The organism is Mycobacterium sp. NGS66 (assembly GCF_059812225.1).
Genome location: NZ_JCALCG010000019.1, coordinates 1 through 111,047, shown reverse-complemented (window position 1 = coordinate 111,047; position 111,047 = coordinate 1). Strand labels below are relative to the sequence as shown.

114 protein-coding genes, 1 tRNA gene, 3 pseudogenes and 1 riboswitch (1 of these 119 running past the window's edge) are annotated in these 111,047 nt (G+C 65.5%); of the genes and pseudogenes, 48 read left to right on the top strand and 70 right to left on the bottom strand.

Going from position 1 to position 111,047, the window contains the following annotated elements; all coding sequences use genetic code 11:
• The coding region annotated (locus tag AC5Y2L_RS26560) for a 3-hydroxyacyl-CoA dehydrogenase (protein WP_499945273.1) crosses the window boundary (this coding region is incomplete at its 3' end): on the bottom strand, positions 1–162 show 162 of its 743 nt. The annotated region extends 581 nt beyond the left edge of the window.
• Positions 163–217: 55 nt separating this feature from the next.
• The gene (locus AC5Y2L_RS26555; protein WP_499932991.1) at positions 218–1,303 is read right to left on the bottom strand and encodes a CaiB/BaiF CoA transferase family protein; all 1,086 of its coding nucleotides are present in this window, start codon (positions 1,301–1,303) and stop codon (positions 218–220) included.
• 92 nt (positions 1,304–1,395) lie between these two features.
• On the opposite strand from AC5Y2L_RS26555, the gene AC5Y2L_RS26550 reads away from it, so the two are divergent.
• Positions 1,396–2,208, top strand: coding sequence for an enoyl-CoA hydratase (locus AC5Y2L_RS26550; RefSeq protein WP_499932992.1), 813 nt, complete (start codon positions 1,396–1,398; stop codon positions 2,206–2,208).
• A 17-nt stretch (positions 2,209–2,225) separates the two neighbouring features.
• Here the strand turns inward: AC5Y2L_RS26550 and AC5Y2L_RS26545 are convergent, their stop codons facing one another.
• The gene (locus tag AC5Y2L_RS26545) at positions 2,226–2,948 is read right to left on the bottom strand and encodes a CPBP family intramembrane glutamic endopeptidase (RefSeq protein WP_499932994.1); all 723 of its coding nucleotides are present in this window, start codon (positions 2,946–2,948) and stop codon (positions 2,226–2,228) included.
• On the bottom strand, positions 2,945–4,090 hold the full coding sequence (locus tag AC5Y2L_RS26540; RefSeq protein WP_499932995.1) for an NAD(P)H-binding protein: 1,146 nt from the start codon (positions 4,088–4,090) through the stop codon (positions 2,945–2,947). Before AC5Y2L_RS26540 ends, AC5Y2L_RS26545 begins: the two co-directional genes overlap by 4 nt.
• A gap of 157 nt (positions 4,091–4,247) precedes the next feature.
• Between AC5Y2L_RS26540 and AC5Y2L_RS26535 the strand changes: the two genes are divergently transcribed.
• The gene (locus AC5Y2L_RS26535; protein WP_499932996.1) at positions 4,248–4,748 is read left to right on the top strand and encodes an isoprenylcysteine carboxyl methyltransferase family protein; all 501 of its coding nucleotides are present in this window, start codon (positions 4,248–4,250) and stop codon (positions 4,746–4,748) included.
• On the top strand, positions 4,745–5,761 hold the full coding sequence (locus AC5Y2L_RS26530) for an NAD(P)/FAD-dependent oxidoreductase (RefSeq protein WP_499932998.1): 1,017 nt from the start codon (positions 4,745–4,747) through the stop codon (positions 5,759–5,761). Before AC5Y2L_RS26535 ends, AC5Y2L_RS26530 begins: the two co-directional genes overlap by 4 nt.
• A gap of 4 nt (positions 5,762–5,765) precedes the next feature.
• Here the strand turns inward: AC5Y2L_RS26530 and AC5Y2L_RS26525 are convergent, their stop codons facing one another.
• The 9 genes from AC5Y2L_RS26525 to AC5Y2L_RS26485 all read right to left on the bottom strand — a co-directional run bounded on the left by AC5Y2L_RS26525 (position 5,766) and on the right by AC5Y2L_RS26485 (position 16,610).
• Positions 5,766–6,563, bottom strand: coding sequence for a crotonase/enoyl-CoA hydratase family protein (locus tag AC5Y2L_RS26525; protein WP_499933000.1), 798 nt, complete (start codon positions 6,561–6,563; stop codon positions 5,766–5,768).
• Positions 6,560–7,708, bottom strand: a complete 1,149-nt coding sequence (locus tag AC5Y2L_RS26520) for a thiolase family protein (protein WP_499933002.1) — start codon at positions 7,706–7,708, stop codon at positions 6,560–6,562. Before AC5Y2L_RS26520 ends, AC5Y2L_RS26525 begins: the two co-directional genes overlap by 4 nt.
• A gap of 217 nt (positions 7,709–7,925) precedes the next feature.
• Positions 7,926–9,410, bottom strand: a complete 1,485-nt coding sequence (locus tag AC5Y2L_RS26515) for an aldehyde dehydrogenase family protein (RefSeq protein ID WP_499933003.1) — start codon at positions 9,408–9,410, stop codon at positions 7,926–7,928.
• A gap of 77 nt (positions 9,411–9,487) precedes the next feature.
• Complete coding sequence (locus tag AC5Y2L_RS26510; protein WP_499933005.1) at positions 9,488–10,705, bottom strand: cytochrome P450; 1,218 nt, start codon at positions 10,703–10,705, stop codon at positions 9,488–9,490.
• Positions 10,705–11,685, bottom strand: coding sequence for an SDR family oxidoreductase (locus tag AC5Y2L_RS26505; protein WP_499933007.1), 981 nt, complete (start codon positions 11,683–11,685; stop codon positions 10,705–10,707). The genes AC5Y2L_RS26510 and AC5Y2L_RS26505 overlap by 1 nt, the downstream gene beginning before the upstream one ends.
• The gene (locus AC5Y2L_RS26500; protein ID WP_499933009.1) at positions 11,678–12,820 is read right to left on the bottom strand and encodes a spirocyclase AveC family protein; all 1,143 of its coding nucleotides are present in this window, start codon (positions 12,818–12,820) and stop codon (positions 11,678–11,680) included. Before AC5Y2L_RS26500 ends, AC5Y2L_RS26505 begins: the two co-directional genes overlap by 8 nt.
• Before the next feature lie 9 nt (positions 12,821–12,829).
• Positions 12,830–13,942, bottom strand: coding sequence for an ABC transporter substrate-binding protein (locus tag AC5Y2L_RS26495; RefSeq protein ID WP_499933010.1), 1,113 nt, complete (start codon positions 13,940–13,942; stop codon positions 12,830–12,832).
• 83 nt (positions 13,943–14,025) lie between these two features.
• Entirely contained in the window at positions 14,026–14,862 is an 837-nt protein-coding gene (locus tag AC5Y2L_RS26490) for a CbbQ/NirQ/NorQ/GpvN family protein (RefSeq protein WP_499933012.1), read from the bottom strand.
• A 23-nt stretch (positions 14,863–14,885) separates the two neighbouring features.
• Positions 14,886–16,610, bottom strand: a complete 1,725-nt coding sequence (locus tag AC5Y2L_RS26485; protein ID WP_499933221.1) for a nitric oxide reductase activation protein NorD — start codon at positions 16,608–16,610, stop codon at positions 14,886–14,888.
• A gap of 136 nt (positions 16,611–16,746) precedes the next feature.
• Between AC5Y2L_RS26485 and AC5Y2L_RS26480 the strand changes: the two genes are divergently transcribed.
• The 8 genes from AC5Y2L_RS26480 (at position 16,747) to metE (ending at position 26,296) form a co-directional block, all read left to right on the top strand.
• On the top strand, positions 16,747–17,880 hold the full coding sequence (locus AC5Y2L_RS26480; RefSeq protein WP_499933014.1) for an acyl-CoA dehydrogenase family protein: 1,134 nt from the start codon (positions 16,747–16,749) through the stop codon (positions 17,878–17,880).
• Positions 17,877–18,962, top strand: coding sequence for an acyl-CoA dehydrogenase family protein (locus AC5Y2L_RS26475; protein WP_499933016.1), 1,086 nt, complete (start codon positions 17,877–17,879; stop codon positions 18,960–18,962). The genes AC5Y2L_RS26480 and AC5Y2L_RS26475 overlap by 4 nt, the downstream gene beginning before the upstream one ends.
• A complete protein-coding gene (locus AC5Y2L_RS26470) occupies positions 18,959–19,891 on the top strand; it encodes an SDR family NAD(P)-dependent oxidoreductase (RefSeq protein WP_499933018.1) in 933 nt (310 codons plus the stop codon). The genes AC5Y2L_RS26475 and AC5Y2L_RS26470 overlap by 4 nt, the downstream gene beginning before the upstream one ends.
• Positions 19,891–20,538 carry a nitroreductase family protein gene (locus AC5Y2L_RS26465; protein ID WP_499933020.1) on the top strand — a complete coding sequence of 216 codons (648 nt, stop codon included), beginning with the start codon at positions 19,891–19,893 and terminating at the stop codon, positions 20,536–20,538. The genes AC5Y2L_RS26470 and AC5Y2L_RS26465 overlap by 1 nt, the downstream gene beginning before the upstream one ends.
• 137 nt (positions 20,539–20,675) lie before the next feature.
• On the top strand, positions 20,676–21,947 hold the full coding sequence (locus AC5Y2L_RS26460; protein ID WP_499933021.1) for a TetR/AcrR family transcriptional regulator: 1,272 nt from the start codon (positions 20,676–20,678) through the stop codon (positions 21,945–21,947).
• A 105-nt stretch (positions 21,948–22,052) separates the two neighbouring features.
• Positions 22,053–22,892: an SDR family oxidoreductase gene (locus tag AC5Y2L_RS26455; RefSeq protein ID WP_499933023.1), complete on the top strand. Its 840-nt coding sequence runs from the start codon at positions 22,053–22,055 to the stop codon at positions 22,890–22,892.
• Positions 22,893–22,903: 11 nt separating this feature from the next.
• Entirely contained in the window at positions 22,904–23,545 is a 642-nt protein-coding gene (locus AC5Y2L_RS26450; protein ID WP_499933024.1) for an SDR family oxidoreductase, read from the top strand.
• 113 nt (positions 23,546–23,658) lie between these two features.
• A riboswitch (cobalamin riboswitch) is annotated at positions 23,659–23,883 on the top strand.
• A gap of 133 nt (positions 23,884–24,016) precedes the next feature.
• Positions 24,017–26,296 (top strand): 5-methyltetrahydropteroyltriglutamate--homocysteine S-methyltransferase, encoded by a 2,280-nt coding sequence (metE, locus tag AC5Y2L_RS26445; RefSeq protein WP_499933026.1) that lies wholly within the window; start codon positions 24,017–24,019, stop codon positions 26,294–26,296.
• 17 nt (positions 26,297–26,313) lie between these two features.
• Here metE and AC5Y2L_RS26440 read toward each other — a convergent pair whose 3' ends face one another.
• Positions 26,314–26,547, bottom strand: coding sequence for a DUF2510 domain-containing protein (locus AC5Y2L_RS26440; RefSeq protein WP_499945278.1), 234 nt, complete (start codon positions 26,545–26,547; stop codon positions 26,314–26,316).
• Between the two features lie 87 nt (positions 26,548–26,634).
• The gene (locus AC5Y2L_RS26435) at positions 26,635–28,356 is read right to left on the bottom strand and encodes a DUF3556 domain-containing protein (RefSeq protein ID WP_499933030.1); all 1,722 of its coding nucleotides are present in this window, start codon (positions 28,354–28,356) and stop codon (positions 26,635–26,637) included.
• Between the two features lie 119 nt (positions 28,357–28,475).
• Here AC5Y2L_RS26435 and AC5Y2L_RS26430 point away from each other — a divergent pair, with 119 nt between their 5' ends.
• Positions 28,476–28,712 carry a hypothetical protein gene (locus AC5Y2L_RS26430; protein ID WP_499933031.1) on the top strand — a complete coding sequence of 79 codons (237 nt, stop codon included), beginning with the start codon at positions 28,476–28,478 and terminating at the stop codon, positions 28,710–28,712.
• Positions 28,713–28,729: 17 nt separating this feature from the next.
• Here AC5Y2L_RS26430 and prpD read toward each other — a convergent pair whose 3' ends face one another.
• Together prpD and AC5Y2L_RS26420 are read right to left on the bottom strand one after the other, a co-directional pair.
• Positions 28,730–30,235, bottom strand: a complete 1,506-nt coding sequence (gene prpD / locus AC5Y2L_RS26425) for a 2-methylcitrate dehydratase PrpD (RefSeq protein WP_499933033.1) — start codon at positions 30,233–30,235, stop codon at positions 28,730–28,732.
• Positions 30,236–30,423: 188 nt separating this feature from the next.
• The gene (locus tag AC5Y2L_RS26420) at positions 30,424–30,633 is read right to left on the bottom strand and encodes a hypothetical protein (protein ID WP_499933034.1); all 210 of its coding nucleotides are present in this window, start codon (positions 30,631–30,633) and stop codon (positions 30,424–30,426) included.
• A gap of 177 nt (positions 30,634–30,810) precedes the next feature.
• Here AC5Y2L_RS26420 and AC5Y2L_RS26415 point away from each other — a divergent pair, with 177 nt between their 5' ends.
• On the top strand, positions 30,811–31,158 hold the full coding sequence (locus tag AC5Y2L_RS26415) for a WhiB family transcriptional regulator (RefSeq protein WP_499933036.1): 348 nt from the start codon (positions 30,811–30,813) through the stop codon (positions 31,156–31,158).
• 22 nt (positions 31,159–31,180) lie between these two features.
• Here the strand turns inward: AC5Y2L_RS26415 and AC5Y2L_RS26410 are convergent, their stop codons facing one another.
• From AC5Y2L_RS26410 to AC5Y2L_RS26400, 3 genes are read right to left on the bottom strand one after another with little or no spacing between them, the layout of a single operon-like run.
• Positions 31,181–31,693, bottom strand: a complete 513-nt coding sequence (locus AC5Y2L_RS26410; RefSeq protein WP_499945260.1) for a DoxX family protein — start codon at positions 31,691–31,693, stop codon at positions 31,181–31,183.
• 18 nt (positions 31,694–31,711) lie between these two features.
• On the bottom strand, positions 31,712–32,965 hold the full coding sequence (locus AC5Y2L_RS26405; RefSeq protein WP_499933039.1) for a WS/DGAT domain-containing protein: 1,254 nt from the start codon (positions 32,963–32,965) through the stop codon (positions 31,712–31,714).
• Positions 32,966–32,969: 4 nt separating this feature from the next.
• Positions 32,970–33,878, bottom strand: coding sequence for an alpha/beta fold hydrolase (locus AC5Y2L_RS26400; protein ID WP_499933041.1), 909 nt, complete (start codon positions 33,876–33,878; stop codon positions 32,970–32,972).
• Positions 33,879–33,958: 80 nt separating this feature from the next.
• Here AC5Y2L_RS26400 and AC5Y2L_RS26395 point away from each other — a divergent pair, with 80 nt between their 5' ends.
• Together AC5Y2L_RS26395 and AC5Y2L_RS26390 are read left to right on the top strand one after the other, a co-directional pair.
• Positions 33,959–34,543, top strand: coding sequence for a TetR/AcrR family transcriptional regulator (locus AC5Y2L_RS26395; protein ID WP_499933043.1), 585 nt, complete (start codon positions 33,959–33,961; stop codon positions 34,541–34,543).
• Between the two features lie 32 nt (positions 34,544–34,575).
• Positions 34,576–34,983 carry a GNAT family N-acetyltransferase gene (locus AC5Y2L_RS26390; protein ID WP_499933045.1) on the top strand — a complete coding sequence of 136 codons (408 nt, stop codon included), beginning with the start codon at positions 34,576–34,578 and terminating at the stop codon, positions 34,981–34,983.
• On the opposite strand, the gene AC5Y2L_RS26385 is transcribed toward AC5Y2L_RS26390, so the two are convergent.
• Positions 34,976–35,449 carry a VOC family protein gene (locus AC5Y2L_RS26385; RefSeq protein WP_499933046.1) on the bottom strand — a complete coding sequence of 158 codons (474 nt, stop codon included), beginning with the start codon at positions 35,447–35,449 and terminating at the stop codon, positions 34,976–34,978. The genes AC5Y2L_RS26390 and AC5Y2L_RS26385 overlap by 8 nt on opposite strands.
• A 109-nt stretch (positions 35,450–35,558) precedes the next feature.
• Between AC5Y2L_RS26385 and AC5Y2L_RS26380 the strand changes: the two genes are divergently transcribed.
• A complete protein-coding gene (locus AC5Y2L_RS26380) occupies positions 35,559–36,713 on the top strand; it encodes an amidohydrolase family protein (RefSeq protein ID WP_499933048.1) in 1,155 nt (384 codons plus the stop codon).
• Positions 36,714–36,735: 22 nt separating this feature from the next.
• The gene (locus AC5Y2L_RS26375) at positions 36,736–37,608 is read left to right on the top strand and encodes an alpha/beta fold hydrolase (RefSeq protein WP_499933049.1); all 873 of its coding nucleotides are present in this window, start codon (positions 36,736–36,738) and stop codon (positions 37,606–37,608) included.
• Positions 37,609–37,622: 14 nt separating this feature from the next.
• Here the strand turns inward: AC5Y2L_RS26375 and gnd are convergent, their stop codons facing one another.
• Positions 37,623–38,645 carry a phosphogluconate dehydrogenase (NAD(+)-dependent, decarboxylating) gene (gnd, locus tag AC5Y2L_RS26370; protein ID WP_499933051.1) on the bottom strand — a complete coding sequence of 341 codons (1,023 nt, stop codon included), beginning with the start codon at positions 38,643–38,645 and terminating at the stop codon, positions 37,623–37,625.
• Between the two features lie 14 nt (positions 38,646–38,659).
• A complete protein-coding gene (locus AC5Y2L_RS26365; RefSeq protein WP_499933053.1) occupies positions 38,660–40,069 on the bottom strand; it encodes a glucose-6-phosphate dehydrogenase in 1,410 nt (469 codons plus the stop codon).
• An 87-nt stretch (positions 40,070–40,156) separates the two neighbouring features.
• On the opposite strand from AC5Y2L_RS26365, the gene AC5Y2L_RS26360 reads away from it, so the two are divergent.
• On the top strand, positions 40,157–40,990 hold the full coding sequence (locus tag AC5Y2L_RS26360) for an adenylate/guanylate cyclase domain-containing protein (protein WP_499933055.1): 834 nt from the start codon (positions 40,157–40,159) through the stop codon (positions 40,988–40,990).
• 7 nt (positions 40,991–40,997) lie between these two features.
• Here AC5Y2L_RS26360 and AC5Y2L_RS26355 read toward each other — a convergent pair whose 3' ends face one another.
• Positions 40,998–41,171 (bottom strand): hypothetical protein, encoded by a 174-nt coding sequence (locus tag AC5Y2L_RS26355; protein ID WP_499933057.1) that lies wholly within the window; start codon positions 41,169–41,171, stop codon positions 40,998–41,000.
• Between the two features lie 102 nt (positions 41,172–41,273).
• Here AC5Y2L_RS26355 and AC5Y2L_RS26350 point away from each other — a divergent pair, with 102 nt between their 5' ends.
• Positions 41,274–41,960, top strand: coding sequence for a guanylate cyclase (locus AC5Y2L_RS26350; protein ID WP_499933058.1), 687 nt, complete (start codon positions 41,274–41,276; stop codon positions 41,958–41,960).
• Here the strand turns inward: AC5Y2L_RS26350 and AC5Y2L_RS26345 are convergent.
• From AC5Y2L_RS26345 to AC5Y2L_RS26335, 3 genes are all read right to left on the bottom strand, one after another.
• Positions 41,957–42,280 carry a putative quinol monooxygenase gene (locus AC5Y2L_RS26345; protein WP_499933060.1) on the bottom strand — a complete coding sequence of 108 codons (324 nt, stop codon included), beginning with the start codon at positions 42,278–42,280 and terminating at the stop codon, positions 41,957–41,959. The two genes, AC5Y2L_RS26350 and AC5Y2L_RS26345, sit on opposite strands and share 4 nt — an antisense overlap.
• Before the next feature lie 361 nt (positions 42,281–42,641).
• Positions 42,642–43,253, bottom strand: coding sequence for a peptidoglycan endopeptidase (locus tag AC5Y2L_RS26340; RefSeq protein WP_499945258.1), 612 nt, complete (start codon positions 43,251–43,253; stop codon positions 42,642–42,644).
• Positions 43,254–43,589: 336 nt separating this feature from the next.
• The gene (locus AC5Y2L_RS26335; RefSeq protein WP_499933064.1) at positions 43,590–43,937 is read right to left on the bottom strand and encodes an Mtp family mycobacterial-type pilin; all 348 of its coding nucleotides are present in this window, start codon (positions 43,935–43,937) and stop codon (positions 43,590–43,592) included.
• Positions 43,938–44,107: 170 nt separating this feature from the next.
• On the opposite strand from AC5Y2L_RS26335, the pseudogene AC5Y2L_RS26330 reads away from it, so the two are divergent.
• Together AC5Y2L_RS26330 and AC5Y2L_RS26325 are read left to right on the top strand one after the other, a co-directional pair.
• A pseudogene (locus AC5Y2L_RS26330) lies at positions 44,108–44,641 on the top strand (peroxiredoxin); the annotation flags it as partial.
• Positions 44,636–45,070: a DUF742 domain-containing protein gene (locus tag AC5Y2L_RS26325; protein WP_499945276.1), complete on the top strand. Its 435-nt coding sequence runs from the start codon at positions 44,636–44,638 to the stop codon at positions 45,068–45,070. The pseudogene AC5Y2L_RS26330 and the gene AC5Y2L_RS26325, both read left to right, overlap by 6 nt.
• A gap of 8 nt (positions 45,071–45,078) precedes the next feature.
• Here the strand turns inward: AC5Y2L_RS26325 and AC5Y2L_RS26320 are convergent, their stop codons facing one another.
• The 3 genes from AC5Y2L_RS26320 to ychF are packed head-to-tail and all read right to left on the bottom strand — an operon-like array spanning position 45,079 to position 46,879.
• On the bottom strand, positions 45,079–45,519 hold the full coding sequence (locus AC5Y2L_RS26320; protein ID WP_499933066.1) for a PIN domain-containing protein: 441 nt from the start codon (positions 45,517–45,519) through the stop codon (positions 45,079–45,081).
• Positions 45,516–45,755, bottom strand: coding sequence for an AbrB/MazE/SpoVT family DNA-binding domain-containing protein (locus AC5Y2L_RS26315; RefSeq protein WP_499933068.1), 240 nt, complete (start codon positions 45,753–45,755; stop codon positions 45,516–45,518). The genes AC5Y2L_RS26320 and AC5Y2L_RS26315 overlap by 4 nt, the downstream gene beginning before the upstream one ends.
• Positions 45,756–45,805: 50 nt before the next feature.
• Complete coding sequence (gene ychF / locus AC5Y2L_RS26310; protein WP_499933070.1) at positions 45,806–46,879, bottom strand: redox-regulated ATPase YchF; 1,074 nt, start codon at positions 46,877–46,879, stop codon at positions 45,806–45,808.
• Between the two features lie 127 nt (positions 46,880–47,006).
• Between ychF and AC5Y2L_RS26305 the strand changes: the two genes are divergently transcribed.
• Positions 47,007–48,167, top strand: a complete 1,161-nt coding sequence (locus tag AC5Y2L_RS26305; protein ID WP_499933072.1) for a DUF6542 domain-containing protein — start codon at positions 47,007–47,009, stop codon at positions 48,165–48,167.
• 11 nt (positions 48,168–48,178) lie between these two features.
• Here AC5Y2L_RS26305 and AC5Y2L_RS26300 read toward each other — a convergent pair whose 3' ends face one another.
• Positions 48,179–49,177: a 4-hydroxy-3-methylbut-2-enyl diphosphate reductase gene (locus AC5Y2L_RS26300; protein WP_499933074.1), complete on the bottom strand. Its 999-nt coding sequence runs from the start codon at positions 49,175–49,177 to the stop codon at positions 48,179–48,181.
• A gap of 89 nt (positions 49,178–49,266) precedes the next feature.
• Between AC5Y2L_RS26300 and AC5Y2L_RS26295 the strand changes: the two genes are divergently transcribed.
• The 4 genes from AC5Y2L_RS26295 (at position 49,267) to AC5Y2L_RS26280 (ending at position 52,520) form a co-directional block, all read left to right on the top strand.
• Complete coding sequence (locus tag AC5Y2L_RS26295; protein ID WP_499933076.1) at positions 49,267–49,860, top strand: lipid droplet-associated protein; 594 nt, start codon at positions 49,267–49,269, stop codon at positions 49,858–49,860.
• Complete coding sequence (gene xseA, locus AC5Y2L_RS26290; protein WP_499933078.1) at positions 49,857–51,104, top strand: exodeoxyribonuclease VII large subunit; 1,248 nt, start codon at positions 49,857–49,859, stop codon at positions 51,102–51,104. The genes AC5Y2L_RS26295 and xseA overlap by 4 nt, the downstream gene beginning before the upstream one ends.
• Positions 51,094–51,327: an exodeoxyribonuclease VII small subunit gene (locus tag AC5Y2L_RS26285; RefSeq protein WP_499933080.1), complete on the top strand. Its 234-nt coding sequence runs from the start codon at positions 51,094–51,096 to the stop codon at positions 51,325–51,327. The genes xseA and AC5Y2L_RS26285 overlap by 11 nt, the downstream gene beginning before the upstream one ends.
• An 83-nt stretch (positions 51,328–51,410) precedes the next feature.
• Entirely contained in the window at positions 51,411–52,520 is a 1,110-nt protein-coding gene (locus AC5Y2L_RS26280) for a 3-beta-hydroxysteroid dehydrogenase (protein WP_499933082.1), read from the top strand.
• A gap of 85 nt (positions 52,521–52,605) precedes the next feature.
• On the opposite strand, the gene AC5Y2L_RS26275 is transcribed toward AC5Y2L_RS26280, so the two are convergent.
• Positions 52,606–53,403, bottom strand: a complete 798-nt coding sequence (locus tag AC5Y2L_RS26275; RefSeq protein WP_499933084.1) for a dienelactone hydrolase family protein — start codon at positions 53,401–53,403, stop codon at positions 52,606–52,608.
• A gap of 28 nt (positions 53,404–53,431) precedes the next feature.
• Positions 53,432–54,115, bottom strand: a complete 684-nt coding sequence (locus AC5Y2L_RS26270) for a DUF4245 domain-containing protein (RefSeq protein ID WP_499933222.1) — start codon at positions 54,113–54,115, stop codon at positions 53,432–53,434.
• Between the two features lie 75 nt (positions 54,116–54,190).
• Between AC5Y2L_RS26270 and glpX the strand changes: the two genes are divergently transcribed.
• The 5 genes from glpX (at position 54,191) to AC5Y2L_RS26245 (ending at position 58,522) form a co-directional block, all read left to right on the top strand.
• Positions 54,191–55,294, top strand: coding sequence for a class II fructose-bisphosphatase (gene glpX, locus AC5Y2L_RS26265; protein ID WP_499933086.1), 1,104 nt, complete (start codon positions 54,191–54,193; stop codon positions 55,292–55,294).
• Between the two features lie 32 nt (positions 55,295–55,326).
• The gene (locus AC5Y2L_RS26260; RefSeq protein ID WP_499933088.1) at positions 55,327–56,727 is read left to right on the top strand and encodes a class II fumarate hydratase; all 1,401 of its coding nucleotides are present in this window, start codon (positions 55,327–55,329) and stop codon (positions 56,725–56,727) included.
• Between the two features lie 123 nt (positions 56,728–56,850).
• The gene (locus AC5Y2L_RS26255) at positions 56,851–57,807 is read left to right on the top strand and encodes a hypothetical protein (protein WP_499933090.1); all 957 of its coding nucleotides are present in this window, start codon (positions 56,851–56,853) and stop codon (positions 57,805–57,807) included.
• Between the two features lie 54 nt (positions 57,808–57,861).
• Positions 57,862–58,116 carry a type II toxin-antitoxin system Phd/YefM family antitoxin gene (locus AC5Y2L_RS26250; protein WP_499933092.1) on the top strand — a complete coding sequence of 85 codons (255 nt, stop codon included), beginning with the start codon at positions 57,862–57,864 and terminating at the stop codon, positions 58,114–58,116.
• Positions 58,109–58,522 carry a type II toxin-antitoxin system VapC family toxin gene (locus AC5Y2L_RS26245; protein ID WP_499933094.1) on the top strand — a complete coding sequence of 138 codons (414 nt, stop codon included), beginning with the start codon at positions 58,109–58,111 and terminating at the stop codon, positions 58,520–58,522. Before AC5Y2L_RS26250 ends, AC5Y2L_RS26245 begins: the two co-directional genes overlap by 8 nt.
• A gap of 14 nt (positions 58,523–58,536) precedes the next feature.
• Here AC5Y2L_RS26245 and AC5Y2L_RS26240 read toward each other — a convergent pair whose 3' ends face one another.
• The 5 genes from AC5Y2L_RS26240 to AC5Y2L_RS26220 all read right to left on the bottom strand — a co-directional run bounded on the left by AC5Y2L_RS26240 (position 58,537) and on the right by AC5Y2L_RS26220 (position 65,180).
• Positions 58,537–60,003, bottom strand: a complete 1,467-nt coding sequence (locus AC5Y2L_RS26240; RefSeq protein ID WP_499933224.1) for an adenylate/guanylate cyclase domain-containing protein — start codon at positions 60,001–60,003, stop codon at positions 58,537–58,539.
• An 88-nt stretch (positions 60,004–60,091) separates the two neighbouring features.
• Positions 60,092–60,967 (bottom strand): polysaccharide deacetylase family protein, encoded by an 876-nt coding sequence (locus AC5Y2L_RS26235; protein ID WP_499933096.1) that lies wholly within the window; start codon positions 60,965–60,967, stop codon positions 60,092–60,094.
• Positions 60,968–61,125: 158 nt separating this feature from the next.
• Positions 61,126–62,427, bottom strand: a complete 1,302-nt coding sequence (gene phoH2 / locus AC5Y2L_RS26230) for an RNA 5'-3' helicase PhoH2 (RefSeq protein WP_499933098.1) — start codon at positions 62,425–62,427, stop codon at positions 61,126–61,128.
• Positions 62,428–62,664: 237 nt separating this feature from the next.
• Positions 62,665–63,492 (bottom strand): acyl-ACP desaturase, encoded by an 828-nt coding sequence (locus AC5Y2L_RS26225; protein ID WP_499933100.1) that lies wholly within the window; start codon positions 63,490–63,492, stop codon positions 62,665–62,667.
• A gap of 218 nt (positions 63,493–63,710) precedes the next feature.
• Complete coding sequence (locus AC5Y2L_RS26220; protein ID WP_499933102.1) at positions 63,711–65,180, bottom strand: glycine hydroxymethyltransferase; 1,470 nt, start codon at positions 65,178–65,180, stop codon at positions 63,711–63,713.
• Positions 65,181–65,291: 111 nt separating this feature from the next.
• Between AC5Y2L_RS26220 and coaA the strand changes: the two genes are divergently transcribed.
• On the top strand, positions 65,292–66,230 hold the full coding sequence (gene coaA, locus AC5Y2L_RS26215; RefSeq protein ID WP_499933103.1) for a type I pantothenate kinase: 939 nt from the start codon (positions 65,292–65,294) through the stop codon (positions 66,228–66,230).
• 64 nt (positions 66,231–66,294) lie between these two features.
• On the opposite strand, the gene AC5Y2L_RS26210 is transcribed toward coaA, so the two are convergent.
• From AC5Y2L_RS26210 to AC5Y2L_RS26200, 3 genes are all read right to left on the bottom strand, one after another.
• Positions 66,295–66,708 carry a hypothetical protein gene (locus AC5Y2L_RS26210; protein WP_499945250.1) on the bottom strand — a complete coding sequence of 138 codons (414 nt, stop codon included), beginning with the start codon at positions 66,706–66,708 and terminating at the stop codon, positions 66,295–66,297.
• Between the two features lie 166 nt (positions 66,709–66,874).
• The gene (locus tag AC5Y2L_RS26205; RefSeq protein WP_499933107.1) at positions 66,875–68,242 is read right to left on the bottom strand and encodes a hypothetical protein; all 1,368 of its coding nucleotides are present in this window, start codon (positions 68,240–68,242) and stop codon (positions 66,875–66,877) included.
• A 44-nt stretch (positions 68,243–68,286) separates the two neighbouring features.
• Positions 68,287–69,075, bottom strand: coding sequence for a (2Z,6E)-farnesyl diphosphate synthase (locus AC5Y2L_RS26200; RefSeq protein ID WP_499933225.1), 789 nt, complete (start codon positions 69,073–69,075; stop codon positions 68,287–68,289).
• A 142-nt stretch (positions 69,076–69,217) separates the two neighbouring features.
• Here AC5Y2L_RS26200 and trhA point away from each other — a divergent pair, with 142 nt between their 5' ends.
• Positions 69,218–69,940, top strand: coding sequence for a PAQR family membrane homeostasis protein TrhA (trhA, locus tag AC5Y2L_RS26195; RefSeq protein WP_499933109.1), 723 nt, complete (start codon positions 69,218–69,220; stop codon positions 69,938–69,940).
• A 63-nt stretch (positions 69,941–70,003) separates the two neighbouring features.
• On the opposite strand, the gene AC5Y2L_RS26190 is transcribed toward trhA, so the two are convergent.
• The 3 genes from AC5Y2L_RS26190 to mca are packed head-to-tail and all read right to left on the bottom strand — an operon-like array spanning position 70,004 to position 73,168.
• Complete coding sequence (locus AC5Y2L_RS26190; protein WP_499933110.1) at positions 70,004–72,031, bottom strand: thioredoxin domain-containing protein; 2,028 nt, start codon at positions 72,029–72,031, stop codon at positions 70,004–70,006.
• A complete protein-coding gene (locus AC5Y2L_RS26185; protein WP_499933112.1) occupies positions 72,018–72,284 on the bottom strand; it encodes a hypothetical protein in 267 nt (88 codons plus the stop codon). The genes AC5Y2L_RS26190 and AC5Y2L_RS26185 overlap by 14 nt, the downstream gene beginning before the upstream one ends.
• 11 nt (positions 72,285–72,295) lie before the next feature.
• The gene (gene mca, locus AC5Y2L_RS26180; protein WP_499933113.1) at positions 72,296–73,168 is read right to left on the bottom strand and encodes a mycothiol conjugate amidase Mca; all 873 of its coding nucleotides are present in this window, start codon (positions 73,166–73,168) and stop codon (positions 72,296–72,298) included.
• 76 nt (positions 73,169–73,244) lie between these two features.
• Here mca and AC5Y2L_RS26175 point away from each other — a divergent pair, with 76 nt between their 5' ends.
• Entirely contained in the window at positions 73,245–73,676 is a 432-nt protein-coding gene (locus AC5Y2L_RS26175) for a DUF4307 domain-containing protein (protein ID WP_499933115.1), read from the top strand.
• A gap of 212 nt (positions 73,677–73,888) precedes the next feature.
• Positions 73,889–74,383: a transcription elongation factor GreA gene (greA, locus tag AC5Y2L_RS26170; protein WP_499933117.1), complete on the top strand. Its 495-nt coding sequence runs from the start codon at positions 73,889–73,891 to the stop codon at positions 74,381–74,383.
• 73 nt (positions 74,384–74,456) lie between these two features.
• Here the strand turns inward: greA and AC5Y2L_RS26165 are convergent, their stop codons facing one another.
• The 4 genes from AC5Y2L_RS26165 to AC5Y2L_RS26150 all read right to left on the bottom strand — a co-directional run bounded on the left by AC5Y2L_RS26165 (position 74,457) and on the right by AC5Y2L_RS26150 (position 78,899).
• Positions 74,457–75,611 (bottom strand): cystathionine gamma-synthase, encoded by a 1,155-nt coding sequence (locus tag AC5Y2L_RS26165; RefSeq protein ID WP_499933118.1) that lies wholly within the window; start codon positions 75,609–75,611, stop codon positions 74,457–74,459.
• A gap of 64 nt (positions 75,612–75,675) precedes the next feature.
• Positions 75,676–76,290, bottom strand: a complete 615-nt coding sequence (locus tag AC5Y2L_RS26160; protein WP_499933120.1) for an RDD family protein — start codon at positions 76,288–76,290, stop codon at positions 75,676–75,678.
• A gap of 72 nt (positions 76,291–76,362) precedes the next feature.
• On the bottom strand, positions 76,363–77,757 hold the full coding sequence (locus AC5Y2L_RS26155) for a cystathionine beta-synthase (protein ID WP_499933122.1): 1,395 nt from the start codon (positions 77,755–77,757) through the stop codon (positions 76,363–76,365).
• A gap of 74 nt (positions 77,758–77,831) precedes the next feature.
• Positions 77,832–78,899 (bottom strand): alpha/beta hydrolase, encoded by a 1,068-nt coding sequence (locus AC5Y2L_RS26150; RefSeq protein WP_499933124.1) that lies wholly within the window; start codon positions 78,897–78,899, stop codon positions 77,832–77,834.
• Positions 78,900–79,143: 244 nt separating this feature from the next.
• Here AC5Y2L_RS26150 and AC5Y2L_RS26145 point away from each other — a divergent pair, with 244 nt between their 5' ends.
• On the top strand, positions 79,144–80,115 hold the full coding sequence (locus AC5Y2L_RS26145; RefSeq protein WP_499933227.1) for an SGNH/GDSL hydrolase family protein: 972 nt from the start codon (positions 79,144–79,146) through the stop codon (positions 80,113–80,115).
• Between the two features lie 78 nt (positions 80,116–80,193).
• The gene (locus tag AC5Y2L_RS26140) at positions 80,194–81,411 is read left to right on the top strand and encodes an acetyl-CoA C-acetyltransferase (RefSeq protein WP_499933126.1); all 1,218 of its coding nucleotides are present in this window, start codon (positions 80,194–80,196) and stop codon (positions 81,409–81,411) included.
• Between the two features lie 138 nt (positions 81,412–81,549).
• Here the strand turns inward: AC5Y2L_RS26140 and AC5Y2L_RS26135 are convergent, their stop codons facing one another.
• A complete protein-coding gene (locus AC5Y2L_RS26135; protein WP_499933128.1) occupies positions 81,550–82,404 on the bottom strand; it encodes an endonuclease domain-containing protein in 855 nt (284 codons plus the stop codon).
• 237 nt (positions 82,405–82,641) lie between these two features.
• Positions 82,642–83,508: a Bax inhibitor-1/YccA family protein gene (locus AC5Y2L_RS26130; protein WP_499933130.1), complete on the bottom strand. Its 867-nt coding sequence runs from the start codon at positions 83,506–83,508 to the stop codon at positions 82,642–82,644.
• 237 nt (positions 83,509–83,745) lie between these two features.
• Here AC5Y2L_RS26130 and AC5Y2L_RS26125 point away from each other — a divergent pair, with 237 nt between their 5' ends.
• From AC5Y2L_RS26125 to AC5Y2L_RS26115, 3 genes are read left to right on the top strand one after another with little or no spacing between them, the layout of a single operon-like run.
• Positions 83,746–84,780, top strand: a complete 1,035-nt coding sequence (locus AC5Y2L_RS26125) for an enoyl-CoA hydratase/isomerase family protein (RefSeq protein ID WP_499933228.1) — start codon at positions 83,746–83,748, stop codon at positions 84,778–84,780.
• Between the two features lie 12 nt (positions 84,781–84,792).
• On the top strand, positions 84,793–85,575 hold the full coding sequence (locus tag AC5Y2L_RS26120; protein ID WP_499933131.1) for an enoyl-CoA hydratase: 783 nt from the start codon (positions 84,793–84,795) through the stop codon (positions 85,573–85,575).
• Positions 85,572–87,311 (top strand): alpha/beta hydrolase, encoded by a 1,740-nt coding sequence (locus AC5Y2L_RS26115; RefSeq protein ID WP_499933133.1) that lies wholly within the window; start codon positions 85,572–85,574, stop codon positions 87,309–87,311. The genes AC5Y2L_RS26120 and AC5Y2L_RS26115 overlap by 4 nt, the downstream gene beginning before the upstream one ends.
• On the opposite strand, the gene AC5Y2L_RS26110 is transcribed toward AC5Y2L_RS26115, so the two are convergent.
• Both AC5Y2L_RS26110 and AC5Y2L_RS26105 read right to left on the bottom strand, forming a co-directional pair.
• Positions 87,308–87,748, bottom strand: coding sequence for a rhodanese-like domain-containing protein (locus tag AC5Y2L_RS26110; protein WP_499933135.1), 441 nt, complete (start codon positions 87,746–87,748; stop codon positions 87,308–87,310). The two genes, AC5Y2L_RS26115 and AC5Y2L_RS26110, sit on opposite strands and share 4 nt — an antisense overlap.
• Complete coding sequence (locus tag AC5Y2L_RS26105; protein WP_499933137.1) at positions 87,748–88,344, bottom strand: cupin domain-containing protein; 597 nt, start codon at positions 88,342–88,344, stop codon at positions 87,748–87,750. Before AC5Y2L_RS26105 ends, AC5Y2L_RS26110 begins: the two co-directional genes overlap by 1 nt.
• Before the next feature lie 148 nt (positions 88,345–88,492).
• Here AC5Y2L_RS26105 and AC5Y2L_RS26100 point away from each other — a divergent pair, with 148 nt between their 5' ends.
• Both AC5Y2L_RS26100 and AC5Y2L_RS26095 read left to right on the top strand, forming a co-directional pair.
• The gene (locus tag AC5Y2L_RS26100; RefSeq protein ID WP_499933139.1) at positions 88,493–88,891 is read left to right on the top strand and encodes a lipoprotein LpqV; all 399 of its coding nucleotides are present in this window, start codon (positions 88,493–88,495) and stop codon (positions 88,889–88,891) included.
• Between the two features lie 87 nt (positions 88,892–88,978).
• On the top strand, positions 88,979–90,007 hold the full coding sequence (locus AC5Y2L_RS26095) for a patatin-like phospholipase family protein (protein ID WP_499933141.1): 1,029 nt from the start codon (positions 88,979–88,981) through the stop codon (positions 90,005–90,007).
• Positions 90,008–90,009: 2 nt separating this feature from the next.
• On the opposite strand, the gene AC5Y2L_RS26090 is transcribed toward AC5Y2L_RS26095, so the two are convergent.
• The 6 genes from AC5Y2L_RS26090 to AC5Y2L_RS26065 form a co-directional block, all read right to left on the bottom strand.
• A complete protein-coding gene (locus AC5Y2L_RS26090) occupies positions 90,010–90,876 on the bottom strand; it encodes a patatin-like phospholipase family protein (RefSeq protein ID WP_499933142.1) in 867 nt (288 codons plus the stop codon).
• 10 nt (positions 90,877–90,886) lie between these two features.
• On the bottom strand, positions 90,887–91,741 hold the full coding sequence (locus AC5Y2L_RS26085; protein WP_499933144.1) for a class II glutamine amidotransferase: 855 nt from the start codon (positions 91,739–91,741) through the stop codon (positions 90,887–90,889).
• 7 nt (positions 91,742–91,748) lie between these two features.
• Positions 91,749–92,222, bottom strand: a complete 474-nt coding sequence (locus tag AC5Y2L_RS26080) for an SRPBCC family protein (RefSeq protein ID WP_499933145.1) — start codon at positions 92,220–92,222, stop codon at positions 91,749–91,751.
• A gap of 31 nt (positions 92,223–92,253) precedes the next feature.
• Positions 92,254–93,885 (bottom strand): long-chain fatty acid--CoA ligase, encoded by a 1,632-nt coding sequence (locus AC5Y2L_RS26075; RefSeq protein ID WP_499933146.1) that lies wholly within the window; start codon positions 93,883–93,885, stop codon positions 92,254–92,256.
• A 122-nt stretch (positions 93,886–94,007) separates the two neighbouring features.
• Positions 94,008–95,132, bottom strand: a complete 1,125-nt coding sequence (locus AC5Y2L_RS26070) for a YncE family protein (protein ID WP_499933148.1) — start codon at positions 95,130–95,132, stop codon at positions 94,008–94,010.
• A 428-nt stretch (positions 95,133–95,560) separates the two neighbouring features.
• Positions 95,561–96,334, bottom strand: coding sequence for a DUF427 domain-containing protein (locus AC5Y2L_RS26065; RefSeq protein WP_499933150.1), 774 nt, complete (start codon positions 96,332–96,334; stop codon positions 95,561–95,563).
• 39 nt (positions 96,335–96,373) lie between these two features.
• Here AC5Y2L_RS26065 and AC5Y2L_RS26060 point away from each other — a divergent pair, with 39 nt between their 5' ends.
• Positions 96,374–96,883, top strand: coding sequence for a nitroreductase family deazaflavin-dependent oxidoreductase (locus tag AC5Y2L_RS26060; RefSeq protein WP_499933152.1), 510 nt, complete (start codon positions 96,374–96,376; stop codon positions 96,881–96,883).
• A gap of 12 nt (positions 96,884–96,895) precedes the next feature.
• On the opposite strand, the gene AC5Y2L_RS26055 is transcribed toward AC5Y2L_RS26060, so the two are convergent.
• Positions 96,896–98,521 (bottom strand): esterase-like activity of phytase family protein, encoded by a 1,626-nt coding sequence (locus tag AC5Y2L_RS26055; protein ID WP_499933153.1) that lies wholly within the window; start codon positions 98,519–98,521, stop codon positions 96,896–96,898.
• The gene (locus tag AC5Y2L_RS26050; RefSeq protein ID WP_499933155.1) at positions 98,505–99,266 is read right to left on the bottom strand and encodes a hypothetical protein; all 762 of its coding nucleotides are present in this window, start codon (positions 99,264–99,266) and stop codon (positions 98,505–98,507) included. The genes AC5Y2L_RS26055 and AC5Y2L_RS26050 overlap by 17 nt, the downstream gene beginning before the upstream one ends.
• 141 nt (positions 99,267–99,407) lie before the next feature.
• On the opposite strand from AC5Y2L_RS26050, the gene AC5Y2L_RS26045 reads away from it, so the two are divergent.
• Genes AC5Y2L_RS26045 through AC5Y2L_RS26035 form a run of 3 tightly spaced genes read left to right on the top strand, consistent with a single transcriptional unit; the run spans position 99,408 to position 101,367 of the window.
• Positions 99,408–99,725 (top strand): hypothetical protein, encoded by a 318-nt coding sequence (locus AC5Y2L_RS26045; protein ID WP_499933156.1) that lies wholly within the window; start codon positions 99,408–99,410, stop codon positions 99,723–99,725.
• A complete protein-coding gene (locus tag AC5Y2L_RS26040; RefSeq protein ID WP_499933158.1) occupies positions 99,722–100,900 on the top strand; it encodes a hypothetical protein in 1,179 nt (392 codons plus the stop codon). Before AC5Y2L_RS26045 ends, AC5Y2L_RS26040 begins: the two co-directional genes overlap by 4 nt.
• On the top strand, positions 100,897–101,367 hold the full coding sequence (locus AC5Y2L_RS26035; protein WP_499933159.1) for a hypothetical protein: 471 nt from the start codon (positions 100,897–100,899) through the stop codon (positions 101,365–101,367). The genes AC5Y2L_RS26040 and AC5Y2L_RS26035 overlap by 4 nt, the downstream gene beginning before the upstream one ends.
• 100 nt (positions 101,368–101,467) lie before the next feature.
• Here the strand turns inward: AC5Y2L_RS26035 and AC5Y2L_RS26030 are convergent, their stop codons facing one another.
• A complete protein-coding gene (locus tag AC5Y2L_RS26030; RefSeq protein ID WP_499933160.1) occupies positions 101,468–102,307 on the bottom strand; it encodes an alpha/beta hydrolase in 840 nt (279 codons plus the stop codon).
• A 223-nt stretch (positions 102,308–102,530) separates the two neighbouring features.
• On the opposite strand from AC5Y2L_RS26030, the gene AC5Y2L_RS26025 reads away from it, so the two are divergent.
• Positions 102,531–102,806 (top strand): BrnT family toxin, encoded by a 276-nt coding sequence (locus AC5Y2L_RS26025; protein ID WP_499933162.1) that lies wholly within the window; start codon positions 102,531–102,533, stop codon positions 102,804–102,806.
• Positions 102,806–103,171 (top strand): hypothetical protein, encoded by a 366-nt coding sequence (locus tag AC5Y2L_RS26020; protein ID WP_499933163.1) that lies wholly within the window; start codon positions 102,806–102,808, stop codon positions 103,169–103,171. The genes AC5Y2L_RS26025 and AC5Y2L_RS26020 overlap by 1 nt, the downstream gene beginning before the upstream one ends.
• A gap of 21 nt (positions 103,172–103,192) precedes the next feature.
• Here the strand turns inward: AC5Y2L_RS26020 and AC5Y2L_RS26015 are convergent.
• The 9 genes and pseudogenes from AC5Y2L_RS26015 to AC5Y2L_RS25975 form a co-directional block, all read right to left on the bottom strand.
• Positions 103,193–103,929, bottom strand: a pseudogene (locus AC5Y2L_RS26015) (mycofactocin-coupled SDR family oxidoreductase).
• 39 nt (positions 103,930–103,968) lie between these two features.
• Positions 103,969–105,858 carry a M48 family metallopeptidase gene (locus AC5Y2L_RS26010; protein ID WP_499933165.1) on the bottom strand — a complete coding sequence of 630 codons (1,890 nt, stop codon included), beginning with the start codon at positions 105,856–105,858 and terminating at the stop codon, positions 103,969–103,971.
• An 8-nt stretch (positions 105,859–105,866) separates the two neighbouring features.
• Complete coding sequence (locus tag AC5Y2L_RS26005; protein WP_499933167.1) at positions 105,867–106,463, bottom strand: LemA family protein; 597 nt, start codon at positions 106,461–106,463, stop codon at positions 105,867–105,869.
• Between the two features lie 91 nt (positions 106,464–106,554).
• Positions 106,555–107,781, bottom strand: coding sequence for a class I SAM-dependent methyltransferase (locus AC5Y2L_RS26000; protein WP_499933168.1), 1,227 nt, complete (start codon positions 107,779–107,781; stop codon positions 106,555–106,557).
• Positions 107,778–108,080 (bottom strand): annotated as a pseudogene (locus AC5Y2L_RS25995) (cytochrome P450); the annotation flags it as partial. The pseudogene AC5Y2L_RS25995 and the gene AC5Y2L_RS26000, both read right to left, overlap by 4 nt.
• A 7-nt stretch (positions 108,081–108,087) precedes the next feature.
• A complete protein-coding gene (locus AC5Y2L_RS25990; RefSeq protein WP_499933170.1) occupies positions 108,088–108,693 on the bottom strand; it encodes a hypothetical protein in 606 nt (201 codons plus the stop codon).
• 19 nt (positions 108,694–108,712) lie between these two features.
• A complete protein-coding gene (lpqN, locus tag AC5Y2L_RS25985) occupies positions 108,713–109,846 on the bottom strand; it encodes an envelope biogenesis lipoprotein LpqN (protein WP_499933171.1) in 1,134 nt (377 codons plus the stop codon).
• A gap of 163 nt (positions 109,847–110,009) precedes the next feature.
• The gene (locus tag AC5Y2L_RS25980; protein ID WP_499933173.1) at positions 110,010–110,570 is read right to left on the bottom strand and encodes a hypothetical protein; all 561 of its coding nucleotides are present in this window, start codon (positions 110,568–110,570) and stop codon (positions 110,010–110,012) included.
• Between the two features lie 39 nt (positions 110,571–110,609).
• Positions 110,610–110,703 (bottom strand) — tRNA-Leu (locus AC5Y2L_RS25975).
• Between the last annotated feature and the right edge of the window lie 344 nt (positions 110,704–111,047).

The following is a 111,047-nucleotide window of genomic DNA, read 5'->3' as shown; positions in this document are numbered from 1 at the left end:
CTGTGCGAAACGCGCTCGATCGCCGAGTTGGGCTACCGCGTCCTCGCCCCTGAGGTCCAACACGACCACCTGAGCGCCGGCATCCAGCAGGCGTTTGGTGGTGGCCAGCCCCAGGCCTGACGCCCCTCCGGTGACGACGGCGACAGCGTCCCTGATCTCCATGCTTCTCCTAATTACTCACCCGACATTGCTCGCCCGACCTACTGGTTGGTTGGGACTATACCCAGTCGCGCAGGATCTCCTCGACGTCGGTTACGGGCGCCGCCGGCGGGCGTGGCCGAGCAGGTGACGTCCGCGAGAACCGTGGGGCCGGCATGGGCTGCAGACCGCCGTCAACCTCGTACAAGGTGTTTCGCTCGACGACATGCGGTTCGGTATGCGCCTCCCCGAACGCCAGCACCGGCGTCACGCAGGCATCCGAGTCGGCGAACACCTTGGCCCAGTGGTCGCGATCGTGGCTGGCGAACGCCTGCGTCAGCAAGGCACGCAATTCGGGCCAGCGGGTGACGTCGTTCTGCGGCGGCAACGTGTCGGCGTCCAGACCGAGTCCGGCGATCATGGCCGCGTAGAACTGCGGCTCGATGGCGCCGACGGCGACGTAGCGGCCGTCGGCGCACTCGTAGGTGTCGTAGTAGGGCGCGCCGCCGTCGAGCATGTTGGTGCCGCGGACGTCGGTCCACATGCCGGTGGCCCGCATCGCCCACATCATCTGGACCAGCACGCTGGACCCGTCGATCATGGCCGCATCGATCACCTGACCCTTGCCAGAGGTCTGTCGCTCCCACAGCGCGGAAAGGATGCCGACCAGCAGGAACATCGAGCCACCGCCGAAGTCGCCGACGAGATTGAGCGGCGGCACCGGACGCTCGTTGACCCGGCCGATCGAGTGCAGGATGCCGTTCAGCGAGATGTAGTTGATGTCGTGGCCGGCCTGTTGGCTGCGCGGCCCGGTCTGGCCCCAGCCCGTCATCCGCGCGTAGACCAGGCGCTCGTTGATCTTGGCGCAGTCCTCCGGGCCCAGCCCGAGCCGCTCGGTGACCCCAGGCCGGAAACCCTCGATCAGCACGTCGGCCTTGGCGACGAGCTTGCGGACCAGCTCGCGCCCGTCGTCGGACTTGAGGTTGGCGGTCACGACGCGACGGTTGCGCAACATGGCGTCCTTGGCCGGACCGCCGGGACCGGTCGAGGGGCGATCGATGCGCACCACATCGGCACCGAGGTCACCGAGGATCATCGCGGCGTGCGGGCCCGGACCGATGCCCGCCAGCTCCACAACCCGCAATCCGCTCAGAGGTCCCGCCATCTGTCTACCGACCTTTCGTCCGCTCCGACGTTGTTCGCATCTTCGCAGCCGCGGTCGGGAGGGCTGCATCCCGGTCACCTACTGTGGAGCGCATGCCGGATTCAGGAATCGTCACCCTCGCCCCCGTTGCAGGTCTGGACGTCACGTTGACCGATGGCGTGCTGTCGGTGACCATCAACCGACCCGACAGCCTCAACTCGCTGACCGTTCCGGTGATCACCGGAATGGCCGACGCGCTGGAGTGCGCGGCCACCGATCCGGAGGTCAAGGTGGTGCGGCTGGGCGGGGCCGGCCGCGGCTTCAGCTCCGGAGCCGGCATCAGTGCCGACGACGTGTCCGACGGCGGTGGGGTCCCGCCGGACGAGATCATCCTCGAGATCAACCGGCTGATCCGGGCCATCGTCGCGCTGCCGCACCCCGTGGTTGCCGTCGTCCAGGGGCCGGCGGCCGGCGTCGGCGTTTCCATCGCCCTGGCCTGCGATGTCGTATTGGCTTCGGACAAAGCATTTTTCATGCTTGCCTTCACCAAGATTGGGTTGATGCCCGACGGCGGCGCGTCGGCGTTGGTCGCCGCCGCCGTCGGTCGCACCCGGGCGATGCGGATGGCCTTGCTACCCGAGCGGTTGCCGGCCGCCGAAGCCCTGTCCTGGGGCCTGGTGAGCGCGGTCTACCCCGCCGACGAGTTCGACGCCGAGGTGGCGAAGGTGATCGCCAGGCTGTCGGCCGGCCCGGCGGTGGCGTTCGCGAAGACCAAGGACGCGATCAACGCCGCCACGCTGACCGAACTGGACGCCGCCCTGGAACGCGAATTCCAAGGACAGGCCGGCCTGTTGCAGGCGCCCGACTTCAAAGAGGGCACGAAAGCCTTTCAGGAGCGCCGCGACCCCACCTTCACCGACAGCTGAACCGGCGGCCGGACCAGTCAGACGCCGAACAGCGGCGGCAGCGCCAGCACCATGATCAGACCCCACACGAAATGGGTCAGCATCGGCGCCAGCACCCCGCCGCTGGCCCGGCGCTCGAACGCGCACACGGTGCCGAGGAGGATGCCGGCGAAGCCCAGCATCACGTTTCCGCTGGCCATGGTGGCGATGACGTACAACACGGTCGAGATGAGCACCGGGTAGCGCCGGCCCAGGGCGGTGTAGAGCGCGCCCCGGAAGAAGGCTTCCTCGGCGATGCCGTTGACCAGGGTGATCAGGACGATCAGCAGAAACGATCCCTGATTGGCGTATGCCAACACGTGCCTGATCAGCTGGGCGACGGGCGGAATCTCCCTGGCGACGAGTCCGCCCACCACGAAGGCGCCGCCGAGCAACAACCCGATGGTGGTTCCGGTGATGACCGGGCGCTGATTGCGGCCGCGCCAGCAGATGCCACCGAGATGCAGCGGCCCGGACAGGAACGAACCGCAGAGCCACACGGCGGCCAGCGCCAGCGTCAGCCAGTAGAAACTCGTATCACCCGGATGGCGCCGCAGTGAAAAGCCGAGCAGCACCGCGCCGATGACCAGCGTGATAGCGACGACGATCCGCCTGCGCCGTACCACGCCAGGCGATTCGTGGTGTGGCACAGCAACATTGGTGATCGCGCGACGCATTTCGGCGACCACGCTGGTCCGGTAGGGAGCCTGGGTCTGGGTCATGCGGGACGTACTTTCGGGGCCAGGGCGATCAGGATTTCGAGCCCGGTGCGAAGCGCACCCGCCAGCGGGCCCGGAACCAGGTTGACCAGACTCAGGGTCGGCCGCACGATCGGCGGGGTGACGGCCCGGGCAAGGCGCCGGATGCGCAGTGCGTCACCGCCGGCCCAGGCCGGATCGCTGTCGGCGAGGTGATGCGGGTCAGCCAGGGCGTTGACCGGCCGGGGCCGATGCGAGCCGTCGGCCAGGGCCAGCGCAATGGCGTCGTCGACGCCCAGCAGGCCGCCGGGGGGATCGGGCACGCGATCCCGCAGACCGGCATCGGAGGCCAGCATCGGGTGATCCAACGACTCGACCAAATCTCCGGCCAATCCCTGCGGCACCGGCAGTGCGAGGCCCGTGACGCGCGAAGCCACCGTCGGGTCAACTCTCGGAACCCGCAGCGCCGCATGCCATCTGCCGGAAATCCGGGCGTACGTTTTGAGCAGCTCGCGGTAGGACGTGGTGTCCGGACCATGGATGTCGTAGGCACCGGCGGGCACCTTGCCGGAGTCGGCGGCGGCGACCAGGTAGTGCAGCACGTCGCGAATGGAGATCGGGTCGATCGGGTTTTCCATCCAGTCCGGTATCGGCATCAGCGGGAACCGGTCGCCGACGTAGCGCAGCATTTCGAACGACGTCGATCCGGCGCCGATGATCAAGGCCGCACCCAGCCACACCAGTTCGGCGCCGTCCACCACGGTCAGGGCCTCGGCAACCTCCGCCCTGCTGGACAGGTGCTCGGACAACGCTTGGTCTTCGGGCACGAAGCCGCCCAGGTAGACGATGCGCCGCACACCGGCGTCCCTGGCGGCCTTTGCGACGGTCGCGGCCGCGGCCTTGTCGGCTTGCCGGAAGCCGGGTTGGCCGATGCCGTGGACCAGGTAGTACACCACGTCGACCGGCCCTGCGGCCTGCATGGCGGCCCGCACCGACGCGGGGTCCGATGCGTCCAGGGCGACTGGCGTTACGTCGTCGAACCAACCCAACCGCTTGAGTCGTGCGGGGCTACGGGTCGCCGCCAGCACGTGGTGGCCGTCGGCCAGCAGGGCCGTGACCAAGCGTGATCCGATGTAGCCGGTGGCGCCGGTGACAAGAATCCGCACGCTGTCCAACCTACCTGTGGCCACTTTTCGCGCGAGCGTGCATGTTTGTACAGGCACACGCCGTCAGACGCGTACATTTGCGCACGCTCGCGCCCACGACAGCCCGGTTGAACCTCCCCACCGGCTGTACCGTGGGCCATTACGTGGGAGGCTATCCATGTATTACCTGCTGATCCTGGCGGTGGGGATCGAACGCGTTATCGAGCTCGTGGTCTCCACGCGGAACGCCCAATGGTCGTTCGCGCACGGTGGCAAGGAAGTTGGCCGGGCCCACTACCCGGTGATGGTTGTCATCCACATCGCGCTGCTGCTCGGCTGCGTCGTCGAAACCTGGGCATTGCACCGACCGTTCATCGGCTGGCTGGGGTGGCCGATGCTGGCGGTCGCGGGTCTCAGCCAGGCACTGCGCTGGTGGTGCATCGCGTCGCTGGGCCGGCGCTGGAACACCCGGGTCATCGTCCTACCGGATGCGCCGCTGGTGCGCCGCGGTCCATACCGGTGGCTGCATCACCCGAATTATGTTGCGGTGGTTGCCGAAGGATTCGCGTTGCCGCTGGTACACACCGCATGGTTGACCGCCGCAGGCTTCACGGCTGCCAACGCGATCGTGCTGACGGCGCGGATCCGGGTGGAGAATTCCGCTTTGGGATATACATGACCGGCTATGACACCGACGTGCTGGTCGCCGGCGGCGGGCCAGCCGGCCTCGCGACGGCGTTACACGCTCGGCGGCTTGGCCTTTCGGTGATCGTGGCCGAACCCCGGGAGAGCCCCATCGACAAGGCGTGCGGAGAGGGGCTGATGCCCGGCGGCCTCGCCGAATTGACGGCACTCGGCGTGGACCCGGCCGGCTTGCCGTTTCACGGGATCGACTATGTGAGCGAACACCGCCGGGCGCGGGCCCGATTTCGCACCGGCCCCGGGCGCGGCGTGCGACGCACCACGTTGCATGCCGCGCTGGCGGCGCGAGCCAAAGAAGAAGACACCGAATGGATCCGATCGCGCGTGACCGGCGTCGAGCAGGACCCGCACGGAATCTCGGCTGCCGGTGTACGCGCGCGATGGTTGGTGGCAGCCGACGGATTGCATTCGTCGGTCCGGCGCGCGGTAGACATCGCCGTGACGGCCGGACCGCCGCGACGCTACGGGGTGCGCCGCCACTATCGCGTACGGCCCTGGTCCGAGTTCGTCGAAGTTCATTGGTCCCGTTGGGGCGAGGCGTATGTGACGCCGGTGGAACCGGACTTGGTCGGCGTGGCGATGCTCTCGCGCGGGCAGCCCGACCTCGCCTGGTTCCCCCGCTTGGCGCAGCGGCTGCAGGGTGCTAGTTGCGGGCCGGCGCGCGGCTGCGGCCCACTGCGGCAAGTGGTTTCGCGACGCGTGGCCGGACGGGTGTTGTTGGTGGGCGATGCAGCCGGGTACGAGGATGCCTTGACGGGCGAAGGTATCAGCCTTGCCCTGAAGCAGGCCGCTGCCGCCGTCGCGGCGATCGCCGACGACGCACCGGCATCGTATGAGGCTGCGTGGCAACGGATTACCCGCAATTACCGCTGGATCACCCGCGGCCTGGTGTTGGCCGGTGTACCGCACGTGACGCGTCGCGGCATCGTGCCGGCGTGCGCGCTGCTGCCCGGCGTCTTCCGGTACGGAGTGAACCGCCTGGCGTCTTGAGAAGTCAGCGCGCCTTCCAGACCGGCTGCCGCTTCTCGGCGAACGCCAGCGGCCCCTCCCTGGCGTCCTCGGATCTGATCAGCGAACGCATTTCGCGCACGGTCCGCTCCCAGCCCGCTTCCTCGTCGGCGATGACGCCGTCGTCGACTCCATAGGCGATGCGCTTGCTGGCCTGCACTGAAAGCGGGGCGTTCACCGTCACCCGCGCGGCCAGCTCAAGCGCCGCGTCCAGCACCGAGCCGTCGCTGACCACCTGATTGATCAGGCCCCACTTCAGCGCGTCGGACGCGCTCAACGGGTCACCCGTCATCAGCAGTTCCATCGCAACTTTGCGCGGCAGCTGATTCATGATCCGGAAAACGCCGCCGGCAGCGGCGATCAGGCCGCGTTTGACCTCCGGCAGCCCGAATTGGGCGCGTTCGTCGGCCACCACCAGGTCGCTCGCCAGCGCCAGCTCGGTGCCACCGCCGAATGCGGTGCCGTTGACAGCGGCGATGGTGGGCTTGTCGATGAAGTGGTGCACGTAACCGGCAAAGCCCCACTCGCCGTGATCGGGGTGGTACAGGTTCTCCCGTCGCGCAATCGCCTTGAGATCCGCTCCGGCGCAAAAAGATTTGTCGCCGGCGCCGGTGATCACCACAGCCCGCACGTCGGTGTTGTTCTGCGCTTCCTCGAGCGCGTCCCCGACGGCGATGCTGACGGCGGCGTTGACCGCATTGCGGGCTTCCGGCCGGTTGATCGTGATCACCATGACGTTGCCATGGTGCTCGACGAGCGCGCCGGGCTGCCCGGCGTCTGTCACAGCAGCTCGAGGATGGTCGCGTTGGCCTGACCGCCGCCCTCGCACATGGTCTGCAGGCCGTAGCGAATTCCCTTGTCCCGCATGTGGTAAAGCAATGTGGTCATCAAACGCGCGCCCGACCCGCCGAGCGGGTGACCGAGCGCTATCGCGCCGCCGTTGGGGTTGAGCTTCTTCTCGTCTGCGCCGATGTCGCGCAGCCAGGCCAGCGGCACCGGAGCGAACGCCTCGTTGACCTCATAGGCGCCGATGTCGTCGATGCTCAGGCCGGAGCGCTTCAGCACCTTTTGGGTGGCCGGAATGGGCGCGGTCAGCATGATGACCGGGTCGGCTCCGGCCAGTGTCGCGGTGTGCACCTTGGCAATTGGCTTCATGCCCAGCTCCTTGGCTTTTTCGGCGGACATGAACAGCAACGCGGCCGAGCCGTCGGAGATCTGCGAGGAATTACCCGCGTGGATCACGCCGTCTTCCTTGAACGCCGGCTTCAGCGAGGCCATCTTCTCCATCGGGGTGCCGCGGCGGATGCCTTCATCCTTCAGGACCACGTTGCCGTCTTGGTCTTTGATCCCGACGATCTGGTCGTCGAAAGCGCCGGAATCCTGTGCGGCGGCGGCTTTTTCGTGTGAGCCGAGGGAGAACTCGTCGAGCGCTACGCGGTCGAGTCCCCACTGCTCGGCGATCATCTCCGCGCCCAGGCCCTGGTTGGGGATCTTGCCTTCGTAGCGGGTGAGGAACGCCTCGGGGTACGGCCGTCCGCCGTTGGCCAGCGACGAACCCATCGGGGTGCGTGACATCGACTCCACGCCGCCGGCGACGACGACGTCGTAGTGCCCGGCTACCACGCCTGCCGCGGCGAAGTGCACGGACTGTTGGCTGGACCCGCACTGGCGGTCGACGGTCACGCCGGGCACGGTCTCCGGCCAGCCAGCCGCCAGCAGGGCGGTCCGGCCGATGTCGAGGGCCTGCTCGCCGGCCTGCATCACGCAACCCCAGATGACGTCGTCGACGATCTCGGGATCGATGCCGGCTTTGGTGGCCAATCCGTTCAGGACCTGCGCGGACAGGTCGGCCGGGTGTACGCCGGACAGTCCTCCGTTGCGCTTGCCGATGGGCGAACGTACAGCCTCGACGATGACGGCTTCAGCCATGATCAGGTCTCCTTTGACGCGAGTAAATTCCTTCGATTGTCAACCAACGCGTTGGGCGGCGCGGGGGCGGGGTGCGATTTAGCTATAAAACCTATGCTTCTGCCCAGGTGGGGCACTCGGCCGAGTACAGCCGAGATCGCCCAATGTGCTCTGACGGCGGAAATCTGGCAGATTTTTCGCCGTCAGAGCACGTTCGGCGTGGACTGTTATGGCGTCGTCAGCCGACCGGATACCCCACGGACTTGATCTCCGTGTACTGGTCGAACCCGGCAATCCCGTTCTGCCGGCCCACCCCGCTGTACTTGTACCCGCCGAATGGCGTGTCGGCGCCGTAGGGCGCCCCGCCGTTGACGCCGATGAACCCGGCCCGGATCCGGCGGGCCACCGCGAGCGAATGCTCCAGCGAGCCCGACATGACGTTGCCGGCCAACCCGTACATGCTGTCGTTGGCGATGCGGATCGCGTCCTCTTCGTCGTCGAACGGGATGACGGCCAGCACCGGCCCGAAGATCTCCTCCTGGGCGATCGTCATGGAGTTGTCCACGTCGGTGAAAAGCGTTGGCCTGACATAGAATCCCTTGTCGAAACCGGTGGGCGCATCCGGGCCGCCGACCAGCGCCGTGGCACCCTCTTCGACGCCCTTGCGGATGTAGCCCATGACCCGATCGCGCTGCTTCTCCGAAATCACCGGACCGCACAGCGTTCCGGGGTCCTGGGGGTCGCCGCACGTGACGTTCTCGTAGATGCCCTTGAGGATCGCCACGCCCTCGTCGTAGCGCGACCGCGGCAGCAGCATCCGGGTCGGGTTGGCGCAACCCTGACCGGCGTGCATGCAGGGCGCGATGCCGATCGCGCAGGCCAACCCGAAGTCGGCGTCTTCCAACACGATGGTGGCCGACTTACCGCCCAGCTCGAGGAACAGGCGCTTCATGGTGGCGGCGCCCTTTTCCATGATCCGCTTGCCGACGACCGTCGAACCGGTGAACGAGATCAGGTCGACCTTCGGCGACAGCGTGAGCTCCTCGCCCACAAAGTGATCCGACGCCGTCACGACGTTGACCACACCCGCCGGGATGTCGGTCTTCTCGGCGATCAACCTGCCCAGGCGGGTTGCATTGAACGGCGTGTTGGGCGCGGGCTTGAGGACGACGGTGTTGCCGGTTCCCAGTGCTTGGCCCAGCTTGTTGATCGTGACCTCGAACGGAAAATTCCACGGCACGATCGCGCCGACGACGCCCACGGGTTCCCGCCACACCTTGATGGACGTATTCGCGCCGGTCAGGCTGATCACCCGGTCGCCGAGGTCGGTCTCCCAGGCGTACTCGTCGATCAGCCTGGCCGGGTACTTCAACCCGTCGGCGAGCGGGGCGTCGAGCTGAGGGCCGAAAGTGATCGCCCGGGGCGAGCCGACCTCGAGGATCAGCTCCTCGCGGAGCTCTTCCTTCTCGGCTTCTATGGCGTCGTGCAGCTGCAACAGGCAACGCTTGCGCAGCTCGCGGTTGGTCGACCAGTCGGTCTCGTCGAACGCCCGCCGGGCCGCATCGATGGCCCGATGCATGTCTTCCTTCGACGCGTCGGCGACCTCACCGAGCGGCTCCTCGGTAGCGGGGTTGATGTTGGTGAAGGTGCCGGCTTGGCCATCGACGAGCTTGCCGTCGATCATCATCTTCGGCTCGAACCGGACCTTTACAGCCTCAGTCATATCTGTCACTCTCTTCTGCGTCGTTGCGGGGCTACGGAGAGCCTTACTGGAAACTAGCCGATTGGCAAGCTCCGGCGTTATCGGGGATCGAAAAGCACTGGAAGCGACGTCGGCGACCGGAAGACCTGCCCGCGGATGTGCGGGTCGTCGGCGTCGGGATCCAACCGGAGGTTGGGCAGCCGGTCCAGTAGCAGGTTGATCGCGGTGCGCATCTCCAGCCGCGCCAGGTGCATACCGAGACAGACATGGACGCCGTGCCCCCAGGCGAGGTTCGGCTTCTGCTGCCGGTGAATGTTGAACGTGTCGGGATCGGGATAGCGATCTTCTTGCCGGTTCGCCGAGCCCAGCATCGGCATCACTGTCGCTCCCGCCGGGATGGCGACTCCGCCGAGTTCGGTGTCGCGGCTCGCCACCCGAGTGATGGTCAGCAGCGGCGGTTCCCAGCGCACGCCCTCCTCGATGGCCTGCGGCAGCAGCGAGCGATCCCGCCGAATCGCGTCCAACTGCGCTGGGTCCGACAACAGCCCGAAGAGCAGGCTGCCCAAGGCCCGATAGGTCGTCTCCACACCTGCGGGCAGCAGCAGCCGCAGGAAGGAGAAGATTTCCTCGTCCGCCAGCTTCTGCCCGTCGATCTCGGCCGCGGCGAGCGCGCTGATCAAATCGTCCTTCGGCTCCGCGCGGCGAGCCTCCAGGATCGGCGCGAAGTAGTCGCACAAGGCCGCCGAGGCCGCGAGCCCGCGTTCGGGGTTCATCAGCCAACTCAGCAGCGAAATCGACCACCGCTGAAACTGCGGATAGTCCTTCTCCGGCAACCCCAACAGACCCGCGATGATCTGGCTCGGATAGTCGAAGGTGAACTCCTTCACCAGATCCGCCTTACCGTTGGGCGCGAACTTGTCGATCAGGCTGTTCGCCACCCGGCCGACCAACTCGTCTTGCCACCGCGCTAAGGACTTCTGCGAGAACGCCTTCGACACCAACGACCGCAGCCGGCCGTGGATGGGCTCGTCCATGCCGAGCATCACGCCTTCACCGAGCACCGGCCCGAACGCGGCGATGACGGCAGACGACGAGAATGTCTCGTTGTCGCGGAGCATCTGCTGGATGTCCTCGTGGCGATAGACGATGAACATCGGCAGCGATTCCTCGTGCGGGAGCGCTCCGGACGTTTCGAGTCGCTGGACCGGCTCCTCGCGGCGAATCCGCGCGAGTTCGGTGTACGGGTCACGTACGTCGCCGGATATGGCGTCGTCGAAGGCTCCGAAGTCTTCCAGGTCGTCAAAAAGTTGTTCCATTACCGCTCCCCTGATTGTTGACGTCGCGCGGCCAGGCGCTGCAGCACCGGCTGCGGGACGATCCGTGCGGCGAGGACCATCGCCCTCTGACCGAATGTCAACGGCCAGGCCCCGTCGCGCATTGACCCCTGTCTAGGTATGCCGAGCACGATGCGCGACATGTGATGCATGCCAGATGCCGGCAGAATCCTGTTAAGCGCCAGCAGCATCGAGGCATCCGGCCCCACGGCGCGGCGGCGAAATGGCTTTTGGTCGTCCAACGCCTTGAGCAGTCCGTCGGGAAATCGGTCGGGGGGCCTGGCGAAGCTGATCGCGAAACGTCCCCGGGTGTTCATGGATTGATGCAAGCGGGCGTATGGGCCGTCGAAGTTGCGATCGTCGATGGTGCCCGCGTCGGTAATGATGTCGGTGTCGTAGGTGCCCGTCACCAATACCGTGACGCCGAGACCGAAGGGGGCGATCTCGCATGCCATCGACTCGCCCCAGCGTTCCAACGCACCCTTGGCTGCCGAGTACGGCGCGGTGCCCGGCTGACCGCGCACCCCGGCCGCGCTCGACACCAGCACGATGCGCCCCTCACCCGCCGCCCTCATCGCCGGCAGCAGGGCCTGGGTGAGCGCGACCGGTCCCATGACATGAGTGGCGAACATCCTCTGCCACAACGTCATATCGGTTTCTTCCACCACACCGGCGGCAGAGATTCCGGCGTTGTGCACCAGCGCGTAGGGCGCGCCGACGGCTTCCTCGATTGCCTTGGCCGCCGCGGAGATCGACCCGGGGTCCAACAGGTCGAGCTGGACACCGATCAGCCGGTCGTCGTCTTCACCGGCACCGGTCGCCTCGCGCAGCTTTGGCATCCCGCGGTCGGGTGTGCGCATGGCGGCGACGACTCGCCAGCCGTCGCGATACAAGCGCACGGCCGAGGCGAAGCCCAGTCCGCGCGACGCGCCGGTGATGACGACGCTGCGGGGCTCAGCCATTCTTATCCGCGGTTGCGCAGGCACCCTGTCCGGGAGGTGGCGGATCAACGTGCGGGCGTCCGTTGGGCTGGCCGCTCATCCAGGTCGACCAGATGCCGACGGAGTACGGGCCCTTCGCGCCTGCTTTCTCATAAAACCCTTGCGGGTCATACACTTTCGCTTCCGGATACGGCCAAGGGCAGGCCACCGAGGTCGCCGCCTTGCTGGCCTTGATGACGGCAAACCATGCGCCGTAAGCAAAGTAGGACACGTTGATGATCGCGAACATCACCAGGAACGTGGCCAGCACCGGGCGGGTCGGGAAGATCTTCGCTTTCGCGGCCAGCTTCTCCGCCACCGACTTACCGGTGTCGTCGCGGTAGCAGAGGATGGCCGCGGGGATCATCACGAAGGTCACCGAAAACGATTCCCAGATCAATGGGAACTGGAATGTCGTACCGGTGAATACCGAACCGAACGGGATCACCTGCGAGTAGATGTACATGCCCATGTGGACGAGCGGGATCTCCAGAAACATATCGAAGACGAAACCGATCGCACAGGTCACCATGCCCAGGCTGACCAGCGGGTGGCGCGAAACAAACGCCTGCGGGCCATATTTCGCCTGCAGCTTGCGCAGAATCCAGACCGCGGGGAAGTACGGCCCGAAATAGAACAGGACGTAACCGAATACGACGAATGGCTCGACGGTCGGCGACAGCGACACCAGCGGCCACGACTCCGGCCAGTGGATCAGATCGGGGTTATATACCGCAAACGGCGCCCAGTTCATGATCGGGTCCTGCCACACGATCAGGGTAGTGCACAGGAACATCAGCATCACCGGGCTGCCCGGATTGCGGCGCCAGCCCCTGATGAACAAGACCAAGAGCACCAGCAGCAGGACGATGGTGGCGATGTGCAGGAACGCGATGTAGTCCAGGCCGAAGATGAACTTGACCGGACGCGAGCGTCCCTGCACGTGGGGGTTGGCGACGCGCGGGTCGAGGGCGGTGCGACAGTTCACGATGAAGAACAGCGCAAACGCAGCAAGAGCGGCGCCGCCGATCCAACCGCCCCATCCGCGCCTGCCACTACGCTGGGGTGATGTCGGCTTCTGTTGCGCCGCAGCCGATGTGGATTGGTCAGTACTCATGTTCCGGCCTCACTCTCCGAAGCGATCGACCAGGTGCGAGTTGACGCCGTCGGCATCGAGAGTTCGGGCCACCAAGTACCCCGCACCCATCCACGCCCGGCGAGTCCACCTGCCGAAAGACACCCGGGTGCCCGGGGCGCCGGATGCGGCGGGCATCATCTTCACCCGCTCCAACGCCTCTTTGACCCCGCGCGGGCTGAGCGGATGGGCCTCGCTGAACGCACGGACGAGCGTGGCGGCGACGTCACGGTTGACCACCGGCACGCAATATTCGGGTCGCCTGCCGTCATACTTTTCGGCGTAACGGTCGAGGAAGTCTTGACCGAGCCGGTTCTCCTCGTCGTACTGGTCGACCCCGACCCAACCCATGAACGCGTTCCACATGATCGGGTTCACCCACGCATTCTGGAATGCCGTGGTGGTGAATCTCGGCGGATCCCAGCTGACGGCCTCCAGCGCCGGATTGATGAACACGATGCCGAATCCGAAGCCCAGATGCACTATCGCCTCGGCCTTGGCTTCGTGCAACGTGCGAACGGCTTCATTGATGTCTTGTGCGGTTTGGGCAATCGCCGCCTCCGCGACGATGCGAATGCCCTTGCGGCGGCACGCACTTCGCAGGTTCTTCAGGTAACTCTCGCCGATCAGGTTCTGCTCGACCAGAACCCCGATCTCGGTGAGCCCACGTTTGGCGACGAGGTCCGCGATGAAGATCGGCTCGTCGGTCATCGAACCTTGCGGGAACGAGAACGTCCATTCGCCCAGCCAGTCGTCGGTGCCGGTGACGCTGAGGGCCGGAACCTTGAACCGCTCTTCGATCGCTTCCCGGGTGGGCACGCAGTTGTCGGTGATGTGGGGGCCAAACACCACCAAACAGCCTTCGTCGACGAGTTCGCCGAACGCGTCGATCACGGCCTTGACCGATCCCTTGGGCAGCCCCTCCACCTCGCGGTAGATCATCTGGACCGGCCGGTCCAACTGCCCGCTTTGCACGGCCTCCTCGAATACCAGGTCGAAGCACCGCGTGAAGTCCGCCTTCATCTCGTCGGGAAACATCGGCGGCAGGCGGAAATCCATCAAGTATCCGACCTTGATGGGCTCAGCGGTGCTTTCGTAGGACATCTGACCTCCCGAGCGACGAACTCAAGCGTCCGATTCGTCGAACCTAAGATTTGTTCTGACCCTAGCCGGGGGTGCAAGCAGCGTCAATCATGGGACCCGTCCAGATAGACGTCGATCATCTCGTTGAGCGCCGTGCCCACTGTCCTGTCATCGGTGAGCGGCCCGGCAATCGCAGCCCGGGCGGCCTCCCGCATGGTCAAGCCCTCTGCGATGAGCCGGCCTGCCGCGATAAGCACGCGCGTCGATGCGACCTCACGCAGGCCGCCGGTTTCCAGCCGGCGAACGACCTGACCGAACCGCACCAGCTCGGCGGCGACCGTCCCGTCCACGCGAGCTTCGTGCGCAACGATCTTCTCTTCGATATCTGCTGCGGGAAAACCGAATTCGATCGCGACCATGCGTTGACGCGTCGAATCCTTGAGGTCCTTGAGCACGCTCTGATAGCCCGGGTTGTATGACACCACCAGGCCGAAACCGGGCGCTGCGTCCAGCGTGATGCCAAGACGCTCGATGGGCAGTTGACGGCGGTGGTCGGCGAGCGGGTGCAGCACCACGGTGGTGTCCTGTCTGGCCTCTACCACTTCGTCCAGGTAACAGATCGCACCCTCGCGCACCGCTCGGGTCAGCGGACCGTCCACCCACACCGTCTCGTCGCCCTGCAGCAGATAGCGGCCGACGAGGTCCGCCGTGGTGAGGTCGTCGTGGCAGGCGACGGTGATCAGCGGCCGGCCGAGGTCGTGCGCCATGGCCTCGACGAAGCGGGTCTTGCCACAGCCCGTCGGGCCCTTGAGAACAATCGCGAGGCCCTGGCGAAAGGCCGCCTTGAATATCGCCTCTTCGCTGCCCACCGCCTGGTAATAGGGCCGCAAGTTTTCCGCCTCGAGGGTCGCGCCGAGCACCAGCCGAGACTCGTCGGCCATGGCTTCCTTTCGTTCGTCGGAGCCTATCGCGGAACAGATGTTTGTTTCAAGGTCGACTGCGGGTGGCTTGAGTCGCGCTGATGCGGCACCATCCGGCGGACCTCCGCGGAGCGCAGCGCGGACCGGAAGAGCGGTCCCACCACCCCGGCGAGCTGATCCGGTCGTGCGATCGTTGCGTGCGCGGTGGTGCCGAACACTCGCCGCAGGGACTGCACGTCGGTTCCGGCGCCGATGGTCAGGCACACGCAACCGGTGCCCCGTCGGCGTGCTTCCATCAACGCGCGGCGTGCATCCGCGGCACCGTAGGCCCGCTCATAGCCGTGGTCGTATGCGAGGCCGTCGGACAGCACCACCAACAGCCGCCGCGTCGTCCCGCCGCGGGCCTCCAGGACCGCCGAGCCATGGCGAATGGCCGCACCCAGCCTGGAGTAAGCGCCGGGTTCCAGGCTGTTCAGCCGCCTTATCGCCCGAGCATCGAGCTGGTCGTCGAATCGTTTGACCGGGACCATGCTCACCGCGCCTCGGCCTTGGGAGTAATAGGCGTAGAGCGCAACACGGTCGCCGAGGTCGTGCAGCGCGACGGCGAGGTTGGCGACGGCCGCGCGCTGTTGTTCGTGTACCGTCCGCCCGACCGTTCCAGGCTCGGCCGCCGACCCCGAGACATCGAGGAGCAGTAGCACCGACAGGTCGCGCCGGCGTCGCAGGCTGTCCAGGTAGACCGCTTCGTCGGGCACCGACCTGGCCAACACCTCGACGCGGGCCTCGACCGCAGCATCGATGTCGATGTCGTCGCCCTGTGCCTGGCGATGCCGGCGGTGCAAGCCCATTCCCAGTCGCGCCAGCGGGCGCCGCAGACCGATGGCAGCCTCGATCGACTGCGTCGCGGTCGCGCTGATCCTCGGCTCGACCTCGCGCACGGTGCACCATGCGGGGCGATAGCGCTTGCGCTTGTCGTCCCATTCCGGATATCGCACGCCGTCCGCTTTTGCGTCGCCGTCTGTGACGTCTTCGCCCGACGTCGATGCCAAGGACGATATCGCTTGGGAGCCACGGACTCCCGAGTGCGTGCGATGCGTCGGATTATCCGCAGCCGGCGGCCCGCCCCCGCGGCCCGTCTTGCGCGCGGACGACAGCAGCTTGGCGAACCACTTGCCGATGAAGCCGCCGCCACCGACCGGGCTGGTGAACAAGTCCGGATCGTCGGAATCGTCGACTTGGCCGTCGTCGAGCTCCGCCAATTGCCGCGCATGGTCCCGGTTTCCATCTCGCGGGACATGTTGCGGTGTCGCCTGGTCCTGCTGCGCTGCCGCTCGGTTGGATGCCGCCAGCAGCTTGGCCGGACGAATCACTCCGAACACCGGGGCGGGGTCGTCAATCGCCTCCGGCCCGTCGGCGATTCGCAGCGACGCGGCGGGCGAGTCAGTGCGACTGGCGATGTCGCGGTTGCCCATCGTCGACACGACGCCGGGTAGCAGGTCGTCATTGGCGACCAGCGCCCGGTGACCCTCGATTGCCAGATAGCGCCGGGCCAGCCGAGGATGACGGACCAATCGACGCACGATCCCGGGCTCCAGGCTGCCGGCCGCGATCATCGACGCCTGCACGGTTATGGCCTTGACGGCCTCGAGCCTCATCCGGGGTAGTGGCGACGCGTCGATATATATGGTTTGACCGTCCGTCCACGAGGGCTCACCCGGCGGTTGCCCGGCAACGGCCACCGGCCGTCCCGCAAGCGCCGAAGCGAGCATGCCGAGGGCCTGAAACTGCGCGGCCCGAGCGTCGTCTCCCGCGCTCAACCTCGGAATACTCCCCGCTGAAGAATTGACCAAATATCTGTTCCAACGTAAAGTCCGGCTTGGTCGCAGTCAATCGCGTGAGGAAAACGTGGACTTCTCATACCCGGCGGAAGTGGAGCGCTTCCGGGATGAACTGCGGACTTGGCTGTCGGCGAATCTGACCGAGGACTTGATAGCGGCTCGCCGGACCACCGGGCGTGACGACGCGGCGTTCGAGGCGCTGCGTACCTGGAATCGCACCATGGCCGACGCGGGGTGGGCGGCGGTTTCCTGGCCCAGGGAATACGGCGGCCGCGGCGCGACCGTGCTGGAGCAACTGGTCTACACCGAAGAAACCACTCGCGCGCGAGCTCCGTTGCCGCTCAATGTCATTGGCATGAACAATATCGCCCCAGCGATCATGCAATACGGCACCGAGTCGCAGAAGAGGACGCTGCTCCCGCGCATGATGCGGGCCGACGACATCTGGTGCCAGGGCATGTCCGAGCCGGAAGCGGGATCCGACCTGGCCGCGCTACGCACCCGTGCGGTGCGTGACGGTGACCGGTTCGTCGTCAACGGGCAGAAGATCTGGACTTCCCTGGGTCATCGGGCTGACTGGTGTCAACTCTATGTGCGTACCGATCCCGATGCCCCGAAACACCGGGGCATCTCGTGCCTGATCGTCGACATGAAGTTGCCCGGTATCGAGGTCCGGCCGCTCATCACGCTCAACGGCGACACCGACTTCGCCGAGGTGTTTTTTCACGATGCGCGGGTTCCGGCGGATGCGTTACTGGGTCCGCTCAACGGTGGGTGGCAGGTTGCCACCACCACGCTCAGCCACGAACGCGCCGGAGCGGCAAGGCTTTATGCCGAGCTGCAGGTACGGCTGGAGGAGCTGGTGGCCGACTTCGCCGCCGCGGGGGTCGGAGACGATCCGGTCACGTTGCGGCGTCTCGGCGAGATCGCGGTCCGCATCAAGTATCTGGAAGTGCTTTGCCAGCGGTCGATCTCGGCCACGCTGCATGGCGGTGACACTTTCGGGTCCGCGAGCCTGGCGAAGACGGTATGGGGTGAAATCGGACAGGACCTGGCCGCGTTGGCCTTCGACGTGCTGGGCATGCGCGGGCGATGGGCTGATTATCGGCTGACGTCCCGCTCGCTGACCATCGCGGGCGGCACCACCCAGATCAACAAGAACATCACCGCCCAGCGCGTACTGGGGTTGCCGCGCACGTGAACCTCGAGCTGACCGACGAGCAAGTGGCGCTACGTGAAACCGTGCGCCGATTTCTGGCGGAGAAAGCGCCGATCTCCGGCCACGTGCGCGCGCTGCTCGACGACCCATCCGGCGTCGACGACGCGGTGTGGCAAGGCCTTGCCGACCTCGGGGCGACCGGGCTGCTGGTGCCGGAGGAATACGGCGGCGCGGGCATGACGATGGTCGAGGCCGGCATCGTGGCCGAAGAGCTCGGTGCCGCTCTGCACCCGGGACCGTGGTTGTCCACCGCGGTCGCCGCGCCGCGCGCGTTGACGCGGATCGGCGCCGACGGCGCGGCGGCTTCGATCTTGACCGGGATCGCCGATGGAACCACAACCGCGACCGTTGGCCCACTCGATGATGGCTCAATCCCGGCCGTTGACGGCGACGTGCTACGGGGCGAGACCGCAATGCTCGATGCCGCCGTGGCGGATATCCTGCTGGTGTTTGCCGAAAACCGCGACGGCACCGGTCTTTTCGCGGTCAAGTCGGATTCCCCCGGCGTCACGGTGACCCGCTTGCGGGGCATCGATCCGACCCGCAAGCGTTTCCGGGTCGCGTTCGACGGCGTCCCCGCGCAGCGGCTGGCCACGCCACCAGAAGGCGCCCTTGCCGCCCTCGTCGACGACGTGCTGATCGCCGCGGCCGCCGACGCGCTGGGCGCCGCCCGGGCGGTCATGGAGCTGGCGATCGAATACGCAAAGGTGAGAAGGCAATTCGGTCAGCCGATCGGCTCATTCCAGGCGATCCAGCATCTGTGTGTGGACATGTACGAAACGGTCGAGCTGGCCCGCAGCGGGGTCATCCACGCGCTATGGGCCGCCGACAACGCCGATGCGCAGGAGCGGCACCTGTCTGCGTTGCGGGCGAAGGCCTTCGCCGGCCGGCTGGCCACCGTGGGCGATACCGCAATCCAGGTGTTCGGCGGCATCGGATTCACCTGGGAGCATGATGCTCACCTGTACCTCAAGCGTCTGCTGGGCTGGAGCGCGTTGCTTGGTGGGCCCGACGGCTATCTCACAGAAATTGGCGCGCGCCTCGCGAAAGAGAGTCTGCCATGATCGATTTCACCGATCAGGTCGCCATTGTGACAGGAGCCGGCCGCGGCCTCGGACGATTGTATGCGCTGGAGTTGGCCAGGCGCGGCGCCTCGGTGGTGGTCAACGACCTGGGCGGGACGATACACGGTGAGGGCGCCGATACCACGGTCGCCGCCGAGGTCGTCGCCGAGATCGAGGCCGCCGGCGGCGCGGCCGTGGCGTCGCATGAGTCGGTGGCCAGCCCGGAGGGCGGCGAGGCAATCGTCGCACTCGCCGTCGAGCGGTTCGGCCGGCTCGACGCCGTGGTGAGCAACGCCGGCATCTTCAACAGCGTTGGCTTTGACGAGCTGTCCGTGGACGACTGGCGGAAGATGCTCAACGTGCACCTGGACGGCGGCTTTTATTTGAGCCAGCCCGCGTACAAGGTGATGAAGCAGCAGCGCTACGGCCGCTTCGTTTTCATCTCCTCCTCGGCCGGCATGTTCGGACAGCCGTGGGAGTCCCATTACGCGGCGGCCAAGGCCGGGTTGGTCGGCCTGTCGAACGTAATCGCGATCGAGGGTGCCGAACACGGCATCCTCTCTAACACCGTTCTGCCATTTGGCTTTTCGCGCATGGTGACTGAAATCGTGGCCGACCCGGAAGCCCTCGGGCAAATCGGCTTTTTGGACGCGATCAAGCCCGAGCTGGTGGTACCCATCGTCGTCTTCCTGGCGAGCAAGACCTGCGAGTTCACCCATCAGAACTACTCGGCGTGCGCGGGCCGCTTCGCGCGGGTCTTTATCGGCCTCGGCGAGGGTTGGTTCGCGGAGAACGGCAGCAATCCGACGGCCGACGACATCCAAGCTCACCTTTCCGAGGTGTCGGCAACCGAGCCGTTCACCGTGCCCGGATCGATCTTCGACGAAGTCTTCGCCGTGACGGCCCAGCTTGGCGTGACCTTCGGATGATGGATACCGAGCACCTTCTTACGGCCACGCGCTCCGCACGCAAGTCGCTCGACCTCGACGCTCCGGTCGACCTCGCCGACATCCGCGAATGTCTGCGCATCGGTATCCAGGCGGCCAACGGCTCGAATCAGCAGGCCTGGCGTTGGCTGGTCGTCACCGACCCCGAACTGCGGGCAAGGATCGCCGAACTGTACCGCGAGTCCTATCTGCTCCGAGTCGGCGGCCAGTTGCTCGCTGACCTGATGCCGGCTGGGACGCCGGAGACCCGGCTCATGTCGTCCACCGAGTGGTTAGTGGAGAACATGGCGAAAATACCGGTCCTGGTGATCCCTTGCTACCAGCCGTACCTGCCGCGCATCGACGGCGACGAGTCATTCCATCTGGCGACGCTGTACGGCTCGATCTTCCCGCCGGTGTGGAACTTTCAGTTGGCGCTGCACACCCGCGGGTATGGGACCTGCGTCACCACGCTGCACCTGCACCGCGAACGTGAGGTCGGCCGGCTGCTCGGAATACCGGCGAGCTATGTGCAAGGCTGCCTGCTGCCCGTGGGCCGCCTGCGTGCCGGGCGCCGATTCCGGCCGGCCCGCCGGCGGCCCGTCGACGAGGTGGTTGCGGTCGACGGCTGGGACGGTCCGCCGCTCTAAGATGGGCTCTGTCGCCCCGGTCAGCAGCGCCGTTAACGTGGGAATCTGATAGCCTTTACCAAAGATTTGGTTCACCGGGAGGGACACGTGCGTACGCTTGCCCAGCGGCCGTCCCCAAGGCTTGCGCACCGGTGACCATGGCAAGGCCCGATGCATTAGAGAAGGCCGGCAGCGCAGCCGACACCGGAACCCGCCGGACCGAGATCCTGCAAACGGCGGCATCACTGATCGCGTCGTCGGGGCTGCGGACCTCGCTACAGGAAATCGCCGACGCGGCAGGCATTCTCCCGGGCAGCCTGTACCACCACTTCGAATCCAAAGAAGCGATCCTGGTCGAGCTGACGCAGCGTTACCACGACGATCTCAACCGCATCGGGCGGCAGGCGCAGGCGCGGTTGGACCAGCCCGACTCCCGGCCCGCCGAGGAGCAAATCACTGAACTGGGAGTCGCAATCGCCAACTGCGCGGTGCAACATCAGGCGGCCCTGCAGATGTCCTTCTACGAGGGGCCGAACGCGGGCCTGGTGGACCGTGCGCAACAGTCCAGCCCAATTCATGAGGCGATGCTGCAGACCCTGCGGGCCGGCAGGTGGAGTGGCTACGTCAAACCGGACATCGACCTTCCGACGTTGGCCGACCGGATCTGCCAGACCATGCTGCAGGTGGGTCTCGACGTCATCCGCGACAAGGCTTCCGCCGATCAGGTCGCCCGGCTCATGTGCCGAATCATCCTGCACGGGTTGGCCGCTCGGCCACCCGCCGATGCCGCGCTGGATCGGTCGAACGCCTTTGCCGCCGCCCGTGAGGTGATCACAACGTGGTCCGACGACAGCGTCGCGGACCCCGGCGACAAGGCGGCGCATCTGCGCGCGGTGGCCAAAGCGGAGTTCGGCCGAAAAGGCTATGAAGTCACCACCATCCGCGACATCGCATCCGCGGCAGGTCTTGGCACCGGCACCGTCTACCGGGTTATCGGGTCCAAGGACGAATTGCTCGCCTCGATCATGCGTTCCTTCGGCAAGAAGGTTGAAGCCGGATGGGTCAGCGTGCTGCGCTCTGATGCGTCGACGATCGAGAAGCTCGATGCGTTGAGTTGGGTCAACGTCAACGCGCTGGACCAGTTCTCCGACGAGTTCCGGATCCAGCTGGCCTGGATGCGGCAGTCACCGCCGACAACCAACCCGGGCTGGTCCTACACCGTCCGGCTGCGGCAGATGAAATCGCTGCTCTCCGAGGGGATCCGGTCGCGCGAGATTCGCATCGACACGCCGTCGACCGCAATGCTGGCGCGATGCGTGATCGGCATGCAGTGGATACCGGAGAACATTCTGCGTGCCGTGGGAACTCGCGCGGCATTGCTGCACGCGCGCGACACTGTCCTGCGCGGGGTTGCGGTTCGGCGCCGGTAAGCGCGTCGCAGCCGGTACTTGGTACCCGGTGTTGAACCAAATAACTGTTACCCATACAGTTGGGCAGTTAGAACCGGGTTGGCAGTTGCCGAGAAGGGGATTTTCATGACTGTGATCGATCGGTTGCGTTATGACGGCAAGCGAGCGCTCGTCGTCGGCGGCGCGACGGGCATGGGCGCGGCGGCGGCCAAGTCGGCGGGAGAGCTCGGCGCCGAGGTGATCGTGCTGGACTACGCGCCGGTCAACTATGACGTCGCCAAGGCAATACAGGTGGACCTGCGCGACCCGGCCTCCATCGACGCCGCGCTCGAGCAGGTCGAGGGGCCGGTGCATGCGGTGTTCTCCGCAGCCGGAGTCGCCGACGGGCCGGATCTGATGAAGATCAACTTCATCGGGCATCGCTATCTCATCGAGCGGCTGCTCGGCAACAACCAGCTTCCGTCGGGCTCGGCGATCTGCTTCATCTCCTCGGTCGCCGGCATGGGATGGGAAAACGACCTGGAATTGCTGACGGAGTTCCTGGACACGCCTGACTTCGCGGCGGCCGACGCCTGGGTCAAGGCCCACGAGCCGGAAGGCATCATCCACTACGGCTTCAGCAAGAAGGTCGTCAATGCCTACGTGGCGACGCAGGGCTATCCCCTGCTGAAGCGGGGCATCCGCATCAACGCCATCTGCCCGGGCCCCACCGACACCCCGCTGGCCCAGGCGAATGCGGACCTGTGGTTGACCTTCGCGCAGGACTACCGAGACGAGACCGGATCCAAGGTCCACACCCCCGAGCAAATGGGCGACGTGATGGCGTTCCTCAACAGCGCCGCCGCCTTTGGCATCAACGGGATCACGCTGCTGGTGGACTACGGGCACACAATGGCCTCGCTCACCGGCGCCTACCCGCCCGGCAAGCCGATCATCGACCTGATCATGGGCCGGGTGAAGCTGTAGGAGGCTGCCCCGTGGCGCGCATCGTCGTGATCGGCGGCCACGGCAAGGTCGCCCTGCATTTGGCTCGCATCCTGGCCGAGCGGGGCGACGACGTGACGTCGGTATTCCGCAATCCGGACCACGCCGACGACGTCGCCGAAACAGGCGCCAAACCGGTCACCGCCGACATCGAGCAACTGGACACCGCCGTGCTGGCCCGGTTGGTCGCCGGCCACGATGCCGTGGTCTTCTCCGCCGGGGCGGGCGGCGGCAACCCAGCCCGCACCTACGCCGTCGACCGTGACGCGGCGATCCGGGTGATCGACGCGGCCGAGCGGGCCGGGGTCAACCGGTTCGTGATGGTGTCCTATTTCGGAGCGGGGCCCGATCACGGTGTGGCGCCGGAAAATTCGTTCTTTCCTTATGCCGAGGCCAAGGCCGCCGCGGATGCGCATCTGCGCGCCAGCGGGTTGGATTGGACGATCCTGGGTCCGGGTCATCTCACCCTGGAGCCCGCCACGGGACGGATCACGCTCGGTAGGGGAAGCGGTTCGGTGTCGCGTGCCGACGTCGCGCTCGTCATCGCCGCCGCGCTGGCCGACGACTCGACGATCCGCCGGACCATCGAGTTCAACAACGGGGACGTTCCCATCTCCGAAGCCCTGGCCGGCTGACCTTCGCCGAACGTGACGCTACTGTCACGGTCGGCATCGAAAGTGACGGCACTGTCACACTCGGCGGGATTTAGCCGCGGCTGGGCGCGGAGTAGCCTTGACGACGCAGCTGGTCTGCTGACGCCCCCCGTGGCATTGGCATCGAGCGAAGCACGTTAATCGTGCGCAGCGAGAGGGAACCCGGTGAGAGTCCGGGACTGTCCCGCAGCGGTATGCAGGAACGACCGCCGTCATATCGGCACTGGCCCTAGAAATGGGGCTGGGAAGCGACGGCCACTAGGAGCACCTCCGGGTGCGCGCCTGCGAGTCCGAAGACCTGCCAGCTGTGCCGGGCGCGCCGCGTCCGGCGGCTCATCGCCTCGTGGAATGGGCGTTTGGCCTGACCGGTTGCGAACAGTGCACCCGCAGGATGCGCACCGCGACTCGGCTCGGCTGCGCGTCCGCGGGCGGTGACCACCCGTCGATCGAAGGATGACTCAGTTGGTTAGCACTCAACCATTTACCGCCACCGTTACCGGCTCCCCACGCATCGGTCCCAAGCGGGAACTCAAACGCGCCACCGAAGGCTACTGGGCCGGACGCACCAGCCGCGCCGATCTGGAGTCCGTCGCCGCGACGTTGCGCCACGACACCTGGTCGGGCCTGGCGGCCGCCGGGCTGGACTCGGTACCGGTGAACACCTTCTCCTATTACGACCAGATGCTGGACACGGCCGTGATGCTGGGCGCGCTGCCGGCCCGCGTCACCGAGATCCCCGACGAGCTGGACCGCTACTTCGCGGCTGCCCGCGGCAATGACGACGTCGCACCGCTGGAGATGACGAAGTGGTTCGACACCAACTACCACTACCTGGTTCCCGAGATCGAGGCCGCCACCCACTTCGCGCTGCACCCGGACAAAGTGCTGTCAGAACTCAAAGAAGCGCTGTCGCAGGGGAATCCAGCTCGGCCCGTGGTCATCGGCCCGCTTACCTTCCTGTTGCTCAGCAAGGGCGTCCGCGGCGGAGGCGCGCCCATCGAACGGCTCCGGGAGCTGGTCCCGATCTACGCCGAACTGCTCACCCTGCTCGCCGACAACGGAGCTGAGTGGGTGCAGTTCGACGAGCCGGCGCTGGTGACCGACATGTCCCCCGACGCGCCCGCGCTGGCCGAGGCGACGTACAACGCGCTCGGCGCGGTGAGCAACCGGCCCGCCATCCATGTCGCCACCTACTTCGGTGACCCGGGAGCCGCCCTGGCGGCATTGGCGCGCACGCCCGTCGAGGCGATCGGCGTAGACCTGGTCGCCGGTGCCGAAACCGCGATAGCCGCCGTACCCGAATTGGCCGGCAAGACGCTGGTGGCCGGCATCGTCGACGGGCGCAACGTCTGGCGCACCGACCTGGAGGCGGCGTTGGGCAAACTGACGACCCTACTGGGGTCTGCGGGTGCGGTTGCCGTGTCGACGTCGTGCTCCACCCTGCACGTGCCCTACTCGCTGGAACCGGAGACCGGTTTGGACGACGCGTTGCGCAGCTGGCTGGCGTTCGGCGCCGAAAAGGTGCACGAGGTAATGGTCCTGGCGCGCGCGCTGCACGAGGGTCGCGAAGTGGTCGCAGACGAGATCGCCGCGTCCAACGCCGCCGTCGCCTCCCGCAAACGGGACCCGCGCCTGCACAACGATCAGGTACGGGCCCGGATCGACGCGATCGTCGCATCCGGTGCGCACCGGGGTGACGCCGCACAACGCCGGGCCAGCCAGGACGCTCGCTTGCACTTGCCGCCGCTGCCGACCACCACGATCGGCTCCTATCCGCAAACATCGGCAATTCGCAAGGCCCGCGCGGCTTTTCGCGCCGGCGAGATCGACGAGGCCGAGTACGTCAGCCGGATGAAGAAGGAGATCGCCGACGTCATCAAGTTGCAGGAAGAACTCGGGCTCGACGTGCTGGTGCATGGTGAGCCGGAACGCAACGACATGGTGCAGTACTTCGCAGAGCAGCTGGAAGGTTTTTTCGCCACGCAGAACGGCTGGGTGCAATCGTACGGGAGCCGGTGCGTGCGACCGCCGATCCTCTACGGCGACGTGGTCCGTACCCACCCGATGACGGTCGAGTGGATCACCTACGCGCAGTCACTGACCGACAAGCCGGTGAAGGGCATGCTGACCGGTCCGGTCACCATCTTGGCTTGGTCGTTCGTCCGGGACGACCAGCCGCTGGCCGACACCGCCAACCAGGTGGCGCTGGCCATTCGCGACGAGACCGTGGACCTGCAGTCCGCCGGCATCGCGGTCATCCAGGTCGACGAGCCGGCGCTGCGCGAGCTGCTACCGCTGCGTCGCGCCGATCAGGACGAGTACTTGCGTTGGGCGGTAACGGCTTTCCGGTTGGCGACCTCCGGCGTGGCGGACTCCACGCAGATCCACACCCATCTGTGTTACTCCGAATTCGGTGACGTGATCGGGGCCATCGCGGACCTGGACGCCGATGTGACGTCCATCGAGGCGGCACGCTCGCACATGGAGGTGCTCGACGACCTGAACGCTGCCGGGTTCGCCAACAGTGTGGGCCCGGGGGTCTACGACATCCACTCGCCGCGGGTGCCGCGAACCGAAGAGATCGCCGAGTCGCTGCGCGCGGCATTGCGCGCCGTGCCGGCCGAGCGACTGTGGGTCAATCCTGACTGTGGGCTCAAGACCCGCAACGTCGACGAGGTGACCGCGTCGCTGCGCAACATGGTCGCCGCGGCCCGGGAAGTGCGGTCGGGCTAGCTGGCGAGCAGCGTCAGTCACCGCGGCTGAGTTGACGCCGTCCATTGGCGGCCGTCGAAGTAACGCATGATATTCGGATTGTCAGGGGCCGGGTACCAACCTGCCGGAGCAGTCAATGCGGGCCCGACGGGGTAATACTGTTGTGCCGCAGATGGTTTCGACGCAGTGCGCACGGCAAGCACGACGCCGACAATGATCGCCGCGACGAGTCCTATTAGAAGGAGTAACACCAAACCGAAGGTCCCAGCCATCATGCCGACTACCTTAACCGGTCGCGAGCGTGCGCAGTTGTACGCCGAAACGGCGTCGCACGCGTACATTTGCGCACGCTCGTCCGCCTATTCCGACAGCACCTCGACGGGCACTTCGTCGTCCCAGGGCTGCCGCGTCACCATGTCGGCGACACGCACGAACCCGCGCTCGAACTCACCGGTGGCCGCATCGACCAGCCGGTAGGCCTGCGTCTGCTTGTGGATCGGCTGCGCGTCGAGCAGGACCACCCGTACCTCGCCGGGGGCGAAGTTACAGCGCTGCTGCATCGCGGTGATCAGTTGTTCGTTGTGCATGTGGCCGTCACCGAAGTTCCACCCGATCGCGGTGCTGCAAATCCGTTCGCCGTCGGTGATGACGTAGTCGTCCTCGTTCTGTCCCGCCATGGCGCGGTGCGCCAACGTGAACAAGGCGCGACCGTGGGTGTTCATGGCCCGAAACGCGTATCCCAAATACATCGGGATCTCGGCGCGGTCCTTGCCGTAGAAACGCTCCAGCTGGGCCTGCGGCATGCTGGCGATGGCCACGATCCCCCGGCCGATCTTCTCGCTCGCCGAGGGCTTGATGCACCACAGCGTGGTGTCCCAATTGCCCGCGTAATAGCGCATGCCGGGCAGGAACGAGATCTTGCGCGGAAACATGTTGCCCGCGATCACTATTCCCGCGATCAAGCCGATCAGGATCGCCACCGGCACCGCGTTTCTCACGTCGGACAGGCCTAGGCGGGCATGGCCGACGAACAACGCCAGCACCCCGAAGATCATGAAGACGTTCCATTCCAATGGAACTCCCATGGGGATGGCCGTCAGGATGCCCAGGTGGAAGCACACCATCACGATCGCGGCCACCGTCGTCGGCCAACCCCCGTGCGCGAAGAACAGCACCAGCGGCACGCACATCTCGATAAAGGTGCTGACGTGGGCGAAGAGCCGCGATAGTAGGCCCGGCCGTAGGTCGTCGGGAAACTTCTCGAAGAACATCCGCTTGACGAACCGCGGCCGGAACAGCGGGTTGTTCGACATCATCGTGGAAATCACGAACGGGAAGTGCTTGTTGAGCTTCGACGTGGCCGCACCCATCCAGATCACCAGGAACACCAGCTTGGACGCGACGATCATGTCGGTAGCGCCGAACAGGAAGGTCACCGCCAGCGTCGCGTAGACCTCGCCGCGGGCGGCCAGAAAGATCACCTTGTCGCGCAGCCCGAGCACGCCCAGCGTCAGCAGGATCAACACGACCTCCCACACCGGCAACAGCCCGACCTTCGTGCCCAGCTCCCGAACCGGGCCGCTGCCGTCGGAAAACAGGGCGCCCAGGAGCAACACCACCAGCAGCCCGTACAACGCGACGTCCACCGGCTTGCGCACCGTGCCCTTGGTCAGGGGAACGCGATCGGGCCACGGTGGCAGCCGGATGGTGCCGAACCGCATCCAATACAGAATGGAGCCCATCGGCGGGAAGAACCGGTTGTTGAGCGGCCCGAAACCGCAGCCGAGTCCGATCACCTCGAACAGCATCGTGTAGAGCACGACCTTCTCGAACACGATCGGCTCCGCGTACCACGACTTGACGTCGGTGAATCCGTCGATGCCCTTGGTACTCAAGACAATCAGCCAACCGACCAAGACGTAGAGCAGGATTTTCACCACGTAGAACAGGTGCAGCGCGACCGGCGTCCCGAAGCCCACCTCGGCCCAGTGGCGCGCCATCGGGCGGATCTTTTCGCTGCGGGTGCCTTTGCTCCATTCGGCAATGTCGACCTGCGGCAGGTCGGGCGTCAGAAATCCCATGGCCGACAGATTAGAACGCGTTCTAACCGTGCGCATCGGTTGCCGTCGCAGAGAGACGGTAACGCGCTGCCGCAAACCTGGCACTTGGCCTGAAGCACCGCGTGGTGGATGCTTAGGAGATGGTTCTGACCAGCAAGACCAGCAAGCGGCGCTTCGCCGCGTTGGCGGCGATAACCGCCATCTCCCCCGTCGTTCTGACGACGGGTCCCGTCGCGCGCGCCGACACCCCTGGACCCGGAGATGCGTGTACGGCCCTGCACGCGACAACCCGCGACGCCAACGGCCGGATGATGTGGTGCAACCCGACGATGACCGGCGCTCACAATTTGGTGTGGCAGTACGGCGGACCGGCCTGACGGCCGCTCAAGAGCCGTCAGCCGAAGATTCCCGACGGAATCACCGGCGCCTGGTCCAGCACCTGCGGATCGACCAACACATTCAGCGCGCTCAGCGCCCCGGCGGGCAACTCGGCCAACCCGTCGACCGTTGACAAAAACCTTTGTTGCTCAACCGGTTTCACCACGCCGTCGGCAAGCTCGGCGAACTTCGCCCGGTATTGTTCGCGCCCGAATGGCCGCGTGCCCAGGGGGTGGGCGTCGGCCACCGCCAGTTCATCGCTGATCACCTCGCCGCTTTTCAGCGTCACCTCCGCACGCGCGCCGAAAGCCTTCTCGGCCGAATCGGTGGAGTGATAGCGCCGGGTCCACATCGGGTCCTCGACGGTGGAGATCTTGCGCCACAGCTCGACCGTGTCGGGGCGATGCGCCCACTCGGGGGCGTACGAGCGGTCATGGTGCCACGTGCCGTCCTGCAGCGCGACGGCGAAGATATAGGGCAGCGAATGATCGAGCGTTTCGCGTGAGGCGTCCGGGTCGAACTTCTGCGGGTCGCCGGAACCGGTCCCGATCACCACGTGGGTGTGATGACTGGTATGCAGCACGATGCCGGCGATCTGATCGAGATCGCCGATGCGTTGACGCAGGCGACGGGCCAGGTCGATCGGTGCCTGACTCTGGTACTCCGCGGCATGCTCTTTGGTATAGCTGTCCAGGATTGCCCGCTTGGGCTCGCCCGGCGCGGGCAGCGGCACCCGGTATTCGCGCTCGGGGCCGCCGAGCAGCCAGGCGATCACGCCGTCTTCGCCTTCCCAGATCGGCGCGGGCGCTGCCTCCCCGCGCATCGCGCGATCGACCGCCTCGATGGCGATCTTGCCGGCATGCGCCGGCGCGAACGCCTTCCAGCTGGAGATGGCGCCTTTGCGTGATTGGCGGGTGCTGGTGGTCAGGTGCAGCGCCTGTCCGACGGCATGATAGATGGTCTCGGTGTCCAGCCGCAACATCGTCCCGAGGCCGGCGGCGACCGACGGGCCAAGATGTGCGACGTGGTCAATCTTGTACTCGTGCAAGCAGATTCCGCGGACCAAGTCGATCTGGATTTCGTACGCGGTTGCCACGGCGCGGATCAGGTCGGCGCCGGCGACACCGAGTTGCTGCGCGACCGCGATGAGCGGCGGGATGTTGTCTCCCGGGTGCGAGTAGTCGGCAGCCAAAAACGTGTCGTGGAAATCGAGTTCGCGGACCGCGACGCCGTTGGCCCAGGCCGCCCACTCCGCCGAGTAACTGCCGTCGACGCCGAAAACGCCGGCCCCGGGTCGCGCACGATGCGCAAGCGCTTGCTGCCGGGCCACCGTGACCGGTCGGCGCAGCACCGATGCGGCGCTGACGGCGGCGTTGTCGATGATCCGATTCAGTACCATTTCGGCGGTCTCGGGCTCGACGGCCACCGGATCGGCGGCGACCTCCGCGATTTTGGCGGCCAGGTGCTCGCTACGCGGGAAGTCGTCGGCGCTGCGCCGGCTCCGGACCTTATGCGTCAACATGGTCCACCCGCACGCGCCGGGCTAGCGGTTAGGCGAATTGTTCTCGCTTCGAAAGAGCTTGGTGATTCGGCGAATAGCTCGTCCGACGGGACTGCGCGCTCGTTGGGATTCCCTGATCCTGTCGAATGTTTGCTTACCCTCCGCTGCGTAATCGTTGACCGTTTCGTCGCCTTCTTCAGCGCGCATCTCTAGGCTCCTCGTCCTTCGGCTGGGTTTTGACGCTGGGGCGGCTCTGCGGGCGTCAGCCGCTCGGGGGGCTCTGCGGGCGTCAGCCGCTCGGGTGATTCGGCGGGCGTCAACCGTTCGGGCGTTTCCGCCGGCGTTCCGCGTTCGGGTTGCTGCGGGTCCGAGCCGGCCGGGCGCGTCACCGTGGACGGTCCTGCGGCATGGTCAATCATCGCTACTCCTTTGATTGGCTCGAGGTTGGCTACCCACCAACGCGGCGCACCAAAACGGTGGCTGGTCGAGCGGGCCGCCAAGCTGCCAGGAAAGGGCACATGCGTACCAGAAATTTGCGCAAACGATGCCGAATCGCATAATTTGTGGGCCGAGGGATCGGGAGAACGGGATAGCCCTTGTCAGACATGGGGCCGGCCACGCGCCGATTGAGTCTGGTGCCCGTGAACAGCACTGCCCGCGAAGCGGCCGCAGATGCTCGCGCGTGGGTCTCGAAAGCGCTGTGTAAGGAAACAGATCCCGACGCGCTCTTCGTGCGAGGAGCCGCACAGCGCAAGGCTGCGGTGATCTGCCGTCATTGCCCGGTGATGCAGGAATGCGGGGCGGAGGCGCTCGACAACAAGGTCGAGTTCGGCGTCTGGGGCGGCATGACCGAGCGCCAGCGCAGGGCTCTGCTCAAGCAGCACCCTGAGATCGTGTCCTGGACGGATTTCTTCGACAAGCGCAGGACCCGCTCAATCGGGTAGGTGCCTCCACGTAGCGCCGCTGTTATTCGGCCTGCTTGACCGGCGGGCGGTAGAAAATCGCCAGCTGACCGATGGCCCCGGCCAGACCCAGCCCCACCGCGACCGCCAGACCCTTCCAGCCGGTGAGCCAGAGGTTGTCGCCGAAGATCAGGTAGTCCAGGCTGAGCTTCCCCGGCCCCAGCGTGGCGACGACGACCGCGCTGACCGCCAGCACCAGGTTGTACTCCCAGCCCTCCTTGACGATGAAGAAGCCGTTGGGTCGGTGCACGGTCCAGGCCGCGACCAGCATGAGCGAGACGAAACCCGCCGCCGGGATCGGGGTGAGCAGCCCGGCCGCCAGTCCCAGTCCGGCCGCCGTTTCCGTGCTGGCGGCAACCACGGCGTGGAACTTGCCGGGCTTCATGCCAATGCTTTCGAACCAACGTGCGGTGCCAGGTATCCGGCCGCCGCCGAAGAACTTGTTCAGGCCGTGCGCGGCGAGTGTCAGGCCGAGCATCAGCCGCAGGATCAGTAACCCAACATCGTAGGCAGTCATACGTGCAAACGTAGAGCATCACCGTCGGACGGTGAGCGCCGAATCCAGCAGCCGGAGGTAGGCGTCAACGTCCGGGACGGCCGACTCCGCGGAATGGACGCTGACCGCGACGGTGTCCCCGATGCCGTGCACCCCGTGGGTCAGGCCCATCGCCGGTGACAGCGCCGGATATCCCGCCGTCAGGGCCACCGGTATGCCCCCGAAGCTCAGGTCGGCCGCTCCGCGGTGGACGCTGGACACCACCGTGTTGCCGGCCACCTGCGCCGGCCGGAGCCCGGGGTCGAACTGGGCTACTCCCCAACGCAGCAACGGGGCGGGGACGGCCGAAAAGGCCCGCTCGGCGCTGCGGGCAGCGGGATGCTCGAACCGCCGGCGGCCGTTGGCCAAGTCGGTCGCGATGCGCTCGGCACGGGCATCGCGCGCGAGTTCCGGATAGAGGCCGACCGCCACATTCCCGAAGTGGTTATGCGCATGGCGCACACCGGGTTTCGCCATCGGTACCTCGGCGCCCAGCGAATTTCCCGGTTCACCGAGCAGATCGGACAGCGCTTCGGACACCGCGGCCAGCACCCCGACGGTCACCGTCGGGCCGGGCAATTGCGAGCGGTGCCGGACCAGCGTGCGCACCGAACGGGCGCCGTCGGGGCGAGCATTGGTGGCCAGCGGCGGCCGCGAACCAGGCCCCGGCGCCAACACGCCCGACTCCAGATCGCGAACCAACTGTCGGTGGGTGCGCGCCGCCTGCACCGCCCGGCACGGCAAGAATCCAGCGGGAAGCCGTAGCACGTCGGGCACCGGATGCGCGCGACCGAACAGCCACGCGGCCATGGCCGAAGCACGGGTGCCATCGGCCAGCGCATGCGGAACTTGCACGACCGCAACGGTTCCCGGACCGGTGACGCCCGGTATGCCCAGCACCGGCGTGAAAACGTGTACCTGCCAGGGCATTCGACGAACGTCGAGCTGGCGGTCGGCGAGGCCGACCACCGCGGCCAGACAACCGTGCCAGCCGTCGTCGGCGAGTTGGTGGTGCACGGTCTGTGCGGAATCCACGGCCGCCGGTACCCACTGCGGATAGGTGAGAGCACATCCCTCCTCGAGTCGCATGCTCAAGTCAGGGCAAGTGCGAGCCCGTGCGCGGACCGCGTCGAGGGCGCCGTCCAGATCGGCGGGCACACCGGCGAACGCATATAGCAGGAACTGGTCGTTGGGGATCTTGGCCGACATCCAATAGAACTGCGCGTCGACGGCCGCCATCCGGTATGCGGCCATGACCTCAGCCGGGCGAGCCGACGAACGCCAGAATCAACTTGGCAACTTTCTCCGGCTGTTCGAGTTGCAGGAAATGCCCGGCGTGCTCGACGATCGCCATTTCGCTGCCGGGCGGCAGCACCCGTTCGGTCCAGTATGCGAAAGCTGGTGCCATGCAACCGTCGTCGCGACCATGCAGGTAGAGACTGGGCAGGATGGGTGGTTGGGTCCACAGCCGGTTCAACTCCGCGTACCGGGACGGCGGACGGGGATGGCGAATGACGGCCCGGTAGGGTCCCAGCGCTGACCGCCAGCTCTCCGGCGTCCCGATCGCGGCGTCGACATGACGCAGATCCTCATGGGCGCCCCGATAGCCCGGCGACCACCGCCGCCACAGCAGCGGAAGTATCCAGGACGCGGAACGCTCAGGCAGCCAAGGTAATTGGAAGTAGAAGATGTACCAGAAGCGTAGTAGTTGGCGTGCCACTTGGAGGGCGAGCCGGCCGCGTTCGGCGGGCCTAGCCGGCGCCCGAAGGGCTACCGCGGGCGGCACCGACATGATCACAGCTCTGACGAACGGGGTGTCCGGCATGGCGGCCAGGCCGGTGGCGGCGATGGCGCCCCAGTCGTGACCGATCACCACGTCGTGCTCGGTACCGCCGGCCGCCGAGCGCACGCGCAGGGCATCGTCCATCAGCGCGCCGACGTGAAAGGAACCGTCGGCCGGAATCGACGACGGCGCATAGCCGCGCATGAACGGCGCCACGACGCGCCAGCCCGACTCGACCAGCCGCGGAGCGATTTTGCGCCACCCGTAGGCGGTGTCGGGAAAACCGTGCAGGCACAACGCAATTGGACCCTCGGGCGGCCCCCAGGTGAGCGCCTTCAGGTCCCCGCTCGGGCCCGGTACGTCGATCCAGCGCGGCTCAGTCATGGGGTGCTACCTGTTCGGCAAGCGTCTGCGCGCATGACTGACAGGTTACCGGGGGCAGCGCACCCATTACCGTCTTAGCTATGACGACCTCGGCGCAGGCTCGCCGCTGGGCCAAGACGGACGCCACGCAGCGGCGGATCCTCGACGCCGCTACCGAGGTTTTCGCCACCCGAGGATTCACCGCCGCGACGATGGCCGATGTGGTGGCCGCCTCCGGCGCCAGCATCGGCAGCATCTATCACCACTTCGGCGGCAAGAGCGAACTCTTTTTGGCCATCTTCGAGCAAATGGCCGACGCCATTGACCGTCAAATCGATGCGGCGATGCAGCAAGCCGGCCCGTCCAATCCGCGCCGCACCTTCGAACTACACGTGCGGGCCTACCTCGAAGCGATGTGGGAGAACAGGCGCCGCGCCCGGGTGTTGTCGTCCGGCGACACACCGGCCGGATTCGAAACCGCCCGTCGTGACCGCATGCAAGCCGCATTCCGCAGCTGGATGACGGTCCTGGAGCTCGACAAGTCGGTTCGCGGGCAACTGCTCAGCCGGGTGCTGATCGCGACCATGGCCGAGTCGTCGCTGATGGTCGCCGGCTGCGAAGATCCTGGCGACGTGCCGGCGATCATCGAGGCGACGATCGAATGGATCGACCGGCTTATCGGGTGACTCGTGCAGGACACGCCTAGACTGGCGCGATAATGGCCGAATTTCGCGTCCGCCAAGCGGTTTCTGCAGACATCGAGCACATTGCTACGCTGTTGGTCGCCGTCGATCTCTGCAAGCCGGACGGATTGGAATCCAAGATCAGCCGATGCCTTGATCGCTCGCCCGAAACTTGTCTGGTCATCCTCGACAACGAGGACTGCGTCGGCGCCGCGCTGTCTTTCTTCAACGGATTTCACATCTTTTTGAGCCATATCGCCGTGGTGGCCGAGCATCAGCACGCGGGCGCCGGGAAATTGCTGCACGACGCCCTCGTTGACCGCGCACGTCAGCTCGGGGCGGCCGGAATCATTGCCGACTCCTGGCTCACAGCCGCGGGTTTCTTCTACGGACTGGGCTACCGGCTGCCAGGTGCGGTCTTCCTCATCCGCAGCCTCAGCTGATCGATGCGGCGTTTTCCAAGTCGGCGATGACGATCTTGCGCATGCCGTACATCGCTTGGGTGGCCGCCGCGGCGCGGTCGCGGTCCGGATCGCTGATCAACTCGTAGAGCCGATCCGGCACGATCTGCCAACTCAGCCCGTAGCGATCCTTGCACCAGCCGCACTGGGATTCCTCACCGCCGTCGGTGAGCCGGTCCCAGTAGTAGTCGACCTCGTCCTGGTCTTTGCAGTGCACCGTGAACGACACCGCCTCGGTGAATTGGAACGCCGGGCCGCCGTTGATGCCGATGAATCGCGTGCCGTCCAGCACGAAGCTTCCGCTCAACACGGTGCCCGGCTCGCCTGGCCCCGCCTCCGTGGTTCGGTTGAATCCCTCGATCCGCGAGTTGGGGAACACCGAGGTGTAAAACTCGGCCGCCTCCTCCAGGTCACCGTCGAACCACAGCGAGGGGGTTATCGCGGGCATGAGCGCCTCCTTGTCGTCAGGTCTTGTCCCACAGATAGACCGACGCGGTGCCCAGAACTCACCGCGGACGGTCGTTGACAGTTTTAGAACGCAATTCTAATATGTCTGAATGACCGCTGTTGCGCGGGAGCCCGTCAAGCTGTGGGCCAATTCCGGTGACTCTCACGTCATCGAGCCACCCGACCTGTGGCGGTCGCGGCTGCCCAAGCGGCTGGCCGAGCTGGCGCCGCGCAGCGAGAAGGATCCCGACGGCGGATGGGAGTCCATCTATGTCGACGGCCAAGTGTTCCGCCGTCGCCTGCCGAGCATGGCCCAGCAGGAGTTCATCGAGGCCACCGTGGCCGCGGCGGGCTGCCGCGACGTCGCCCGACGGCTGGCCGACCTGAACGGTGAAGGCATTTGGGCCGAAGTGGTGTTCCCGTCGCTGGGCATGTGGTGCAGCGCATTTCGAACTCCGGAGCTGTTACGTGAGGCGATGCGGGCCTCCAACGACTGGTGCAAAGACACCATCATGGACTACTCGCCGCGCCTGATCCCGACGGCGCAGGTGTCCACCCTGGACATCAGCGACGCCGTCAGCGAGCTGAAACGTTGCGGCGCAATGGGATTCAAGGCCGTGTTTCTGCCCGTCGCGCCGCATCCCGCGCAGCGCGACTACCACTACGACGAATGGGAACCGTTCTGGGCCGTCGCCGAGGACATCGGCATGGTGATCGCCTTCCATATCGGAACCGAGCCAATCGATTTCGCCGCCGGCGGCTCGATCGGCACCACTTACCACGGGCCCGGCGGAGCGGTGCTCAACTACACCGAGACGTCGTTCGGCGGCCAGCGGGCGGTGGTGAAGCTCGTCGCGTCGGGCGCATTGGACCGGCACCCCAACCTCAAAGTGCTGGTCGCCGAGGGCGGCGCCACCTGGGTCCCGTTCATCGTCGACCGGATGGAAGAGGGCTATCGCCAGCACTCGATGGCGGTGCGCCCGAAGCTCAAGCGCAGCCCGCGCGAGATCGTCAACTCGCAGGTGTACGCGTCGTTTCAGCACGACTCTTCGGCGATCGCCGCGATGACGGCGATGGGCTTCAACAACGTCTTGTGGGGCAGCGACTACCCACACCTCGAGGGCACCTTCGGCCACACCCAAACCACGCTGCACCAACTGTTCGACGACGTCGACCCCGCCACCAGGGACCGCATCCTGGTCGGCAGCTTCGCCGAACTCTTTCCCGAAGTGCCCGCGCCGCCACCCCACGGAGCCGATGGTTAAACGGCCTATGTAACGTCAAACCATGAGCGTGGTGAGCAGCAGCCCCCAGACGGTCGAGTTTTCCGGGGTCGATGGGATCACTCTGGTCGGCGACGAATGGAACCGCGACGCCGCAGCCGCCGACCGGCCGACGATCCTGATGTTGCACGGTGGCGGACAGAACCGGTTCTCCTGGAAGAGCACCGGCCAGATCCTGGCCGACGAGGGCTACCACGTGGTTGCGCTCGATAGCCGCGGGCACGGCGACAGCGACCGCGCGCCCGACGCCGACTACGCGGTGGAGACGCTGCGGACCGACGTCTTGCATGTGCTGGATGCGATCGGCCGCCAGGTGGTGGTGATCGGGGCCAGCATGGGCGGGCTCACCGGCATCCTGGTCGCCGACAGCGCCGGCCCCGAGCGGGTGACCGGACTGGTGCTGGTCGACGTGGTGCCGCGCTACGAGAAGACCGGCAGCGCCCGGATCCGGGATTTCATGCTCACCAACATCGACGGCTTCGCCACGCTCGAGGAAGCCGCGGATGCCGTCGCCGCCTATCTGCCGTACCGCGAGAAGCCGCGCAGTCCCGAGGGGCTGAAGAAGAACTTGAGGCTGCGCGACGGACGGTGGTATTGGCACTGGGATCCGGCGTTCATGACCGCCCCGGGCGACGACCCCGAGTTGCGGACCGAGGCTTTCGAAGAAGCCGCGCTCAACTTGAAGATCCCGATCCTGTTGATCCGCGGCAAGCTCTCCGACGTGGTCAGCCCCGAGGGCGTTCAGCATTTCCTGGACACAGTGCCACGCGCCGAGTTCGTCGAACTGTCCAACGCCGGACACACCGCCGCCGGCGACGACAACGACGCGTTCAGCGACGTCGTGGTGGACTTCGTCAGGCGGCACACGCACGCCTGAAACGCGCGGGCCAGTTAGTTCGCCGGCTTCTCCGCGTGTCCGCCGAACTGCTTGCGCATCGCTGACAGCGCTTGGTTGGCGAAGTCGTCGAGGCTGCGGGAAGCGAACCGGGACTGCAGCGCGGTCGTCAGCACCGGTGCGGGAACTCCCTCGTCAATCGCCGCGATTGCGGTCCAGCGGCCCTCCCCGGAATCGGAGACCCGGCCGGAGAATTCCTTCAGCTCAGGCGATTCGTGCAGCGCGCTCGCGGTCAAATCCAGCAGCCACGAGCCGATGACGCTGCCCCGCCGCCACACCTCCGCGATTTCGGGAAGGTCGAAATTGTATTGATAACACTCGGGATTGGGTAACGGGGCCGTTTCGGCGTCACCTTTTTCGATGCGAGTTCCGATGTCGGCGTTGCGCAAGATGTTCAGACCTTCGGCGAGCGAGGCCATCATTCCGTACTCGATGCCGTTGTGCACCATCTTGACGAAGTGTCCGGCACCGGTTTTGCCGCAATGCAGGTAACCCTTTTCGGCTTGGTCGATTTCGCCGTCACGTCCCGCGGTGCGTGGCGCGGCGTCCACCCCCGGTGCGATGCTGGCGAACAGTGGCTCGGCATGCCTGAAGGAGTAGTCGTCGCCGCCGACCATCAGGCAGTAGCCGCGCTCACGGCCCCACACACCACCGCTGGTACCGCAGTCCAGTAGGTGAATATCCTTGTCGGCTAACGTCTTTGCATGACGGAAATCGTCACGGTAATAGGTGTTGCCGCCGTCGATGACGATGTCCCCGGACTCGAGTGTGTCGGCCAGGTCGTTGATCACCCCGGTGGTGATGTCGCCCGCCGGCACCATCACCCATACCACGCGGGGAGTGTCGAGTTTGTCGCGCAGCTCCTCTAGTGAGGAGACGCCGGTGGTATGGTCCTCCCCCGCCATCGCCTTGACCGCCTCGGCGTCGTGGTCGTACACCACGCACTCGTGTCCGTCCTTGACCAAGCGACGGACGATGTTCGCACCCATCCGGCCCAGGCCAATCATCCCTAGCTGCATATGCTTTCGTCTCCTTACTTCCCGGTTCCGGCTTGGCGGGGCAGCCACGGCTCCTTCCAACCGTGGTGACCACGCAGCAGCGACGACGCGGCCTTTGGACCCCAGGTCCCGCGGTCATACTGATGGATTTCGCTGGGTTCGTCCAGCAGCGGCTGCACGATCCGCCAGGTCTGTTCGATGCTGTCTTCCCGGGCGAACAGCTGGTGATTGCCGGTCATGGCGGCGTGCAGCAGCAACTCGTAGGGACGCTCCGGCTCGCCGAGATCCTCGGAGAACAACGAATCGAGATGCACGGGATGCCAGTCGTCGCCCACTTGGGCGGCGATTCGCAGGCGCATCCCCGGGTCGGGGTCGATGCGCAGCACGATCTGATTGGGCTCGGCCGGCCGGCAGTCCGGCAGAAAGGCCATTGCCGGAACCCGCCGCAGGAACAGCCGTACCTCGGTGACCTTGTGCGGCAGGCCTTTTCCGGCGCGCAGAAAGATGGGCACACCGGCCCATCGCCAGTTGTCGATCTCGGTCCGCAGAGCCACAAAAGTCTCGGTCTGCGAATCCTTCGCCACCCCATCGATGTCCGTGTAGCCGCGATACTGGCCACGCACGCAACGTTCAGGTTGTAAGGCCGGCATGGCGCGGAAGACTTCGTCCTTTTTGTCGTTCAGATCGTCGGCGCTGGGTCCGACCGGCGGCTCCATCGTGACCAGCGCAAGCACCTGCAGCAAATGGTTTTGCACCACATCCCGCAACGCGCCCACCGCGTCGTAGAACTTGCCGCGATCTTCGACGCCGAAGTCCTCGGCCATGGTGATCTGAATTTCGGAGACGCTGCGGCGATCCCACAGCTCGGCCAGCGCGGTATTGCCGAACCGCAGACATTCCAGCTCGACGACGGGTTGCTTGCCCAGGAAGTGATCCACTCGCAGGATTTGGTCTTCGTCGAGCACCGCGTGCAGCCGATCGTTGAGTTCGCGTGCGGACTGCAGGTCGTGGCCGAACGGCTTTTCCACGGCGACGCGTGCGCGCTCCAGCAGTCCGACACGGCCCAGGTTCTCGACAATCGGCGCGAACAATGCCGGCGGCATTTCCAGGTAGTACAGCGGACGGTAATCCGAACCGATGAGCTCGGACAGCGAGTCGTAGAACTGGCTGTCGGTGACGTCGCCCTGCGCATAGTCCAGCCGGCTCGCCAACCGGTCGAATACCGCGTCGTCGATTTTTTCGCCGGCATCGGCGATGGACTTACGAGCCCGGTCGATCAACTCGTCGACTTTCATCTCGTCGCTGGCCACACCCAGGATCGGGCAATCCAGCAGCTTACGGACTTCGAGCCGGTACAGGGCCCGGAAGGTCATCTTGCGCGCCAGATCGCCGGTGATGCCGAAAATCACCAGCAGATTCGAGGAATCGCTATCGCCGTCGGCCACTACCGCACCTCCCCAGTGTCAGTCCGTATAGCCGAAGGTTATAGCCCCGAAACGCCCATCAGATCGGCCCTGGAAGGATGGTTCGCCGTGAGTGGCGCGCTGCAGATCGTGGTCTACGTCTTGGCTGCGGTTGCCGCGATCGAGGCCGGTGGGCTGGTCGTGTTGTGGCGACTGCTCAGCCGCAGTCGTCAAGAGCTCGAGGAATTGCGGCAACGGGCCGACGCTCGCAACCGGCTGCTGTCCGGTGGGCGCGAAGCGGTGAAAACCGTATGGCAAACCGCCAACCTGATGCGCACCGAGGGCTTTGGAGCAGTTGTGCGCAGCTCGATCGAAGATCTCGCCGACTGGGCCGAGGTCGAACGGCCCGACCTGGCCCGGATCACGCCCGACGGCCGGGTGGTGATTTTGTTCTCCGACATCGAGGAGTCCACCGCCCTGAACGAACGGATCGGCGACCGGGCGTTTGTCAAGCTGATCGCGGCGCACGCCAAGCTTGTCGACGAACTGGTGCAGGACCGGGGTGGACATGTGGTGAAAAGCCAGGGCGACGGGTTCATGGTCGCCTTTGCCCGCGCCGACGACGCCGTGCGTTGCGGCATCGACCTCCAGCAGGCGTTGCAGAACAATGGAAAGCGCAAGCGCCACAAGGATCTTCCGGATATTCGGGTACGGATCGGTGTCCACATGGGTCGCTCGGTGCGCCGCGGCGACGATCTTTTCGGCCGCAACGTCGCGATGGCGGCGCGGGTGGCGGCGCAGGCCGAAGGGGGAGAGATCCTGGTGAGCCAACCGGTGCGGGACGCCCTGGACAAGTGTGAAGACATTCGTTTCGACGACGGCCGCGAGGTCGAATTGAAAGGGTTCTCCGGCAGCTACCGCTTGTTCGCCGTCGACACGGACGGCGCGTCGGAGTCGGACTGACCGAACGCTATTGGGTTGGGGAGCTCTCATGTTCGGACTCGGACAATCTCTGGTGCAGCCTGGCCCGAACCTCGTCTGGCGTGTAGGCGCGCCGCTTCCGCTGATCGCGCGCGACCAGCACACCACCGGCGACGACGCCGGCAACACCGGCGAGTCCGATCCACTTCCACATGTTGCGCATGGTTGACAGGCTATTCTGCAGCCCGCTGACCGCAATGTCGCACGCCCAGTCCTTTCCCGTACATAATGACGAAAACCTAAGCGACGAACGGGCTTAACCCACATGCTGACTCTCGACCAGGCGCTCGAAGAGACCCGGACCGGCGACTTGTGGCTGTTCCGCGGCGGCTCTCGACCCGACCGCGCCATCCAGACGTTGACAAACGCCCCGGTGAACCACGTCGGAATGACCGTCGCCATCGACGATTTGCCACCGCTTATCTGGCATGCCGAGCTTGGCGACAAGCTCGTCGACCTGTGGACCGGCACCCATCACCGTGGCGTTCAGCTCAACGATCTTCGGCAAGCCGTGTTGCAATGGACCGACCGCTACCACCAGCGCTGCTGGCTGCGTCAGTTGACGCCGTATGCCAGCCGCGAACAGGAAAACGAACTGCTACGGGTGATCGCGAGGATGGACGGAACGCCGTTCCCCACCGCCGCCCGGCTCACCGGGCGATGGTTTCGCGGGCGGCTGCCGACAATCAATGACTGGGTGCGAGGAATTCCGGTGGTGGACAAGAAGGTTCGCGAGCAGACAAAGCGACGCAGGCAAGAGCGCAAGATGAGTCTGGAGACGGCCTACTGCGCCGAGACCGTCGCCATCACCTACGAAGAGATGGGATTGCTCGTCACCGACAAGGACGCGAACTGGTTCGACCCGGGCAAGTTCTGGAGCGGGGACACGCTGCCGCTGGCGCCGGGGTATCAGCTGGGCGGCGAAATCGCCGTCGCCGTCGGCTCGGGCTAGCGGACCGTCATCTCCCCCATCTCCGACCAACCCGTCGCATCGACCGTCTGACTGATGATCTTCGGCGTGGACTTAAGCGCCTTCGGCAGCTCCTGCATCGCCTGTTTGAAGTGATCGCTGTTGACGTGCACGCCGCCCGCGTCACCGTCGCGAAAGGCTTCGACCAGCACATACTCAGCCGGGTTGTCCAGGCTGCGGGACCATTCGAACCACAAATTGCCCTCTTCGGCGCGGGTCGCCGCGGTGAACGATGCGACCAGCTCCGGCCAGCGCTCGGACCATTCGGGTTTGGTTTCGAACTTGACGACGATAAAGATCATGGCCGCTCAGATTACGTGGTTGAGGCGACGTCCACGCGCGTGGACTGTCGCCGAGACTGCGGCCATGGCGCGCTGGCGGCTGTGGCCCAGGCCCTGACCGCAGAATGGGCGCCATCAGCGCAGGCTCGTCTGGGTGCCGCCCGACTCGCGCCAACGGACTATGCCTGCCAGCAAATCGCGCAGTTTCGGACACAGCTCGGCGGACGATTATTGGCAGACCAAAACTACGCGGCCTAAAAACCGGTTAAGCCGCCACTTGTGGGAATAAAGTGATATTGCCCACAAGCGGCGGCTCCGGCCTAATTCGGCAACAATGGGCGAAGAATGTGATCCTGATCACCACATCCGTCAGCCGGTTTGTTTACGTATTCGCGATGTCCGGATCACCCACCGGCGACGGCATTGCCGCATCCACCACGCTGGGCGACTCTGGCGGCGCGGGCGGCGCGTCGGGTGCGGGGGCGTCTTCGGGCGCGGGCGCCGGCAGCGTCACACCGACCAGAACGGGCGCCGGCGGCTCGTCGACCGAGGGCAGACCTTCGATCTCGTCCATCGGCAAGAACATATGGTGAGTGAATCCACGCTGGTAGGCACCGGCACCACCGATGCGGACACCACCGCGTTCACCGCTTGATACGGGCGTCCCGTCGGGCAGGGTCACCGCGGTGTGGCCACTGTTCCAGCCGATCACCAATGCGTTGGGAGCGGTTCCATATTGGAAGCCGCGCGACAACAAAGCCGATTCTTCGTTTCCGGTGTTGAACCTGTTTCCGAAAACCGGCCTATTCGTCGCCGCATTCGATATCCACGAAGCCAGCCCTGAACAGTCGGTCCCGGCGGGAGAATCACCACCCGGAATATACGGAGTGCCGGACACTTGATTGACAAGCGCCAACAGCGTAGCAACAGCAATCATGGGCAGGGACGCTACCAATAATATGGATAGACAACCAAAGTTTGTGGCAGTAATCACGTTTGAATTCGATAATGGCGTGGGTCGTATACAGCAAACTCGTCGCAAATCAATGTAACTATTGAAACAGAAGTGAATCTATGGCCACAGCAAACCGGATTAGATAGTGCTTCAACCTCGACTGAGCTGCATCAACGGTGGTGAGATCCGCATCATCCATTTGTATCAGCAAACAGCGTAATTGCACATCGGCCACTCGAGTATCACAACGGCCGGGGTGGTGCCGCTCAAAGTGATATCGCGGATGATGGCGGATTCCAGAATGACTGGCCAGCACCTTGTCGAGACTGACGTGGCTGATGAGACTCCTGTGGTTCCAGCACTCCCAGCACGCGGCTAAACGGGGGTCCAAATCTTGTTGTTCCAGAAACCCCAGCCGTTGGCAGTCGGGTTCCACATCAACTGAGCCCCTGGCGCCCACGACGGTGGAGGCGGCTGCGGCGGCGCCCACGGTGGCGGCGGACCCCACGGTCCCCAGCCCGACGGGCCAAAGGGGCCGCCGGCACGTTGCCACTCGTGGCACTGGTTCCAGTCCCAGTCCGAGACGGTGCCCCAGCCGGGGTCCCATGAATCACCCGGACACCACCGGTAGTTGGGAGCAGGGGCCGGAGCCGCCTGCGCCCGGGGTTCGAGGCCGCCGGCCGGTGCGAAAGCGGACAACGCCAACCCCGCAGCCACCAGCATTGGTGCACACCGCCGAACCCTGTTTCGCCTTGAAGTCGCCATCTCCAAAGAATTTCCCTTTGCACAGCGTCAAGCAAGTAGGCATTTCATCGAAAGCGATCGAGCTCCGCCATGACCGAATTATCTCCAGTCGGGCGTCGAGCAGGGGTTTCCAGAGTTACTCTGTGCCGATGATCGCGGGCGACAAGGCGCCTGACTTCACTCTGTATGACCACACCGGTCGTCCTCGGACACTGTCTGAGTTCCTTTCCGAAGGGCCGGTTGTGCTGTTCTTCTTCCCATTGGCGTCCTCACCGATCTGTACAGCCCAGGCCTGTCATTTTCGGGATCTGAGCAACGAATTCGCCACGGTTGGCGCCCACCGGCTCGGCATCAGTACCGACACCGTCGACAAACAGGCCCACTTCGCTCAACAGCGCAAGTTCGACTATCCGCTGCTCTCCGACGCGGACGGTGTGGTGTCCGAGCTGTTCGGCGTGCGCCGAGGCAGGCTCGCCAAGCTGCGTCGATCCATCGTGGCGCGCGAGGCGGCGCGGCATCGCCGGCATACTCGGCGCCGTGGCCTGCTAGCCCGGCTGCTGCCGGTCAGACGGACGACATTCGTCATCGACACCGACCGCACCATACTCAAGGTCGTCTCCAACGAGCTGCGCGCATCGGTGCACGCCGATCAAGCCTTGTGGTTCTTGCAGAACCGCATGTCGCATCCTTCGCCACATGTCCGGCACAGGCACACCAACGCGCACCGGCGTTCGGAAGTCAGAGGCGAACCGCTCGACGATTTGTTCACCGAACCGGAACCGGCGGACGAACCGAGCCTGGTCCGGCCGTACGCGCTGACAACAGGCCTGGCACCCGAGGCGCCCGTCGAAGCGCTCAACCCGACAGCGAAGCCGCCGCACTGGCGGAGAAATGACGTCCGGAGCCAAATCCTGACAGCGTCCGCGCACAGCCCGTCGGTCGCGGAGATTGCCGCTCGGCTGTCCCTGCCGCTCGGTGCGACGCGGTTTCTGGTCGACGACCTGGTGACGCAGGGTTATTTGCGGGTACGGGCCCCCCTCGGTGATTCGATGACAATAGACGAACGACGTGAACTGATAACCAGGACCGTGCGTGGCCTACGAGCGCTCTGAGGGGTGAGTCACTGAACGCCCCCAACCTCCCCGACCAGCACTTGGACGGCAACACCGAGCGCCTCATAGGTAGACCGCGCCCGGGCATCTCGAGTGGCCAATACGGTACCGTGCTCGCGAGCCGCCAAAGCCACTAACCCGTCGTATGTTGCGCCACCGGCAATACCTCGTCGCGCGAACTCGCGATGTGCCGATCGCGCGGCGCGCGCACCGAGTTGCAGCGACGCAGCAAAGTTCGCATCGATCAATGCCACTGCATCAGCAGCAGCGACGCGAGCATCGCCAGGCAGCCGGGTCAGGACCGAGTACGTCTCCGCCAGGGCGTGCCCACAAAGGCCCAGGGTTCGATTCTCCGCCCACGCAGCGATCGCCGCGTGCTGTCGGTGCGTTGTCATCAGCAGTGGTATTGCGACACTGGTGTCGACCGCCGTGACAAGGACGGTTGTCAACGTCGCGCGGAGTCGATCAGAGCGAACATCATCTCGTCGGTAACCTCGGTGTCGGCGCGAGCCACCAAGCGCCCCTTCGCATCCCGCTCCAGCCGGGCTGTCCGGCCAGCAGGTGTCACCTGCAATCCAGTCCCGTACGGCGAGATGTCCACCGTCGTACCCGGGGTCAAGCCGAGCGCGTCACGAAGGTGTTTGGGTAGCACCACGCGCCCCCCCGAATCGATCACCGCTTCCATGGGAACATGTTACCAATGAAATCCCATTCCAGGGGCGGGCCGGCGTCCGTTTACACGTTGAAACGAAACTCCACCACGTCACCGTCGGCCATGACGTAGTCCTTACCTTCGATCCGGACCTTGCCGGCCGCCTTCGCCGCCGCCATCGACCCCGCGGCAATCAGGTCGTCGTACGAAACGATCTCGGCCTTGATGAAGCCCTTCTCGAAGTCGCTGTGGATCACCCCAGCCGCCTTGGGCGCGGTGTCCCCCTGGTGAATTGTCCACGCCCGCGCCTCTTTCGGTCCTGCGGTCAGAAACGTCTGCAACTTCAAAGTGTGAAAACCCGCCCGTGCCAACGCATCCAGGCCGCGCTCGGACTGGCCAATCGACTCCAGCAGCTCGGCGGCCGACTCGTCGTCGAGTTCGGAAAGCTCAGACTCGATGGCGGCATCCAGAAACACCGCGTCGGCCGGTGCAATCAGCGCACGCAACTCCGCGACGCGCGCGGGGTCGGTCAGCACCGCCTCGTCGGCGTTGAACACATACAGGAATGGCTTGGTGGTCAACAGGTTCAGCTCCCGCAACACCGAAGTGTCCATACCCGATGCGAACAGCGTCGTCCCGCCGTCCAACACTTGTCGTGCGGCCAGCGCCGCCTCGTAGAGCGGCTTGCGCTCCTTATTGTTGCGGGCCTCCTTCTCCAGCCTGGGCAGCGCACGCTCCAGGGTCTGCAGGTCGGCCAAAATCAACTCGGTATGGATCACCTCGATATCGGACTTCGGGTCCACGCGCCCGGCGACGTGCGTCACGTCGTCGTCGGAGAACACCCGCACGACCTGGCAGATGGCGTCGCATTCGCGGATATGGGCCAGGAACTTGTTGCCCAGCCCGGCTCCTTCGGAGGCGCCCTGGACCAGGCCGGCGATGTCCACGAACGTCACGGGGGCCGGAACGACGCGCTCTGAGTGAAATAGCTCCGCGAGCTTGTCGAGTCGCGGATCGGGCAGCGATACCACTCCCTCGTTGGGCTCGATAGTGGCGAACGGATAGTTGGCCGCCACCACATTTTTGCGGGTCAGCGCGTTGAACAGCGTCGACTTGCCCACATTGGGCAGACCCACGATTCCCAGGCTCAAGCTCACGAGGAACCAAGTCTAGGGCTCGGCGGCCAAACCGCCCGACCCAGAGAGCCGGTGCTGACCCATGCCACGCCCCGGTCTTGACAAGGTATTTACGAGCCTTTGGGCCCATTGCCGGTACGGTCAACTTGTGTCAGCGCAGCGGGAAAGGTCGGCAGTCGAGGCTGCCCACCGCTCCATCCTCCCCAATGTGGTAGGTGTGCCGTGGTGGGGCGCCCTGCTGATCGCCATTGGCGGAACGGTCGTCGGGTACGGCATCGACGCCGGTCACAAGGAGCTGACCCACGTTTTCGCGGCCTGCTATATAGCCGGTTGCGTGATCGCTGTGCTGGTGGTGCGGCAGTCGGGCGTGTTCACCGCGGTGATCCAGCCGCCGCTAATTCTGTTCTGTGCGGTGCCCGGCGCCTATTGGCTGTTCCACGGCGGCAAGATCGACAAGCTCAAAGACCTTCTGATCAACTGCGGCTATCCGCTGATCGAGCGATTCCCGCTGATGTTGGGCACCGCCGGCGTCGTGCTGTTGATCGGCCTGGTCAGGTGGTACTTCGGCATGACACACCGCTCTACTGCCGACGCGGAAGGCACTACCGCCGCACCGGCCGGCACGGAATCGAAGTCGCTGCTCAGCGGTCTGGGCGCAAAACTGGGGTCGATGCTCAAAGGGTCCGACGACGACGAAGACGAAGCCCGCTCAGCCCGCCCGCGCGCGGCCCGTCGGACCGCCAGAACCAGCCCCAGAACTGGCCGAGAGGCCCGCGCCAGTCGCGCCGCTCGGCGTCCCGACCGAACCCGCTCCCGGCATTCTCGAGCCGGCCAGGACGACCACACCGACTCGGCCGCCGAGCGACGGCAACGTCGTCGGCCCCAGCAGAGCCCGCGCGACTTCGACGCCGAGGCGCCCCGTCGCTCCCGACGTCCGCGGCCGCAAGGGGAGCCGGACGCACGGGACCGACGTAGCCAGCCGCCGCGTGAACCGCGCCGGGGTTCCTACGGACGGCGCGGTTCCTACGAGCGACCGCCGAGCCGCCGCCTCGATCCCTACGAGAGCCAGGAGCCGCCGTCACCGGACTTCTCCCGTTACGAAAAGCCCTACGACCGCTACGAGCCGTATGAGCAGCCGCGGCGTCGCGCCGCACAGCGGGAAGGGGCCAACCCGACGCACCACCCGATCTCCCAGGTCCGCTACCGCGGCTCGGTGCCGCAGGACGAGCGTCCTGACGACCCTCGGGCCCGACGACGGCCGCGCGCATCGCGCCGCTCCCAGGCTGAATCCTGGGAATACGACTACTGAGCCGAAAAGCTTCAGAGCACCTTCCGGATTTCCCTGGGCAGGGCGAAAACCAGCGTCTCGTTGGCCGTCGTCACCGGCTGCACCACGTCGAAACCGCAGTCGGCCAGCCGCTCCAGCACACCGCGGACCAGCACCTCGGGAACGGATGCACCCGAGGTGACGCCGACGGTGGTGACACCCTCTAGCCAGGCCGGGTCGATATCGTCGGCCCAGTCGACCAGATGGGCGGCGCGCGAACCGCCCCCCAGCGCCACCTCGACCAGGCGCACGGAGTTCGACGAATTGCGCGAGCCGACGACGATGACCAGCTCGCACTCCGGGGCCATCGCCTTGACCGCCACCTGCCGGTTTTGCGTCGCATAGCAGATGTCGTCGCTGGGCGGGTCCTGCAGCTTCGGGAACCGCTGGCGCAACCGCTCGACGATCTCCATGGTTTCGTCCACCGACAGCGTGGTCTGCGACAACCAGACGACCTTGTCCTCGTCGCGCACGGTCACCTGATGCACGGCGTCGACGCCGTCGACGAGCTGCACGTGGTCGGGCGCCTCACCGGCGGTGCCGATCACCTCCTCGTGGCCTTCGTGACCGATCAACAGGATGTCGTAGTCGTCGCGCGCGAAGCGCCTGGCCTCGTTGTGCACCTTGGTGACCAGCGGGCAGGTGGCGTCGATGGTCTGCAGGTTGCGTTCGGCAGCGGCCGCATAGACCGTCGGCGCGACACCGTGCGCGGAGAACACCACTATCGCGCCCTCGGGAACCTCGTCGGTCTCTTCGACGAACACCGCACCCGCCTTGGCCAAGGTGTCGACCACATGGCGGTTGTGCACGATCTCGTGGCGCACATAGACCGGCGGCCCGTACTTCTCCAGCGCGCGCTCGACCGTCTCGACGGCCCGATCCACACCGGCGCAGTAGCCCCGCGGCTCTGCCAGCAACACCCGTTTGCGGATTGGACCGTCGACAACGGAGCTGCTGGCACCGGGAATCCCCATGTCGACAGTGGGTGGCATGCCATTCAGGGTACGTTCTGCCGACGCACATCGGCCAGGTCACGGCCCTCAGCTTGGCGTCAGCGGCCGCTTAGGGCAGGCTGGGGGCCATGGCTACTGCACCGTATGGGCTTCGGCTATTGGTCGGCGCGGCGACAGTCGCCGTCGAGGAGACAAAGAAGCTGCCGCGAACCATCCTGATGTACCCGATGACGTTGGCCAGTCAGGCCGCGCACCTGGTGATGCGATTTCAGCAAAACCTGGCTGAACTTGTGATCAAGGGCGACAGCACTCTCGAGGCGCTGTTCCCGCCCAAGGACGAGCAGCCGGAGTGGGCAACGTTCGACGAGGATCTGATCGAGGGCGACGCCACCGTCACGGCGCTGCCCGACGCCGGTGAGGGAGATCGCCGGCCCGAGGGCCGGTTCGCGTTGTACTCGGTCTCCGATACCTCCGACTCCCCCACCGAGCCGATATCCAGCAAACAGTCGAAAAAGTCGGCGGCCAAGGCCACGGTCCCGGTGCCACCGGTGGCGACCGAGTTGGACTATCCGGCGCTGACGCTGGCGCAGTTGCGGGCCCGGCTGCAATCGCTGCATGTCGACGAACTCGAAGCCCTCCTGGCCTACGAGCAGGCCACCAAGGCCCGCGCTCCGTTCCAGACGCTGCTAGCCAACAGGATCACCCGCGCGAACGCGAAGTGACGCGTCTGGATTCGGTGCCGAATTCCGCCGAGAATCCGTTCCCGGTTCGCGCGGTCGCCGTCCGGGTCGCGGGCTGGATCGACAAACTCGGCATCGTGTGGGTCGAGGGCCAGTTGGCGCAGATCACGATGCGGCCAAACTCCAATACGGTGTTCATGGTGCTGCGTGACCCGGCTGCCGACATGTCGCTGACCGTGACCTGCTCGCGCGACTTGGTGCTGGCCGCCCCGGTGAAGTTGGCCGAAGGCACTCAGGTGGTGGTCTGCGGCAAGCCGACCTTCTACACCGGGCGCGGCACATTCTCGTTACGTCTCAGCGAGATTCGTGCGGTCGGTGTGGGCGAGCTGCTGGCCCGCATCGAGCGGTTGCGCCGCCTGCTGGATGCCGAAGGCCTGTTCGACCCGCGCCTCAAGCGACCAATCCCGTTCCTGCCCAACGTGATTGGCCTCATCACCGGCCGCGCCAGCGCCGCCGAGCGCGATGTGACCACGGTGGCTACCGCCCGCTGGCCGGCGGTACGGTTCGCCGTCCGCAATACCGCCGTGCAGGGACCCAACGCCGTCCCGCAGATCGTCGAGGCCCTGCGTGAACTCGACCTGGACCAAGATGTCGACGTGATCGTGCTAGCCCGTGGCGGTGGCAGTGTGGAGGACCTGCTGCCGTTTTGCGACGAGACGCTGTGCCGGGCGATCGCGGCCTGCCGCACCCCCGTGATCAGCGCGGTCGGTCACGAGCCGGATAACCCGCTGTGCGACCTGGTCGCCGACCTGCGCGCCGCCACCCCGACCGATGCGGCCAAGAAAGTGGTCCCCGACACCGCCGCCGAGCAACTGCTCATCGACGAGCTACGACGGCGCAGCGCGCAGGCGTTACGCAATTGGGTGTCTCGGGAGCAACGCACACTGGCTCAATTGCGCAGTCGCCCGGTGTTGGCGGCGCCATTGACGACGATCAATACCCGCGCCGACGAGATCCACCGGGCTCGGTCGGCGATTCGCCGTGACATCACCCGATTGCTCACGACAGAGACCGAGCGCGTCGGGCATCTGAGCGCGCGGCTGGCCACGCTGGGCCCGGCCGCCACGTTGGCCCGCGGCTACGCGGTTGTGCAGACTGTTGCAGCAGCCGAGCCGATGCGGGTGTTGCGGTCGGTGGACGAGGCGCCGGCCGGTACTAGGCTGCGGATTCGGGTTGCCGATGGGGCGGTGGCGGCGGTCAGTGAGGGGCGCACGGATGGTTCCTGACGAAGAAAGCTTCTCGGTTACGCCCATTAGTCAGCTTGGCTATGAAGCTTGCCGCGACGAGCTGATCGAAGTCGTTCGCCTGCTGGAACAGGGTGGGCTGGATCTCGATGCGTCGCTGAAGCTGTGGGAAAGGGGCGAACAGCTGGCCAAAAGGTGCGAAGAGCAGTTGGCCGGCGCTCGGCAGCGAATAGCCGATGCGCTCGGTGACGGCCAAGCCGAGTAACACTGACCCCGGCCGGCCGGAAGAGAATTTCCAGCGAAAACTGGAACACGTTTCAGTTATTTTCGACTATGCTTCGCGTCACTATGGGTGATGCATCTTTGACAACCGAGCTGGGCAGGGTCCTGGTCACCGGCGGCTCCGGCTTCGTCGGCGCCAACCTGGTGACCACTTTGCTGGACCGCGGACACCAGGTCCGTTCCTTCGACCGCGCGCCGTCGCCGCTACCACAGCACCCGAAACTGGAGGTGTTGCAAGGTGACATCACCGACGTCGGCGTTTGCGCCGCGGCGGTCGACGGCATCGACACCATCTTCCACACCGCCGCCATCATCGAGCTGATGGGCGGTTCGTCGGTGACCGAGGAATATCGCAATCGCAGTTACTCGGTGAACGTCGGCGGTACCAAGAACCTGCTGCACGAAGCGCAGAAGGCCGGCGTGAAACGGTTCGTCTACACGGCGTCCAACAGCGTGGTGATGGGCGGCAAGAAGATCTCCGGCGGCGACGAGACAATGCCCTACACCGACCGGTTCGCCGACCTGTACACCGAAACCAAAGTCGTCGCCGAGAAGTTCGTGCTCTCACAGAACGGTGTCGACGGCTTGCTCACCTGTTCCATCCGGCCCAGCGGCATCTGGGGACGCGGCGACCAGACCATGTTCCGCAAATTGTTCGAAAGCGTGGTGGCCGGCCACGTCAAGGTGCTGGTCGGCGGCAAGAACGCCAAGCTGGACAACTCTTACGTGCACAACCTGATTCACGGTTTCATCCTGGCCGCCGAGCATCTGGTGGAGGGCGGGACCGCACCGGGACAGGCCTACTTCATCAACGATGGCGAGCCGATCAACATGTTCGAGTTCGCCCGCCCCGTCGTCACCGCGTGTGGGCAGCCGTGGCCGAAGATGCGGGTGTCGGGCCGGTTGGTGCGCGATGTGATGAAGGTGTGGCAGTGGCTGCACTTCAAGTTCGGGCTGCCCAAGCCGCCACTGGAACCCCTTGCGGTGGAACGGCTTTACCTCGATAACTACTTCTCCATCGCGAAGGCGCAGCGCGACCTGGGCTACCAGCCGCTGTTCACCACCAAGCAGGCCATGGACGAATGCCTGCCGTATTACGTCGAGCTTTTCGAGCAGGTCAGGGCGGCATCGAAGCCCCACCTGGCGTCCGTCGTCTCAGCGCGGCCGCCGGAGTAGCGTCTGGAATGAGCCGCGAAACTGCAACTGCCGACGCATTTCTCGGGTGGAGGCGTCGGCAGTTGCACTTTCGCGAGCGCCGGAACTAGGTAAGCCGCTGAGTCAGAAACTCCACCACGCGTTTACGGGCCTCGTAGGCCGCTTGTCCCTCGACCTCGCGAACCTCGTCGGTGAGCACCGAGTGCGCCATCTTGCCGAAACCGCCCTCATTGCCCGGGCCGGAATCGATTTCGATCACCTCGAAAGCGTCGCCGAGCCGCTCCTTGAGCACCGTGAACCGTTCGCCCGGGGCCATCTTGTCCGCGCTGAACCGCAAACCCATGGCGCACAAGCCGTCGTTGGCACACCGCTCGGCGACCGTGGTCAGCTCGGATTCGCTCAGTCCGGGGTCACGCCGATGCGCCGCAGCCAGCGCAATCGGAACCGACGGCTGGCTGAGCACCGGCGCCAGCACACTATCGTCGACGGCGGCGGCCAACGCGAAGCCGCCGGTGAAGCACTGGCCGATCACCCCGACGCCCTTGCCCGGCGTCGAGGCGTTGAGGTCGCGAGCCAAGGCACGCAGGAACGATGACACCGGCCGCTGCTTGTTCAACGCGAACGCCGCGAATTCCCTTGCGACACAAGCCCGGGCGATGGTCGCGACGGTATAGCCGACCGTCTTCGGCTTGCCTGGCTCACCGAACAGCGACGGAATCGCGACGGTGAATCCGTTGTCCACCAGATGATTTCCGAGCCCTAGCACACCGGGATGGATTCCGGGGATCTCGGGAATCAGCACCACCCCTGGGCCGGCGCCTTTGCGATAGACATCGTGGGTGTAGCCGCCACCGCTGAACGGTGCCGCCGACCATCCGGACAAATCCGCTTCGGGTGCAGTCACTTGGTGTCCTCTCCTGCGAAGCGCCCCGCTACCGGGCCGGTAATGGCGCTTGCGATTGCGTCGCGGACGCCAGCGTACGGAACTCGTCGGCGCTGGCGGCGCCGGTGATCGCGATCTGAACGCGCCCCCCGGGGCTGGTGAGCGCGGTGGTCCACACCGGCTCGGAGTCGGCCCCTTGCCCGCTGCCCTGGTAGACCACCCAGGCGGTGCCGGCGACGTCGACCGCACCGGTGGGGACCGCCGACCGATGAATCGATCCGACGAGCTTGTCCTCGTCGGCGTTGCTCTGCGTCAGGCTCAGATAGCGACCGCTCGGCGCGATGTATCCGACGGTCGAGGTCGCCGCGTTCAGCCGCTGACCGGTCGACGGATCGGTTCGCCCGTTCTCGATGCCGCCGCGGCTGCCGGAGTTGGACCGCCAGCCCGCCGGCAGCTGGGGCAGCCGGATCGGAAAGCCCAGCGTCGCGGCGTCGGCCCGCAGCGCCGTGGCCGCGTCGTAGGACGGGATGCGTCCCTCGTGGGTGCGGCCCGGCTGGAACGAACACATTCCGACCAGGCCGGCCAGCAGGATGCATCCGATGACCAGCGGCGCCAGCGACCAAAACATGTCGCGGCCGTCCTGTAGCAGGCGCGGTTTGGGCGGCCTGGGCACCGGTCCCGGCTCACCGGCCGACCCTGCGGTCGGGGCGGTCGGCGTCGGGTCCACGGTCACTCCGCCGAGTATTCCAGCCGAACGGTTCCAGCCCAGCTCCAGGCGACCGATCTGCTTCTGGGACAATCGGCAACCATGACAGCAGAGGGCGACCGCACGTCAGGACCCGGTTCGCCAGTAGCCCAGCCGACCGTCGTCACCGGACAGTCGCAGTCCCGGTCGCGCGGTGAAGCCCCCGATCGCAACCTGGCCATGGAGTTGGTGCGGGTCACCGAGGCCGGGGCCATGGCCGCCGGCCGCTGGGTGGGGCGCGGCGACAAGGAGGGCGGCGACGGCGCGGCCGTCGACGCGATACGCGAACTGGTCAACACCGTCTCAATGCGCGGCGTCGTTGTCATCGGCGAGGGTGAAAAGGACCACGCGCCGATGCTGTACAACGGCGAAGACGTCGGCAACGGCGACGGCCCGGAATGCGACTTCGCGGTCGATCCGATCGACGGCACCACGCTGATGAGCAAGGGCATGCCCAACGCCATTTCGGTCCTGGCGGTGGCCGACCGGGGTGCCATGTTCGACCCCTCGGCGGTGTTCTACATGAACAAGATCGTCGTCGGGCCGGAAGCCGCCCACGTCCTGGACATCACCAAGCCGATCGCGGACAACATTCGGGCGGTCGCCAGGGTCAAGGAGCTGTCGGTGCGCGACATGACCGTGTGCATCCTGGACCGGCCGCGGCACGCACAGCTGATCGACGACGTCCGCACCACCGGGGCCCGGATCCGGCTGATCACCGACGGCGATGTCGCCGGCGCGATCTCCGCCTGCCGTCCGGGCTCCGGCACCGACATGCTGGCCGGTATCGGCGGCACCCCGGAGGGCATCATCGCCGCGGCGGCGATCCGCTGCATGGGCGGGGCGATCCAGGCGCAGCTGGCGCCGAAGGATGAGCCCGAACGACGCAAGGCGCTCGACGCCGGATACAACCTGGATCAGGTGCTCACCACCGAGGACCTGGTTTCCGGCGAGAACGTCTTCTTCTGCGCGACCGGAGTCACCGACGGAGACCTGCTCAAAGGCGTGCGCTACTACCCCGGCGGGTGCACCACTCAGTCGATCGTGATGCGGTCCAAGTCGGGAACGGTCCGGATGATCGAGGCCTACCACCGGCTGTCGAAGCTCAACGAATACTCCGCCATCGACTTCACCGGCGACAGCAACGCCGCCTATCCCCTGCCGTAATCCACCCCGACCAGACGAACAGGACCTGATTCATGGCCGACGACGGCGAATACCGCATCGAGCACGACACCATGGGCGAGGTGCGGGTGCCGGCAAAAGCGTTGTGGCGCGCCCAAACCCAACGTGCGGTGGAGAACTTCCCGATCTCGGGCCGCGGCCTGGAGCGCGCCCAGATCCGCGCGTTGGGCCTACTGAAGGGCGCGTGCGCACAGGTGAACAAGGAGCTGGGGTTACTGGCGCCGGAGAAGGCCGACGCGATCATCGCCGCGGCTGCCGAGATCGCCGACGGCCGCCATGACGACCAGTTCCCGATCGACGTCTTCCAAACCGGCTCGGGCACCAGCTCGAACATGAACACCAACGAGGTGATCGCGTCGATCGCGGCCGCCAACGGCGTGACCGTGCATCCCAACGACGACGTCAACATGTCGCAGTCGTCCAACGACACCTTCCCGACCGCTACCCATATCGCAGCCACCGAAGCCGCCGTGCGCCACCTGATTCCGGCGCTCGAGGAACTGCACGAGGCGCTGGCGGCCAAGGCGCGCGAGTGGCGCACGGTGGTCAAATCCGGGCGCACCCACCTGATGGACGCGGTTCCGGTGACCCTCGGTCAGGAATTCAGCGGGTACGCCCGGCAGGTCCAGGCCGGGGTCGAGCGAGTTCGGGCCACGCTGCCGCGGCTGGGTGAACTCGCGATCGGCGGTACCGCGGTGGGTACCGGCCTCAACGCGCCGGAAGGCTTCGGCGCCAAGGTGGTCCAGACGCTGGTCGACGAGACTGGTCTGACCGAATTGCGGACGGCGGAAAACTCGTTCGAGGCCCAAGCCGCCCGAGACGGGTTGGTGGAGGCGTCGGGCGCGCTGCGCACCATCGCGGTGTCATTGACCAAGATCGCCAACGACATTCGCTGGATGGGATCGGGCCCGCTGACCGGTCTGGCCGAGATCCAGTTGCCGGATCTGCAGCCGGGTAGCTCGATCATGCCGGGAAAGGTGAATCCCGTTCTGCCGGAAGCAGTTACGCAGGTGGCCGCGCAAGTGATCGGCAACGACGCCGCGGTCGCCTGGGGTGGCGCGAACGGCGCTTTCGAGCTCAACGTCTACATCCCGATGATGGCCCGCAACATCCTGGAATCGTTCAAGCTGCTGACCAACGTGTCAAAGCTGTTCGCGCAGCGCTGCATTACCGGGCTGAAAGCCAACGTCGAGCATCTGCGCGAGCTGGCCGAGTCGTCGCCGTCCATCGTCACGCCGTTGAACTCCGCCATCGGCTACGAGGAGGCCGCCGCGGTGGCCAAACAAGCGCTCAAGGAGCGCAAGACCATCCGCCAGACCGTCATCGACCGCGGGCTGATCGGCGAGAAGCTGTCGGTCGAGGAATTGGACCGCCGGCTGGATGTGCTGGCGATGGCTAAGGTGGCCGACGACTAGAGCAGACTAATCCGGTCCGATGAGCGCGACGGCGGGCTGGCACACATAATTGCGTGACGCGGTCGCGTGGCCACCTCGAAAGTGTGGTCTTCAAGAACGAGGGTGAGTGAAGGTGATTCGGCGATGACGGTTCCTCCGGGCGGTCCCTATGGCCAGGATCCCTACGGAGCGAATCCGTATGGGGAAACGCAATGGGGCGGCCAGCCGCAGGGCTACCCCTACCCGCAGGGCGGCCCCTACCAGCAGGGCGGGTATCCGCCGCAGCAGTATCCACCGGCCGGCCAGCAGTACCCGCAGCCCGGCCAGCAGGTTCCGCCGGGCTGGCCGACGGGTGGCTACCCGCCCGGTCCTCCCGGGCCGGGACCCAAACGCTCGAAGTTGCCCTGGCTGATCCTCGCCGGAATCGCGGTGGTGGGCGTCATCGCGCTAGTGGCGATCCTGGTATTCGCCGGCGGCAACGGCAACAAGTCCAACAATGCCGCGACGACCTCGGCGGCTCCGACGACACCCGCGACGTCGCAACCGGCCAATACCGAGCAGACCGCAACGGACTGCACACCTAACGTGTCCCCCGGCGACAAGCCCACCGGCGACATGATCAGCGCGGGCAAGCTCTCCTTCCCGGCCAGCGCGGCACCCGGTTGGCAGCCGTTCGCCGACGACCAGAGCCCGAACATGATCGGCGGGGTCGGCGTGGGCGCCGAGGTTCCCGGTGCCAGCAACTGGATGATGCAGGCCGAGGTCGGTATCACGAACTTCGTCCCCAGCATGGACGTCGCCGCCCAGGCGTCGAAGTTCATGGACTGCACGGCAACCGGCCAGGGCTACGCCAACGCGTCGCCAACCCTGGGTCCAAAGAAGACGTCGTCGATGAAGGTCGACGGGGTCAACGCCGCCCGGGTGGACGCCGATATCACGATCGCCGATCCCGCTCGCAACGTGAAGGGTGACTCCGTCACGATCATCGCCGTCGACACCAAGCCAGTCACCGTGTTCTTCGGCGCAACACCGATCGGCGACGCCGCTTCGGCCGGAATCATCAACGGTGTGATTGCCGCACTGAAGGTCGCCAAGAGCTGATACGGACCCGCTGGCTGCCAAGAGCTGCCGTAGCACCTGTGCTACACTTGGCCAGTGGCTGTCGAGATAACCCAGCGCGAGCTGCGCAACAACAGCGGCGAGATCATGCGCCAACTCGACCAGGGCGCGTCTTTCATTGTGACGCGAAACGGAATTCCGGTCGGCGAGCTTTCGCCGCTGCGTCGTCAGCGGTTTGTCAGCGCCGCGGCAGCAGTGGCCGCCTTCCGAGGCGCACCGCCCGTAGACCTGGAGCAGCTGCGGGCCGACCTCGACACGGCGACAAGTCAGTCGATCCAACCCCGTGGCTGAGAGTGCGCGCGCTCCGCGAGGGTTGCTCGATACGTCGGTAGTGATCGACCTGGAGCATTTCGACGCCGGACAACTTCCCGGTGAACTCGCGATCAGCTCCCTCACCATGGCCGAGTTGGCGGCCGGGCCGCACGCGACAACTGACAGCGCCGAACGCGCGCGTAGGCAGGATCGCCTGCAGCGGGCTGAGTCGATTTTCGATCCACTGCCGTTCGACGCCGACTGCGCCAGAGCATATGGACGCGTCTACGCCGCAATCGTCGCTACTGGCCGCAAGGCTCGGGGCCCTCGTGCCGTCGATCTGTTGATCGCATCCACCGCAATCGCTGCGGGTCTGCCCCTTTACACGCGTAACGTCGAGGACTTTCGTGGCATCGAGGATCTCGTGGAGATCATCGGCGTCTGACTCGTCGGCCGGCCCTACGCAGATCCCGTCGGCGTCGAGACCTGGGTGGCTTCCGAACGCCCGCGCAGCACGGTGGAATAGCACTCGGCCCAGCGCTGCCGCTCGTCGTCGTCGGCTCGTTCGATGGCTGCCGCGGCGCATAGGATCCGCCGGTCGGAGGTTTTGGCGAGATCGGCCAGCCGCGCGGCCTCGTTCACTGCGTCACCGATAACCGTGTATTCATAACGGTTTTCGGCTCCGATGTTGCCGGCGAACACCCGGCCCGCCGATACGCCGATGCCGAAGTCGACGACGGGAAGCCGGCGCAGCTCGGTGCCCAGCGTGCGCGCCGTGGCCAAGGCCGCCGACGCGGGATCGCGCATCTTGAGCGGTGCTCCGAAGATGGCCAGTGCGGCGTCGCCTTCGAATTTGTTGATCAGGCCGCTGTGTGCGTCGACCGCATCCACGACAATCCGGAAGAAGTCGTTGAGCACCTCCGCAACCTCTTGCGGCGGACGGCTTTCCGCCAGGGTCGTCGAGCCCACTAAGTCGATGAAGAGCACCGCTGCCTCCACGACGTCTCCCGACAACGATGCGCCCTCCTCGAGCGCGCGCTGGGCGACGTCGGTGCCGACGTGGCGACCGAAAAGGTCGCGCAGCCTGTCGCGTTCGGCGAGCCCAGCGACCATCCGATTGAAACCCGTTTGCAGACGCCCGATTTGGGAGCGTTCGTAAGCGCCGACGTAGGTTTCGATGTGCCCGTGTTCGACTTCGGCCATCGCGTCGACGACCTCGCTGACCGGATCGGCGATGGATCGGGAAGTCAGGATCATGGTCGGCAGCCCGAGCACCAGCGCGGCCATCACCACGACCAATACCGGCACATCGATCGACGCGTTTTTCGGAATGATCCAGCCGTTCGAGCGCAGAACGATCAGCGTCGCGATGATCACGACGGGAAGGGCGCTGCACAGAAACCACATCAGGACCAGACGCGCAAGCACCCCGGGCGTCGACAGCCGGGGCTCGCAACCCCGGGTGGCCGCGACCATGATCGGGCGCAAAGTGCGTTGGGTAAGCAGCAATCCCGTGCCCGCGGCGGCCATCCCGCCGAGCACTACGCCCAACAGAATGGGCAGCAAAAGCGACGCCCCGCCGGTGCGGTTCACCAGCATCAGGACCGCACCGCAGACAGCCCAGGTCGCCACCAGGATCGCGGACTGGCGACCGGGCAGTTTCATTGCGGTGGCCCGTTGATCGGCATCCGGCTGATCGCCAGCGACGTACCACCGCAGGGTGGGCGCCAAGTTCAACACGCCCGCTACCGCCACGGTGATGATCCCCGACACGACCAGCACCACCACCAGTGAGGTGTTGTTGCGCGCGAAATCGGCATTCAACGCGCCCGAGGTGCGACTTCGCAGCGGGACCAAGATCGCCGCCGCGCCGGTGACGGCAAAAACATAGGACAGCGCGAGGTCGCCCGCATACTGAATCGCCAACCCGCGAGCCGTCTTTCGATGCTCCTTGGCGGTTGTCTCAGGTGATCGTGGGGCGCCCCAGATTTTCAACCAGCCCGCTTTGATCACCTTAGGCACCGTTGTTCGGCCCGCCTGAGTTCTGCCCGGGAATGTCGGTGATGGGGAAGTTGGGCATCGGCTTGGGCGACGGCGTGTTTGGCAAGGCCGGGATATCACCGGGTGGGATGTCGTGAAGTTCGTTGACGGGTGGGCCGTTTTCCCGGCCGCCGTAGCTGCTGCCCGGGGTGCGTGGGCCGAGCAGCTCGCCGACGGTCACCAGGTGATAGCCGTTGGCCTTGAGCACCGGGATGAACTGGTACACCAGGTCGACCGTGCTCGAATAGGTGTCATGGAACAACACCACCGAGCCAGGCTTGATCTGCCGCATCAGGACAGACCGCGTCGCCGCCGTGTTCGAGTCGTTGGCCCAGTCGAAAGGGATGACGTCCCAAAGTATTTCGGCCAGGCCGAAGCGGCCGGCGGTTTGGCGCACCGCGTCGTTGGACAGCCCGCCGGCGGGACGGTACAGCGTTGGCGTGCGGCCGGTTGCGGCTGTTATCGCATCGTTGGCCTTGGCGAACTGCGCGGCGATGTCCTCGGTCGGAATCGTCGTCATGTTGGGGTGTTCCCAGGTGTGGTTGCCGATCTCCATTCCGGCATCGGCGATGCGCTTGGCTCCGGCGGGGTTGGCGGCAACCTTGTTGCCGATCAGGAAGAAGGTGGCCTTGGAGTCGCTGTTCTTCAACACTTGCAGCAGCCGGTCAGTGTAGGGGCTGGGCCCGTCGTCGAACGTCAGCGCTACGCACTTCACCATCGCGCAGTTCTGGTTGTCGGCGCGCGTCACATGTCCGGTAAGGCCGCCGATGACCAGCACGGCACCGGCCGCTACCACGCCGAGGACGGTCCGCCAGTAGCGCCAGGCCTGGGTGTCAGGTCTTTTCGGCACGATGGCAGCCTACCGGGCGTCACGTGTGCAGCCTGGGCGTCGAGTGTGAATCCTGCGCTTTCGCCGTGCATCCTGGGCGGGAAAATCCCGTAGATTCCGCCGCCGAGGCACAGCGGAAGCCGTCAGGTAACACTCAACGCCGTCGGCTCACGGGCGCATCAGTGCGGTCCGGTGATTTCCTCGAGCATTTCGGTGACCAGGGCGGCGATCGGTGACCGTTCGCTGCGCAGCAGAGTAATGTGGGCGAACAACGGATGCCCCTTCAGCTTCTCGATCACCGCAGCAACGCCGTCGTGGCGGCCCACCCGCAGGTTGTCCCGCTGCGCGATGTCGTGCGTCAACACCACTCGAGAACCCGTACCCAGCCTCGACAAGACGGTGAGCAGGACGTTGCGCTCCAGCGACTGTGCCTCGTCGACGATGACGAACGAGTCGTGCAGCGAGCGGCCGCGGATGTGGGTGAGCGGCAGCACCTCGAGCATGCCGCGGGACAGCACCTCGTCGAGCACCGCCGGGCTGGCCAAGCCTTCGAGGGTGTCGAACACCGCCTGCGCCCAGGGGCCCATCTTTTCGCTCTCGCTGCCGGGTAGATAACCCAGCTCCTGGCCGCCCACCGCATACAGCGGACGGAACACCACCACCTTGCGGTGGGTGCGACGCTCCAGCACCGCCTCCAGCCCGGCGCACAGCGCCAGCGCCGACTTGCCGGTGCCGGCCTTACCGCCCAGCGACACGATCCCCACCGACTCGTCGAGCAACAGATCCAGCGCGACCCGCTGCTCGGCCGAACGTCCGCGCAATCCGAACACTTCGCGGTCACCGCGCACCAGCTGGACCCGCTTGGCGGGGGTGACCCGGCCGAGGGCATGTGAGCTACCGCCCAGCAACCGAATCCCGGTGTGGCAGGGCAGTTCCCGCGCCTCAGCCAGGTCGATCTCGCCGTCGGCGAACAGCGCGTCGATGTCCTGGGCTGCGGTCTCGATCTCGTGCATCCCGGACCATCCGGAAGCTACGACGTCCTGGGCGTGGTATTCGTCGGCGGCCAGGCCGACGGCGGCGGCCTTGACCCGAAGCGGAATGTCCTTGCTGACCAAGGTGACTCGCTGACCCTCGGCGGCCAGGTTGGCCGCGCAGCACAGGATCCGCGAGTCGTTGCTGTCGGTCCGGAAGCCGGCGGGCAGTACAGCCGGGTCCGTGTGATTGAGTTCGACGCGCAGCGAACCGCCTTGTGTGCCAATTGGAATGGGCTGATCGAGTCTGCCGTGCTCAAGTCGGAGGTCGTCGAACAAACGCAACGCCTGGCGAGCGAACCAGCCCAGCTCGTGGTGGTGGCGTTTGGCCTCCAGCTCGCTGATCACCACCAGCGGGACCACCACGTCGTGCTCGGCGAACCGGCTGCACGCCCACGGATCGGAGAGCAACACGGAGGTGTCGAGCACATACGTCCGGATTTCGGCCACGGAGCGCTCCTACGGGCTCAGAGGGCTGCACGATGCCCAGTAGCCCGCGCGGACCCACACAGGCATGTCGGCGGGGGCCGCGGCACCAGGACCGGGGCCGGTCCTGCCTTCAGAAAAACCCGAGCAGTAGCCGGGAGTGCCGCCCTGGCAGCTGGATATGTCGCTGGCCATCGGATGCGACGCTACTCCGGTGCCGACATGCCCGCATGGCAGGCGCGCCGACGTCGGCAGTTCTCCTTAGCCGGTGACGAATTGCCGCAATTGTGGCTCGTCGGCCACGCCCCATTCGGTGATGCGGTCGGAGATCGCCTGGCGCATCTGCGCGTCGTCGAAAATGCCGGCCTCGGCGACGTTGCGCACCTTGTCTTGGTACGCGTCGATGTCCGCGCCGAGTACTTCCAGGGCGGCCGCGCGGGAGGCAATCGCGGCAATCGTCTCGTCGCGGGTGTAGCCGAGGCAATGCGCGACGAGCTTGGCGAAGATCTGTTCGTGACGCTGTTCGTCACGGGCGATCCGGTCGATGAGCCCGGCCAATACCGGCTCCTCGAGCTGCGCCGCCAAATTGCGGCAGAAGACGGCGTAGCAACGTTCCGACAGGGCCATCTGAACTAGCAGTTCGACCTGCGAGAGCTTGTCGGCCCGGTAGCCCTTCATCACGTGCTGGACGCGAACCTCCTCGTTCGCGGTCGGGTCGACCTCGCGGGTCACCACGAGGTATTCGCGCAGCGCGATCGCGTGCAGATGTTCCTCCGCCGTCCACCGGCCCAGCCAGCGTCCCCACCACTCCTCGAGAATGAAGTGCTCGACGAGTTCACGGTGATGGCTGGCCAGGTTGTCCTTGAGGATCAGCAGGATTTCGCAGGCGTCGGTGAGCGTTCGCGGCAGTGTCGCCTGAGAAGGATCCCAATCGCGGCCGCCCAGGAAGGCGAAGTTCTCGCCCTGGTCGAACGGCACGTAGTCGTGAGCGAACCAGAGCTCCTCGGTGTTGAGGTGACGGTCCATTTCCGCTTCCACAACGGGCTCGAGCTCGAGGATCAGCGCGTTAGGGACAGGTTTCTGTGCCATGCGGTAACTGTAACCGGCGTAGACAGGTTCCTTCAAATTGCGGACGTGGCGTGTCGCCGCGCGCAAGCGCGGCGCAGCCGGGCGCCGCGGGTCGCCGCCAATAGACCTCGCGGCGATCGCAAGCGCGGCGCAGCCGGGCGCCGCGGGTCGCCGCCAATAGACCTCGCGGCGATCGCAAGCGCGGCGCAGCCGGGCGCCGCGGGTCGCCGCCAATAGACCTAGAGCGTGAGGCCCGGGTAGAGCGGATTGGCGGCCAGTAGTTCGGCGGCGGCGGCGTTGACGCGCTCGGCGGTGCCGTCAGCCAGCGAATACTTGGCCTTGGATGTGCCCTCTGGTGCTGCGTTGGTCAGCACGTCGACCATTAGCTCGGCGACCCGGTCGAATTCGGCGGTACCAAGGCCGCGAGTTGTCAGCGCCGGAGTGCCGACCCGGATGCCGCTGGTGTACCAGGCGCCATTGGGGTCGGCGGGGATGGCGTTGCGGTTGGTGACGACGCCGGCGTCGAGCAGGGCCGATTCGGCCTGTCGGCCCGTCAGTCCGAACGACGTGACGTCCAACAGCACGATGTGGTTGTCGGTGCCGCCGGTGACCAGCCGGGCGCCCCGCCGCAAGAGTCCGTCGGCCAGCGCCTGGGCATTGTCCGCGACCCGCCTGGCGTAGGTCTCGAAATCCGGCAGTCGCGCCTCGGCCAGAGCGACGGCTTTGGCCGCCATGACGTGCGGAAGTGGCCCCCCCAGCACCATGGGGCAGCCCTTGTCCACGGCATCGGCGTATTCCGGCTGGGACAGCACCAGGCCGCCGCGGGGTCCGCGCAACGACTTGTGCGTCGTAGTGGTGGTGACGTGCGCGTAGGGCACTGGGTCCTCGTCTCCGGTCATCACCTTCCCGGCCACCAGCCCGGCGAAATGCGCCATGTCCACCATCAACGTGGCGCCCACCTCGTCGGCGATCTCGCGCATCTTGGCGAAGTTGATCCGCCGCGGGTAGGCCGAATATCCGGCGACCAGGATCAGCGGTTTGAATTCGCGTGCGGCGGCAGCGACAACGTCGTAGTCCAGCAGCCCAGATTCCGGGTCGGTGCCATAGCTGCGCTGGTGGAACATCTTGCCGGAGATGTTGGGCCGGAAACCATGGGTGAGGTGGCCGCCCGCGTCGAGTGACATGCCCATCAGCCGCTGGTTGCCGAGCTTGGCACGAAGCGCTTCCCAGTCCGACTCGGAGAGCTCGTTGACGTGCTTTGCACCAGCCGCGGCCAGGCCGGGCGCCTCGATCCGGGTGGCGAGGATAGCCCAGTACGCAACGAGGTTGGCGTCGATGCCCGAATGCGGCTGGACATAGGCATACGGCGAGCCGAACAACTCGCGGGCATGCTCCGCGGCCACACTCTCGACGGTGTCGACGTTTTGGCAGCCGGCATAGAAGCGGTGCCCGATGGTTCCCTCGGCATACTTGTCCGATAGCCAGCTGCCCATAGTGAGCAATACCGCGGGCGAAGCGTAGTTCTCGCTAGCGATCAGCTTGAGTGAATCACGTTGGTCGGCAAGCTCTTTGCGCGTCGCAGCGGCGATACGGGGTTCGACGAAATCGATGACCTGCAGAGCCGCGCGGTAGGCGGCGCGCGCGGTGTCGACGTATTCGGCGCCCGGTGATGTGGTGACGGTGGCGGTGCGGGTCGAGTCGGCAGACATGGCAACGAGACTAGTCGCCCGCCAACGCCGACGGGACCAGCGGCTGGCCCAGCAGCCGGCCGAACCGCCCCACCCGACGCCCACCCGCCGACCCCTGCGACACTGAGACCCATGCCGCGGCTGAGCGAGCCGAGCCCCTATGTGGAGTTCGACCGAAAGCAGTGGCGTGCGCTGCGCATGTCGACGCCACTGGCCCTCACCGAAGAGGAACTGGTCGGCCTGCGCGGACTGGGTGAGCAGATCGACCTGCTCGAGGTGGAAGAGGTCTATCTGCCGCTGGCCCGGTTGATCCACCTGCAGGTCGCCGCCCGTCAACGACTGTTCGCGGCCACCGCGGAGTTCCTCGGCGAGCCACAGCAAAACCCGGACCGGCCGGTTCCGTTCATCATCGGGGTGGCCGGCAGCGTGGCGGTCGGCAAGTCGACCACCGCCCGGGTGCTGCAAGCGCTGCTGGCCCGCTGGGACCACCACCCCCGGGTGGATCTGGTGACCACCGACGGCTTTCTCTACCCCAACGCCGAGCTGGATCGGCGAAACCTCATGCACCGCAAAGGTTTTCCCGAGAGTTACAACCGCCGGGCGCTGCTCCGGTTCGTGACGTCGGTGAAATCCGGTTCGGACTACGCCTGCGCGCCGGTGTACTCACACCTGCACTACGACATCATTCCCGGGGCCAAGCACGTGGTCCGCCACCCCGACATCCTCATCCTGGAAGGCCTCAACGTTTTGCAGACCGGCCCGACGCTGATGGTGTCGGACCTGTTCGACTTCTCGCTGTATGTGGACGCCCGAATTGAAGACATCGAGCAGTGGTACGTGTCGCGATTCCTGGCGATGCGCGGTACGGCATTCGCCGACCCGGAATCACACTTCCACCACTACGCGGCGCTCTCGGACCCGCAGGCCGTCGTGGCCGCACGCGAGATTTGGCGGTCGATCAACCGCCCCAATCTGGTCGAGAACATCCTGCCGACCCGTCCGCGCGCGACCTTGGTGCTGCGCAAGGATGCCGACCACTCCATCAACCGGCTTCGACTGCGCAAGCTCTGAGCCAACCACCGAAGCGGGGCGGCACACCGCATGGGCAGCGGTGGCGCCCCGCAGCAGCTGGGAGTTACGCGGCGAGTCGGCGCACTCCCAGGTATTGCAGCCCGGCGAATATCGCCGTGTACACGCCGCTGGCCAGCGTCAAGGCGACACCGATGCCCGTCATGGGCACCAGCTCCGCGGCGACGATCGCACCCAGTGTGTACACGATGTTGGCCACCACGACGCCGATTCCGGCGCGGCGCAGGTTGGGCGCCGCGGCCATGGTGAACACCACCAGCCCGTACAGCACGAAGAAGGCACCCATGCTGTATTCCTGCAGGGACGTCAGGCCGGTGAGCGACGACAGCGGGTCGGCGATGAAGGCGGTGGACAGACCCATCAGTCCGGTCAAGGTGGCATCGGCGCGCATGGCGAACCGCAGCAATGAGTCGGTCGCGTCGTATAGCGGCCGGGTTGTCAATCCGGTTACAGCGGTCATGGTCATGTACTCCTTAAGGCTCCGCGAGGGGATGAGTCGAACAACTGTCAACGTGCCTCAGCAGCACTGCCATATCGACTCGTGACACTGCCAATTACTGCCACGAGTACAACGACCAGGTGGTTCACCCGGCTATTCCCCAGGTGACAAAAAAGATTTGGCGGACTTACTCGCTGGGGACCGTCACCCAGCCGCGCAGATCGGCGGCGATGAGCCGGGCCGCCGCGTTTTGCCAGTTGTGCAGCGAGCGCTGCGGAACCTCGGTGACCAGCCACTGCCAGGCTTGCCGGGCGGTGGGGTCAAGCCCGGCTGCGGTGGCGTTCTGCGCGTATGCCCGCACGCCGACGACGTACGGGAAGTACAGCGAGTTGTAATAGCGCCATTCCTCGGTGGTGCCGAAATCCCCGGCGTCGCGTGGCTTGAGGCGCGCAATGCCGTCGGCGAGGACGGCTTTGAGCTCGTTGGCTCGCTCCAGGGGATGGTCGGGTGCGCCGCGGGCGGCCAGTCGCTGATCGATCACCGGCAGCGAGGTCAGTGGGCTGGCGACGAGCTTGGTCAGATCCGCATAGTGGCCCAATGCCCGACGGGTGAGCCTGACGAAGGTGTCGTCGTCGACGTCCCCGAGCGGATCCTCGGCCCGCAGCGGCAATGCCGCACCGGTATGCCGCAGCGCCGCGCGGTCGGCGCGCAGGGCCGGCGACTTCGAGAACGCCAGGCGGTCCAGCATCCCGGCCAACGGATCGGCGAGCACCTGCACGCTGATCGCGATCGCCAGACTGGTGAACAGCAGCACGGTCAGGGCTGTCTGCGCGGTCGGCACATTGCCAGTCAGCGCCAGGCCGATCAACGCCTGGCCGCCGAACAGCGTGGCAATGGCCACCGAGCCGGCAAACGAGCGCTGCATGTCCGCCCAGAGCGCCTGACCCTCGTCGAAAGCATCCCACCGGGCCACCGCCACACCGAGCAACAGCACGTCCACGCCCGTCGAGGCCAGGGCCAGCCAGCTGGGCAGCAGTCCCAACGGGATGATCAGGATGGCGTTGGACAGGGCGAAGAACAGCGTCGCCAGCACAACCACCCCAGCGACCGGCTGCGCGGCCCGCCGCACCGCCGCCACCATGGCGCCCAGCGTGGAAATCGAGATCACCGCGAACATCATCAGATGGCCCGGCCGCAGCGGACCCTCGACGCTGCCCGCCATCATCGCCCCGAACAGCGTCAGCGCGGCGACCCCGCCGACAAGCAAGAACTCCCCGGTGCGGGCGCGCCAGCTATCGGAGGGCCGGGACAGCTCGACCAGCACCGCAAACCACGCCACGCTAGGCACCGCTGCCAGATAGATCTCGAGCTGACCGAGTAACTGGGTATGGCCTTGACCAGTAGTGGTGCGCACCGCGTCCAGCGCCACCACCAGCGCGAAGCCACACAGTCCAACCGCCGCCAAGGCAAGCACAGGTTTGCGCGGATCACGGGCCAACAGGTACAAGCCGAGCCACCCGCTCAGCGTGAAAACCACCGCCGACAGCGCAGCCATGCCTCCCAGTGTGGCACGGGTGCCTTGGTGCCGACCCCGCTGCGCTACTTGCCGTATCTGCGATGCCGCTGGCTGTAGTCGCGCAGCGCGCGCAGGAAGTCGACTCGGCGAAACGCGGGCCAGTGCGCCTCGGTGAACCACATCTCCGAGTACGCGCTCTGCCACAGCAAAAACCCCGACAGGCGTTGCTCCCCGGAGGTGCGGATCACCAGGTCGGGGTCGGGTTGCCCAGAGGTGTAAAGGTTTTCGGAGATCGCCTCGACGGTCACCGCGTCGACGAGCTCCTCGGCTGTGGCGCCATTGGCGAGTTGCTTGCTCAACAACGCGCGCACCGCGTCGACGATCTCCCGGCGACCGCCGTAGCCCACGGCGACGTTGACGTGGAAAGGTGCGGTGCCGGGCGTCGACTCCACCGCGCCACGCAGCCGACGGGCCGGCTCCTCTCCGAGCAGCTCCAGATCCCCGACCGTGCGCACACTCCAGTGATTGGCCGGCGCGCAGATCTCCTCGACGACGTCGGTGATGATCTCGATGAGAGCGCCGAGCTCGTCGGGATCGCGCTGCAAATTCTCCGTTGAAAGCAGGTACACCGTGGTCATCTCGATGCCGGCTTCCTGGCACCACCGCAGCATCTCCGCGATCTTGGCGGCGCCCATCCGGTAGCCGTAGCTGACGTCCTCGTAGCCGGCGCTGCGCGCCCACCGCCGGTTGCCGTCACACAACACCGCGATGTGCCGCGGCAGCTCGGATTTCGAGGCGGCCAGACCCTGCTTCAGCCGCAACTCGTAGACGCGATACAACGGCTCCTTGAGCCGCCGCGGGATGATCTCCACGAAGATCAAGACTACTGTGACGGGCAACCATCTCCGGCCCACCTTTCCGCCAACATCACGTCCCGCCAACCGACGTGAGACGGGCGTCGACGCTACTGTTGATGATCGATAACTGTCATCGCAGCAGAAGGGACTCGGCCAGGTGAGCGCGGTCGCGAACGCGGAACCCGAATCCGGGTCTTCCAGCACCGTCGCCGAGCAACTGGTCGAGGGCGTAGCCCGGGTACTGACCAGGCCGCGGTTCCGCGGGTGGATTCACGTGTATGCCGCCGGAATCGCGGTGGTTGCGGGCGCCTCGCTGGTCGCGGTGTCCTGGGCGGTGGCATCGGCTCGCGCCGGGCTGGCCACGCTGGTGTACACCGCGGCGACGATCGTCATGTTCACCGTCAGCGCCACGTATCACCGGGTGAAATGGCAGTCTGCGACCGCCAGAACGTGGATGAAGCGGCTGGACCACTCGATGATCTTCGTGTTCATCGCCGGCAGTTACACGCCGTTTGCGCTGCTGGCGCTGCCGCCGGCTCAGGGTCGCCTGGTGTTGTGGATCGTGTGGGGCGGAGCCGTGGCCGGCATCCTGCTGAAGATGTGCTGGCCGTCGTCACCGCGCTGGGTGGGCGTGCCGCTGTATCTGCTGCTGGGGTGGGTCGCGGTGTGGTTCACCGGGACGATCTTGCACAACGCCGGAGTGGCCGCCATGGTGCTGCTGTTCGTCGGCGGCGCCCTGTACAGCATCGGCGGCGTTCTGTACGGGCTGCGTTGGCCGGACCCGTGGCCGACGACATTCGGATACCACGAGTTCTTCCATGCCTGCACCGCCGTGGCGGCGATCTGCCATTACATCGCCATGTGGTTCGTGGTGTTCTGAGCTATGCGCAATCTCGCCGAAACTGTAAATCTGCAGCGAAAGTTCGAGTAGAAGCCTGCAAAATTACCGGCTCGGCGCTTGGTGGGCCATGCCCAGCGCGTTCGCCAGTTCCACAGCTCCGGTGACCGGCAGGTCGCACGTCCGCCCCCGGCATACGTAGGCAGCGTCGGCGCCACCCACCCGATCCCGACCGGCCAACAGTGCCGCCGAGTCGCACTCCCCGCCCACGACGATCGCCCCGCCGGGTGCCAACCGGCGAGCCTCGGCCAGCAGGGTCGACTCCGAGGGGTCGCAGGCCACCGCGATCTGCAGCGGTCCGCGCACGGCGGCCTCGGCCACGGCCAACCAATGTCCGGCCGACCGCGGCGCTCGCGCCAGCAGGACCGAGCTCGTGCCCAGCCCGTCGGACGCCGCCCGCAGATATCGCTCGGCCCGTTCGCCGTCGACCAGATGTGCGGCCGTCAACAGCGCCTCGGTGATCGACGACGCGCCCGACGGTGTCGCGCCGTCCAACGGGTCAGCCGGCCGAAGCACCAGCTGCTCGGCGTCGTCGGCCGTGTCGAACCAGCGTCCCGGCTGCTGCGGGTCAGCGAAGTGACGCAAGGCGATGTCGAGTAGGTCGGTGGCCGCCGCCAGCCACACCTCGTCAAGGCTCTGCTGGTAAATCGCCAGCAATCCGGTGGCCAGCATCGCGTGGTCCTCCAAAATCGCGGCGCTGTCGCCCACCACACCGCCCAGGCTGGCCCGGCGCAGCCGGCCGTCCACGACGTGCAGGTTCAACAGCTTGCCCGCACATCGCTGCGCGGCTGCCACCAATTCGGGTTCCTGCAGCGCGACACCGGCTTCGGCTAATGCGGTGATCGCCAACCCGTTCCACGCCGTGACGACCTTGTCGTCGCGCTCGGGCTGGACCCGGGTCAGCCGCGCGGCCAGCAAGGCCGTCCGGATGCGTTCGGCTCGTTGCGGATCGTCGGGGTCGGCGGGCAACTGCAGCACCGAAGTGCCGTGTTCGAAGGTGCCGGATTCGGTGACGGCGAAAAGCTCTGCCGCCCAACGGCCGTCGTCGTCGCCAAGGACATCGGTGAGCTGGTGGGGCGTCCAGACATACGTCGAACCCTCACGACTGTCGGCGTCGGCGTCCAAGGAGGACGTGAACATGTCGCCGGCGGACAGATCGTCCAGCAGAAACCGTGCCGTCTGCGCAGCGACCCTGCGCGCCAAGGGATCTCCGGTGCGGCGCGCCCAATGCGCGTAGACGCGCAACAGTAAAGCGTTGTCGTACAGCATCTTCTCGAAATGCGGCACCACCCAAGCGTTGTCGACGCTGTACCGGGCGAACCCCCCGGCGAGCTGGTCGTAAATGCCGCCGCGCGCCATCGCATTGCCGGTGCGCGAGACCGCCTCCAGCGCCGCTGCCGACCCGGTGCGCTCATAGTTGCGCAGCAGCGCCTCCAGCAGCGCCGACGGCGGGAACTTGGGCGCCGCACCGAAACCGCCGTGCACCGTATCCTGGTCGCGCAGCACCGTCGCCACGGCGTGGTCACACAGCGCCGGCGCGACATCCGGGCCGCCGGCGGGCAGACCCACAGCCATCGAGCGCAACTCGCCGCTAATCCGGTCCGACGCTTTCTCCACCTCGTCGCGGCGGTGCCGCCAAGTCTGAGATACGGCTGAAAGTAGTTGCAGGAAACCAGCTTTCGGATAGTAGGTACCGCAGAAGAACGGCCTGCCGTCGGGCGTGAGGAAACAGGTCATCGGCCAACCGCCCTGCCCGGTGAGAGCGACGGTGGCGTTCATGTAGACCGAGTCGATGTCGGGCCGTTCCTCCCGGTCCACTTTGATGCAGACGAACCCGTCGTTCATGACGGCAGCCACGTCGGGGTCCTCGAACGACTCGTGCGCCATCACATGACACCAGTGGCACGCCGCATAACCGATGGACAACAGGATCGGCACGTCGCGCTCGGCCGCGTAGGCCAGCGCCTGCGGCGTCCACTGCTGCCATTGCACCGGGTTGTCTGCATGCTGGCGCAAATACGGGCTCGTGGCCGTCCCGAGGGTATTTGTCCGCGAAGCGTCAGCCTGGCTCATCGTCGGGTCCCGGCCGGGGGTCGTGCTCGGCGCCCCGCGCGGTATCGGTGCCTTCGTCGGCCGCCTGGTCGAGTTCCGGGTTGTCGCGGTCGAACGATTTCGGAACCTTCTTGAGTTGCCGGTTCATCGAGCGCAGTAGGAACAACGTCGCGATGACCAGCAGCACGATCACCAGCAGCCCGAACGGGCTGGCCTTGCCGAAATCGGGTCCGGTGTTTCGCGGTGTCCCCTCGGCGAGGATCGCCACGCTCATCGCGAGCACATTCACGCGTCCGACTCGATTCCGGCGAACAGGTCGGTCTCGGGCATGGCGATCGGCACCCGGGAACGCGCCAACTCGAATTCCTCGGTCGGCCATAGCCGTTGTTGCCAGGAGATCGGTGCGGCGAAGAACTCGGCGTTCGGGTCGATCTGGGTGGCGTGCGCGCGCAGCGCATCGTCGCGCCGACTGAAATAGGCCGAGCACTCGACGCGCGTGGTCACCCGGTCGGCGAACACGTCATGACCGGGATCCCACAGCTCCAGCCATTTCTTGAACGGCCCCTCCTGGCCGTGCCGGACGAATTCGTCCTGCAACACCTGCATGCGCTGGCGCAGGAAACCGTGAATGTAATACAGCTTGGAAACCGTCCACGGCTCACCCGCGTCCGGAAAGCGGCAGTAATCACCGGCCGCCTCGTAGGCGGCTACCGACACCTGGTGGCAGCGGATGTGATCGGGATGCGGGTAACCGCCGTTCTCGTCGTACGTCAGCATCACGTGCGGCCGGAACTCGCGCACCACCCGCACCAGGGCCGCGGTGGACACTTCGAGCGGTACCAGTGCGAAACAGCCGTCGGGCAACGGAGGCGGAAGATCGCCTTTGGGCAGGCCGGAGTCGACGAAACCCAGCCACGTGTGCTCGACGCCGAGGATCTCGGCCGCCTTTGCCATCTCGTCGCGCCGGATTTCGGCGATGTGTCCGTGCACGTCGGGCAGGTCCATGGCCGGGTTGAGGATTTCGCCGCGCTCGCCTCCGGTGAGCGTCACCACCAGAACGCGGTGGCCCTCGTCGGCGTAGCGGGCAAGGGTGGCGGCGCCCTTGCTGGACTCGTCGTCGGGGTGGGCATGCACCGCCATCAACCGCAGTTTGCTCACGTGCCCCCTTGTCGGTCCGCCTGATCGCCCCGTGGGGTTTTAGCGCCTATAGCTGACCCTATAATTCCAAATTCCGATGGCTACACCTGTGTCACGTCCGGAGACCCGCTACGGGCGTTCGCGTTTGTCCAGCAGGACACGTCGCCGGGTCGCGATTGCGCTGACGTTGCTGGTCTTCGGCGCCGGCGTGGTCATCGCCGTCATCGGCTACCAGCGGCTGGGGACCAGCGCCGTGTCGGGCTCGCTGGCCGGCTATCGCGTGATCGACGACGAGACGGCGTCGGTGACCATCAGCGTGACGCGTTCGGATCCATCGCAACCCGTGGACTGCATCGTGCGGGTCCGGGCCAAAGACGGCAGTGAGACCGGCCGGCGCGAAGTCCTTGTCCCGCCGTCCACCCAGGGCACTGTGCAGGTCACAACGACGCTGAAGTCGAGCAAACCGCCGGTGATGGCCGACATCTACGGTTGCGGTACCAGCGTGCCGAGCTATCTGCGCCCGGCCTGACCTGACGTGCTTAGCCACAAATGCCGACATCGATTGTTTCCGCGGTGGTAACATAGTCGAATGCACGGTCCCGGCTGGGGCCGTGTATTGCTGCATTAGTGGCCGTAAGCAGAACGGCAGCACGACGGGTCGGGGGCCCGGATGCTTTCCGGTCAGCCCGGATTGAGGCTTGCGCGGATACGCGGAATCGAGAACACAAGGAGCACGACGAGATGACGGATACTCAGGTGACCTGGTTGACCCAAGAGTCACATGACCGACTCAAGGCCGAGCTCGATCAGCTGATTGCGAACCGTCCGGTCATTGCCGCGGAGATCAACGACCGCCGCGAGGAGGGCGACCTGCGGGAGAACGGCGGCTATCACGCTGCCCGCGAGGAGCAGGGTCAGCAAGAGGCCCGCATCCGCCAGCTGCAGGACCTGCTCAACAACGCGAAGGTCGGCGAAGCGCCCAAGCAGTCGGGGGTAGCGCTGCCGGGTTCGGTGGTCAAGGTCTACTACAACGGCGACGAGTCGGACACCGAGACGTTCCTGATCGCCACCCGCCAAGAGGGCGTCAACGACGGCAAACTCGAAGTGTTCTCGCCGAACTCACCGCTGGGCGGTGCTCTGATCGACGCGAAGGTGGGCGAGACGCGCAGCTACACCGTGCCCAACGGCAACACCGTCCAAGTCACGCTCGTCAGCGCGGAGCCCTACCACTCCTAGAAGATGACCCGCCGAGTGTGAATCCGGCGACGCCTGCCCGGCGTGTTGCGTCGTGAGATGCGCACTCGGCGCGCTATCCGAGCGCCTGTTCGAGATCGGCCAACAGGTCGGCCAGGTCCTCGATGCCGACCGAAAGCCGCACCAAGTCGTCGGGTACCTCCAATTGCGAACCTGCCGTCGACGCGTGCGTCATGGCGCTGGGATGTTCGATCAGTGACTCCACCCCGCCCAGCGACTCCGCGAGGATGAACACCTGCGTGCGCGCGCAGAGAGCTTCGGCGGCTTGACGCCCGGCCCGCATCCGCACCGACACCATGCCGCCGAACCCGACCATCTGCCGCGCGGCGATCTCATGCCCGGGATGTGTGGGCAGGCCCGGATACAACACTTCGCTCACCGAGGGATGCTCGGCGAGGAATTGCGCTACGGCAAGGGCGTTTTCGCTGTGCCGCTGCATCCGAAGCACCAACGTCTTCAGGCCGCGCATGGTCAGGTAGGCGTCGAATGGGCCCGGCACTGCGCCAGCCCCGTTCTGCAAGAAGGCGAACGCGGCGTCCAGCTCTGCATCGTTGGTGACCAGCGCGCCACCCACCACATCGGAGTGGCCGCCGATGTACTTGGTGGTCGAGTGCAGCACCACGTCGGCGCCCAGTGTCAACGGCTGCTGTAGCGCGGGCGAGGCAAATGTGTTGTCCACCAATACTTTTGCGGAATGCGCAGCACCGATTTCGGCAATACCGGCGATATCGGCGATGGACAGCAGTGGATTGGTCGGGGTTTCCACCCAGATCAGCCGAGTTCGGGGCTTGAGCGCGGCCGCCACGGCGTCCAAGTCGGCCAGCGCCACCGGGGTGTACTCGATGCCCCACTGGCTAAACACCTTGTCGATCAACCGAAATGTGCCACCGTAGGCGTCGTTGGGGATGACCACGTGGTCGCCGGGTCGCAGCATCGCCCGCAGCGCACAGTCGGTCGCCGCCATGCCGGATCCGAAGGCCCGTCCGTGACTGCCGGCCTCCACTGCGGCCAGCGCCGCCTCCAATGCGGCCCGGGTCGGGTTGCCGGTGCGCGCGTATTCGAACCCGCCGCGCAAACCGCCGACACCGTCTTGGGCGAACGTACTGCTGGCGTAGATCGGGGTGTTCACCGCGCCCGTCGAAAGGTCGGGGCGGTATCCGGCGTGGATGGCCTTGGTGGCCAGGCCCTTGAAGTGGTCTGCGTCGCTCATCGACGACAGCGTAGTGGGCTAGCGCGCTTTCACGACGAGGTCGTGACCCAGCCGATCCCAGCGGTCAGATCGGCAGGCACACCGTGGTCATGATCTTGTCCGCCAGAGTTTGACGCTTCGCGTCCCACAGCGGAAGCAGGAAACCGATGAAGCAGATGACCGCGTCGGCGGTGTGCGCGAGCTGGCGCAAAACGGACATCCCGAAACCGAGTGGCTGTCCGGTGATTTCGCTGACCACCTTGAATTTCATGATCGACTTGCCGATGCTCGACCCGGTGGTGCCCTCGCGGTAGCCGTTGTTCCACAACATGCAGGCAAGCCCGGCCAGCAGCAGCACGACAAACAACACCGGGCCGACCACCGAGGGCTCGGAGCACTGGGTGGTTGCGGTATACCCCGAGACAGTGGTGACGCAAGAGCTCGCGGTGGTGAGCACGCCGTTGAGCACCGCCCCGATGCCGATCACGAGAAAGACGGGGCCGTAGTCGATTAGCCCCGCCAGAGCCCGGGTGGTCCACGGCGTGTAGTTCTCCGTCGGCTGGGCCCGCACCACCGGTCCCGGCGGCGGCGGCGCGACGGCCCCGGATGATGGGGGCGGCGGCGGGTAGGACATACCGTCCGGCAGCGGGGGCGGCGGGGGCGGCGGGGAGAACTCGCCGGGGGGCGGTTGTTCGGTCATGGGCAACCCTCACTCCCGAGTAGCTGAACTAAGGAAGAAGCGCGGCATTACGGTACCTGAGCACCGCCGGCCCTACCGTCGACGCGGCCCTTCGGAGAGGAAACCCAACAAGTCGTATCGGGTGATGACCCCGACCGGCTTGCCTTCCTCCACCACCATCAACGCGTCGAAGTCACGCAATGCCTTGCCGGCGACGCTGATCAACTCCCCGGCGCCGATCATGCGCAGCGGCGGGCTCATATGCTCTGCCACGGCGTCGGCCAAGTTGGCCCGGCCCTCGAAAACGGCGGAGAGCAGCTCGCGTTCGGACACGCTGCCGGCGACCTCGCCGGCCATCACCGGCGGTTCGGCGCCGACGACGGGCATCTGGGATACCCCGTACTCACGCAGGATGCCGATCGCGTCGCGCACCGTCTCCGAGGGATGGGTGTGCACCAGATCGGGCAGCTCGCCGGATTTCCGCCGCAGCACATCGCCGACTGTGAACTCGTCGGTCGATCCGTCGAGGCGGCTGCGCAGGAACCCGTACGACGACATCCACGCGTCGTTGAAGATCTTCGACATGTAACCGCGCCCGCCGTCGGGCAGCAGGACGACGACCATCGCGTCCGGACCGGCCTCCACCGCGACCTTGAGCGCGGCCACCACCGCCATCCCGCAGGACCCGCCCACCAGCATCGCTTCTTCCCGCGCCAACCGTCTGGTCATGTTGAAGGAGTCGGAGTCCGACACCGCGATGATCTGGTCGGGCACGGTCGGGTCATACGCTGCCGGCCAGAAGTCCTCGCCCACTCCCTCGACCAGATACGGCCGGCCAGCGCCGCCCGAATACACCGATCCCTCCGGATCGGCGCCGACGATGCGCACCCGACCGCTCGACACTTCTTTGAGGTAGCGTCCCGCGCCGGTGATCGTCCCGCCGGTGCCGATCCCCGCGACGAAATGCGTGACCTTGCCGTCGGTGTCCGCCCAGATCTCCGGGCCGGTGGTCTCGTAGTGGCTGGCCGGGCCTTCGGGGTTGGCGTACTGATCGGGTTTCCAAGCACCTTCGATCTCCGTGACCAGTCGGTCGGAAACGCTGTAGTAGCTATCGGGATCGTCGGGAGGGACGGCCGTCGGGCAGACGACCACCTCGGCGCCGTAGGCCAGCAGCACATTGCGCTTGTCTTCGCTGACCTTGTCCGGGCACACGAAGATGCACTTGTAGCCGCGGTGTTGGGCGACCAGGGCCAGCCCGACACCGGTGTTGCCGGAAGTGGGTTCCACGATCGTGCCGCCCGGCTTCAGTTGCCCGCTGGCCTCGGCGGCGTCGATCATCTTGGCCGCGATCCGGTCTTTGGAACTGCCTCCGGGATTGAGGTATTCGACCTTTGCCAGCACGGTGCCGGCACCGGGCGGGACGACAGAGTTCAGGCGAACGAGTGGCGTGCCACCGATGAGGTCACTGATGTGCTGCGCAATCCGCATGGGTTCATCGTCTCAGGCGATTTCTGGCCACGCACATCCGCTCCACCGGCCCAGCGCGGTAGGCCGTCGCGGGGTTATTCGGTGGCCTCGCGGATGTACTCCCCGATCTGGCGCAGCGAACGGACCGCCTCGGGCACCAGCGGCGCGGCCAGTTGGAAGTCGTGAACCTGGCCTGGCCAGACCCGCACCTCGGCAGGGACCCCGACCGCCGCCAGCCTGCTGGCCGCCAACTGCGCGTCATGCAGCAACACCTCGGACCCGGAAACGTGGATCAAGGTCCGCGGCAGCCCTGGTTTGATGTGCTCCAGAGGCTCGTAAATCTCTTCCGGCTTGCCGTCAACAATGTGCTTTTCAGCCGCGCTAGCAACCAATTCGATGAGGGCATCGAAAGCCTTGGCCGGGAACATGGCGTCGGATTTGATGTTGGGGTGCGCCTGCTTGCACTCCTTTGCTAGCTGGAGCAGTGGCGAGATGGCGACCAGCCCGGCTGGATCCTCGCCCTCTTCCTGCAGACGCTGCGCCAGCGCCAGCGCCAGATACCCGCCGGCGGAATCTCCAGCCAACACAATCTGGTCTGGCTGATAGCCACACGACCGCAGCCAGCGGTAGCCGTCGTAGCAGTCGTCCAGCGCCATTCCGATCGAATGCTTGGGCAGCAGCCGGTAATTGACCACCAGAACGGGCGCATCAGCAAACTTGGATAGCGCTTCGACCAGACGGCCGTGCGAGTTTGCTCCACACGTCAGGAATGCGCCGCCGTGCAGATAGACAACCACCCGTCGAGTACCGTCCGCGGGCAACACCCCAGGTGCCCGCACTAGCTGAGCAGAGGCATTAGGCAAGGTCACCTCGGCTCGCACGGTCGCGGAGACCGGCAACAGCAACTTGGCCGTCAGGTCGACCAGACCCCACGGCCACGGCAGGTTAGGGACGTAGCTACCGACGGCCAAGACCGGCCGTATGGTCAACCAGGACGCCAGCGTGGCTAATCGCGCAGGGATGCTGGGGCCGGACTCGAGCACCTCCACCGGGGCGGAGTCGCTGAGCGCGAATATGCGGCTTTTATCTCTGCGTGCCCGCAGCACATCCCGAGGCCGGATGGCATGGCGGGGCGAGCCGGAGACCTTTCTAGGTGCGGTCATGCTCAACACTTCCTACGCCGTTGTAGTCCGATACAGCATGTGACGAAGCGACTTGGGCTTCGGTTCAACTGCTTATCCCCAGGCCTTCAGCCGGCTCCGCAACTTAGCTTGACAGCGCTTTCTAGGTAGAACATGTGAAGAAGCTAATTCGATACCACATTTGATCCACAACGTAATGACGCCGTTTGTGGGCAGCACACGCAAACTCTGCAGACGACCTAAACTTGATCTCGTGACCATACGGGTGCCGCGTCGCTCGACGATCGCCCTGGCCACAGCAGGTGCGCTTGCCTCGACAGGTACGGCCTACTTGGGGGCGCGCAATCTACTGGTCGGCCAGGCGACGCAGGCGCGCACGGTGATTCCGAAGTCATGGGACGTTCCCCCGCGCGCCGACGGGGTGTACACCCCGGGCGGCGCTCCGGTGCAGCGTTGGCAGCGCGGCATGCCGGTGGACTTGCACCTGATGATGTTCGGTGACTCGACGGCCGCCGGTTACGGGTGTACCAGCGCCGACGAGGTACCCGGCGTGCTGATCGCCCGCGCGCTGGCCGAGCACACCGACAAGCGGGTTCGGTTGAGCACCAAAGCCATCGTCGGGGCCACGTCGAAAGGCGTTGGGGGGCAAGTAGATGCGATGTTCGTGGCCGGGGCGCCGCCGGATGCGGCGGTCATCATGGTCGGCGCGAACGACATCACCGCGCTCAACGGCATCAGCCAGTCGGCGGCACGGCTGGGTATGGCGGTGCGCAAGTTGCGCGCCCGCGGCGCGGTGGTGATCGTGGGCACCTGCCCGGATTTGGGCGTCATCACCGCCATCCCGCAGCCGCTGCGTTCCATTGCGCACACCCGTGGTGTGCAGCTGGCCCGCGCCCAGACCGCGGCGGTCAAGGCGGCCGGCGGTGTGCCGGTTCCGCTGGGTCAGCTCATGGCACCGCATTTCCGGGCCATGCCGGACCTGATGTTCGCCCCGGACGGCTACCACCCCGCGGCGCCCGCGTATGCGCTGGCGGCCGAACAGCTGCTGCTTGCGCTGTCCGATGCGCTGGGCGAAAAGGGCCCCAGCCCAACGCTTGTAGCACCGGCGCGGCCCAATGTGCGCGTCCTGGGTCACGCCCATACCCGGCTCAGTGTCATGTCGCGCCTCTGGCGCCGCCCGTCGGACTCGTCATCCGCAGGGGCTGCCCCGTCGTGTGAACGAGTGGGCAGCGACTAGATTTGTCTGCGTCTTAATTGAACGCCGGTTCTACCACTCGATCCGAGGCGAGCCCGCAGCCCGAATAAAGGAGCCGTCATGCCGGAAGCCGTCATCGTCTCAACTGCCCGGTCACCGATCGGTCGCGCCATGAAAGGGTCACTGATCAACATGCGGCCCGACGACCTGGCCGTTCAGATGGTCCGCGCCGCGCTCGACAAGGTTCCGGCGCTTAACCCGCACCACATCGACGACCTCATCCTCGGGTGCGGCCTGCCCGGCGGTGAACAAGGCTTCAACATGGCGCGCGTCGTCGCGGTTGCCCTCGGCTACGACTTCTTGCCGGGCACCACCGTCAACCGCTACTGCTCGTCGTCGCTGCAGACCACCCGGATGGCGTTCCACGCGATCAAGGCCGGCGAGGGCGACGCGTTCATCTCCGCGGGCGTCGAAACCGTCTCCCGATTCGGCAAGGGGAACTCCGACTCCTGGCCGGACACCAAGAACCCGCTCTTCGATGAGGCCCAGGAACGCTCCAGCGCCGCAGCCGCGGGTGCCGACGAATGGCACGACCCGCGTGCGGACGGCAATGTGCCCGACGTCTACATCGCCATGGGCCAGACCGCAGAGAACGTGGCGATCATGACCGGCATCAGCCGCGAAGACCAAGACCACTGGGGCGTGCGCAGCCAGAACCGCGCCGAGGAGGCAATCAAGAACGGGTTCTTCGAGCGCGAGATCAGCCCGGTAACCCTGCCGGATGGAAGCACCGTCACGACGGATGACGGGCCGCGGCCCGGGACCACCTACGAGAAGGTCAGCGAGCTCAAACCGGTGTTCCGGCCGAACGGCACCGTAACCGCCGGCAATGCCTGTCCGCTGAATGACGGCGCCGCCGCGCTGGTGATCACCAGCGATACCAAGGCCAAGGAGCTCGGGCTGACTCCGCTGGCGCGGATCGTATCCACCGGGGTCAGCGCTCTATCGCCGGAAATCATGGGTTTGGGCCCGATCGAGGCGTCCAAGCAGGCGCTGCAACGAGCCGGCATGTCGATCAGCGACATCGACTTGTTCGAGATCAACGAGGCATTCGCGGTGCAGGTGCTGGGCTCGGCGCGGGAGTTGGGCATCGACGAGGACAAGCTGAACGTGTCGGGTGGTGCGATCGCTTTGGGCCACCCGTTCGGGATGACGGGGGCACGCATCGCCACCACGCTGCTGAACAACCTGCAGACCCACGACAAGACGTTGGGCCTGGAAACCATGTGCGTGGGTGGCGGCCAGGGTATGGCGATGGTGCTCGAGCGGCTGTCTTGAGTTTGGGCGTTGACTCTGCGTCTAGGGCGCAAAAGTGCGAGTAGCGCACGCCGTCAGCGCAGAGTCAAGGCGTCCCACGCTTCAATCCGCAGCGTTGACTCTGCGTCTAGGGCGCAAAAGTGCGAGTAGCGCACGCCGTCAGCGCAGAGTCAACGCATCCCATGCATGCCGAACTCGGCGGATCACGTCGTAGGGCCGGTGCCGCGAAACCACTCTGATAACGGTCCAACCGATTTTGGCGATGTACTCCTGCCGCTCGACGTCGTTGGCGAACTGCCACGGATCGGTCCAATGCTGTTCGCCGTCATACTCGACGGCCAACATGATTTCCTCCCAACCCATGTCGAGGAAGTAGCGGGGAAAGCCGTCCGCGCCCGGGACGGGGATCTGGGTACGCGGCCTCGGGAAACCGGCATCGATCAGCAGGAGCCGCAGCCAAGTCTCCTTGGGCGAGTGGGCTCCTTCGTCGACCAGATCCAGCGCCATTTCCAACTGACGCAGACCCCGCGTGTGTCGATGGTTGGCGGCCAGCTCCTGGACATCCTTCACTTTGAACCCGGTGGCTGCGGCGAGTGCATCAAGGCCGGCGACGGCCGCATCTCGCGGTCCGCGCCTTCCGATGTCGAAGGCAGTGCGCTCCGGTGTCGTCACGTGCATGCCGTCAAGCCTTTGGAATTCGTCGCTCAACAGCAGGTCATGCCGTGCTATGACGCCTTGCGGCGGTCTCGCATTGCGCCAAATCACTTCGACCGGCGCATCCTCGTCCACCCACTTGGCGCCGTGCAGCGCCGATGCTGCGGCGCCGGCTATCACTGCCTCCCTGTTCGACCAGAGCCAGGCAGCTGTGCTGCGTTGTCGCAGCGACGGCGCCATGCGCTTTTCGATGTAGACGTTCGGCATGATCGCCCGGTAGTACTTGCGCAGCTCATATCGGCTGATGTCACCGGCGGCCAGCGCCTCGCTGCCGATGAACGGTTGTTGATCCGCTCCCATGCTGGGCAATGGTCGCAGCCCACACCGACACCGCAGTTGACTCTGCATCTACGGCGCAAAAGTGCGAGTGCCGAACGCCTTAGGCGCAGAGTCAACGGCATGCGGTCGCAGCCCACACCGACACCGCAGTTGACTCTGCATCCACGGCGCAAAAGTGCGAGTGCGGCACGCCGTAGGCGCAGAGTCAACGGCAAAAAGCCCCCGCGTCGTGCGGGGGCTTTTAGCGACTGCTCGCGCTTAGTCGTTCTGGAAGTAACTGAGCAGGCGCAGGATCTCGGTGTACAGCCACACCAACGTGAGTGCCAGGCCCAGCGCGACACCCCACGCCGCCTTCTCCGGCGCCCCGGCGCGGATCAGCTGATCCGCCTGATCAAAGTCGAGCAGGAAGAAGAACGCCGCCACGCAGATGCACACCACGGAGAAGAGCACCGCCAGCCAGGGGATACCAGTGTCGTGCGGGCCGCCACGGATGCCGAGCCCGGCGCCGCCATTCACACCGAACACCGCCAGAAGGAAATTGACGAGCATGAGAACAACCAGGCCGAACCCTGCGGCGATGACCATGCGGGTGAACCGAGGTGTGACCCGGATAGCACCAGTCTTGTAGACGACGAGCATCCCGAACATCACGCCCAAGGTGCCGGCGATGGCCTGGCCGATCATCATCCCCGCGCTGGTGGACTTGACCGGGAAAGTCAGCACGAATGAAAAGGCGCCCAGGGCCAACCCCTCGAGTGCGGCGTAGCTGAGCACGATCGCGGGATTGTCCTGCTTGCGCGCAAAGATGGCGATCATCACCAAGATGAATGCGCCGAGCCCGCCTATCGCGAGAAACGGCACCGCCAGCGCGTGGTTGGAGGCCACCATGAAGAACGAGATCGCCCCAACGGCCGTCAGAACGGCCATCGTGATGCCGGTCTTGGTGACGACGTCGTCGATGGTCATCGGCCGGGTGGCTCTGGCCTCCCGATACGGGGCCTCCTGATAGGGGGCGTAAGGGTTGGTCTGATACGCCTGCATCTGGGCCGGGCCAGTGCCGAACTGCGCATATCCGCCCCGCTGTTTGGGCAGCGAACGAAATACCGGGTTACTTGTCTCCCGCACTGTCGGATCCTCTCTAGTGGCTCGAGCCGTGCGAACAACTACTCAACGATCAGCTATCCGCCTGGGTTCCTAGCTGCCTGATATTGCCGGTTTTGGATCTGATCGTCCATCGCAACAGAACCTTACCCGCGGACACTCCTTCGGCGCTGACGATCTAGATTGCTGATCAAGTGTCTTGACAGCATTTCTGGCAGCTTGGCAACCCGCTTGAGGGGAGACTAGAGCGTGACTGAGGCCGTGACCGGGGAATCTGACGAGGTCCTGACCCGAGTCGAGAATGGCATCGGCCTGATCACCCTCAATCGGCCCAAGGCGATCAACTCGTTGAACCAGACGATGGTGGAGTTGCTCAGCACGGTGCTCATCCGCTGGGCTCGTGACGACGAGGTGCGCGCCGTCGTGCTGTCGGGAGCCGGCGAGCGCGGGTTGTGCGCCGGCGGCGACGTCGTCGCGATCTACCACAGCGCCCGCAAGGACGGCGTCGAGGCGCGACGGTTCTGGCGCGACGAGTATCTGCTCAACGCCCGCGTCGGCCGGTTCCCGAAGCCGTACGTGTCGTTGATGGACGGCATCGTGATGGGCGGCGGCGTCGGTGTCGGCGCACACGGGAACGTCCGCGTGGTGACCGACACCTCTAAAGTCGCGATGCCCGAGGTCGGTATCGGGTTCATTCCCGACGTCGGTGGGGCGTATCTGCTGTCCCGGGCGCCAGGTGCGCTGGGTTTGTACGCTGCGCTCACCGGGGCACCGTTTTCCGGCGCCGACGCGATCGCGCTGGGTTTCGCCGATCATTACGTGCCGCACAGCGAGCTGGAGGCTTTCCGCGCAGCGATCGTGACCGACGGGGTATCCGGCGCCGTCGCCCACTATGCCACTGAGCCCCCGGAGAGCGACCTTGCCGCACAACGGGATTGGATCGACGAATGCTTCGCGGGCGACACCGTCGAAGGCATCGTCGCCGCGCTGCGGGAACATGGGGGGCCGGCGGAAGAGGCCGCCAATCTGATCGCCACCCGCTCCCCCATCGCGTTGTCCGTGACGCTGGCCGCGGTCCGCCGCGCCGCCAAACTGGAAACGCTGGAAGACGTTCTGATACAGGACTATCGGGTGTCGTCGGCGTCGCTGCGGTCCCACGACCTGGTGGAAGGCATTCGCGCGCAATTAGTGGACAAGGATCGCAATCCGAAGTGGTCGCCCGCGACGCTGGTCGAGGTGACCGCGGCCGACGTCGAGGCGTATTTCGAGCCCGTTGACGACGACCTGACTTTCTGAGAAAGGCACGGAATGACCGAGAGCAAGTACGAAACCATCCTGGTAGAGCGTGAGCAGCGCGTTGGCATCATCACCCTGAACCGCCCGCAGGCGCTGAACGCCCTCAACACCCAGGTGATGAGCGAAGTGACCAGCGCCGCAACGGAACTGGACAACGACTCGGACATCGGGGCGATCATCATCACCGGCTCGGCCAAGGCCTTCGCGGCCGGCGCCGACATCAAGGAAATGGCCGGTCTCAGCTTCGCCGACGCATTCGGCGCCGACTTTTTCGCCCCGTGGGGCAAACTGGCCGCCGTCCGGACCCCGACGATCGCCGCCGTCGCCGGTCACGCGCTCGGCGGCGGCTGTGAGCTGGCGATGATGTGTGATTTGGTGATCGCTGCGGACACAGCGAAATTCGGCCAGCCCGAGATCAAGCTCGGCGTGCTGCCCGGGATGGGCGGCTCACAACGGCTGACCCGGGCAATCGGCAAAGCCAAAGCCATGGACCTCATCCTGACCGGGCGCACCATCGATGCCGCCGAAGCCGAACGCAGCGGCCTGGTTTCGCGGGTGGTACCGGCCGACGACTTGATGGCCGAAGCCAAGGCCGTCGCCACCACCATTTCGCAAATGTCACGCTCGGCCGCGCGAATGGCCAAAGAAGCCGTCAACCGGGCGTTCGAATCCACGTTGTCCGAAGGACTTCTGTACGAGCGCAGGCTGTTTCACTCGACTTTCGCGACCGAAGACCAGTCCGAGGGAATGGCGGCTTTCATCGAGAAGCGGCCGCCGCGCTTCACCCACCGATGAGCGAAAGTCCTGTCGCGGCAACTGCCGAAGAACCGGCGGAGGAACCGGCCGAGACTACACCCGAGCCCAAAAAGCCTGAGCCGCAACGCGTCCGCAAGCCGTGGTGGGTTCGTCATTACACGTTCACCGGCACTGCGGTGGGGCTGATCTTCATCTGGTTCTCGTTGACGCCGTCGCTACTGCCGCGCGGTGCGTTGTATCAGGGCGTGGTCAGCGGCTGCTCGGGAGCCATCGGCTATGGCTTTGGCGTCTTTCTGGTGTGGCTGGTCCGTTACATGCGCTCGAAGGAGTCCAGCCCGCCCCCGCCGCGCTGGGCGTGGTTGCCGCTCATCGGAATCGGCGCGGTCGGCATGGTGGCAATGGCGATCTGGTTCCACGTCTGGCAAGACCGCGTGCGCGACCTGATGGGCGTCGAGCATCTGGGATGGTATGACTATCCGCTCACCGGTTTCTTGTCACTGGTAATCCTGTTCACCCTCGTCGAAATCGGTCAGTTGACCCGGCGGCTGGTCAGTTTCCTGGTGGGACAGGTCGATCGGGTCGCGCCGTTCCGCGTCTCGGCGACCATCGTGGTGGTCCTGCTGGTGACGCTGACCATCACGGTGCTCAACGGTGTGGTGCTCAAGTACGCAATGCACAAGATGAACACCACCTTCGCGCAAGTCAACGAAGAGACCACACCCGATAGCGCAGCCCCGAAAACCCAACTGCGCTCAGGAGGCCCGGGGTCGAAGGTGTCGTGGAAGTCGTTGGGGCACCAGGGCCGCATTTTCGTCGCGTCCGGCCCCACCGTCGAGCAACTCACGGCCTTCAACGGTGCCTCCGCCGTCCCGCCCATTCGGGCGTACGCGGGATTGGATTCGGCGGATGGGATCACTGCCACGGCGGAGCTCGCCGCGCAGGAGCTGCAGCGCACCGGCGGATTGCAGCGCGCCGTCGTCGCCGTCGCCACCACCACCGGAACCGGCTGGATCAACGCGGCAGAAGCCGACGCGCTGGAGTACATGTACAACGGCAACACCGCGATCGTGAGCATGCAGTACTCGTATTTGCCGAGCTGGCTGTCCTTCCTGGTGGACAAGGAGAACGCGCGTCATGCCGGCCAGGCCCTCTTCGAGGCGGTCGACAAACTGATCCGGCAGATGCCCGAAGGGCAGCGTCCCAAGCTCGTGGTGTTCGGCGAGAGCCTCGGATCGTTCGGCGGCGAGGCTCCGTTCATGAGCCTCAACAACGTACTCGCCCGCACCGACGGCGCACTGTTCAGCGGACCGACCTTCAACAACACCATCTGGAACGACCTGACAAACACCCGCGATGCCGGTTCGCCGGAGTGGCTACCGATCTACCACAACGGCGCCAATGTCAGGTTCGTCTCTCGGCCAAGCGATTTGCAGCGCCCGAACGCCGACTGGGGCCAGCCGCGAGTGGTGTATTTGCAGCATGCCTCCGACCCGATTGCCTGGTGGACACCAGATCTGTTGTTCGCGAAGCCGGATTGGTTGCGGGAAAAGCGGGGCTACGACGTGCTGCCCGAGACTCAGTGGATCCCGGTGGTGACGTTCCTGCAAGTCACCGCGGACATGGCGGTGGCCGTCGATGTGCCGGCCGGACACGGACACAAATACGTGGCCGACGTCGCCGACGCCTGGGCTGCGGTGCTGCCGCCGCCTGGCTGGACGCAGGACAAGACCGAGCGGTTGCGGCCGCTGCTGCACCCCAACGCCGAAGGGGGTTAGATCCAGCGCCGGCCAGTCGCTGCGGCGTCGGCCAGCACGCCTGGGTCGACGAAACCGCCGGCGAGCTGGTCGAGCACTCCGGCACCCGCCAGTGCGTGGTAACCGCCGATGACATCGGTGGCGCGGTGCAGGCCCAGGTCAAGCAGCGCCGCGGCGGCCAGGCTGGATGTGTAGCCCTCCGAGCAGACGACCACCCACTCGACGTCGTCGTCGACTGCCTCAGGCAACCGGGCGTCGCTGGTCGGGTCGCAGCGCCATTCCAGGACATTGCGCTCGATCACCAGCGCCCCCGGGATCTCGCCCTCACGAAACCGCTGGGCCTGCGGCCTGATGTCCACCAGCAGTGCTCCGCGCCGCAACGCGTCGGGCACCTCGGCGGCGGGGAGGCGACGGTACCGCCGGCGGGCAGCGGCCAGCACCCGGTCGATCCGACTCATCACGGCCCTTCCGGTTGGTCGGTCAGTTCGGTGCGCTCACGGCGCAGCGTATTGCGCTCGGTGACTTGGTAATACGACATTGCGGTCAGCGGCGGCGAGTAGGCGTGCACGCTCAGCGTCGGCTTTGGTGGCGCGGTAATGCGCGGCGGTTGCCCCGAAACGGGTGCCGGGACCGGCCGGGGTGCCCACACCACGTCGTGCACCCAGCCCAGCGGGAAGCCGGCCTGATCTCCGGCATCCAGGCGGCGCCGACGCAGCCGCCGGCCGTCCCAGCGGAATTCGTTGAGCGAGCCCGAGAGCACGGTCAGCGCCCCGAGCGAGCCACCGTGGTCGTGCAGCTCAGTCGAGCGGCCGGGAACCCAGCTGATCAACCAGATGTCCAGTTCGTCGTCGCCCTGGATGCGGGTGAACCAGCGCCGGTCCACCGGCACCCCACCCGCGGGCAGCAGATGGTCGCAGCGTCCGCTGAGCACATCGTCGGCCGCCTGATCGGTGGCGTTCAGCAAGTCGGGCACGCGCAGCCGGGTGGGCCCGGCAGACGGGGGCGGGGTGATCAACGGGCGCAGCGCAACCGGGGCGGTGGCAAGGGAAGACATCGGGGAGCTCCAGGGTGGACGGATCGGGCAAGCGGCGGCGCGTCAGGGCCGACAACACTCGCAAAATCCGAACTGCTCCATCACGCCCGACAGTGTTGCATAGATTGACACCGTGCGCTGGTGCCGATCCCACTCCGGGCGGTGGGTGGTGGCGGTCGTGGCTACCGGTCTGGCGGTGACCATCGCCGGCTGTTCGCAGCCCGTGGGCGGCCGGCCCACAGCCGCGCCGGCGCGGTCCTCGGTGGGCGCCGGTTCGGTGCCGCCGGATGCCATCGGAGTGTCCCCGGCCGGTGTGACGACAAGGGTCGACGTCCCCGCGGATTCGACCGAGGAAGAGTACTTCCAGGCCTGTCACGCGGCAAAACAGTGGATGGAGAGTCGGCCCAAAAACGGCGAATCGCAGCTCGAGCCTTACTTGGCGATGGTTCAGACATCGCCATCCGGCACACCGGGCACCTGGAACAAGAGGTGGGCAGATCTGACCCCGGCGCGGCAGGCGGCCGTGATCACCGCAGCAAGGGCTGCGGCCAACGACGAATGCGGCTGAGACCCCCGAGCGCATTTGCGATCACGGGTGTACAAAATTGCCGACCCGGGCCGCTGACGGCGGTTTTCGCCGCGGCAAAATGAGTGGATGGCTGGCTCACGCGGGTCGTCACCCAATCGGGTTGCCCTGGCGCTCGGCAGCGGCGGGGCCCGCGGCTACGCCCACATCGGCGTTCTCGAGGTGCTACGAGAACGCGGCTACGAGATCGTCGGAATCGCCGGCTCTTCCATGGGAGCGTTGGTCGGCGGTGTGCAGGCCGCCGGACGGCTGGACGAACTCGCCGAGTGGGCCAAGTCGCTGACCCAGCGGACCATTCTGCGACTGCTGGACCCCTCGATCACCGCGGCCGGAGTGTTGCGGGCGGAGAAGATCCTGGACGCGGTGCGTGACATCCTCGGGCCCATCGCCATCGAAGACCTCGACGTTCCCTACACCGCGGTAGCCACCGATCTGCTGGCCGGCAAGTCGGTGTGGTTTCAGCGCGGGCCCCTCGACGTGGCCATTCGCGCATCGATTGCCATACCCGGGGTGATCGCCCCGCATGAGGTGGACGGCCGGCTGTTGGCTGACGGCGGCATCCTGGACCCGCTGCCCATGGCGCCGATCGCGGCCACCAATGCCGACCTGACCATCGCGGTGAGCCTCAACGGCAGCGAACCGGGGGCCAGCCACGACGCGGAACCCGGCGCCACTGCCGAATGGTTGAACCGCATGATGCGCAGCACCACCGCGCTGCTGGACACCAGCGCGGTCAAGTCGCTGTTGGACCGGCCCACGGCCCGGGCGGTGCTGGGTCGGTTGGGTGCGGCGCTCCCGGAGTCAGATACGTGGTCTGCGGACTCCGACGACGAACAGGTCCCCGAAGTGCGCGACGAACCCGAGGAGATTCCCAAGCTGGGCGGTTTCGAGGTGATGAACCGGACCATCGACATCGCCCAATCCGCGCTGGCGCGCCATACCCTGGCGGCCTACCCACCCGATTTGCTGATCGAGGTGCCGCGGTCGACCTGCCGAAGCCTGGAGTTCCACCGCGCGGTGGAGGTGATCGCCGCGGGCCGCGAACTGGCCAGCAGCGCCCTGGACGCCCTGGAAAACGAGGCCGTGACCGAGGGCTGAATTCAGAGCGTGTCGAAAAACCGCGCGATAGCGGCTGCGGCACGGCGTCCCTGCCATCGGCCGGCCAACGCGGATTTGCCGCGGCAGGCCGGGTCCAGCGGATTGGGGCCGAAGGCCCCCAGCGAGTCGTCGTCGGCGAACACGGTGAACGCCTTGCCGCCGAATTCGGCGATCTCGGCGGCCGGCCCGGCACCGAACGGCGAAGGAGTGTCCTCGCCGGCGGGCACCAAGACCACGGCGACGTCGCAGTCGTCGGCCACCCGCAGGTTGACCGAACTGGCCACTCCGCCGTCCATGTAGCGGCGTCCCGCGATGGTCACCGGCGGCCACGCTCCCGGCACCGCGCAACTGGCCGCGACGGCGTCGACGAGCTGGACGCCCCAGTCGCGGTCGAAAACGACCAATTCACCGCTGGCGACGTCGATCGCCGTGATCCGCAGCTCCCGGTCCGACCAGTCGTGTGACGGCAACCGCTGCTCGATCACCAGCCGGCGGACCGCCTCGGGTACGGTCTGCGTCGTCAGCGCGACCGATCCGATTTGTTGCATCCGGGCATGCGGTCCTTGCGATGGCGGCCGCTCGGCCAGCGCGGTAAGGAAAAGCTCGGTGATGACGTCCACGTCGACGCCCGGATCCAATTCCGCTGAATCCTCGGCGATTTGCCGCTCGAACAACTCCTCGAGCGGGCAACCGCTGCTGATCTGGGCGGCAACCGCCGAACCGGCCGATGTCCCGACCAGCACATCCGAATCCAGCAGCCGCCGCGCGGTCGCCGGCGACTCGTCGGCAATGCCGAGCAAAACCCCTGTCTCCCAAGCGATTCCGGCTAACCCGCCGCCGGCCAGCACCAGGGCCTGTTTTGTCGTCACGCCGGAAAACCTAGTGCTGAGCCTGCTGGACAGCCGGGGTCAGCTCGTCGTGACGCAACAGCTGGCTCGGCGGGTCGGGTAACACCAGGTCGCGGGTGACGTGCAGCGCACTGTTCACGTGGACCAGCTCTCCTGGAGCGATCAGACGCCAGGCCGGGTCGTCGTCCATGCGCTCGGTCGCGAACACCAGCGAATGCCGGGTGCACAGATGATCGGATTGCGCACGAATGCGCTTGGTACGCAGGTGAAATTCGTGCTTACCCGGCGGCCGGCGCTCCAGGACGTACAGCTCATGGGTGTCCGGATAACGTAGCGCCCACATGTCGGTGGCTGTGCTCAACAATACGTTCACCGCATAAATCGGCACGTTCGCCGCCAGCCATTTCATCGCATCCACCAAACCCGTTGCCACGTCATCTTTTTGGGCGCGCACCGCGCCGGTTATCAAGGCGAACACCCGCTCGGAATCGGTCTGGCCCAATACTAGGCCGTCGGTGCCGAGCTCGCGCAGCCGCTCGTCGATCAGGTCGAGGCCTTCCAGCACGCCGTTGTGCGCGAAGATCCGGCCGTCCTGCAGGAACGGGTGGGTGTTGTGGACGTCAAGGGAGCCCGTCGTTGCATAGCGAACGTGTGCGACGAAGGTGGTGCCGGTCAGCTCGTGGGCTTCGGTGGCGAAATCGGCGTCCTGCCAGGCGGCGATGGGCTCCTTGTGCAGCCGCGGTTGACCGTTCTCATCGAAGATGCCGATGCCGGTGCCGTCCGGGTTTCGCCTGCTCTGCTCCGAAAGGCTGTCCGGTGCGTCCAGCAGCCAGAAGGTCGCGGTGCAGGCCGTCCGGCCGGCGTGCAGGCCAAAGAGTCGGCACATCGGTGTGTCAGCCCACCAGCTGCCGGGACAGCTTCTCGAGCGTCACCCGGGCGTAGCCCTGCCACATCTTGCCGAGCACCGGTAGCAGGTATGCGGCCAGATCGGACTTGGCGTGGATGGTCCACTGCCAGGTGACATTCGTCCCGGTTCCGGCCGGCGTGAAGCTCCACTTGCCGTCGATCGTGCTAACCAGCGGCGCCATCGGACCGGTGATGCCCGACAGGATGTATCCGAAAGACCGCGGCGGGTCGACGCTGGTCAACTGCTCGCGCAGGCTGCCGCCGCCGACCATGATGACCACTCGGGTCTGACCGGGCGCATCCCAGTCGCCGCTTTGCTCCCGGACTTCCTTGATCGGCGGGAATAGCCCGTACCACTGCGAACAGATATCTGTCAGCGGGATGGGCAGTGTCCTGGCGAAGGCGTCTTCGACGGTGACGGGGATGGCTCGCGATTGCTCGACGACGATGGACTTGGCCAATTGGGGACTCCCTCACGCTGCTCGCTGGTGCTCAGTCGCGCACCTCGGTCACGTCGTAGCCGTCGTCGGCGTAACGGGACCGGATGGCCTTCTTGTCGTACTTGCCCACGCTGGTGCGCGGTATCTCGTCGGCAAATGCCCAGCGCTCCGGCAGCCACCAGCGAACCACCTTGTCCGCGAGGAACTTTCGCAGATCGGCGGCGGTCACCGACGCGCCTTCGTTGAGGACGACGACGGCGAGTGGGCGCTCCTGCCAGCGCTCGTCGGGAACACCGACCACCGCCGCCTCCAGCACGTCGGGATGGGCGATCAGGCAGTTTTCCAATTCGACCGAGGAGATCCATTCGCCGCCGGATTTGATGACGTCCTTGGCGCGGTCGGTCAGCGTGATGAAGCCGCGTTCGTCGACGGTGCCGACATCGCCGGTGCGCAACCAGCCCGACGCGAACTTGGACTCGTCGCGCCCCAGGTAGTAGGAGCCGGCGATCCAGGGGCCGCGAACCTCCACCTCGCCAACGGCTTTGCCGTCGTTGGGCAGCACCCGGCCCTCGTCGTCGACGATTCGGGCTTCCACCCCGCAAACCGGCTGGCCTTGGGTTCCGCGGTAGACCCAGTGCCGCTCCGCCGGCGTTCCGGGCGGGGGCCAGGCCATGGTTGCCAGCGGAGACGTCTCGGTCATGCCCCACAGCTGGCGGATCTCGACGCCGTGTTTTTCCTCGAATGTGCGCATCAGCGATACCGGGACAGCAGAGCCGCCGCAGACCACCAGCCGCAACGACGACATGTCGTGGTCTGGATCTTTCTCCAGGTAGTGCATGACGTCGTTCCAGATTGTCGGCACCGCACCCGCCACCGTGGGCCGCAATTTTTCCACCATGTCGATCAGCGATCGGGCGTCCAGGTGGCGATCCGGCAGCACCAAGTCCGCGCCCGCCATCAGCGCCGCGTACGGCAAACCCCACCCGTTGGCGTGAAACATCGGCACGATCGGCAACACACTGTCGCTGGACCCCAGGCCCATGCCGTTGGCCGTACAAGCCGCCATCGTGTGCAGAAAACTTGAACGATGGCTGTACACAACGCCTTTGGGGTTACCGGTGGTGCCGCTGGTGTAGCACATCGCGGCCGCGGAATTCTCGTCAAGCTCTGGCCAGTCGAACTCAGTTGGCTCTTCGCTGATCGCCTCGGCGTAGCGCAGCACGTTCTTGCCCGATTCCTGCAGCGGCGCCAGATCGCCCTCGCCGACCGCGATCACGGTGTGCACGGTGTCCAGGGTGGGCAGGATCGGCGCCAGCAGCTTGGCCAGCGACATGTCGACGAGCACCACCTGGTCCTCGGCCTCGTTGGCGACATAGGTGACCTGCTCGGGGAAAAGCCGGATGTTGAGGGTGTGCAGCACCGCGCCCATTGTGGGCACCGCCAGGTAAGCCGTCAGGTGTTCGGCGTTGTTCCACATGAAGGTGCCAACCCGCTGGTCGCCGGTGATGCCGATGCGGCGCAACACATTTGCCAACTGAGCGGCTTGCTGGCCCACTTCCCGATAGCTGATCTTCCGGTAGCCGTCACCGGTATTGGTGGTGACCGTGCGTGCCCCGTGGACACCGCAGCCGTGCCGCATGATGGCGGCCAGGGTCAACGGGAACTCCTGCATCGTGCTGTACATCGATGTACCGCCTTATGACTCTCGGCGCAGCACCGCCTCATGTTCAGTCGGCCGAATGGTATCGCCGCATCGAGCCGTGAGATACGGATGCCCCCGAGAAGCGGGCTTTACCCGAACCCCGGTCAGACCAGCGCTGCCTCGTACTGCATCAGCTCGGGCATAGCCCAATCGCCGGGCTCGATGTTGGTCATGGTCGAGCCGACAGGTGCAACGGTGATGGTGCCGTCGTAGTCAGCGATGTACAGGTAGTTTCCATCCGGGCTTTCCACCAGGCACGACGGCTGAGCCTGAACCTGGATCGTGCCGATCACGTCCTGGGTGAGGGTGCACAGCACGGTGACGCCCTCATCGCCGACCAGGTAGGCGCGGTCACCGTCGCCGCTGATGGTCAGCCCGGTGAGCAGGCCGATCTCGGTGATCTTGCGGATGTTGGTGATCTTGTTGGTGCGAGTGTCGATCAGATCAAGCACGCCCCCGGCGTCGGGACCGCAACTGGCCACATAGGCGGTGGTTCCGTCGGGGCCGAGCGCGACGTCGCGGATGGGCAAGCCGATTTCGACGGTTGCGATCACCCGCGGGCCGTTGTTCTTGGTGGTCTTGCGGTGCCTGCGCCAGCGGGTGCGGGCCGGGCCCTCGTCGACGCCGGTTGCGATCACGACCAGCCGGCCTCCCGCCGGTGGGTTGGTGCCGACATAAAGGTGAGACCCGTCGGGGCTGACGCGTACGCACTGCGTGCTGGTGCCGCGAACGTCCGCGACGTCGATGGCCTCGACCTTGTCCGTCTGGGTGTCCACAACCGCGACGTCGGCGGCACGAGCATCGGTGCGGGCTGCGTAGACGTACCTGCCGTCCGGGCTCACCGCCAGGTCGCTGATGCTCATCGCCAGCGGGTAGGTCGCTTCGATGGTGTCGGTGGACATGTCGATGGCAGCGACCGAGTCATAGGCCGGCGACGCGGTACTGACGTAGGCCCGACCGGTGTCTTCGTTGTCGACGACGATCGCATACGGCTCGTCGAGGCCGTCGATGGTCTGCACAACGCGGCGGCGACTGGTGTCGATGACCGAGACCCTGTCGTGGCCGTAGTGGGTCACCAGCAGCCGCCGGCCGTCGGGGCTTACGGCGATGCCGCTGATCGGGCCGCTGCCCACCCGGATCTCGACGACCTCCGCCTCTGCCCGGACTGGATTGTGCTCAAGCACCTCGTCCTCATAACGGGCGACCTGTCGGCCGGTCACATCACTCACGTTGGCACCGCCTTTGCTGTGTTCCTCGGACGTGCATAGGGGCCGGTCCACGTCGCGACACCACCTGGTGCGACACCGGCAGCCCTCGGTCAGATTCAGCGCCGAAAACGCTGTTACGACTGCTTTGATCAACGATCCTACCGGTGCGAATTTCAGCTAAATAGAGTTTCTATCCGGCCCTGTGACATATGTTGCGTTATCTACTCAGCCTCGTCTTAAATTTCGGTAGTCGCATATTTGGGCGGCTCGCCGCTGGCAAACCGAACGTCGCTACCCAGCAGGAAGCTTGCGGTTCGTCGCTAACGGCATCACGTTTCATGATCCGGGCGGTGAAAATAAGAATCCCTTAGAATTGGCGCGCAAAAGAGGTGAAGCTCACATTGCCCGCAATCGGGCGTGTCGAAATTTCCTCGTCGTGCGGTGACCGTTTAGCTGAAGTGCGTGCGCGGCCGCGGTAACGCCGAACCGTCGACCGTGATGTCGAGTTTCTCGTTGTAGAACGCGAGCAGACCAGCGATCGGCGCGACGGCCGGCAACGGGTAGTGATAGGTCCAGGCAAGGTCGGGATGGACGGTGTCGTTCACCCGCACCGACCAGTAACCCGACGTCGTTCCCTTGTACGGGCACAGCGTCTGCGTCGGGCTGGGCTCCAGATGCTGGAAGAACACATCGGTCGGGTCGATGTAATACCTTGTGGGCAAACCGGTTTCAAATAGCAATACCGGAGAACTGGTGTCGGCGAGCAACACACCGTCCAGTTCCACACGGACGCGACGGTGCGATCGCAGCGCGTCAACGCGGGAATACGGATTGCGTGGGTGGCCGTAGACCTGCTCGTCTTCCTCGAACCAGCGCAGGCAATCCCATTCGAAACGCACATAGCCGGCCAGGGGGCCGTCGGCGTCGGGGTCGAAAACCCGCGCGGCCGCGCTATGCGTTTGACCGGCCCCGACCAAAGAGTGAAACCGCGACGGGCCGAACTGTACTTTCTGGGGGCGGTCGTCGTCACGCAGGAACTCGGCGCGGACATCACTCAGCGGGATGTAATACGCAGGGTAGTAAGGGATTTCCCATACGTAACGGGCCGCGGTGGTATCGAAGATTAGCTCATGGTCGAGGAAGCCCCGCACCCGGCGCGGTGCCGGCTCTATCCGTCCGCGGGTCGCAGCCACTTGCGGATAGTCGGAGCTCGTCGCGTTCATCGTTTCAGCTTGCCACCTGCACGAGTACTGTCCTTACCCGTGGCACTTCTACGAGAAAGCCCCAGGAGAGGGCGACGGCTACGCCTCGACGAGGCGCTATTCGAGCGTTTCGCCATGAGCCGGCTGGGATACCAATTCGCCCTGCATCTGGCGCCGCGCATCGACAAGGTGTTGATCCCGCGTACCAAGGGCCGGCTCAGCGCGATGGGACTGGACAAAGTCGGACTCGTTACCAGCATCGGCGCCAAGTCCGGCGAGCCGCGCACCCACCCGTTGGCGTTGATCGAGGACGGAGACGGGCTGCTGGCGATCGGCTCCAACTACGGGCGACCCAGCCATCCGGCGTGGAGCGCCAATCTCAAGGCCCATCCCGAGTGCACGATCGAATTCAAGGGAGCGCCGAGGAAGTACCGCGCCGAATTGCTCACCGGCGAGGCGCGCGAAAAGGCTTGGGACACCGCCGTTGATTTCTATGCCGGCTACGAGAATTACCGCGCCAGCTGCGCGCCCCGCGAGATCAGGGTTTTTCGCCTCAGGCCCATCGACTGAAGTAGGGCGAGCCTAGCCGACCTTGATCGGCACCAGCACGGTTTCCATCTTGGCGGGCAGCAATGTCGTGTCGACGGTCAGCACTTCGCCGCTGTCCTGAGTGCCGTTGGGCAGCATCTTCGGCGTGAGCGTGAACGGCGGGGTTGGTGACGCCAAACCGGCCAGCCCGAAGTCGCTGTCGTTGGCGATCATCAGCGTCTTGCCGCCGTCTCGGCTGATGATCCCCTCGATCTTGTCATGCCCGAAGAAGTTTCCGTCAGCGGACAGCGACCGTACCAGTTCTCCGACGTCGAGCTTGAGAGTCTTTGCCGCAACGTGGATTCCGGCGGCCTTCAGCTTATCCGCGGCGACGGCGTCGGTGCTGACGCCGACGAAGGCCTCGATAGCAACACCGTCGATCTGCAGTCCGCCCGCGTCGGCGCGGTAGGACGTCGCGGGCACGGTGGAGCGCGGGCCGACATCGGTGGCCCCGGAGATGTCGGCCACGTAGATCTTCTTGCTGCCGGCGGGTGCGGGTGCGCCGTCGCGTTCGTCGATCAGGAAGGTTGTGGCGCTCAGCGCGGTGATGTCCGAAACCCCTACCTTGGTCTCCTGCGGGTTGGCCAATGGATAGAGGTATTCGTGCACATTCGTGCGGTCGGCGAGGTTGACGGTGACGATGCGGGTCACAGAAACTGATCGGGCCGACCCCGCCAGACCGGGTGCGTTGAGGGCCGACTGCATGATGCCTACCAGCGTGCTGCCGTCCGGGGTGATCGTCAGACCCTCCATGCCCTGGTTCGGGGTACGCAGCGACAGCTCCTGCGGCAAGGTTCCATCGAACGGCGAAAGACGTTCCAGCTCTTTGCCGTTCGCGTCGAAATGGACGACGAAAGGGCCGTAGTCGTCGGACACCCAGAACGTCCCGTCGGGCATCGCGACCAAACCCTCGCTGTCCAGGCCATGGTCGGACCGCGCCAGCGGGGTTCCGTTGAGGTCCACCAGCGTCTCGCCGGTGGACGCCCGCGGGTCGATCAGGCCCACCAACGGCTTGCCGTCGCGTCCGCTCAGCACGATGATCTGCTCCAGCGACGCCACGCCACCGGCCAGTTTGAATTTGGCGATCTGCGGGTGGAAATCGGGTAGCGGCAGCACCACTTCGTTGGGCGAACGCCCGGCGACGGCCGGCCCGCGGTCGGTGAGGCCATAGATCTCGTCGGGGCTGCCCGGCACCGCCGCGATGGCAGATCCATGCGCGTTGGCCTGGATGGCGACCTCGCCGACGATGGTCAGTGGAGACTGGTCTTCGGCGTAGAGCCGGACGGCGCGGCTGACGGTGACAGGGAGCTGATCAGTACCGGTGAACCCGGCGTCGGGCGTGTAGACCATTGCCCCGTAGGAGCCGTAAGCGATGGTGCCGTGCGCGGGTTTGCCGAACGCCACCGGCGTCACGCCGTGCGTGGCCGCCAGCAACTGTCCCGGCGAAATGGTAAGGACCGCACCGGGTTTCGTGCTCGGGGCGGCGCCGACCTGCTGTGCCGGCTCAGTGGGCGGGTCCAGCGACGAGCAGGCCGCCAACGGAAGCAAAGCCGTTGCCGCCGCTATCCCCCAGGTCTTCGCGGATGCCAATCCAGCCCGCCAGTCAATGCCGCTTATCACGCACTTTGTAGGTCGACGGCCATGATTTGCGGGACTCGTCACCGGTCAGCGGTGTTCCCATCCCGCCGACTTTGACGTTGTAGGCCTCTTTGCCCGGGCCGACTTCGCGATCTGCATGCTGCTGAGCGAGGTAGTACAGCTCGTCGATGGTGGCTTCGTCGTAGGCGACGAACGAGGTTTCCCGTGTGACGTCGTCGATCCCGGCCAGCATCTTCCCGGGCAGGAATTGCGAGGCCAGCGCCGCCGCTCCGAACAACGCGAACGGAATGATCCAGTAGCAGACGTAGGACAGCGAAGTGCCGGCGTGCACGAGCGGCGGAACCAGCGACGACACCGCCATCCCGGCGACAGTGGCAAGCCAGATCCAGGTCAATACCCTTGCCAGCCGGCCGAAGAGCTCGGTCTTGACCACGTCGGCGGGCTGTTCGGCGGCGGCGTAGTCATGTACGAAAGACTTGCCAATCAGCGCACTGATGAGTGCGACGATGAAGAGCCCGGCAGTACCCAGCGGCTGAATCCAGCGCGCGGCGAACGCGTCATTAACCACGCCAACCACGATGGTCAACACCAAAAAGACGGCGACGGAACCTGTTTGGAGTACGCTCATCGGCTTTCCGGCTACGCGTTCGATCACGAACCCCGCGACCGCGATCACCAGCGCGACCAACACGGCGGCCAGCACAGGGACGTTACCGACAAGCACCCAAAAGACGATCCACGGCGTCAAGCCAAACAGCATGCCCACGATGGGCCAGTGTATGAGTCGCGGTTTGCCGGGACGACGGCGGTAAGGGCGGCTTTATGTCTTCGTTCAGGGAGTCTAGTCGTGTATCGAGTCCGAATTCGTGGTGATCATCAGGCCAGGAGTGCTGGTACTTTGTGCCGCATGACTGGTGAGAGTCCCTACGACGCCGCACACGAGTTTCGCCTTGTGCCCGCTGCGGTACGCGGTTTTGTTCGTCACCTCTATGCGGTGTCGGACGGACTGGCCGGCTTGGATATCGGATCGGTGCTCTACCAGGGTGCTGGGGCGTGTGAGGGCACGGATTTGGTGGCCGGATTACGAAGGCACGCCGATGAGCAGCACGACCACGTCCAGTGGTTATCCCAGCACTGGGATCGCCTGGGTGATTCGGTCAAGCAGGCTGTCGATTCCTTCGAGCAGGTTGATGAGGTAGTTGGCCGACCCCCGCGTCCTCTGTGACCGGACAGCAACTGACCATCGCCACAATCAGGGGATGGAACCTGGGTGAGCTTTCCGGCACGGCAGCCGGTTTGCGGCAAGGCGGGGCCGCCCTGGATGAGCATGCCCTGACCGTGATCAACAGGCTGGCCGGCATCGCCACTGACTGGGCCGGGGAAGCCAAAGACAAGGCCGCAGTCCAAACCAAAGACCGCGCCACCACAATGCAGGAGACCGCCCAACGGTGGAACAAGGCTGCAGCTGTGTTAGACGAGGCCGCCCAGCAAATGGCCTTGCTGCGCAACAAAATACTCGACCTCGTTGACGACCCAGAGAACCAGCGAGAATTCATAATTGCAGGCGACGGCAGCGTCACCGTACGGCCCGACTACGCTAAAACGCTCTCCAAAGATGAACAGGAGAAGGCTGAAATAGCCGCCGGCAATTTGGAGGTGGGGTTGCGGTCATTGCTAGCCACCGCCGAGGTCGCAGGCCAGCACTACGATTGGCTGCTGACCAACGCGTTACGCGGCGAAGACCGCCCCTTTGAACCACGATTGCCGCCTCCCGCTCCGGCGCCGGTGAAGGGCCCTGACTCCGCGCGGGAACGGGCCAATAAGGACGGCTCGGGGGATCAGCAGTGGAATACCTGGAAGCCGAACCTTCGTGAACAAATCCAGCTGCAAGCCGCCCGCGAGGCCGCCAAGGCCACGACGTTCGTCGGTGAGGGCGTGAACATGGACAACTACCGGCGCCTCCTGAACCACTTCCTGGACAACACCGGCACCCCCGCACATGTGTCGGTCGATGACATGATGCGCGATATGCCCGAATTCTCTTCCGCAGCAGTGCAGTTCACCAACCGCACACTGGCTGTCGCGCAGCGGTTCATGCCTGCGGGCTACCACGGGCCGGTGGCCTTTCAAAGCCGGTATTCGGAGACATATACGCCGGACAAATTCGACCACCCCGACTGGTTTTTTGCGGTTGGCACGATGGCCTACCAGACCAGCGGTGTGGCCATGCCCACGGACCACGGCAACTATTCGGTGGCCGCGACGATCAACATTTACGACTACTACAACTTCGATGCGCGCGGACATCTGGGCATGCTCAACGACCTCAACCGTGCCGGATGGGCGCACAACTTCGACACCTTCGGGTCCTCCTCCCCCCATCGAGGCACCTTCCCATGAGCGCAATGCTGCGGTACATGCTTGCGGTGCTACTGCTGGCGGCATGCGCAGCCTGCGAGATTAAATCACCCTTCGGCGAGGACTGGGCCAAACCGGACGTGGCGCTGAAAATACAGATACCCGCCTCGGCCACCGACGTAGTCAAAACCATCGAACCCAGCACGGGCATGGCTTATGCCGTGGAATTCCTGATGCCTAACGACCAATGGCGGTCCTACATCGCCAAGTACTACCCCGGCCAGACGTTCTCACGTTTTCCGTACACGAAGGAATACTTCATCCCCACACCCTGCGTAGACGCTGCTCGGACTGGCGTGATTATGACGGAATGGATCATAGAAGGCGATGACATCGCCTACTTCCATACCGGCAAGACAGCACACCGGTTCGTGAGTATCACTCCCGACTGCAAGCCAGGCCTCGCCTACGTGCATTGGCTGCTCGAAAATCCCAAACCCAAAGAATGATCCCCGTCTGGGCATGCTCAATGGCCTGAAACGGGTGGGCAGGCGCCCGTCGCCTACCCACCGCTTCGAAAACCTTGCTGAGCACGCGCCCTGGTTCGGGCTATCTCGCCGGACTGCCGAGCGCCTCGGCGAGCGCCGCACACTGGCTTTCAAAGAACCTGCGGGACACCGCCTGCTTCGGCGCCACCCGATCGAAACCGTGAAAGGCGCCCTCGACCACCTCCACCGTGCATGGGACGCCACTCGTTTTGAGCCGATCGGCGTATTCAAGGCACTCAGTGAAGAGCAAATCATGGGTGCCGATGCCGATCCACGCGGGTGGCAAACCGGTGAGGTCCGTGGCCCGGGCCGGAACGGCTTGGTTCGGGTCGGCGCCACGTAGGTAGCTTTCCCAGCCGAAGCGGTTCATGCCTTGATCCATGATCCGACGGCGCTCGGGCTCGGGATCCGGACGGAAGGCCGGCCGATCGTCGAGCATCGGGTAGGTCAACAACTGGATCACCGGTTGCGGTGATCGCTGATCACGCAGCCGCAAAGCCAGGGCGGCGGTCAGGCCTCCACCCGCGCTGCCACCGCCGATCGCGATGCGCGATGAGTCCACGTCCGGCTGGGCAAGGAGCCACTTCAGCGCGGCCTCGCAGTCGTCCACCGCTGCGGGATACGGATGCTCGGGCGCCACCCGGTATTCGACCGACGCGACGACGGCGCCGAGCGCATGCGCGAACCGCCGGCACAATCGGTCGTCCTGCGCGGCACTGCCGATGACGTAGCAGCCACCGTGAATCCACAGCAGACCCGGCGCGGGACCAGTGAGCCCCGCCGGTCTGTGCACCCGCACGCCGGTGCCTCGGCCCAGTGACACCACCTCGACGTCACGTGGGCCGCCGACAGCGGTCAGCGCCACCATCGTTCGGCCAAACGGCAGCCTCCGAGGGGTCATTCGCATCCCACGGCTTGGTGTGAATCTGGCGATCCTGCGCAGATCAGGGTGAAAGTCGTCGACCACGAGAGCCGACGCTACTTGGCGTTCAAGCCAGCGTCGACGAGAAGCGTGATGGGGGTGGCCTTGTCGGACCCACGAATTAGAAAAGCGTGAGGTCGCGCTCAACGACGAAGCAATGTTGAGTATGTAGTACAGCTGTAATACACTTTGGAGAGCTGGAGTGGCCGATTGGAGCAAGCGAGGCGCATATATTGCCATCAAGCACCAGACCACACCAGCGCAGGCGGACGAAGCCCTTTTCGACCCAGACCGCGTGGTGTTGGAGCCCGATCCGGCGAGCAAGTCCGGCGTCAGCGTCCGCACCATCGGCTACTCGGTCAGCCGGGGTGCGCTGGTAACCGTAATCACCGTCGTGGAAGAAGGTGTTGTGTTCGGCATCAACGCTTGGCCGTCGAACCCGACCGACCGGCGCAGATACCTGGAAAGGAATGGGTGATGAACAAACTCGAGCAGGCGCTCGCTGAGGCCGATGACATCGAGGCCGCCGGACACACCGCCGATCCTGACACTCCCCTGCCGAAATACGTCAGGGTCGGTCAACCTGGCCGCACCCGCAGCAAGGTGCTCCAGGTGCGGCTCAACGCCGAGGAGATGGCGGCGTTGGAAACGATCGCGAAAGGTCGCGAACTTCCGGTTTCCACCGTCGCCCGCGAGCAGATACTGCGGCTCATCGCCAGCGAGCGAGATGAGCCAGCCGACAAACTATGTCAGCTCGTGGAGGCAGCGGAGCGGGTAAAAGAGTTTGCCGACGACTTGCGCCGACAGCTACCCCATGCCGACATGTCTCATCGACGAGTGTAGGGGAAGCCCTATAGCGCGGCCCTACTTGGCGTTGAAGCCAGCGTCGACGGGAAGCGTGATTCCGGTGATATACCGCCCGGACTGCCCGCAAGCGCACTATTGCCCTCGGGATGCTCGGCCATGTTTTGTGCGACCGCCTCATTGATGATCATTGGTGTCGCCACCCCACTCGGGTGGACGGTGTTGACGCGAATGTTTTTCTCCGCCAATGAAGTTGCGTGGTACCGCATCAGCCCAACGATGCCGTGTTTGGCGGCGTGATAGCCGGCAAAGCCATGACTTCGAACGCTGAACTTCGGACACACGCTGTGCAGCCCGGCGGCCGAACTCGTGACGACAACCGCCCCGCCCTCGCCGTGCTCCAACAGAGCGGGCAGTGCCGCCTCGATCGTGTAGTAGACGCCGTGCAGCAGTACATCCACCGCGTCGCTATAGGCCGAATTGTCATATCGCGCTTCACCGACCGCCGGCATTATTCCTGCGTTGGCGAGGACGAAGTCGATTCGTCCCAACTCGGAAACCCCATGTTCTACAACAGCTTTCAATCGCTCAAAATCGCGGACGTCGCCCTGCTCGGCGACAATGCGGCGGCCGGTCTTCTCCACCAGGTTGACCGTCTCGCCGAGGTCTTCGCGAGTTGGCATCGGGTAGGCGACGCTGTCGATCTGATCGCACAGGTCGAACGCGATGATGTCGGCTCCTTCTTCGGCGAACCGAACCGCGTGCGAGCGGCCCTGCCCCCGTGCGGCGCCGGTGATGAACGCGACCTCCCGTCGAACTGCATTACGATGACTCCTTCAGACGACCGGCGGAACCGGACAGTGCAACACACCGCACACTGTTCGCAGCAGCTCGGATTCCTCCAAAGTGATTACCCTGTCCGCCATTACCGTCGTGACGACGGCGGCAACCAGCGTGGCCTTGTCGTTGCCTTCGAGTCCGTCGATCACCGGCCACACATGTTCGAGCGCGAATACGTTCTGGACTGGCTGGAACGGAATGTGTGCCCGCGGGTAGGCAACCGTGATCCCCGCCTGAAAAGCCGCAGCCGCGGCGCGCGCGTCGCTGTTGCCGGTCTGCGCCAACAAGGCGATGAGAGTGCAAACCGCGTTTTGGGCGCCGGCCAGGCTCTGACGCCTGCTCTTCCACGGCGAGCCGGACGTCAAAGCCTCGTTCAGCCCAACGAAAACCAGTGTGCCCAGGCAATATTCGAAGATGTCGATCCGGCCGTCGGCGTTGATCAATTCGCCCACCACCGAAAGCACCTGTCGCAACTCTGCCTCGGGACGACCCCGTAGCGCGGGAAACGCTATGGATGCGACGGGCAGGCGCAAGCTCGGGTCGAGCTGCACCAGCTCGGCCGCGCATTGCCATGCCTCTTCGGCCACCTGCTTGCCGTGATGCCGCGCGACGATTTGGTATTGGGCCTGCCGGACATTCGGGTTGCGGTCGAAGATCAGCGCATAGATCAACGGAACCGCGGTGGCGGAATTGTGCGCAAGATCGGCCACCCGCTGCGGAATCTCGGCGCGGATTCGCCTCCCGGCGTGATACGACGCGGGGGTCGGATTGCCCACGGCCGCTGTATATTCGCGGGCACTCAGCTGGCGTCGGGGAACCTGCTGTACGGGAGCTTCGGCCAAGCCCATCCGATAGTCCTCTTCTAAGCCGTCCGGGGGTCGGCTGCGCCAGTTCTGCCGCAGTTGATCGAGGTTGCAGGGGGTGAAGTCAGGTTCGAGCACCTGGATGCGTTTGATCAGGGGCGGGTGGGTCGCGTACAGCGACGAGAAATTCATGCCGGGGCCGAACAGCATGTGGCTGACGTTCTCGGTCTTGGGGCTGTGTAACTGGGAGCCGGCGTCCAGCCCTCCGATCTTCTTCAGCGCGCCGGTCAACCCGCTGGTCTGCCGCGTGAATTGCACCGCTGAGGCGTCGGCGAGGTACTCCCGCTGCCGGGAGACGGCGGCCTTGATCAGCCGCCCGAAGAAGACTCCGATCCACCCAGCCGCCAGAATGACCAACCCCACGGCCCACAACGGGATGCTGTTGTCGCGGTCGCGGCTGCGTCCGCCCCCCGTGTACCACAGCATCCGGCCGATGACCGACAACGCCGTGATTCCCGCCAGGACGCCGATAAGCCTGATGCCCAACCGCATATCGCCGTTCACGACGTGGCTGAACTCGTGTGCGATCACACCCTGCAGTTCGTCACGGTTGAGTCGATCGAGCGAACCTTGGGTCACGCACACCGCCGCGTCGGCCGGCGTGTATCCGGCGGCGAACGCGTTGATCCCCTGTTCGTATGGCAGGTAATACAGCACGGGCACCGGGGTGCTCGACGCTATGGCGATTTCTTCGACGACGTTGCGGTATCGCTTGAGTTTGGGGTCGGTGGGCATCTGCGGGACGGGCACCCCGCCCAAACTCTCCGCGACCTTGACTCCGCCACCGTGGCGCAGCATCAGCGTCCTGACTATCGACACCGCTGAAATCAGCAGCAGCACTGCGCCACTCACGACAACCGACATCCCGATGAGCTGCTGGGGCGTTGCCCCCTTTCGGGCGACGAATGCCCCGATGACCACGAAATTCACAATCGCGGTGATTGCGAGTACGGCCAAGATGAAGAGGATTACCAACCATTTCGACGTCGCGCGCACCTTGCGCTGACGCTCGAAGAAGTCCATGGACCAGGTCAGAACTGAACGCGCGGGGCTTCACGCTCGGGAGGTGCCGCCTCCAGCGGTGCTGCCGGGGTGAAGCCGAACATGCCCGCGAACATCGAGGCCGGAAACACCTCGCGCTTGTTGTTGTACGACATGACCGAGTCGTTGAAGGCCTGACGGGCGAAAGCGACGCGGTTCTCCGTCGAGGTCAGCTCTTCTGAGAGCTGCATCATGTTCTGATTCGCTTTGAGGTCCGGGTACGCCTCGCGCAGCGCAAGCAAGCGGCCCAGAGCGCCGCTCAGCGCGCCTTCCGAGGCGGCCAGCTGCCCCATTGCGGCGGGATCTCCGGGGTCGGCGGCCGCTGCCGTCCGGGCGGTGACCGCGGAGTTTCGTGCCTGAATGACCGCTTCGAGAGTTCCGCGCTCGTGCGCCATGTAGGCCTTCGCGGTTTCGACGAGGTTCGGGATCAGGTCGTGACGTCGGGTCAGCTGAACGTCGATCTGTGCAAAAGCGTTCTTGAAGGCGTTTCGGGCACGAACCAGCCCGTTATAGACGCCGATCACGAAGAACACCAGGATCGCCAGGATTACGACGATGACGATGACCACGATGATGCCGATGCCCACTGGTTCCGCCTTTGCTGCTAGTAAGGGACCGTGCTGGTCATGGTCCCACAACGCTGCAATTCAGGGGTCGGAATGTGGGCCAGTCTTCGGACTAGCCGCCCGAACCTGTGTTCAGCGCCATCGCCAGGAAGTCCAGGCGCCACAGCGACTCGAAGAGTTTGCGGCCGAACTCCTGCAGGGCGGCCTTGCGTTCCTCGGTCACGTCACCTTGCTGAGCCACACATTCAGCGATCTGCCGAATCGTACGACGGCCGTCGACATGCTGGACAAAGGGCCGCTGAGCGGCAGTGAGCTTCAATTTCATTCCGGGCGAAAGGATTTCATCCCCGGACCACAAGCACGCCGTACGCGTCAACGGAACGTAGTCGAGTGATCCAGCTGACGAGAAATCGATCATGTAATCCTCTTTCCGACGCTCGGGGCGGCAGGCGATGAAGAAGTGGGTGGCATTTGACGCTTGCAGTCGCTCCATCACCGACCACAGTTTGGCGTCAGGCAAGCGATCCAGAATCAATCTGAATCCGTTGTCGGGCATCAGAATGTCGTTCGGGTAGTACGGGGTTTTGTGAAACCAGCCCTGAAAAGCGAGGCCAGCGGAGCTGACCAGGTCTAGACACTCGTCGACGGTGTAACTGCGCTGCCGACTGTGCAGAAACGTGTCGACCAGGGCGCCATCGGTCAACAGATCATGCGCACGTCTGAGGTAGGTCACGATGGGATGATCCCCCGGTAAGAACGCGATCGCGTCTTTGACCAGTTGGACCGAGGCCGCGTCCTGCGCAAAGCCGAGGTCGCGAAAGACCGATTCCAGCATCTCGACACCGAGCCGGCCGTATCTCGCGTAGAGCATGACTCCCAAAGCCCCATCGCGGCGCAGACATTCGCCCAGCGCCTTGAGCCCGGCCAGCGGATCAGCCAGGTGGTGCAGGACACCGCTGGAGACCACGAGGTCGAAGTCGCGCCGAAGTGACGACACCTGTTCGATCGGAAGCAGGTGCAGCTCCAAGTTCTCCAGACCGTGCTTGTCTTTCAGATACCGGTGGTGATCGAGAGCGGAACGGCTCACGTCGATCGCCACCACCTTCGCGGCTCGGTTCATGAAGGCAAAAACCGCCGCCTGGTAGGTCCCGCAACCCGCGATCAAGATGTCGAGGTCCGGCTTATATTCCCGGTTCGGCCACAACACGCGGTGAGCCCAGAATGGATCGAACCAGTCCCAGTGGTTTTTGGTCCACGCCTCGAGGTCGGTTACCGGAGGCGGGTACGCCCACTGGTCGTATTGGCGGGAGACACCGTCGAATCCTGGATCGTCGGTCACGTCGGCACTGGCTCGTTGACCGCGAGACGTCGAGCAGGTGTGAACCGGACCGGCATCGACCGGATGCCGTTTATCGGGTTCGACCGCAGCCGTTCGACCGGCCCGGCGAGCTCGAGGTCATTCATCCGCGACAACACTTCCGCGATGATTGCCGATGCCTCCACCCGCGCCAGGTTCGCGCCGAGGCAAAAGTGAGTGCCACCTCCGCCGAAGGCGAGATGGGGATTCGGCGCCCGGCCGACATCGAAGCGGTCGGGATCGGCGAATCGGCTCTCATCGCGGTTCGCAGACGGGTAGAACCCTCGCTCACCATATGTTGTCCATGCTGGTCGACAAGCCATTGGCGCACGTCACGGTGTCGTGAAAGGTCGAGCCCGTCGCAGGCCCACGATATTTGATCTTTGTCTCCTCCGAGCCGGTCACCGTGAAATTGACCGAGTCGTTCCACTTGATCGCGGAGGCGGTACCCGCCACCGCAACGGATCGGTAGACGCAAGCCACCGCAGGCTTGTCTGCGTTATTGGTAATCGACACGAAGGCCGCCGCCAAGGAGTGGTCCTGCCGAAGCCTCAGCTCCGAGGGCGGGGGCGGCGGCGGTACCGCCGCTGGGTGCGCCGCCGTGCGGGGCGCCGGCGGGGGAGGTGCCACGACTTGGGTTGCCGCCGTTGGGATCTCCGTCGCCAGGGGTGCTGTCGGATCCGGTGTCCACCACCCGGTCGCGACGAGTGAGAACCTCGCCGGCCAAGGGGGGCTCGTCACCGTGGTGCCAGCAGGCGCGGCGCCGGGCTCGGCCGACCCCGACATGACAAGTCCGCCGGCAGCGATCAAGGCAGCAGCCGCGCTGAGAACACCAAGGCGCCGGTACCGCGGCGGGGATGCCATTTCATGCGAGTAGCTGGTGAACACCTTCATCGCACACCTCCTTTGAGTATCACGGCGTGATGGTGGTCTGCTGGTCGATCACACCGGTCACATCGTTCAACGCGCCGGCGTCGGCCCGCGGACCCTCGGCTTTGAGCTGTAGTACGTAGACGGCATCCGTGCTTTGGATGACCACCGTCTTGTGGGCAACCATTCGCGTGACGCCGTTCTTCGTGTACGAGCCGGCTATTTGGTATGCGGGACGGCCACTCAAGGTGCTGTTTTCGCCGTCGCCACCGTGGTAGCCCGGCAAGTTCTTGACCTCACCGGGTGCGACGGCCAGCAGCCTGTCCGCATCCACACCGCCCGTCAACTTGGCGAGGATCGCGATGATCTTGGGCGGGTCCTTGGGATCGCTCGGCGCGGTAAAGATGAGCCCGCCATACGGGGCGTCGGCGCTTTCATGAATCTCTGTCCAGCCCAAGGGAACTGGGATGTCGATCTTCGGCGTGCCCGCTGTGCCACGGCTGATCATCGTCACCTGGATGTTGTTCTTGCGGATGTAATCGCCGATCGTCTCGTTCGGACCCGACGCCGGAGCGAACGCCGACGGAGCCGAAGTGGTTGGGGTGGAAGTTGATGTCGACGTGTTCGACGACCTCGAGCTGTGAACTGCGCTCACGGTGATCAGCGCGCCAACCAGGGCCACGCCGAACACCACAACGGCAACGGCGACAAACCAGCCGCTAATCGCTGGGGTCCTCGTTAGGGGCAGTGGCTGGAGTCCGGTCGCTCGTCGCATAACTTCTGCTGGCTCGGGCAGTCTTTGTTGGGCTGTCTCAAGCAGCGTGGCGGCGTCACGGTAGCCCGGCTGCGCCTGCTCGATCGCACGTAGCAGACCGGCGGCTTGCTGCCACCGTTCTTGGTCTAAGTGGGTGAGCGCCTGCGCATACTGGTCGGCGAGTTCGGCTTCGCGAATCTTGGCCTGCGCATCGGAGACAATGCCACCCGGATCGGAGTTGCACGGGTCGATTCGAGCGAGCGCCCGCGCGGCGGCCACGACGGCATCCCATTGCCCGGCCTCGTGCAGGGCCGTCATCTCGTCCACGAGTGCTTTACGTCGCTGGGGGGCGGTCAGATTTTCCAGCGCGGTCAGCACGACGTCCCAGTCGCCCTGCGTGGCGGAAGCCTCGGTCTTGCTCATACGAGGCAAACCTCACTCATCCCAACAGTGTTGAGGAATCGCCGAATAACACAGCCGGCGAAAACCTCACCGTTTTTCAACGGCATACGCGAAGCCTACTGCCGGCCAGCGCTTGGTTTTCCTTTTCGCGCGACGGACCCGGGCACGTCTGGCGGTGGCCGCGTCAGGTGTGGATGATCCAGCCCGCTTCGGTGTAGGGCGCGGGTCGCTCGGGATCGTTGATCGTGATGTACAGGTCGCCTGCCGTCGGCATCGCGAAGCCGACGAAGCCATGTGCGGTCTGCCCGTCGTGAAGGCCGCCGGCTTGCAGCGGGGGCATCTTGTCGAGCCTCTGGTAGTCGACCGCCAGCGTCGCAGGTTGGGGCGCATCGTCGGGATGGGTCCAGGGCTGATTGCCGCCGCCGTATCCGGCGAAAATATAGCGCTGGTCGAACTGGAAGAACCGGTGTGACGTCGCCGTGATAGTCAGTTCCACCACGTTGCACCCGGAGCCAGCCGCCGGATTCGCAAAATGAGACGCGCACCCCGGCGGTAACCACGTTGCACTGTTGACGGTGATGTCGGCGGTCGCGCCACCGGCCGACTGCACGTGCACGGGCACGCCCGGCTGACCGATCGGGAACGGTGGACTGTCGGACGTGGGCTCAGCCGAACCGGTGGGACACGAGCATGCGGCAATGACCACCGCGACCGCGGCTGCAGCAATGACCGATTCCGCGCGCACGCTGGGAGTTTACCCGCAGCGTGCCGCGATTAACGCGCGTGCCCCCAGTCGGACTCGAACCGACACTGGGCGGATTTTAAGTCCGTCCTTCTCGGCGTTTGCCGGTTCAAGCTGTGTTGGGTGTGATGGGAGCACACAGATCAAAGCGTTGGTTCTGTTGGCTAATGAAAACTGCTTTTAACTCTACTGCGGACGATCTGCGGACGATTCGGCTCTGCAGGACCAGGCGCAGGAACGGCGCTCTGATCTGACACCCTCATCCGACAGAAAAACAGTTGCGGACCCTACCCGCGTAGATCGTGGCACCTTACTGACTCACCAGGGGGCGCGCCATTCGTCGTCGTGATCGTCGAGTCCATCCCGCTTGCCCGACTTAGGACAATTTAGTGTGCATGGCCGGCGTCGATGTTGGTGAGCGCGTTGCGGAGGTCGTCGGGTAGCGGGTCGGCGGCGGTCAGTGTTTGCCTGCCGGCCTTA

What these genes read in the sequence shown, in the direction of transcription:
- AC5Y2L_RS26380 (WP_499933048.1), top strand. Translation starts at nt 35,559, where the DNA reads ATGACCGCTGTTGCGCGGGAGCCCGTCAAGCTGTGGGCCAATTCCGGT.
- AC5Y2L_RS26455 (WP_499933023.1), top strand. Translation starts at nt 22,053, where the DNA reads ATGACTGTGATCGATCGGTTGCGTTATGACGGCAAGCGAGCGCTCGTC.
- AC5Y2L_RS26465 (WP_499933020.1), top strand. Translation starts at nt 19,891, where the DNA reads ATGGATACCGAGCACCTTCTTACGGCCACGCGCTCCGCACGCAAGTCG.
- AC5Y2L_RS26300 (WP_499933074.1), bottom strand. Translation starts at nt 49,177, where the DNA reads ATGCCACCCACTGTCGACATGGGGATTCCCGGTGCCAGCAGCTCCGTT.
- greA (WP_499933117.1), top strand. Translation starts at nt 73,889, where the DNA reads ATGACGGATACTCAGGTGACCTGGTTGACCCAAGAGTCACATGACCGA.
- AC5Y2L_RS26155 (WP_499933122.1), bottom strand. Translation starts at nt 77,757, where the DNA reads ATGCGGATTGCGCAGCACATCAGTGACCTCATCGGTGGCACGCCACTC.
- AC5Y2L_RS26500 (WP_499933009.1), bottom strand. Translation starts at nt 12,820, where the DNA reads ATGAGTACTGACCAATCCACATCGGCTGCGGCGCAACAGAAGCCGACA.
- AC5Y2L_RS26190 (WP_499933110.1), bottom strand. Translation starts at nt 72,031, where the DNA reads ATGAGCCAGGCTGACGCTTCGCGGACAAATACCCTCGGGACGGCCACG.
- AC5Y2L_RS26225 (WP_499933100.1), bottom strand. Translation starts at nt 63,492, where the DNA reads ATGGCACAGAAACCTGTCCCTAACGCGCTGATCCTCGAGCTCGAGCCC.
- AC5Y2L_RS26355 (WP_499933057.1), bottom strand. Translation starts at nt 41,171, where the DNA reads ATGCGCAACATGTGGAAGTGGATCGGACTCGCCGGTGTTGCCGGCGTC.
- AC5Y2L_RS26085 (WP_499933144.1), bottom strand. Translation starts at nt 91,741, where the DNA reads ATGTGCCGACTCTTTGGCCTGCACGCCGGCCGGACGGCCTGCACCGCG.
- AC5Y2L_RS26175 (WP_499933115.1), top strand. Translation starts at nt 73,245, where the DNA reads ATGGCTACACCTGTGTCACGTCCGGAGACCCGCTACGGGCGTTCGCGT.
- glpX (WP_499933086.1), top strand. Translation starts at nt 54,191, where the DNA reads ATGACAGCAGAGGGCGACCGCACGTCAGGACCCGGTTCGCCAGTAGCC.
- AC5Y2L_RS26490 (WP_499933012.1), bottom strand. Translation starts at nt 14,862, where the DNA reads ATGGCCGACGAGTCTCGGCTGGTGCTCGGCGCGACCCTCGAGGCGGAA.
- AC5Y2L_RS26255 (WP_499933090.1), top strand. Translation starts at nt 56,851, where the DNA reads ATGACGGTTCCTCCGGGCGGTCCCTATGGCCAGGATCCCTACGGAGCG.
- AC5Y2L_RS26345 (WP_499933060.1), bottom strand. Translation starts at nt 42,280, where the DNA reads ATGATCTTTATCGTCGTCAAGTTCGAAACCAAACCCGAATGGTCCGAG.
- AC5Y2L_RS26165 (WP_499933118.1), bottom strand. Translation starts at nt 75,611, where the DNA reads ATGAGCGACGCAGACCACTTCAAGGGCCTGGCCACCAAGGCCATCCAC.
- AC5Y2L_RS26435 (WP_499933030.1), bottom strand. Translation starts at nt 28,356, where the DNA reads ATGGGATTTCTGACGCCCGACCTGCCGCAGGTCGACATTGCCGAATGG.
- lpqN (WP_499933171.1), bottom strand. Translation starts at nt 109,846, where the DNA reads ATGAGCAAGACCGAGGCTTCCGCCACGCAGGGCGACTGGGACGTCGTG.
- AC5Y2L_RS26460 (WP_499933021.1), top strand. Translation starts at nt 20,676, where the DNA reads ATGGCAAGGCCCGATGCATTAGAGAAGGCCGGCAGCGCAGCCGACACC.
- gnd (WP_499933051.1), bottom strand. Translation starts at nt 38,645, where the DNA reads ATGCAGCTAGGGATGATTGGCCTGGGCCGGATGGGTGCGAACATCGTC.
- AC5Y2L_RS26095 (WP_499933141.1), top strand. Translation starts at nt 88,979, where the DNA reads ATGGCTGGCTCACGCGGGTCGTCACCCAATCGGGTTGCCCTGGCGCTC.
- AC5Y2L_RS26120 (WP_499933131.1), top strand. Translation starts at nt 84,793, where the DNA reads ATGACCGAGAGCAAGTACGAAACCATCCTGGTAGAGCGTGAGCAGCGC.
- AC5Y2L_RS26410 (WP_499945260.1), bottom strand. Translation starts at nt 31,693, where the DNA reads ATGACTGCCTACGATGTTGGGTTACTGATCCTGCGGCTGATGCTCGGC.
- metE (WP_499933026.1), top strand. Translation starts at nt 24,017, where the DNA reads ATGACTCAGTTGGTTAGCACTCAACCATTTACCGCCACCGTTACCGGC.
- AC5Y2L_RS26150 (WP_499933124.1), bottom strand. Translation starts at nt 78,899, where the DNA reads ATGACCGCACCTAGAAAGGTCTCCGGCTCGCCCCGCCATGCCATCCGG.
- AC5Y2L_RS26400 (WP_499933041.1), bottom strand. Translation starts at nt 33,878, where the DNA reads ATGACTGAGCCGCGCTGGATCGACGTACCGGGCCCGAGCGGGGACCTG.
- AC5Y2L_RS26395 (WP_499933043.1), top strand. Translation starts at nt 33,959, where the DNA reads ATGACGACCTCGGCGCAGGCTCGCCGCTGGGCCAAGACGGACGCCACG.
- AC5Y2L_RS26505 (WP_499933007.1), bottom strand. Translation starts at nt 11,685, where the DNA reads ATGGCTGAGCCCCGCAGCGTCGTCATCACCGGCGCGTCGCGCGGACTG.
- AC5Y2L_RS26010 (WP_499933165.1), bottom strand. Translation starts at nt 105,858, where the DNA reads ATGGACTTCTTCGAGCGTCAGCGCAAGGTGCGCGCGACGTCGAAATGG.
- AC5Y2L_RS26135 (WP_499933128.1), bottom strand. Translation starts at nt 82,404, where the DNA reads ATGGGAGCGGATCAACAACCGTTCATCGGCAGCGAGGCGCTGGCCGCC.
- AC5Y2L_RS26030 (WP_499933160.1), bottom strand. Translation starts at nt 102,307, where the DNA reads ATGACCCCTCGGAGGCTGCCGTTTGGCCGAACGATGGTGGCGCTGACC.
- AC5Y2L_RS26205 (WP_499933107.1), bottom strand. Translation starts at nt 68,242, where the DNA reads ATGGCTGCGCTGTCGGCGGTGGTTTTCACGCTGAGCGGGTGGCTCGGC.
- AC5Y2L_RS26140 (WP_499933126.1), top strand. Translation starts at nt 80,194, where the DNA reads ATGCCGGAAGCCGTCATCGTCTCAACTGCCCGGTCACCGATCGGTCGC.
- AC5Y2L_RS26420 (WP_499933034.1), bottom strand. Translation starts at nt 30,633, where the DNA reads ATGATTGACCATGCCGCAGGACCGTCCACGGTGACGCGCCCGGCCGGC.
- AC5Y2L_RS26555 (WP_499932991.1), bottom strand. Translation starts at nt 1,303, where the DNA reads ATGGCGGGACCTCTGAGCGGATTGCGGGTTGTGGAGCTGGCGGGCATC.
- AC5Y2L_RS26220 (WP_499933102.1), bottom strand. Translation starts at nt 65,180, where the DNA reads ATGTCTGCCGACTCGACCCGCACCGCCACCGTCACCACATCACCGGGC.
- AC5Y2L_RS26075 (WP_499933146.1), bottom strand. Translation starts at nt 93,885, where the DNA reads ATGTACAGCACGATGCAGGAGTTCCCGTTGACCCTGGCCGCCATCATG.
- AC5Y2L_RS26520 (WP_499933002.1), bottom strand. Translation starts at nt 7,708, where the DNA reads ATGGCTGAAGCCGTCATCGTCGAGGCTGTACGTTCGCCCATCGGCAAG.
- AC5Y2L_RS26020 (WP_499933163.1), top strand. Translation starts at nt 102,806, where the DNA reads ATGAACAAACTCGAGCAGGCGCTCGCTGAGGCCGATGACATCGAGGCC.
- prpD (WP_499933033.1), bottom strand. Translation starts at nt 30,235, where the DNA reads ATGTTGACGCATAAGGTCCGGAGCCGGCGCAGCGCCGACGACTTCCCG.
- AC5Y2L_RS26405 (WP_499933039.1), bottom strand. Translation starts at nt 32,965, where the DNA reads ATGGCCGCATACCGGATGGCGGCCGTCGACGCGCAGTTCTATTGGATG.
- AC5Y2L_RS26515 (WP_499933003.1), bottom strand. Translation starts at nt 9,410, where the DNA reads ATGACTGAGGCTGTAAAGGTCCGGTTCGAGCCGAAGATGATGATCGAC.
- AC5Y2L_RS26260 (WP_499933088.1), top strand. Translation starts at nt 55,327, where the DNA reads ATGGCCGACGACGGCGAATACCGCATCGAGCACGACACCATGGGCGAG.
- AC5Y2L_RS26485 (WP_499933221.1), bottom strand. Translation starts at nt 16,610, where the DNA reads ATGCTCGCTTCGGCGCTTGCGGGACGGCCGGTGGCCGTTGCCGGGCAA.
- AC5Y2L_RS26350 (WP_499933058.1), top strand. Translation starts at nt 41,274, where the DNA reads ATGCTGACTCTCGACCAGGCGCTCGAAGAGACCCGGACCGGCGACTTG.
- AC5Y2L_RS26390 (WP_499933045.1), top strand. Translation starts at nt 34,576, where the DNA reads ATGGCCGAATTTCGCGTCCGCCAAGCGGTTTCTGCAGACATCGAGCAC.
- AC5Y2L_RS26210 (WP_499945250.1), bottom strand. Translation starts at nt 66,708, where the DNA reads ATGACCGCTGTAACCGGATTGACAACCCGGCCGCTATACGACGCGACC.
- AC5Y2L_RS26335 (WP_499933064.1), bottom strand. Translation starts at nt 43,937, where the DNA reads ATGCTGGTGGCTGCGGGGTTGGCGTTGTCCGCTTTCGCACCGGCCGGC.
- AC5Y2L_RS26495 (WP_499933010.1), bottom strand. Translation starts at nt 13,942, where the DNA reads ATGTCCTACGAAAGCACCGCTGAGCCCATCAAGGTCGGATACTTGATG.
- AC5Y2L_RS26385 (WP_499933046.1), bottom strand. Translation starts at nt 35,449, where the DNA reads ATGCCCGCGATAACCCCCTCGCTGTGGTTCGACGGTGACCTGGAGGAG.
- AC5Y2L_RS26185 (WP_499933112.1), bottom strand. Translation starts at nt 72,284, where the DNA reads ATGAGCGTGGCGATCCTCGCCGAGGGGACACCGCGAAACACCGGACCC.
- AC5Y2L_RS26550 (WP_499932992.1), top strand. Translation starts at nt 1,396, where the DNA reads ATGCCGGATTCAGGAATCGTCACCCTCGCCCCCGTTGCAGGTCTGGAC.
- AC5Y2L_RS26470 (WP_499933018.1), top strand. Translation starts at nt 18,959, where the DNA reads ATGATCGATTTCACCGATCAGGTCGCCATTGTGACAGGAGCCGGCCGC.
- AC5Y2L_RS26535 (WP_499932996.1), top strand. Translation starts at nt 4,248, where the DNA reads ATGTATTACCTGCTGATCCTGGCGGTGGGGATCGAACGCGTTATCGAG.
- AC5Y2L_RS25990 (WP_499933170.1), bottom strand. Translation starts at nt 108,693, where the DNA reads ATGAAGGTGTTCACCAGCTACTCGCATGAAATGGCATCCCCGCCGCGG.
- AC5Y2L_RS26510 (WP_499933005.1), bottom strand. Translation starts at nt 10,705, where the DNA reads ATGGAACAACTTTTTGACGACCTGGAAGACTTCGGAGCCTTCGACGAC.
- AC5Y2L_RS26530 (WP_499932998.1), top strand. Translation starts at nt 4,745, where the DNA reads ATGACCGGCTATGACACCGACGTGCTGGTCGCCGGCGGCGGGCCAGCC.
- AC5Y2L_RS26315 (WP_499933068.1), bottom strand. Translation starts at nt 45,755, where the DNA reads ATGGAAGCGGTGATCGATTCGGGGGGGCGCGTGGTGCTACCCAAACAC.
- AC5Y2L_RS26280 (WP_499933082.1), top strand. Translation starts at nt 51,411, where the DNA reads ATGGGTGATGCATCTTTGACAACCGAGCTGGGCAGGGTCCTGGTCACC.
- AC5Y2L_RS26105 (WP_499933137.1), bottom strand. Translation starts at nt 88,344, where the DNA reads ATGTCTTCCCTTGCCACCGCCCCGGTTGCGCTGCGCCCGTTGATCACC.
- AC5Y2L_RS26545 (WP_499932994.1), bottom strand. Translation starts at nt 2,948, where the DNA reads ATGACCCAGACCCAGGCTCCCTACCGGACCAGCGTGGTCGCCGAAATG.
- AC5Y2L_RS26035 (WP_499933159.1), top strand. Translation starts at nt 100,897, where the DNA reads ATGAGCGCAATGCTGCGGTACATGCTTGCGGTGCTACTGCTGGCGGCA.
- AC5Y2L_RS26045 (WP_499933156.1), top strand. Translation starts at nt 99,408, where the DNA reads ATGACTGGTGAGAGTCCCTACGACGCCGCACACGAGTTTCGCCTTGTG.
- AC5Y2L_RS26065 (WP_499933150.1), bottom strand. Translation starts at nt 96,334, where the DNA reads ATGAACGCGACGAGCTCCGACTATCCGCAAGTGGCTGCGACCCGCGGA.
- AC5Y2L_RS26295 (WP_499933076.1), top strand. Translation starts at nt 49,267, where the DNA reads ATGGCTACTGCACCGTATGGGCTTCGGCTATTGGTCGGCGCGGCGACA.
- AC5Y2L_RS26115 (WP_499933133.1), top strand. Translation starts at nt 85,572, where the DNA reads ATGAGCGAAAGTCCTGTCGCGGCAACTGCCGAAGAACCGGCGGAGGAA.
- AC5Y2L_RS26375 (WP_499933049.1), top strand. Translation starts at nt 36,736, where the DNA reads ATGAGCGTGGTGAGCAGCAGCCCCCAGACGGTCGAGTTTTCCGGGGTC.
- AC5Y2L_RS26440 (WP_499945278.1), bottom strand. Translation starts at nt 26,547, where the DNA reads ATGGCTGGGACCTTCGGTTTGGTGTTACTCCTTCTAATAGGACTCGTC.
- AC5Y2L_RS26325 (WP_499945276.1), top strand. Translation starts at nt 44,636, where the DNA reads ATGTCGCATCCTTCGCCACATGTCCGGCACAGGCACACCAACGCGCAC.
- AC5Y2L_RS26430 (WP_499933031.1), top strand. Translation starts at nt 28,476, where the DNA reads ATGGTTCTGACCAGCAAGACCAGCAAGCGGCGCTTCGCCGCGTTGGCG.
- AC5Y2L_RS26160 (WP_499933120.1), bottom strand. Translation starts at nt 76,290, where the DNA reads ATGACCGAACAACCGCCCCCCGGCGAGTTCTCCCCGCCGCCCCCGCCG.
- AC5Y2L_RS26110 (WP_499933135.1), bottom strand. Translation starts at nt 87,748, where the DNA reads ATGAGTCGGATCGACCGGGTGCTGGCCGCTGCCCGCCGGCGGTACCGT.
- coaA (WP_499933103.1), top strand. Translation starts at nt 65,292, where the DNA reads ATGCCGCGGCTGAGCGAGCCGAGCCCCTATGTGGAGTTCGACCGAAAG.
- AC5Y2L_RS26285 (WP_499933080.1), top strand. Translation starts at nt 51,094, where the DNA reads ATGGTTCCTGACGAAGAAAGCTTCTCGGTTACGCCCATTAGTCAGCTT.